A 115,343-nucleotide genomic window follows, 5' to 3' on the forward strand; every position below is an offset into this window, starting at 1 on the left:
TAAAGATAAAGACGCGGTCCCCTTTGCCGACGCCGAGCTTCCGCAGTACGTTGCCGAATTTGTTCGAATTCGCTTTCATCTGCCCGTAAGTAACCGCTTCATCGCGGGTGGCGTCACTGTAATAAAGTGCTACCTTATCCTGCAGTCCGGCTTCGACATGACGGTCGATCGCCTCGTAGGCCATATTAACTTTGCCGGTCGTATACCAGGAGAACTGTTTTTCTACGTCGGCCCAATCGAACGACACACGGGCTTCCTCGTAGTTTTTCAGGTTTCCGTCGGTCGATACTGCCTTGATGATGTCCGCTTGCTTGTCCATAAATACGTTCCTCCTGAATGGATGAATTCGATGAAACGTTTTCATTTCGTAGTGGCTTGCTTGCCCGACTGCCAAAAAACACAAAGAATATTATATCACATCATTTTCGGACTTAACATGCTCATTTTCGAAAAATAGACACAGGCGGCGGTACATTAAAATGTCCAAAAGTCAAACAAGTCTGAAATGATGTGATTGAAACGATCATAATACTGATTGAATCGATCAAAATTGTTGTTTATACTAAATATAGAACTACGGGTGTTTCGTCCGGGCCGGAGGAAGCCGATTTATTTCCATGGGGGATCTTCGTTCATTTCGCCCGGTAAGAAGGAATGGAAGGCTGACGCGAAGAAATTGAATCAGGATGAAATGATGGAACAACGGGGAACCACATTCTTACTTAAAGTGCGAGTTCAAAAAGTCGGGTTTTCGGCACCAAGAAGATGGGATGAAGCTAGGGAGTGAGGAGTGGAGCGTAGTGGGAGCTTTTGTGAGCACCGGAAGTTCCGGCTGAATTCCATATTCGATGTCGCGCAGGCTACCTGATCTGCTTCGTGATCAAAAGTGGGCTTTTTGAACAACCTCTAAAACAACCAATGGAGTGAGCGCGGTATGCAGGAACAGCTTCTAACCAAAGGCGAGCAGCGCCGTCAAGCGATTCTCGGCATGCTGAAGCAGAAGGGACGGGTGTCCGTGCAGGACATCGTCGATACGCTGCACTGCTCGGAAGCGACCGCGCGGCGGGATCTGGACGTTCTGGAGCAGACGGATTCCGTCATCCGCACGATCGGCGGCGCGATTTACGATGCGTTCCACACGTCCAAGGAAGCGTCGTTCGAGGAGAAGACGTCGCTGTCCTGGGTGGAGAAAGAACGGATCGCCGCGAAGGCGGCTTCGCTTGTCGAAGAGGGCGACATTATCGGCTTGTCCGGCGGGACGACCACTTATTTGATCGCGCGGGAGCTGAAGTCGCGCAGCGGCATCACGGTCGTGACGAACGCGCTTAATATCGCGATGGAACTGGCCGACAGCGACGGCATTCAGGTCGTAGTGGCCGGGGGGATTCTGAGGCACAAAAGCTACGAGATGTGCGGTCCGTTGACCGAGAAGGTCGTGGAAAGTCTCAACATCGGCAAAATGTTTCTCGGCATCGACGGGTTTGCGCTGGGGCAGGGCTTAACGACGCATTCGGAGTCGGAAGCGCAGATCGCCAAAATTTTGATCAAGCGGTCCGAGCGGACCTTCGTCGTCTTCGACCAGTCCAAGGTGGGCCGCGTATCGTTGTTCTCGATCGCGCCTGTGGCGGCGGTTCACGCCTGCATCACCGATGCGCCGCTGGAAGGCGCGCTGTTGGAAGAACTGCGCAAACGCAACATTCGCGTCTTCGTAGCCGGTACTGCGGCGGGAGAGTAGCAATCATTCTTAATCTTTGGAGGAGTCCATATGAGCCATTATATCGGAGTCGACATCGGCGGGACGAACATCGTATGCGGACTGCTGGACGATCAACTGAATTTGCTCCGTAAAATCAAGAAGCCTACGGGTGCGGCGAATGGAGCCGACTATGTCTTGAATCTGATCGCCTCGATGATCGACGAGCTGCTCGGCCAGGAAGGGCTAAGCCGTTCCGATCTGGGAGCGGTAGGCATGGGAAATCCTGGCTTCGTCGATCCGATCCGCGGCATCTCGCTGTCTTCGGCCAACCTGAAGTGGGAGAACGTGCCGGTCAGCGACAAGCTCGGAGCGATCCTCGGCGGCATCCCGGTATTTATCGATAACGACGTGCGGATGTATACGTACGGGGAAGCGGCCAGAGGGGCGGGCCGAGGGTTCGACCATGTGATGGGTATCACGCTCGGGACCGGAATCGCTGCAGCTATGGTGAACAAGGGCGAGCTGTATTACGGCAGCGGATTTTTGGCCGGAGAGCTCGGCCATGTGCCGTTCGAAGGCGAGAGCGCCTTGTGCGGCTGCGGCATGCGGGGCTGCCTGGAGACGATCGCATCGGCGACCGGAATCGCCCGAATCGCCAGAGAGCGGCTGGACCAAGGCGAATCGAGCCTGTTAAACGACTGGTTCCCGGGCGAACGCCGCAGCGAGATTACGGCGGCGGACATCTCGCGCGCCTACGACGAGGGCGACGCGCTCGCTCAGGATGTGCTCAGGTTCGTCGGACAAAGCTTGGCCAAAGGCCTCGCCTGGGCGATAACGCTGTGGAGTCCCGACGTGATCGTCATCGGCGGAGGCGCGGCCAATGCCGGCGAGCGACTGCTTGCCCCGATGCGGGAAGCTCTGATGCCGCTTATTCTGCCGATGTACCGGAACCGCTTCGTCATCCGTCTGGCGGAGATGAACGACGACGCAGGTGTCGTCGGCAGCGGAGCCTTCGCGAAGGCGCGCGCGAGCGCCTAACGGCAAGCGGCCGCGGTCTAGGGCCGGGAACACATCCGAAGCCGATTACGGCAGGGCCAGGCCCATCTCCGATCCGGATTTTAACGTAAAGACGCTTTCAGCTCCACTTCATTAAGTGGTGTTGGAGGCGTCTTTGCTTGTTATAAGGAGAGGGGCGTTTTTGCGCTTGGACTCGATTGAAACGGATTTCAAGAACTATTAAACCGATATACTACTACCTGCAGCGTCCGTTTCTTTGCTATACTAGTCAAAAAACTAGATAGAAAAGAACGGTGATCCGAACAATGGACATGAACACGGAACAAATACGACTTCTCCGTCCCGGCGAATTTGAAGCGGCGGCCGAGCTAGCCGATCGGGTATTCCGCGATGCCGAGCACAAATCAATGGGAGACGCGTTTCCGAATGCGTTTTCGCCCGCCTTGCAGCAATCCTACGGAGCGTTCGCAGACGGCAAGCTCGTCTCGTTCGTCGGCTTCGTGCCTTCGGTCATCCGGATCGGGGAAGCCGAGCTTAACGTCTATTCGATCGGAGCCGTATGTACCGATCCGGAATACCGCGGCAGAGGTTACGTGGGGACGATTTTGGATATGATACGGGAGCACAGCCGCCGCGCACGAGCCCCGCTCATTCTCGTATCCGGGAACCGGGGCATCTACGAGCGGTTCGGCTGCCGGAAGTTCGGGGCGCTCACTTCTTTTAACGCGGATCAGCAATCGTTGGACAAATTGTCCGCAGCAACGGACGGGGAGGAGACGTACCGCCCGTTCGATCGCGCGGACTGGTTCGCGCTCCGCAAGCTTTCCCGTTCGCGGGACGTAGGGTACGAGCAGAGCATCTGGGATTTGGCGGCGGCGATCTACGCCGAGCCGACGGCCAGCAATTCGAAGCTTAAGCATCGCGTATGGGTGGCTGAGCGGGACGGTGCGCCGGTTGCCTTCGCCGTTCTGGCCGTTGCCGGGGACATCGCTCCGCTGGGCAAGCCTCGCGTCATCGAGTGGGCCGGCGACGCCGCTGCGGCGGTGAGACTGGCCGTGTACGGCGCGCGGGCCGAGGGCGCCGAGTCGCTGCAATTCGCCGTCCCGTGGCAGGATGCCGGGATGGAGGCGGTGCTCGCCGAAGCGGGATGCCCGGCGGTACCCGGCAAATTGACGGGCACCGTTGCCATCGTCGATGCGGGAGAACTGCTTAGGCAGTTGACGCCTTATCTGAAGCGCAAGGACGAAGCGGCGCTGTCCCGGCTCCAGCTTTCTACGAACGAGGATGGCCGTCATTTTGCCGAGTGGGACGGAGTCTCCATGGAGCTGCAGCCTGAAGAGCTGATCTCGCTGCTGTTCGATCCGGTCCGGATCGAAAGCGCGGTTCACGGTCCGGCGGCGGAAGCCGCCAACCGATTGTTTCCGGTTCCGCTCCCGCTTCCCTCGGGACTGAACTTCGTCTAGCGCGATAATTTACAAACCATGTAACGTCATGTAAAATAGATCTAATGAACATGTATTGGAGCGGAACCTATTGCTGCGAAGAAGAAACCTCTTTCAAGAGCGTTACAATCATTTTTTGACCGAGTTGAAAAATGAAATATTGAGCGGCAGCCTGAAGCCGGGCGAATTTATTCTGCCCGAGAATACGCTTAGCGAGAAGTACAAGATAAGTCGGGTCTCGGTGCGCAAGGTGCTGGCTCAGCTGGTGGACGAAGGGCTGATCGAGAAAATAGCGGGTAAAGGCAACCGGGTCAAACCTCCGGTCGAGGAGATCGTCCGTCAGACGATCACGTTGACCTGGTTCTCGCAGTCGTACGAGCAGGATGTGCTGCATACGATTATCGAGCGGTACGAGAAGAGCCACCCGTACGTCAAGGTCGACCTGGTCATCCTGCCTGCCGAGGATTATCCGACCCGGCTTGCCGACCGGATCGAGAGAGGGACAGGTCCGGATCTGTTCTTTATTTCCGACCACCACTTCCGCCACTTGATGGAACAGGACAAGCTGAGCGTGATGGAGCCGTACCAGCCTCCGAAGCTGCTGCCGGACGAGGACAGTTATTCGAAGCTGTTTGAGCTGTTTACGGTCGACGATACGCTGATGGCGGTGCCGATCCATTTCTCTCCGATCGTTATTTGTTATAACAAAGACCGGTTTAAGGAATCCGGGATTACGGGAGAAGATCCGGTAAGCACCTGGGACGACCTGCTGGAGGTAGCGAAGAAATGCACCGCCGAGCCTAATGAAGACGGGATGGTCGACGAGTACGGATTCTGTTTCTCTTCGTCGATGAACCGCTGGCCTGCCTTCATTTTGCAAAACGGAGGCGCGTTCGTATCGCCGGATGGACGTTCCGCCTTTGCGACCGAAACGAATATCGAAGCGCTGCAATATTGCAACGATTTGATCTACAAGCATCAAGTGTCGCCGATCTACTCGACGTCCCGCTCCTACCTGGCCGAGCATCTGTTCAAGCGGGAGAAGTGCGCGATGATGCTGTCCACTTATTATTTCATGAACGAGTTCCGCGGGATGGATCTGAATTGGGACGTGCTGCCCGTACCGAAAAATAAAGAGAAAGCAACGCTTCTGCTCGCCGGATCGCTCGGCATTAACAAATATTCCGAGAAGGTCAAAGTGGCGCAAAGCTTTGTCGACTTTTTCGTCGGCGAAGAAGCGCAGACGCTGCTGAAGCAGACCGGCTGCACGATTCCGGTGCTCCGTTCGGTGGCGGAAGACGACACGCTGCTCGACCCGGCCATTCATCCGGAGCATTACAATGTGTTCATCGACTCGCTGAAATACAGCTATTCCCACTACGAGGTGGGGCTGTCGAACGAGTCGAACGTGATCTTCCATGAAGAGCTGCATATGTTGTGGGCGAATATGGAGACAGCGGAGAACGTAGCCCGCCGTATCGATGAACGGATCAATCATCGGATTGACGAGAAGTCCTAGATGGCGGAAGACGGCCGGCTGTATAGATATTACGAAGGGGCTTTCTCCCTAGGTCTTGAGAGACCGGGGGAGAAAGCCTCTTTTTTAACAGATCAGAGTGTATAAGTTCTACACCGTGTTAAAGCGAAGATGAATCCGGAATCTACGCTAAACCTTGCTTGATCTAACGGACATGGCGGATGTTATTTTGCTAAAAAACAGTTTTTTAAAATTGTAACGGTCACCACAGCGCTTATTTGCTTCGAACCACCTCCAAAAGTGACACTTCTCATCAAATCGTTGCATCCATGTCCGATCGAAATTCACCACAAAAACGTCCGCTGTGTTCGTTGCGCGCCTAGCCAAGCTAGGCATAGCTAGCTGATGAACCATCCGTGAGGACCGCGCGCGGTTACCGCCAAGGTGCGTTTCGAAGACAAGCTGGCCGTATATGCCGAAGCGGAGCCGTCGCTGCACCTCGACGCCGAGCCTATTGGAGTGGTGGGCAAAGCCGGTCTTTTCCCCGGGCGGCAATTTTTACCCCAATTCTGAAGCGTTTACAAACGAGGGAAACCGGAGTAAAATGTACGGAATAAGGCAAGGAGGTGGACGATGAGCTCCGCAGAAACGCTAATGGATTATTTCGTATATCAACGCTGCAATTACAGGCGCAAGCCATATTTGCACAGTCATACCGAATATGAAATTTTTTATTTTCATGGCGGGAGCTGCGAGTATTACGTCGAGGGCGAATCGATGGAACTGTCTCCGGGCGATCTGATTATCGTGAACGGGCTTAGCCGCCACGGCTCGCTGATGAAGGAGACGTGCTCGAGAACGATGGTCCGGTTCGACGGCGCGTATGTGCGCCCCCTGCTCCAGCAGGAGGATGCGATCGATTGGCTGAAGCCGTTTCGCGACTCGAATTATTGCCGCTGGAGCTTGTCCGAAAGCCAGAGAGCGGATGCGGAGGATATCCTGCTGCGCATGAGCCGGTTCCACGGAAAGCCGGGTCTTGTGCCCTTTCATCGGCTGCGGACGGCGTTTCAGGATTTGCTGCTGTTCATCTACGACTGCTGGGCGGAAGGGCCCGGAAGACTGGTGGATGCGACTGACTTGAAAGCGCAGCGGGTTCATCAGCTCATCCAGTATATCGAGACGAACTATATGAATGAGCTTACGCTTGACCGGATAGCGGATCATCTGTACATCAACAAATTTTATTTGGTCAAATTGTTTAAGGAAGCGACAGGCTTGACCATATTTGAATATGTCAATAAATGCCGGATTAATAAAGCAAAGCTGCTGTTTTTGATGGACGGAAACCGCTCCGTAACCGATGTATGCTATGAGGTCGGATTTCATCAGCCCGCGCATTTTTCCCGCAATTTCAAACAAATGGTGGGCGTCACGCCGGAGCATTTCCGCAGATTGTTTCAATGAAAGGACCCATTATCGAAAAGAACCTTCTTCTACCGCTTAGAAGCTTCAACGAAACGGCACGTCCGTTATTTCGTTGCTGTTTCTTGTTTGGTGGTTTTGAAGGTTCTTTTGTATTTGAAGTCGATTATGCACAAGAAACCAATTGCAGATAAATCGGAGCACCAGCAAACCAAGCACGCAGGGGAGGCGCTTTTCGATTCGTGATAAGTTGTTGTAGAAGGCTATTATCGACAGGAGGGGTACGCAGTGCAACGTGTGCGCGGAGAGATGAAGAAGCGTGCTTTATTGGGGGCGGCGCTGATTTTGGCGTTGACCGGGTGTGCGGGAGGCCCGGGGGGAAGGGACGCGGGCAGCGAATCCGAAGCCGGGGGCAAGCCGCAGGAGCAGGCGAAGGATCCGGTTGAGCTTTACTTTTACAACACAAGCGCAGATTGGGACAAGGACGATTATTTTATGAAGGAATACGGGCAGCACATTCAGAAGAAGTTTCCGCATGTTACGCCCGTATTTGTACCAACCTCCGCCGGATCGCTGGAGAAGCTGGCGGCGGCAAATCAAAGAATCGATGTGATTGTCAGCTCTGTCGGCCGGACATTTACGATTCTGAACAGCGCTTATCAGACGGATTTGACTCCCTTGATCGACAAAAACAAATTCGATTTGGGCCTCTTCGAGGGTTCAAGCATCGACATGATCAAGCAGATGGGCAATGGCGCCATCTACGGGCTTCCGATGTACACGCTTCCGGCCCCGCTTTATTACAACGCCGATTTGTTCGACAAGTTCGGCGTACCTTATCCGACCGACAAGATGACATGGGACGAACTATACGAGACGGCAAAAAAACTGACCCGGCGAGACGGCGACCGCCAGTATTACGGCCTGACGATGTCGCCCAACCACTACATGCTGCGCAATCAGCTGTCGCTTAATCTGGTCGATCCGTCGACGAAGAAAGCAACGATCAATACGAGCCAGGTCAAAACGATGATGGATAATATGATCCGGTTTTATCAGCTTCCCGGATACGATCTCGATACGAAGCAATTATCTGTCGGCGGGCAGCGGGATCTGTTCATCAAGGAACGGTCGGCGGCGATGTGGCTGCCGGTCAGCACGATGCACACCGAAACGGAGCTTGCAGGAATGAACTGGAACATCGCCAAATTCCCGTCGTTGTCACAGCTGCCGGGCGTAGAGCCGCAAGTGTATCCGGTCTACCTGTTTATTTCCGTCAACAGCAAGGTGAAGGATCAGGCGTTCGAGGTTCTCTCCTTCCTGTCGTCGGAACCGTTTCATATGCAGAAATCTCGAGAAGGAAGCTTCGTATCTCTCTTGCAAAGCGATGCGGTGCGCAAGGCGTTCGGGCAGGATGCACCGATGTATAAAGGGAAAAACGTCGCTGCGATGATCTCCGGCAAAACTGCGGCTCCTTCCCCGCAGAGCAAATATTACGCAGACGCCTCCTCCATCCTGAACACCGGCGTATTCGCCCAGGTGGCGATAGGCAAAAAGGATGTCAATACGGCGCTGCGGGAAGCGGAAGAAAACCTGATCAAAAAAATCGAGGCGGATGCCAAATAAAGTCCGACGAGGAGTGAAGGATGCGGATGAAAAAATGGATTGCGGCGCTGTCGCTGCCTGTGCTGTGTTTGTTCGTTTTTGCGCTCAGGTCTGAAGCGGCCATCGACTATTCCGGCATTATCGAAACGGAAGCGAGCTGGATTGCCGACCAACAGATCCAAAACGAAGGCAAACCGTCCGACGGCGCCATCGTGATGAACAAAAACCAGCTCACCACGAATCCCGATACCGGCCAAAAAGGCCATAAGATCGATCCGTATTTCTCCAATCTATCCGTGATCGGCATGCTGGAGCACCCGTCCGCGGACCATGTGGCGGCGGCGAAGAAATGGTTCGAATGGTACTTCCGCCACTTGAACCGGACGCCCGACACGCACGGCGTCACGGGCACGGTTTACGTCTATTATGTCAACAGTGCGAATCTGGATGAGCAATGGACGTTCAACGACTATTCCGCCTCGGATTCCCGCGGGTCCTCCTTCGTACTGGCGCTCAAGAAATATGTCGAGGTTAGCCAGGACACCGCCTATTTGCAGCAGCACAAGGCAGATATCGAGCTGGCTTTGGAGTCGGCGCTGTTTACGATGCAGCCGGACGGCCTGAGCTTTGCCAAAAACCAGGAAGGTCATTTTACGAAATATTTGCAGGACAACGCGCTTGTCTACCAAAGCCTGGAGACGATGGTGTGGCTGGAGGAGCAAGTGTTCCAGGACGAAGAGGCGGCAGCGCGCTACCGATATTTGATGAACTTGTCGTTCGCCGGCGTTGAGAGCATGTACAGGCAGGCCGAGAGAGAGTACTACTTTTATTTTACGCCAAACCGTATACGAGCGGCGGACTGGTCTGTCTTTTACGGCGATGCAGTGAGCGAGCTGTTCCCGACGCGTTACGGGGTCATCTCACCTCAAGCCGAGCGGTCGCGTGAGCTGTACGCGCACTTCAATGCAGCTCAGCCCGCCTGGATGTACCGGCATGAGCGGAACGAGTTTCCCTGGACGCAAGTCGCGAGCGTGGCTGCCATGATGGGGGATAAATTCAGAGTCGACGAGGCGCTGACGAACGCCCAGACCAACTATATCGACAACGGGCACCAATGGACATGGTACATCTATGAGGCGAGCAATATGGTCACCGCAGCCAAAACGATCCGGGACCAAACTAACCTGGCGTTGCGCAGACCGATCAGCGCCTCGACGGATGTTTTGCATGCAGGCCTCGCTGTCGATGGGGATATGAACGGGGGCTGGCAAGGAGCATCTTCAGCGGAGGATTGGCTGGAGATCGACCTCGGCGCGAACAAGACGTTCAATCGTCTCGTACTGAAGTGGGGCAGCGCATATGCCGCCAGCTATAAGGTTCGGATATCGGACGACGGTTCGCAGTTTGCGGATATTTACACTCAGACGGCAGGAGACGGAGGGACGGACGATATCGCGCTCAGCTCGGCTGTGACCGGCAGATATGTGCGTCTGCTGATTTACCATGATTTGCCCGAACCGACGGCGATAGTAAGGGAAATCGAGCTGTACCATGAAGCGGTGAACGCGGCTGGCGGCCAAACGGTATCGGCATCTTCGCAGGAAAGCGGCGCTTCCCTGCTGACAGACGGAAATCCTTCCACCGCCTGGACGAGCGATTCCGGAGCCGCCCACTGGCTGAAGCTTGATCTCGGCAATATCCAAGCTTTCCATAAGGTCAAGCTGGATTGGGTGTACGGCCAGGAAGCCGAGCAAGTCCGCGTGCTCGTATCGGACGACGACATCAGCTACACCGAAGCGGCGCCTTTGTACGAAGTCGAGGGCTGGACGCAGGAGTTTACGCTTGGCGCGGCTAGCGGCCGGTATGTTTTGCTAGAGCTGACGAAGTCTGCCAATCCCGGCGCCGTTGCCTTGTTTGAAATCCGCGTTCTCGACGGTGAGAATCCGGTGGAGCGCGCGCCGCAAGCCTATACGGTCTTGATCAGCGGTTCGGTGATCGACGGCGCGATCCTGAGGCCGGGAGAGGACGATTTTATCGGGAGCGCGGACCTGTACGTGCCTGTCGAGAAGGTTGCAAGGGCCACGGGGTGGACGTTTGCCCAAGATAACGGAGGACAGACGATCACACTAACCCGGGGCGACCGGACGATCGGGCTTGCTGTCGGGAGCTCAAGTCTCATTGCGGACGGGAACCCCATTGCGCTCGCAGCTCCGACCGCCGTGCGGAACGGACGCGTGGAAGTGCCGCTCCAAGGCTATGCGGCTGCTGCGCGACTGCTGGTAGAATGGAGCGACGACAGTCTGAGTGTACTTGTGAAGACGCAGCGAGACCCGTCGAAGATCAATCTGGCGCTGGGCAAGCCGGCAACGGTCAGCAATCCGCCGTCAACCAATACGGCGGTGCTTACCGACGGCGTCAAAACCGTAAGCAAAATTGCCGAAACATGGAATGTCAGAGCGGGCTATTCCCTCGTGCTCGACTTGGGCCAAGCGGTCGATTTCAATACGTTCAAGGCCTACGAGTACAGCTTCCAGAGGGCGCGCGGAGCGATCCTGGAATACTCGTTGGACGGAGCAAGCTGGGCGCTGCTGAAGAACGCTTCCGCGAGTGAACTGCTCAGTCCCGATATGGAGTCGAAAAACCATTACTCCGGCACGATCCGCTTCCAGACGGTGAATGCCCGTTACATTCGGCTGACGGTGCAAAGCATCGTAGACCCAGACCCCTCCAAGATTGTGGGTTATATCGAGGAAGTCGAGGTGTACAACCGACCGGCCGGGGACGGGGAGGACGAGTCGCATGGGAATGTGGCTTATCGCAGGCCGGCTTCCACCAGTTTTGCGTTCGCCGCTGGAGATATGGGCGTAACCAAAGTGACGGACGGCGATCTCACCACAAAGTTGGCAAATCCTAAAGCGCTGCAAGCCGTCTATGGCATGAGCCTGAACGAAACTCAATTGATGCAGGCGATTTATGGAACCGAAGCGGGCGCCCCGCAGCCCTGAACCCATCACATTTATGCGTCGGAAGGAGCTTGACCCATGAGCATCATCAAGGCAGGAATTATCGGACAAGGCCGCAGCGGCCGGAACATTCACGGAAATGCCCTAAGCAAACTGACAGATACGTATCGGATCGCCGCCGTGTGCGACGGACTGGAAGAGCGCCGCCAGCGCGCAGAGCAGGAATATGGGTGCAAGGCCTACGCGACATACCAAGAAATGACGGCAAACGAAAAGCTCGATCTGGTCGTCAACGCTTCGCCAAGCGAGCTGCACTTTCCGATTACGCTGGAGCTGCTCCGGCAGGGGATTAACGTGCTGTGCGAGAAGCCGCTGGCCAAAACGCCGGCCGAGGTCGATCAGCTGATCGCGGCCGCCAAGGAGAGCGGAGCGGTGCTTGCGGTATTCCAGCAATCCCGCTATATGCCGGCTTTTGTGAAATTGCGCGAGGTGATTGATTCCGGCGTGCTTGGCCGGGTCGTCCAGGTCGATTTTACGAGCAGCAACTTTTCCCGAAGATGGGACTGGCAGACGATCCAAGCGAATAACGGAGGCAATCTGCTGAACACCGGCCCCCATCCGGTCGACCAGGCGCTTCAACTGTATGGCGCAGACGAGATGCCGGATATTACCTGCGTTATGGATCGGGCCAATACGTTCGGAGACGCGGAGGATTATGTGAAAATTGTCATGAGGGGTCCCGGACGTCCGACGATTGATCTGGAAATCTCCTCCTGCACGGTGTATCCGCGCCCGGTCTTCACCGTCCACGCTACGAACGGCGGTCTGACAGGCGATCTGCGCAAGCTGCAATGGAAATATTTCAAGCCGGAGGAAGCGCCCCAGCAGCAACTGATCCGCACGCCGCTGATCAAGCCGAACGGAGAGCCTGCCTATTGCAGCGAAAAGCTGATCTGGCATGAGGATTCCTGGCAGTATGAGTCTGTAGAGGGCATGGCGATGACCGACCAGAATACAGCGTCGCTTTATGCGATGCTGTACGCCTCGATGACTGAGGGGACACCGCTGGCGATCACGCCGCAGCAGGTGCGGCTGCAAATGGCGGTTATGGAAGAATGCCGCCGCCAAAACCCGCACATTTATCCCAGCAATGTGTACCAACAAGCTTAAGTGTCACAGCCTGGCGTCTGTCTACCGACAGGCGTCTTTTTTTGCCCGCAAAACTTAAGGTTTCGATTTTCCGGGACATCAACTAACCCGAAGATCATAGGATGGAGGAACTACTATGCCAAGGTAGACCGTGGTGAGCGAATAGATTCCTGTCCAAGATCGATTGGTACATCCGGAAAAGACGGATGATCTTCTGCAGAAAGAAGTTTATACACTGGCGTCTCAAGCAATCTAATTTTTACGAGGTCCTAAAGAGAGCGAGACTTAGATCACCCCAATCTACAAATAAAACGCTTTTCGGTACTCTCTCGGCGTTATCCGGTTCGTCGCCTTAAACGCCTCGGTAAACCGGCTGGCGCACTTGTAACCGCACGCTTTGGCGATATCCTTGATCGCCAGCTCGTCGCGGGCGAGCATCTGCATCGCTTTTTTCATTTTCTCCGTCTGAATGTAATGGGCGACCGTCATGCCGTACAGATTCAGGAAACAGCGGCTGAACTTGCTCACGCTCATCGTCGCGGCGGCAGCCAGCTCGCTTAGGGAGGGGGCGTTTAAAATATCGTAGTCGAGCTGCTTTTTGACGTCGCGGACCAACTGCTGGTTTTCCCAGGTGACATGATACGCCCGTTTCCGGTTCACGATCCATTGATGGTTGATGTTGCGGTAGATCATCATTAGAAGCTCCCCGGCTTTGCATTCGTAATAAAACATAGGCAGCACCGCCTTGCGGACGGCCCACTTGATCTCGTCCATAACGAGCGCGAGATCCGGCGTGTTATAGTCCTGCTCCGCCCATGTAGCGACATGGCTCAACCGGAGCGACTCCCCCTCCAGCTTTCCTCCCAGCAGCTGTTGAATGTAATCCTCGAACATCCATACGCACGTGTAGCAAATCAGCTCATTGGCGGGAAACGTTACCGTCAGCGGTTTTTGCGGATTCACGACAATCTGGTTCATCGGTTTCAGCCGGGCCGCCGTCCCTTTGCGCGAAAAGACGATATCGCCGGCGCTCACATTGAACATCCACATGCAGGGCTTGTCGACCCGAAACGTATAAGTCAGCGGCCGCTTCGAGGTGAACCAGACGCTCGTGCAGGACAGTCCTCCGGCCGCCGGCATTTGGACGATCCAGCCTTCTCCCGCTTCGTCGGGGAGCCGGTACTGAAAGCCCGTTCCGTACCGCTTTTTGTGCATGCCGAAATGAAACGCCATTTCCTCGAAGCCGTGTTCGTACTCGTTTGCCGGATGGGCGGTCATGGGAATCACCTCATATTAGGTAGTGCCGTTTAGGCTTGGTTCGTTTCGTTATCGTTATCCTATATCAGAACCGCCCGGCCCACAAGTTAAAAATATGCGAAAGCGGGATAATACTATGCGAAAATTTCAAGCCGAATGATGCGGAAAATGACAGGAAAGCAGCAGTGGCCTGGGAGAACCCGTAACCGGATCAAGAAACCGGGTTCCCTGAAAGTGAAGCGGGAGCAATTGACAGTAATAATTGAGAATGATAATCTTTTTCACAAATAAAGGATGCCTCGCTAGCAAGGAAATCCATGGAACGAAATCGGGTATGGGGAGCGTCGGAGGAAGATGTATAACAAGAAGCTGTTATATCAGTTTTATTCGTATTACCGTCCCTATAAGGGGCTGTTTGTGCTCGATTTTACGTGCGCGGTGTTAGCCGCTTTGCTAGAACTGGTGTTCCCGCTGGCGCTGAATGTGGTTATCGACGACATGCTGCCGGGCGGGGACTGGATGCAGATTGTATACGGCTGTCTGATATTGCTGGGAATCTTCGTCATCAGCTCGGTCATGCACTATGTGGTCACTTATTACGGTCATAAGCTGGGCATCAACATCGAGACTGATATGCGCAAAAAACTGTTCGATCGGATTCAGCGCCTGTCGTTCCGGTTTTTCGACAATAACAAGACGGGGCATCTGGTCTCGCGCATGACGAACGACCTGATGGATATCGGGGAGATCGCGCATCATGCTCCGGAGGATCTGTTCATTGCCGTGATGACGCTGGCCGGCGCGTTCGGCATTATGGTTGCGATCAACTGGAAGCTGGCGGTGCTTACGTTCATTATCGTACCGCTGATGATTTGGGTTTCTTTGTACTTCTCGCGGAAAATGAACGCCGCCTTCAGCAAAATGTTCAGCGACGTGGCCGATTACAACGCCCGGGTTGAAAACAATGTCAGCGGAATGCGCGTCGTTCAAGCGTTTGCCAACGAGCAATTCGAAATCGAGCGTTTCGCCCGCAACAACGAGCAGTTCCGCCAGACGAAGCTGTCGACGTACCGGATCATGGCCTGGCATTCGTCCATCAGTTTTATTATGATGAAATTCGTTTCTCTGTTCGTTATCGTATGCGGCACCTGGTTTGTCATCCAGAAGCAGATGACCTTCGGGGAGTTTATCGCTTTTGTGATGCTGTCGAACGTATTCCTGGGGCCGATCCGTACGATTAACTCGATGATTGAGACCGTTCCGAAAGGACTGGCAGGGTTTCAGCGATACCTGGATCTGCTGGAAACGGAGCCGGACGTACAGGACAAAGGGAGTAAAGAAGCCAAGCTTAACGGAGATATTACGTACGTGAACGTCCGGTTCGGCTACGATTCGGACAAACGGATTTTCGACAACCTGAACCTGAGCATCCGCGCCGGGGAAACGGTCGCGCTGGTCGGTCCTTCGGGCGGAGGCAAAACGACGCTGTGCGGCTTGCTTCCGAGATTTTACGAAGCGGAGGCGGGGGAGATCCGGATTGACGGCATCGACGTCAGGGAGATGACTTTGCGCAGCTTGCGCGAGCAGATCGGCATCGTGCAGCAGGACGTCTTCTTGTTCGACGGTACGATCCGTGAAAATATCGCCTACGGCAAGCTGGATGCCGGCGAGCGGGAGATTCTGGAGGCGGCGGAACGCGCGCAATTAACCGAGCTGATCCGTTCGCTGCCCGAAGGGCTGGATACGATGATCGGGGAGCGCGGCGTGAAGCTGTCCGGCGGGCAAAAGCAGCGTCTGTCGATCGCCCGGATATTCCTGAAAAATCCGCCGATTCTGATTCTGGATGAAGCAACCTCCGCGCTGGATACCGAGACGGAAGCGGCGATTCAGCTGGCGCTGTCCGATCTGTCGCAAGGACGTACGACGCTGGTCATCGCGCATCGGCTCGGAACGATCCGGCATGCCGACCGCATCCTGGTCGTAACGAGAGACGGAATCGCCGAGGAAGGCACGCACGATGCCCTGCTTGCCAAGGGAGGCATCTACAGCAGGCTGCATCTCGGGGATGTGTCGGTGGCTCTGTAGCTTGATCGCAAAAAAAAGGAGGGCTTGCGCCCTCCGACTCCGACTCGGTGATAGATAACATCCGGCACTACCGGCCGGTGGTCATTCCCGTACGTTGCAACTTCCGCGAACGCCCGGATTCTCCGGGCGTTTTTGGTTTTCTCCCCGCCTACCTGAAATGGAGAAGGCAGCCTTGAACCGGGCGTCTGTACAGCCAACTACTTGGCCGCCTTGCGCCGGTATTCCGTATAAATAATTTCACCCGTATCGAGCTTGTTCAGCTCGTCCTGCGTCCAGCCGCTCAGCTTGTTGTTGCCTTGCACGCCGGTAACCTTGATCTTGTACTTCGATTCCAAGTATTGATGCAAAGCGGGCATATCGGCTTCCTTCAGCTCTTTGAGCTTTTTCTTGCCGTGGATTTGACCGAGAATGACCCCGATCGACTCGGCGGCAAGGCCCGTATTTGGCTGAATCCGCGCGCTGCCGAACGCGATTGCGGACGCTCCGACGTTTTTGCCGGCCATAATGACGTTGTCGTATTTCTTGAGCAAAAAGCTTCGGAGCGGCATGCCGTATTTGTCCGGACGGCCCATCTCGTTGCCCCATTTGTTGACGCTCGTTCCTTGCAGATCGAGCGGATAACCGGCGATACTGACGTTGTCCCAGAACATTTTGGCCCCGAGCATGTCCGACGGCTTCAGCACGTAATCCGTCTCGTAGTGGTTATATTCGCGTATGTACAAATAATCCGGGAATCCGTTCAGCTCCGCCTTCTCCCAACCGACGATCGATTTGCGGAAATGGTTCAGGATGAGCGGGATTTCTTTGCGGCCGAGCTCGAGTCCTTCTTCGACTGATTTCGGGTCCGACGGATCGATCGTGTAGATCAGGAACGCATTGATCAGCACTTCGCCGTCGCGCTGATTAACCGCGTTCAGCCCGCGGAGGAACACTCTGTCGTTCGTCGCCTTGTAAGCGTCCGTCATCCCTTGAAGCCCGATGGCAAAGTTCTCGTTTACATAACCGGTGCCGTATTTGCTTTTGCGTTCGGCGGCGGATAAGCCGTTAAAGTGAGTATTAAACGTTTTCCAGTCGACGTTTTTGAACTTCATCATCATGCCGGCGCTCATGTACTCGACCTTCTCGGGATGTCCGTAAAACACTTCGAGACCCGGCATCCGGGTGGCGTCGAGCTTCGAGACGAGGGCGGCGAAGTCGGTGTTCTCCACCCAATAGGCAGCCTCGATCCGTTTGATCTCGCCATCCTTCGTCTTGTAATCGACCGAGGTGACGGAGCCTTCGGCCGTGCCGACGCCCGGCGCGGATTTGACGCTGGCGATCGTAATGCCGGATTCGATCGGAAGACCTGCCATCAGTTCTTCGAAGTAACGGACGTATTCATCCTTTTTGCGTATTTTCGCGCTTTTGAAGCCGTCGAACAGCTTCTTGATTCTTCCTTGCACAAGGCTGCGCCCCTGATCGTCTTTCGTTTCGTCGAGAAACAGCATTTCCGCCTCCAGCACTTGCCCCCCGACTTTCTCCTGGGGATCGAGCACTTTGACGTTTAATCCTGCGTCCGCCGCGGCGCGGGCCAAATATAATCCTTCCAGCTCGGAACCGAATACGACGATATCGACTTTCTCGACCGAGACGACCGGTTCCGGAGGCGGAGCCGGTTTTTGTCCGGTTACCGGGGTACCTGTGTTGTTTTCGGGAGAAGTGGGCTGTTCGATCAGGGAGGTGTCGCCTCCGGCAAGATCGGTGGCGCCCTTTTTCCCGTATGCGGCCCATATAGCGACAGCCAGCACAAGCAGGATCAGAACGGATACGACTGTAATTGTGGTGCGGTTCAAACGCATGATGAACTCCTTTCTCTACTTGCGATTTCTGTTACAAGTCTATCATTTTTTAACTCACCCCCACAAACCATTTTGGACCGCCGAATGGATTTATCAGTACCGGGAACCCTTCGCGAAGGTTCGGGACTCAGGAGCAGGCTGCACCGGATAGGATGTCCTCGATGCCATCACAGGAGATCTTATTGCTGCGGTTTGCGCCTTGGGTTGCGTGACAGCAAGAAACCGCTTGACCATCTTAACGATTCTGGGGAGGAAAATAACTTATGAAGCGAGTTTTTAAAAAGGCTGTTATTACGACAATGACTTTTGCGATGGTTGTTGGAGGGGCATCTTCGGCTTTTGCGGACAAAGGAAAAGATAAAGACAGAGACGACGATCGCCGCAGCAGCTGGACCACCCCTAGTAAAGGTTGGAACGGAAACAACGGAAACGGAAACAACGGCTGGAACGATAAAAATAAAAGCAACTCCATTCATATCGGCGGCGACGTCAACATCTTCGTTAACTTTAACGATATGGAAGGCGTGGAGTGGGCGGTTCAGCATATAGCGAGCCTGGCGTCGAAGCGGGTATTCGAGGGGTATGAGGACGGAACGTTTAAACCGAACAACCACATCACCCGCATCGAAGCGATCACGGCGGCTGTCCGTCTGATGGGGCTTCGCGATCAGGCCGAATCGGCTGCCGAGAAGAGCACCAGCCTGAACTTTAAGGATGCGGATAAATTGGCGAAGCAATATCCGTGGGCGATCGGATACGTGTCGCTTGCGGTCAAGAACGACCTGTTCACCGAGCTGGAGACGTCTGTACAGCCGGAGAAAACGGCGGACCGCCTGTGGGCGACAACGCTGCTCGTCAAAGCGCTTAAGCTGGACGGGGAAGCCAAGGCCAAAATGAATACGAAGCTGACCTTCAAGGACGCTGACAAGATCCCGGCCGGTTCCGTAGGTTACGTTGCGGTTGCCGTCGAAAAAGGATTGGTCAACGGCTTCGAGAACAATACGTTCCGTCCGAACGATCCGGTAACACGCGCCCAGCTGGCCGCATTGCTTGACCGGACAGGCGAGCAGATGCCGGGACAGGAGAAGGACGTCGTGTCGGGTCAAGTAACGGCGATTAACGGCAACGTCCTGACCGTGCTGAAGGGCGGCGTTTCGACCGCTGTGGGCCTCGAACCTAACGCTTTCGTCTTCCGCGACGGCGTACGCGCTCCGATCGCTGCAATTCAAGTAGGCGATGAAGTCCGTGCGAAAGTGATCAACGGCATCGGGATTTATTTGGAAGTGACCAAATCGACGACGACGAATCCGGTTGTAGATTTCACCGTCAGCGGCCGCTTGTACTCGTTGGAATGGAACAGCGGCAAGATTAGCAGAATCGTCATAAATACGGCGGTAACCGGTTCGGATACACCGACTCTGAGCTACTACAATGTAGATCCGAACTACTCGGTGATCGGCAACGCAGCACTGCTGGCGTACGACCGCAACCTGGAGCTGAAAGGCCGCAATCAGGTCGTAACTTCGATCGAAATTAAATAATTAAGCACTTCCTCTGCTTCCCGCTTCTGAATAAATATAGCGATAAAAGGCCGTCAGCCAGGCATTTAATGTCCGGTTGGCGGCCTTTCTGCATGATCGACGGAAGGGCAGAGAAGCGTCGGAGCCCCTTCACGTTCGTTTTGTAACCGATCTTGCTCACTCCGATCTATTCCTTCAACCGAGGCAGCCTGTAAACTACGTTTGTTCCTCTCCGGTATATGGTGTCGATTGAAATCCCGTACTCGCTGCCGTAATGCAGCTGCAGCCGTTCTTGCACGTTCGCGAGCCCGAGATGGTCTGCGTAATCGATCGGCTCGCGCATCCTTCGGCGAATCCAATCCAGCTCCTCCTCTGCGATGCCTTTGCCGTTGTCAAATACTTCAATCATGACGCCATCCGCCGATTCGTAGGCCGTAATGGCGAGAATGCCTTCGTCCGGGATCATTTCGAGCCCGTGGTAGACGGCGTTTTCCACGATCGGCTGAAGCGTCAGCTTCGGAATCCGGTATTGCAGCAGCTTGTCCGGTACCGACAGCAGCAGATTGAACTTGTAGTCGTAGCGGATTTGCTGGATTTCGACATACCGCTTGACTTGCTTCAGCTCCTCGCCAAGCGGCACGACCGGATCGCCCTGGGAAATGCTGTAGCGGAACATGTCGGCGAGCATTCTCGACATCCTGCTGAGCAGCGGCACCTCCTCCAGCATGGCGATAGCGTTCATCGAGTCGAGCGTGTTGTACAGAAAATGCGGGTTAATCTGCGAATGAAGCGCCTTAAGCTGCGCTTCTTTACGGATAATTTCCGCTTTGTACACGTCGTTGACGAGCGTTTGCACCCGCTCGGTCATCTGATTGAAGCTGCGCGTAAGCTGGCCGACCTCATCCGTTCGGACGACGTCCAGCCGGATGTCGAAGCGGCCGTCTTGCACCTGCTTCATGTTGCGCTGGAGCGTGCGCAGCGGTTTCGTAATACGTCCGGCGATGAAGGTCGAGAGGGCCAGCGCGACGAGCAGCGCCACAAGCCCGACCCCGACGGTCATATTGCGGAAAGCCACGGAGTATACGGACAGCGTGCTGAGCGGGTCCAGACTGACGAAGCGCCAGCCGGTCGCCGGCAGCTCTCCCGTATTGACGAACATGCGCCCTCCGTCCGTATCGATCCAGCCCGAATCCGCTCCGCGGATGCTGGCTCCGTAGGGCCACTTTTGCCCGATCGTGTCCGACCGGTCCGCATAAACGACCGTATCGTCCGCGTTCAAGATGGTCATGTTGCGCAAGTTCAGGCTGGTTAGCAGGCGCGCGAGATCCATGACGTTAATGTCGACGACGATGCCGCCAAGGTCCGTTCCGCCGAGCGGGTTGTTGATTTTCCGGATGAGCGAAAACGTATGCGTATGGGCCGCGGTTCCCGGATTCGCGAACGGCCGGACGAACGGGCCGGCGATGACGACCTCGCCTTGCCGCGCGATTGCACGACGGTACCATTCCTGGGCGGCGAACGAGGCTTCGGGGGCATACATGTGCTCCTTGGCGATCTCCGATCCGTTCGCCCTCACGATCGTAACGTTCTGGATCGCGGCTTTAATGTTCATGTAGCCGTACCATTCCTCGAACTGCTGGAACAGCGCACTTTTCCAGCGGGTGAAGGCGATGGCGTCCGCGGGCGGCCCCGCATTCAGCAGTGCCTGCACCTCGCCGGTATAAATAACCCGGGAATACAGCTCCAGCTGATCCGTGTAGGCCTGCAGCTGCTGGGACACCAGCTTCATCTCCACGGCCCGCTTATCCAGCGTCTGCCGCTCGGTAATGGACAGCATCGTGACGAACAAAATAGTGCCGATCAGTACGAGCGGAATGAGAATGACGATAAAATAGGACAAAAACAGCTTCTTGCGAATGCTGCCGCGAATGCTGCGGATGGCTCGAACGATCACGTCTGTCACCGGGCCGCGTCCTCCTTGTAACTGGCAGGCGTAATGCCGGTATGGCGCTTGAACAGCTTGCGGAAATATTTCAGGTCCTGATAGCCGCACTGCAGCGCGACATCCCCGATTTTCCGGCCCGGATCGGACGCGAGCAGCGATTTGGCGTGCTCCATCCGCAGATGGGCCACATATTCGAGAAAGTTCCTTCCCGTCAACTGGCGAAACAGTGAGCTGAAATAACCCGGACTTAAGTAGCTGCTGTGGGCCAGTTCGGACAAGTTCATCGGTTGGCAATAATGGGCGTCGATGAAAGCTTTCGCTTTTTCTACGGCGAGGCGGGCCTCCATCGCGTATTCTCCGTCCTTCTCCTTCAAGTGGTGGAGGAAAAAGGCCGTTACGCACTGCTTCTTGTCTTCCAGAGAGACGACATGGGGGAGCGATCTTGCGATACGGCACGCTTCGCGGAAGTCGGGCTCGCGGAGGAGCCCGGTCTCGTACAGCTCGCGGGCTCCGCGCAGCAGCACGTAATGGTACGAGCCGTCCACGATGTCGGGATGGGCGGAGCGGCCGGCGTCCAGCAGCTCCCCGAGCTTCTCCAGCGCCTCGCGCCTGTTCCCTTGACGGAGGTGGAACGCCCACTCTTGCTCCCAGGCGGCGCTGAGCGGCACGAAATCGGCGGTTTTTGCTTCCATGCTCTCAAAGGTTGCCGGCTCGTCCGCCGAATCTGCGCTCCGGCTCGTCCGGATCGAATAGGCGTCGAACGCTTGGCTTACCGTCTCTTTCACGCCGCCGACGCCATCCGCCGCGCCGCCGATACTGACCCGGGCGAATGCGCTGCCGCCCCCCGCCAAACGCTTCAGCTCCGAAGCGATATCGCCTGCGGCCAGCGAGGGAGCGGACGCGATCAGCAAATAAACGCCGCGGGTGCGGTAGACGCATACAGCGATTCTCTCCGCCATCGGCCTGAGGGTCTCATATACGGCTGGTTTGTCGAGGCCGCTCTCGAACACGGCTGCAACGAACTGGTCGCCGGGAGCCGCGAACCGGATCTCGGCGAACTCCGGCAGCGATTCCGGTTCGACGACACCGTAAGCGCCTTCAAGCAAATGGCGAAAAAACTGCTCGCGTGAGGTGCGCAGTTCCGCTTCCGCCTTTTTTTGCCGCTCCTCGCCCCGTTTTACAAGCTTCGCGAGCAGTTCGTTGAGCTCCCTCGGGTCTACCGGCTTAAGCAAATAATCGGCCACGGTCAGTTGGATCGATTTGCGCACATAGGCGAAATCGTCATAGCCGCTTACAACGACATACGCGATGTCGGGATATTGCTCCTTCGCTTTTTCGATCAGCTCGAGCCCGTTCATGACCGGCATCCGCACGTCCGTTATGACGATATCGGCATCCGCGTCACCGATTCTCTCCAGGGCATCGCGACCGTTCGCGCATTCCCCCGCAGGGGTAAGGCCGAGCTTGTCCCATTCGATCATTTTGGCGAGTCCGGCGCGGGAAAGCCTTTGGTCGTCCACGATTAGCACGTTCATCATGTTCCCCGCCTTCATAGCGGCCTCGGCCGCAAATTTCCGCTCCTGGCAATCCATTGGATAAGCGCGTGCCGGATAACAACGGCAATTCCGCTCTATCTTGCCATTCAGTATAGCATATGTTTTACATCCCTAACTTACCCGCACCCGCCTCGGACGACATGCAAAAAAATGGCCCCCCTCCGAAACAAAAAATGTCACCTCGAAATGTAAAACGTTTTCACGTACAGTTTAACCATATCGAGAAAACGTTACCGTACAGGCCGCATCCGGCCGGGTTCGGCTTAACGACCGCTTACGATCGACGGGAGGTCGAAACTACCATGGCATTATCCGCATCACGATTTTTTCGCAAGCATTGGAAAGGTTACGCTTTCCTGATCCCGGTATTCGCCGTGCTTGCTACGTTCAAGTACATTCCGTTCTTCAACGCGCTGATCATGTCGTTTTACGATTGGAACGGCGCCAATGTCCGGACGTTCATCGGCTTGGACAATTTCGTCCAGCTGTTTCGCGACAAGACGTTTTACGTCTCGCTGAAAAACATGGGAATCTTCACGGCCACCGGGGTGCTCATCCAGCTAACCGTGCCTTTGCTGGCCGCGGTGCTCGTGTTTCATGTCAAGAAGATCCGGCTGCAAAATATGTTCAAGCTGTGGTTCGTCATTCCGCTTGTCATTCCGAGCATCGTCATTTACTTGACCTGGCAATGGATTTTCGCCGGAGATTACGGCGTGCTCAATGAGCTTCTGGAGCAGCTCGGACTCGAATCGTGGACGCACGCTTGGCTCGGCGAAAGCAAAACGGCGCTTACGTCCGTCATTTTCGTCAATTTTCCGTGGATCGGCGGCATCACGTTCCTGATTTACTTGGCCGGGCTTATGGCGATTTCCACCGAGCTGTTCGAAGTCGCGAAGCTGGACGGCATGAACGTCTGGCAGAGGTTCATTCATTTGGAGCTGCCGCTCGTCCGCAGCCAGCTCAAGATGGTTACGGTGCTGACGATCATCCAGCAGATTCAAAGCTTCGAGAACATTCTCGTGCTGACCAACGGCGGTCCCGGTCAATCGACGATGACCCCCGCGCTTTATTTGTACATTCAAGGCTTCTCCTACAGCAAGATGGGGTACGCCTCGGCGATCGGTCTCGTCCTGTTTCTGCTGCTGCTCATGCTCACATGGGCCAACAACAAGTTTGTCAAAAACACCGAAACTATCGACTAGAAAGGAGGGGGCTTGCCTTGCGATTCCGAATCGCGGCCGTGCCGCATTACGCGATTCTCGCTATCCTGCTCGGGCTGACGCTGTTTCCGTTTTATATGCTGATCGTCAGCTCGCTCAAACATTCGGAGCAAATGATCCTGAACTTTTGGGGTGTCGGGTTTCCGTTTCATTTCGACAATTACGCAACGGCGTTTAAGCAAATCGGGCCGTTCATCGGGAACACGGTATTGATCTCCACCTGCATCGTGGCCGGTGTTTTGATCATTTCGTCATTCGCCGGATATTCGTTTATGCGGTTTTCGTACCCCGGCAAAAACGTGCTGTTCCTGCTTATTTTGTCGCTCATGATGGTGCCGGGCTTTCTCATTCTCATCCCGCAGTTTTTGCTCGTTCAGAAGCTGGGCATGCTGAATACGTACCAAGGGCAAATTTTCCCTCCGATGGCGTTCGGCGCTTCGATGGCTACGTATCTGATGCGAACCTTTTTCGAAGGCTTGCCCAAAAGCTTGCTGGAGGCAGCCGAAACCGAAGGTGCCGGCGAGCTGCAAATTTTCGCGAAGGTCGTTATGCCACTTTCGCTGCCGGTCATTTCAACCGTATCGATCATCAACTTCCTGGCCGGCTGGAACAACTACATTTGGCCGCTCGTCTCGACAACCGGGGACAAGGTCAAACCGGTCATTCTCGCTCTGAGCACCGTAACGGGGAACATGGATCAAGGCATCAGCGTTAAGCTGGCCGGCTATATCATCTCGTCGATCCCGCTGCTCGCGCTTTTTCTGGTCGCTACCAAACCTTTTATCTCCGGCATTACGTCGGGCGCGGTGAAAGGTTAGGATAGAAGAAAGCAATCATACATCATAGGGGGTAATCCGATGTCCAATCGAACTGGAAAACGGTTCGCCAAAGGCTTGACGCTTGCCATAGCATCGTCAGTCTTCCTGGCGGCCTGCACGTCGTCCAAGCCGGATGAAAACAAAGCCGGGGAGGGCGGCGAGAAAACGATCAATCTGACGTTTGCCGTGGAAACGCCGAAGCAGGAGGAGATCAAAGCGGTATGGCAGGAAATCGTAGCCGGTTACGCGCAGAAAAAGCCGAATGTCAAAATCAAGCTCGACTATGCGCCGAACGACGGGGACGCGTTCCGCACCTGGCTGACGACCGGCCTGATCGGCGGTACGGCTCCGGAAATCGTGCCGAGCCGCTACACATGGACGCACGAAGATTTGAACAAAGATCTGGTTGTCGATCTGACTGCGGAATATGACAAGCCGAATCCGTATACGGACAACAAAGTGTGGAAGGACACGTTTACGCCGACGATATTAAACGAAATGAAAAATCCGATATCGACCAAGCTGTCCGGTGTCGCTCTGCAAACGCTGGCGATCCGCGTCTTCTATAATCAGGACTTGTTCAAGAAGCACGGGCTGCAAGTGCCGAAGACATGGACCGACTTCATCGACGTGCAGAAAAAGCTGAAAGCGGCCGGAGTTACGCCGTTCGCCTTTGCCAACTCGAAGCCGGGCGACAACCACTTGCTCTGGGTCACGAACCTGATGACGAACCAGATCGCTGCGGATAAGGTCAAGCCGTTCGACTGGAACCAAAACCGTCAGTTGGAGCTGAGCGAAATCGCGGGCGCCGTCGATCAGAACGTAATCAATCTGCAATCGCCCGACTGGTTCGGCGTTATGCCGATCATCAAAGACTGGTCGCAGTATTGGGCCAGAGGTTATAACGGCATGAACGGCGACACGGCCAAGGAAATGTTCATCCGCGGCGACGTGGCGATGGTAATGGCAGGAAACTACGAGCTGAACACGATTCAGGATTCGAAGGCGAGAAAATTCGAATTCGGCACGTTCGCGCTGCCCTACCTGACGAAAAAAGAAAACCCGAACGCGGCCGAGAAATATTATGAGCTCGGCGGATACCCGGACATGGTGTTCACGATTCCGAAAAAAGTGACGGGCGAGAAGCTGGAAGCGTCCGTCGATTTCCTGAAATATTTGTCTTCGCCGGAAGTGGCGACGGTGATGGGGAACAAAATGTATACAGCGACAACGCTAGTCGGCGTCAAGCTTCCCGATCATCTGCAAGGCTTCCAATTCGTCGGGGAGCGCATTCTGGTCAACTTCTACGCCGCCCATATCAGCAAAAAGCTGAATGAAGATTTGGTGCGGATCGGCCAGCTGTATCTGGAAGACTCGGTTACGTTCGACAAGTACGCGACCGAGATGCAGAATACGCTCAAGGCCGACATGAACGATACCATGAAAATGAATAATTGGAACAAGGACAATCAGTACGGAACTAAAAAATAAGTTTGGCCGTCTATTCCCCCGGCATCCGAACAGACCGTGAGCCGGGGGAATCGTCTGAATGCGGACGCGGGGACGGTCCCGATCGGGAGGAGAAACGGATGAACTGCATCGTTATCGTATGCGACACGCTGCGTGTCGATCATTGCGGACCTTACCATCAAGGCAGGCCGCTGAACCGGGTGATGAGCCCGGAACAGCCGGAATGGATCGTGCCGACGCCGAATATGGACCGGCTTGCCCGCAGGGGCACCGTATTCGACAACGCCTGGTGCGGATCGACGCCTTGCATGCCGGCCAGACGGGATATTTACACGGGGCGGTACGAGTTTCTGGAACGGGGCTGGGGCCCTTTGGAGGACGGCGATCTCGACTTGCCGCGGCAAGTGTCCGGTCCGCCGAACCAATCGTTATCCCGGCAGCTTGCGCAAGGATATCCGGTCAGCTACATGGTGACCGACCATTTTCATTTGTGGGAGCAGGGCGCTGGCAATTACCATATGGGGTATACCGGATTCGATTTCGTTCGCGGCCATGAGGCGGACGCCTGGAAAACCGACCCGGTCGTCTTCCCTTGTCCGGACGACGCGGACCATAAGGTGGAACGCCATCATCGCAACGTGCACTTGACCCGCAAGTCGGAGGAAGACTATTTTTGCGCCAAAGTGTTTACACAGGCGGCCGATTGGCTGGAAGCGAACCGGTCGCACGACAATTTCTATGTGCATATCGACTGCTTCGACCCGCACGAGCCGTGGGACCCGCCGGAGGAATGGCTGAAAAAGTTCGATCCGCGCGGATACGACGTGGACCGCTGGAAGTCGATGGTGCCGTACGACAAATGGGAAAATCACTATGCGCCGGAGGAGCTGCGCCATGTGCAGGCGCGGTATGCCGCGATGGTGGCGATGACCGACAAGTGGCTCGGCAAACTGCTCGATAAGCTCGACGAGCTGGATCTGTGGAACGATACGATGGTCATCTTCACCTCAGATCACGGCACCTATAACGGCGACCACGGCCGGATCGGCAAGCTGCAGACGCATCAGCACGATGCCTGCGGGCATATTCCGTTTATCGTTGCGCATCCCCGCGACGGTCACGGCGAGCGGCGCAGCCAGCTTGTCCAGCTCGTCGACATTTACCCGACGGTGCTGAGCGCGGTCGGCCGTCCTTGCCCGCCGGACCGGCACGGCATCGATTTGCTGCCCGTGCTCCGCGATGCCGGAGCAGGCACGCGCCGCTATGCGATTAGCGGTATGTTCGGACGCAGCGTGACGATCACCGACGGCGAGTGGATTTTGCACCAGTCCCCGGTGCCGGACAACAAGCCGTTGTATTGGTACGGACACAGCACGGCGAGGTTTATTCCGTACGATCTCGGGCCTTACGAGAAGGGGCGGCGTGCGGTCGACTGCCCGTCGTGGGGCACCCCGACATGGCTGAGCGACAAGACGGCCGACCCGAACGAGTATACGAATCTGGCCGATGTCCGTCCGGACAAGCTGGACGAGCTTCAGCGGGAGCTGGCGGTCAAGCTCGGGGAGCTGGGTGCGCCGGCGGAGCAGTTGGAGAGGCTTGGCTTGCATGCGCTATCGAAGTCGTAGTCTCTGAGTATATAAGTTGTAAAAAAGCTCGGCGGCGGTCGGCGCTGAGACGTTCAGCGAAACCGTCGCCGAGCGCCGGAGCAGGAGGGTTTATCTATATGAAGAAAGACAGCTGGTTTTGGGACCGTATGCGTCAGGTGCACGTCGATTTTCATATGCCGGAGTTTCCGCGCGAAGCGATTCGCAACTTTGACGCGAAATCGTTCGTGGACCGGTTCGTCCGGGCGAAGGTCAACGTCATCGGCGTTTTTACGAAATGCCATTTCGGCAACGCCTTTTACGACAATACGGTCGGGCATAAGCATAGCGGGCTGAAGGAGGACTTTTTCGGCGAGGTGCTGGCGGAAGCCCGGAAGCATGACATCAAGGTCATCGCGTATTACTCGCTCGGCACCGACGCGAGAGCTGTTCAGGACAACCCGGACTGGTACCAGGTGGACGAGCACGGGAAGGTGCGCGGCGCCGAAGGAACGGTATGGGAGCTGCCCTGTCTCAACAGCCCTTACCGAGAGGAGCTCGTCCTGCCGCAGATCAAGGAGATTACAGAGAAGTACGACATGGACGGGTATTTGCTCGATATCCCGTATTTGCATAATCATTACTGCTTCTGCCCGTATTGCAAAAAGAAATTCGCCGAGGAATATGGACGCGAGCTGAAGCCGGAGCTGCTCGTGACGGACCGCGAGCTTGTCGTCCGCTTCGGCATCGACACGGCGGCGCGCTGCATGGAGGAAATCGTCGCGACGGTCAAACGGATTCGCCCGAACGTTCTGATGAACTGCAACGGAGCATGGCGGATGGGCGAGCCGGACCGGGTTAACGCCACAAGCGATTACGGCTTATGGGAATCCCAGCCTTCGGCGACGGGCTCGTTTCATAACCATTCGATCCGCGCGCGTTATGCCCGGACGCTGGATGTTCCGGTGCAAATCATGACGGTGAGGTTTACCGAGGGCTGGGGGCTCATGTCGTGCAAAACGGCGGAACAGCTCAAGTACGAATTCGCGACGATTTTGGCTAACGGGGGCATCATCAATATCGGCGATCAGGTGCTGCCGGACGGGACGCTGCAGGACGGGGTGTACGACGTGATCGGCGAAGCGTTCGGCTTCGTAGAGGAGCGGGAGAAGTATTGCGTCCGGGCGGAGAGCGTGCGCGAGGTGGCGCTGATTGCGAACAACACGAATAACTGGTACCACGACAAAGACGACGCCGCAACGTTCGGCGCGGCCAAAATGCTGCTTGAAGGCCATCATCAGTTCGACATTTACTATAACGACCAATTCCCCGATTTGAGCGGTTACCGCGTCGTCGTGCTGCCCGAGACGGTCCGGCTGTCGGAAGCGTCCGCGGCGCGGCTCGAAGCGTTTGTCGCGGAGGGCGGACTGCTGCTTGCGGCGGGCGAAGCGACGTTTTGCCGGGAACGCCAAAACTTCCTGCTGGCGAACGTGCTGGGCATAAACTATTTGGAACGTTCCCCATACAGCTGCGGTTACTTGACCGAGCGCGAGGAGTTATGGAAAGGGATCGCCCGCATTCCGCAGCTGGTCGAAGCGCCGTTTATCAAGACGGTGCCGACGACAGCGGATATTGTCAGCTTCATCCAGTGGCCGCTTACGGTACCGGCCGTCAGCCGAGCGTTCCGCCACCCGATTCCGCCGGGAGGCCATGTTAGCGACTGTCCGGGCATCAGCGTCAACCGGTATGGCAAAGGGACGGCTTTGTACGTCGCCGCGCCGGTATTCGGCTCCTATTGGCACTCGAATCATTTCTGGGTGCGGCGCATCGTGGACAATCTGCTCCGGTGCCATTACGCGGGATATGCGGAGGTCGAGGCGCCGACGCATATCGAGACGAATTTGATGCGTAAGGACGGCAAAACGTACCTGCACGTCGTTAACTTCCAGAGCAATCATGCGGGGGAGAAAAGCACTGCATTTTACAACCCGATCGAAAACATCACCCCGGTGCACGAGATCCGGGTCGTCATCCGTGATAGCAGGCTCCGCAAAGCGGTTTTGCAGCCGGACAATTTGGACTTGCCGGTCGAACAAACCGCAGACGGAATCGCCTTTACGATTCCGCGGGTGCATATTCATGCGATAATCGAATTAAGCGAGGCCTAAAGCAAACCGGTCGGTTCGCTCCAAGCAAGCATCAAGATATTCGCCTCCGAATGGAAGAGGACGGTTCGGCAATCAACGTAAGGCGATTCAAAGGGGCTGTCCCGGAAGGGGTCGCCTGACAGGGGCGGACGTCTCCGCTTTTCAACGAAAGGACTTCAATTTCCACTGAATGTGGAGACTGAGGTCCTTTCGTTGTGGAAAACCGGTTCTAAGTGAGCCTCGGAAAATCGCAGCAAAATGACTGGTTTTAAATTGCATTCGGCAAAACGTACAGCAGTATGCGGAACCTGTTATTCCAGGTCCAGGGAATAAGGGAACAGATCATTGGAGGGCCGGTTGGCGGGGGATTATTTAAAGCATCCTGTTAGGACTTTAGGGTACATCTGCGATAAAGTATCTATATAGAGGTTGAGGCTTTGAAAGCAGGCCTGTTTAAGGAGGCGAAACATGGATTGCATTTTACCGGAAGAAGTGATGGCAAGGGTGAAGCGATGGCCCAAACATACTATTGCGGCGGGTCGGCGTCATACCGTCGGGCTTAAATCGGACGGTACGGTGACGGCTGCGGGCGATAATAAGTATGGCCAATGTGAGGTAAGCGGCTGGCGCGATATCGTGGCGGTTGCGGCTGGCAATGTTCATATGGCGACGAACACCGGTAATGCTCATACAATCGGCCTCATATCGGACGGTACGGTGGCGGCGGCGGGTTGGAATAAGTACGGCCAATGTAATGTCAGTGATTGGCGCGATATTGCAGCGGTTGCGGCGGGGTGGTGTCGTACCGTTGGGCTGACATCGGACGGCAGGGGGATAGCCGTGGGGAGGAATAAGGAAGGTGAATGCGGGGTCAGCGGTTGGCATAATATTGTGGAGGTGACGGCGGGCGACTGGCATACCGTCGGTCTCAAATCGGATGGCACGGTGACGGCTGTGGGTAATAACCGGTACCGCCAATGTAATGTAAGCGGCTGGTGCGATATAGTGAATGTCGAGGCGGGGTATCTGCATACCATCGGTCTTAAATCGAACGGTACGGTGACGGCTGTGGGCGATAATAAAAATGGCCAAAGCGAGGTAAGCGGCTGGCGCGGTATTGCTGCGATCGCGGCGGGCAGTCATCATACGATCGGTCTTAAGACAGACGGCACGGTGACGGCTGTAGGCTGGAATAAGCATGGCCAATGTAATGTCAGCGATTGGCGCGATATTGTGGCGGTTGCGGCGGGTTGTGCCCATACCGTAGGGCTTAAATCGGACGGCACGGTGGTTGCTGTGGGGGATAATGAATATGGCCAATGCGAGGTAAGCGGCTGGAGCGGCATCCAACTGCCTGGAAACCATTCCACCTGTCAAGGCACGGACTCCTCAGACGAAAGATCGCATTGAGGGAAACTGGAGAGCTGGGAGGCTGGGAAACCGGTGAACTGACTTCCCAGAATCGTTTGGTATTCCAGTGGCGCTTGCCGGGCATTATCACACTGGAAGAAGCAAACCCGGCTGAACTGACTTTTTACAGACGAGTCCCGGCCCGGATCTTCTTCGCTTAACCGGTTTGTTACCGTAGTTTCCAGGGAGAAATCCAGACGGAAAACAGACGATACACCGGATTCACAGCTTCGGTCGGGAGCGGTGGCAACGGACGCAAGGGAACCAAAGCGGCCTTGTACGGGCTTGCTTATCCACGGCTCGATAGGGTCCGCCAAACCCTGAAACATTGAACATTTCGCTGTTTCATGCTATTCTCTAACTGGTTTTCTTTTAAATCCTGTTGGATCGGGGAGAAGTGGATATGAGCGGACGGATACCGTCTCCATTTTACATTCAAAATACAAGCGATAATACGCTGCTCGGCGACATCTTGTTCCCATTCGCCTATGACGAGCTGCTCTGTCAAAAAATCGGCGAAGGCGCGCCTGCATTCGTGCACATCTGGAGGCACGAGAAGGCCGTTGTGCTGGGTTTGCGCGACCGCAGATTGCCGCATGTGGAACAAGCGATGGAATGGCTCAGGCTGCATGGCTACCAGGTAGGTGTGCGTAATTCGGGTGGAGCGGCCGTATCGCTCGATCCGGGTATCGTCAATCTGTCCATCGTCATGCCGAATCCGGGCGGCAAGCTGGAGTTCAAGGAAGACTTCGAGCTGATGTACTCGCTCATCCGCGAAAGCTTCCGCAAGCTCGGTCTGGACGCCGATAAGGGCGAAGTGCGTGGCTCCTATTGTCCGGGCGAGTACGACGTCAGCGTCAACGGACGCAAGCTGTGCGGCATCTCGCAGCGGCGCCAGACGAAGGCGTTTATCGTGAATGCGTTCGTTGCCGCCGAAGGGCATGCCGTGCGGCGCGGCGAATTGATCCGCTCCTTCTATGAGCTCGCCACCGGAGGCAACCTAGAGAAGGACGTGCCGGTCGTAGAACCGGAAACGATGGCCACCCTGGCCGAACTGGGCGGTTACGGCGTCACCGGGAAAACGTTCGTCCAAGCGCTCGTGCAGACGCTGCAGGAATGGGGCGGGACGGTCGGCCGTCATCCGGACAAGCCTTCGATGCAGGAGCTGGAACGGATGGCTGGACTGCTGCGCAGCCGTTACGACAGCCGGGAGCCTGCGGAATAAGGGACGGATGAGCCGGGTGCCAAGTGTGCTGAGTGTGCCATGTGTGCCATGTGTGCCAAATGTGCCGAGTATGCCGGGTGAGCGGCTGGATGACGGGTCGCCACCCTTATTCGCGCGATGCGATACAGTTAGAACGCCTAAGCAGCGTCGCCAGTTGGCGGAATATCGGCCGATGCGGCAGCCGGGCTGTGGGGGCTGTTGAGACCAATTAGAACGCTCCTTTCGGGTTGAAGCCGGAATGGGGCGTTTTTTTAGGCTTTTTATTAGACAGGCATGTTTATGTTCTTCACCGTGCTAAAGCGGATAAGGGAGCTCCTTAGAACGAGCATGTGCCGCAAGAAACTCTTTCGCTTTAGGCCACTAGTATGCCCCCATCGTCGTAAAGTGCATTTGCCAGGCGACGGCAGATCTCATTCTGCTGGATTACCTGCAATTCAGACAATTGATCGAGAGCGGCCGGGTATCAAGGATAGCAACTCGCTTCTCATAGGTGGCGGCGATTTAGCTTTCTGCCGTGCTTCAAGCGGGAGAGGAGCCGAATAAGAGCGGTTTGCATAGGTTTGCATTCTTTATTTTGTCCGAAAACCCGCTTGGACGGGGAATAAGAGCGGTTTGAAGCTGTTAAAATCGGCGAAGAGGACACAGACGCGACGAGTTGGCTGAAATAAGGGCCAGGTACCCATCCTTCCTCCTCTCCACACAAGGAGCATGTCAAAGAAGGACTGTCCGAAACCATGTCGCATCACATTTGGGAACGTGCAAACTCTTAAACGAAAGGACCTCAAATTCCGCTATAAAGTGGAAGCTGAGGTCCTTTTTCTCGAGAAAACCAGTCTGTCCAGGGGCTTGCAAAATCGTAAAAAACTTTGGAGACAGTCATTCGATTTGCCTATACCCAGCCAACTTACTTGGCGGCCTGCACGGCATTTGCGCTTTCCATATACTCCTCGAGGGTGATCCCTTTGTCGGTTATTTCCTTGGCGATCTTCGTGCCCACGTAACGGAGATGCCACGGCTCGTATTGATAGCCGGTGATGCTCTCCTTGCCTTTCGGATAACGGATGATAAAACCGTGTTCGGCCGCGTTTTTGGCCAGCCACTTCGCTTCCTTCGTATCGGCGAAACAGTCGGAGGCGGCGCATTTGCCGTCGCTGCCGGATATGTCCATCGCAAGACCGGTCTGGTGCTCGCTGTGTCCGGGGACGGCGCTGTATTTGCGGGCGGCTTCCTCGCCGTCCTTTTTCACGTAGTTGTCGAACAGCGTTTTCTGCGTCGCCTGCGTCCGGAAGCCGGATACGCCGGCCAGGGAGATCGAGTCCTTCTTCGCGGCGGCGACGAGCTTCTCCAGCGCTCCTGCCGCTTCCTTGCGCATCAATCGCTTGTCGCTTTTCTCCTTGAAGATAAACGGGATGTCCGGTTCGACCAGATCGGTCGGTTTGTAATTGTCTGGCAACCGGTACGTCTTGTTGACGAGCACCGCGACATCCGCCGGCTTCGCGACGACCTGAACCGCTTTCGGATCGCCGTTGCCGGCGGAGCCTTTGTCTCCTGCGGCGTTATTCCCGCCAGGTTTATCTGTACCATTACCTGTGCCCGTTCCGGTCCCGTTGCCGGTTGACGGCGCAGGGTCCGTAGTTTTGGGCGGATTCGGGGAGCCGGTTAATTCGGGCACCTTTGGACTCTGGGTCGGATTCGAGTCCGTGCCCGCGCCGCCTGGCGCCGCAACGGCAGGTTTATCCGATCCGGCGCTGCCCTCGGGAGGAGCGGCCTGTTTGTCGCCGCAAGCCGCGACAATGAATACTAGGCCGGTCAGCAGCAGAGCGGCCGTGGTTTTGGAACGTTTTCGCTTCATGATCGGTAGCTTTCCTCCAATGCGTATAATCGGTGTCGGTGTTGCACATAAAAATAGACGTTGCTGCACCGCAGGATGTTTCATTGTTGCAGCGCCGCAGGAATGACAAGTTTTGAGCAGGAAGGAAATTATCCGAAGAAACGGGTCAATGCTCCGGGCAGCTCTTTTTGCCAAAAGCCCCAAATATGCTTGCCGTCCTTCTCTTCGTAGACCAGTTTGGTCCCCTTCGCTTCCAGCATAGCCCGGGTCAGTCGGTTTTCGTTCAGGAAGTCGAACGTGCCCGAAGACGTTTCGACGGCGGTCTCCTGCAAGCCGATCAGCATGTACAGCTCCAGCCAAGACAAGTCGCTTTCGGCGGCGAGACGGCTGCGGGTGCTTTCCAGAAAAGCGCCGGACAGCGACAACACCCGGTTGAACAGCTCCGGGTACTCCAGGGCGAGATGAAGCGATACCGTGCCGCCCAGCGAATCACCTGCGATGACGCGGTCGGCCCGTTCCCGCCTTGCGGGATAGCGCTCTTCGATATAAGGGACGAGCTCCTCCGCGAAAAAGCGGCAGTACGCCTCGAACCGGGAGCCGTCCGGGGAATATTCATCGGTGCGAACCCGTTTGTCCACATCGACGCCGACGACGAGCGCGGGCTCCAGCCCTTCGTCCAGGATGAGCCGGGTGATGGTCGTCGCGGTGCGGCCGAAGTTGAAGAAGTCCTCGCCGTCCTGGCAATACAGGACCGGGTAGGACATCAGCTCATTGTAGCCCGGAGGCATGTATATTTTGACGCTTCTGGCTTCCGGCAAAAAAGCGGAGCGCACTTCTTCCTTTACGATCGTGCGTTTGGTGTAACGGTCATCGTTCATTGCGGCATGTTCCTTTCCGATTGAAAATGGTTCGTTAAGTGTAAACTAATTGGAGATGCGGCTATCTCCGAAAACGACTGGCCGCAATCCAATCATTATAACAGCGAGGGGCGGAATAGAAAAAGTTTTGATCGAATGCTATAGATTTTTGTCGAACTGTACTATATAATGGTGGTACTCTGTTACATACGAGTTTCCGCTAAAATCAAGTGGTTTCAGGCTTGAAAAGCTGACATTGTTATGAAACAGGGTGCTCAATATACTATAACAGTTTGCTGTTCTGTATAACCCAATACTTAAAACCATTTCAGAGGTGAAAGCGATGAGCAAGCCATTGTCCGAAGTTCGGATCGACGAGATCCAGCCGCTCTCGATCCTGTCTCCGAACGGCGAGATCGTGAACCCGGAAGCCGCTCCGAATTTGTCCGACGATCAATTGAAAGAACTGATGCGCCGCATGGTATTTACCCGCACGTGGGACCAGCGCGCCGTATCGCTCAGCCGTCAAGGCAGGCTCGGATTTTTCGCGCCGGTATCCGGTCAGGAAGCGTCCATGATCGGGAGTGAATTTGCGCTCGACAAAGAAGATTGGGTATGCCCGGGCTACCGTGATATGCCGCAGCTCGTCTGGCACGGTCTTCCGCTCTATCAGGCATTCCTGTATTCCCGCGGACATCAGCATGGCGGACAAATTCCGGAAGGCGTCAATGTGCTGCTCCCGCAAATCATTATAGGGGCTCAGATCGTACAAGCTCCTGGCATTGCGATGGGTCTTAAGCGCCGCGGCAAGCAGAACGTAGCGATCGCTTATACGGGCGACGGCGGCAGCTCCCAGGGCGACTTCTACGAAGGAATGAACTTCGCGGGAGCGTTTAAGCTTCCTTGCATTTTCTTCGTCCAAAACAACGGTTACGCGATCTCAACCCCGCGCGCGAAACAAACGATGGCTGCTACGATCGCCCAAAAATCGGTCGCTGCCGGGATTCGCGGCGTACAAATCGACGGTATGGACGTACTTGCCGTATACAAAGCCGTATCCGAAGCTCGCCAGCATGCGCTCGAAGGCGTACCGACTCTGATAGAAGCAATTACGTACCGGTTCGGCCCGCACTCGATGTCCGGCGACGATCCGTCCAAATATAGAACGAAAGAAGAATCCGGCGACTGGGAAACACGCGATCCGCTCGTCCGTTTCCGCACGTACTTGACAGCGAAAGGGCTGTGGAGCGAAGAGGAAGAGAACAAAGTGATCGAAGAAGCGAAGGAGCACGTCAACGCGCAAATCAAAAAGGCGGAAGAGACGGAGAAGATGACGATTCCGGGCCTGATTGATTCGATGTTCGAAACGACGCCGGCGCATCTGGAAGAGCAAAAAGCTTGGTTTGCGGGCAAGGGGGGCAAGTAAGCGATGGCACAGTTAACGATGGTTCAAGCGATTAATGAAGCGATGAAGCTGGAGCTTCAGCGTGATCCGAACGTTATGATATTCGGCGAAGACGTCGGTCATGTCGGCGGCGTGTTCCGCGCTACTGAAGGACTTCAGAAAGAATTCGGCGAAGAGCGCGTATTCGATACGCCGCTGGCCGAGTCCGGTATCGGCGGTTTGGCGGTCGGACTTTGCGTGCAAGGGTTCCGCCCGATTATGGAAGTGCAGTTTATCGGCTTCGTCTTTGAAGTGATGGACTCGATCGTAGCGCAAGCGGCTCGTCTGCGCTGGCGGTCCGGGGGGAGCTACACGGCTCCGATGGTTATCCGGACTCCGTTCGGCGGCGGTGTAAAAGCGGCTGAGCTGCACACGGACAGCCTCGAAGGCATGCTCGTGCAAACTCCGGGGATCAAGGTGGTTATCCCTTCGAACCCGTACGATGCCAAAGGACTGCTAATCTCCGCAATCCGCGACAACGACCCGGTCTTCTTCATGGAACACCTGAAGCTGTATCGTGCGTTCCGCGCGGAAGTTCCGGAAGGCGAGTACACCGTGCCGATCGGCAAAGCGAATATCGTCCGCGAAGGCAAAGACGTGACGATCCTCACTTACGGCGCGATGGTTCACACTTCGATGAAAGCTGCCGAAGAGATCGAGAAGTCGCAAGGCGTGTCCGTCGAAGTCATCGACCTGCGTACGCTTATGCCGCTTGATATCGAAACGATCGTGGAATCGGTCAAGAAGACGAACCGCGCGATCGTCGTTCAAGAAGCCCAGAAGACAGCCGGCATCGCTGCCGAAGTGATCGCTCAAGTAAACGAAAAAGCGATCCTGCATCTGGAAGCTCCGGTCCTCCGCGTAGCGGCTCCGGATACGGTATATGCGTTCGGACAAGTCGAAGACGAATGGCTGCCTACACCAGCTCGGATTATCGAAGGAATTAATCAAGTATTGAACTTCTAAATAAATGAGTTCACGGCTGTCCATCCGGCACCGGCCTTCAAGTGAAGCTGCAGGACGTTTCTTCAAGAATGGCATAGACGCAGCTTGACGGGACGGAGCGAAACGGAACCGAACCGAATGGCGGAGGCCGGTATTATGGCAGTGAAGTGATGCGGAAATAAGAGCTTGTGGAAGCTCTTATTTCTGTAAAAACAGCCGGATTGGATGAAATAAAGGCTGTTCAAGGCTCTTATTTCGCTGGAATCGTCCGCAAAGGAACGAACTTGTTGAAATAACGGCCTTAAACATCTCTTATTTTGGTGATGAAGCAGGTTTGACCGTGAATTGAAGCTGCAAAAGACCGTTATTTTCGAAGGAACCCGCCTGCTGCATGAACTAAACAACCAGGCTCAGGCGGCACTTTGGGATAAGGACGGTAACGAAATAACGGTTATGACATACCCAAGCATACCAAGCATACCAAGCATACACCTAAGCAACCCAAGCAACGCCTGCACGATATGCTCCGCTTGGTCGGACCCGGCAACTGGGAGTTGCGGGACGACGAAGCAGGTGACACGAGGTTCGACGAGTCGTAATATCCATTTTATCTTGCATAAGCAAAACGCCCAGGAGGTAATACTATGGCGATCTGGCAATTCCGGCTCCCCGAGCTCGGCGAAGGTCTTCATGAAGGCGAAATCGTCAAATGGCACGTAAAGCCAGGCGACGAGATTAAAGAAGATCAAATCATTATGGACGTTCAAAACGACAAGGCTGTCGTTGAAGTACCTTCTCCGGTTACCGGCAAAATTGTCGAGCTGAAGGTAAAAGAAGGAACGGTATCGCACGTAGGCGATCCGCTCGCCGTTATCGACGTCGTCGGCGAAATTCCGCCGGAGTCGATTCATCACGGCGGAGGCGAGGCTGCGGCATCCGAGACCGGCGGTGGCCAAGCGGCTCCTGCTGCGGCACCGGCACCGGCGGCGCAACCTGCTGCTGCCGCTCCGGCAGCAGCGCCTGCAGAGCAAGCGAAGCCGGCGGTAGCGGCTGAGCAGGCCGCAGCATCCGGCCAAGTGCTGGCAACGCCGAGCGTGCGCAAGTTTGCCCGCGAGAAAGGCGTCAACCTGGCGTCCATTAAAGGAACGGGCCGCAACGGCCAAGTGACCAAGGACGACGTGCTCGCTTTCGAAGCCGGCGGCGGCCAAGCGGCTGCAGCCCCTGCAGAAGCGGCTCAAGGCGAAGGCGCATCGGCCCCGCAAGCAGGCGGCTCCGCAGCTGTCGCACCGACAGGCGATCGCGTCGAAGAACGCGTACCGCTGAAAGGCATCCGCAAGGCGATCGCGAGTGCGATGGTCAAATCGGTATACACCGCTCCGCACGTTACGATTATGGACGAAGTGGATGTAACGGCATTGGTTGAGCTGCGTCAGAAGGCAAAACCGCTGGCCGAGAAAAAAGGCGTCAAGCTGACCTATCTGCCGTTCATCGTCAAGGCGCTCGTAGCCGCTGTGAAGCAGTATCCGGCGCTTAACGCTTCGATCGACGACGAGAAGAGCGAAATTGTCTATAAAAAGTACTACAACATCGGGATCGCTACCGATACCGACAACGGCTTGATCGTACCGGTCGTGGCAGACGCTGACCGCAAAAACGTATGGCAGGTAGCCAACGAGATTCGCGATCTCGCATCCCGCGGCCGCGAAGGCAAGCTGCAGTCGCACGAGATGAGAGGCAGCACGATCTCGATCACGAATATCGGATCGGCAGGCGGCATGTTCTTTACTCCGGTTATCAATTATCCGGAAGTGGCGATTCTCGGCACCGGCCGGATCTCCGAGAAGCCGGTCGTCCGCGACGGGCAGATCGTCATCGGCAACCTTATGGCGCTGTCCCTGAGCTTCGACCACCGTCTGATCGACGGCGCGACCGCTCAGAATGCAATGAACTACATCAAGTCCCTGCTCGAAGATCCGCAATTAATGGTTATGGAGGTGTAAGCGCATGGTAGTCGGAACGCTTACTGTAGATGTTGACGTGCTGGTTATCGGTTCCGGCCCGGGCGGTTACGTAGCAGCCATCCGAGCGGCACAATTGGGCAAATCGGTCGTATGCGTGGACAAAGCCGAAATCGGCGGCGTCTGCCTCAACCGCGGCTGTATCCCTTCGAAAGCGTTGATCTCCGCGGCTCACCGCTACGAGTCAGCGCTGCAAGGGTCCGAATACGGCATTAACGTCGGCGACGTAAAAGTCGATTGGGCGAAGGTGCAGGAATGGAAAAACGGCATCGTCAAAAAGCAAAGCGGCGGAGTCGGTTCCTTGCTGAAAGGCAACAAAGTGCAATTTGTAACCGGCGAAGCGTTTTTCGTCAGCGATTCGGTTGTCAGTGTCGCTACCGAAAGCGACTCGACGCAATATAAGTTCAACAACTGCATTATCGCGACAGGTTCCCGTCCGGTCGAGCTGAAAGCTTTCCCGTTCGGCAAACGGATTATGTCCTCGACGGAAGCTCTGAACCTCAGCGAAATTCCGAACAGCCTGATCGTTATCGGCGGCGGCTATATCGGGATCGAGCTCGGTCAGACGTTCGCCAAGCTCGGCACGAAAGTCACTGTACTGGAAGGCTCGGATACGATCCTGCCGGGCTTCGAGAAGGAGCTGTCCCGTTATGTGGGACGCAGCCTGAAGAAGTCGAACGTGGATGTCGTGAACGAGGCGCTCGCCAAAGAAGCGAAGCAGACGGACTCGGACGTAACGGTTACGTATACGGTTGGCGGAGAAGAGAAGCAGGTTACGGCAGATTACGTTCTCGTAACGGTGGGCCGAACGCCGAATACCGACGAGCTCGGCTTGCAGGCGATCGGCGTGAAGATGAGCGACCGCGGCATTATCGAGGTGGACAGCCAGGGCCGTACGAGCGTTCCTTCGATCTTCGCGATCGGCGACGTCGTGCCGGGTCCGGCGCTGGCTCATAAAGCGAGCTACGAAGCGAAAGTGGCAGCGGAAGCGATCGCCGGACAAGCGAGCGCTGTCGACTACAAAGCGATTCCTGCAGTCGTTTTCTCCGAGCCGGAGATTGCCAGCGTAGGCCTCAGCGAAACCGAAGCGAAAGAGAAAGGCGTCAACGTCTTCTCCGGACGCTTCAGCTACGGCGCGAACGGACGCGCGCAATCAATCGGCGCTAACGAAGGCTTCGTCAAGCTGGTCGGCGACAAAGATACGGGGCTCTTGATCGGCGCTCAAATCGTGGGCGCGGAAGCATCGAACCTGATTGCCGAGCTGGCGCTCGCCATCGAGATGGGCGCCACGATCGAAGACATCTCGCTGACGATCCACGCTCACCCGACGCTGGGCGAGATCGTGATGGATGCTTCGGAGGGCGCGCTTGGCCATCCGATCCATATGATCGTGAAGTAAAGCCATACAGCAGCACATGTTGCAAGGCGCTCTGTCCTTATGGGGACGGGGCGTCTTTTTGTTTTTCTCGTAAAACCCGGAAAACAAGCCTGTGCGTTGAAGGAATAAAGACATGCGTTCGCGAATGTAGTAGTCCATAAGAACTATACATAGGAGAGGGAGAACACGATGAGACTCATAACCAGGTCGGATTTTGACGGACTCGTATGCGCCATGTTGTTCCGGAAGCTCGGAATGATCGACGGGATGAAGTTTGTCCATCCGAAAGATATGCAGGACGGCTTGATCGAGGTAAACGAGAACGATATTTTGGCAAATGTGCCTTATGTGCCAGGTTGCGGGTTGTGGTTCGACCACCATTCCAGCGAGCTGAAGCGCAACGGACAGGACATCGTATATCAGGGGGAAACCCGTATCGCTCCGAGCGCGGCCCGCGTCGTTTACGATTATTACGGAGGCCGCGAGAAGTTCGGGCCGGAGCTTGACGATATTATGGAGGGCGTGGACAAGGCCGACTCCGCCCAATTCAGCAAGGACGACATCTTGAACCCGTGCGGCTGGGATCTGCTCTCCTTCCTTATGGACGCCCGTACCGGCCTCGGTCGTTACCGCGATTACCGGATCAGCAACTACCAGCTGATGGAGGATCTGGTCGAGCATTGCATGACGAAGACGGTGGACGAAGTGATGCAGCTCCCCGACGTTCAGGAGCGCGTGAAGCGGTATTTCGAGCTGGATGCCCCGTATCGGGCGATGCTCGCCGCTCATACGCGCACGGAAGGGAATGTGATCATCACCGATCTGCGCGGCGTAGAGACCATATATCCGGGCAACCGATTCATGATTTATGCGCTTTATCCGGAGCAGAACATCTCGATCTGGATCGTCGACGGCAAAAATAAGCAAAACTGCGTCTTTGCCTGCGGCCACAGCATCGTAAACCGCGGGGCGAAGACCGACGTCGGATCGCTGATGCTGACCTATGGCGGCGGAGGGCATGCGGCTGCGGGGACTTGTCAAGTCGAGTACGCTACGGCGGATGCGGTGCTCGAACAGCTCGTTGCGGCGATGAACCGGGACGGGTAGGAGCAGTAAAGAGACGGGTAGGGTAAAGGATAGAGTAGGGAGTAGGGTACAGTAGGGAGTAAGGTAAAGAGTTGGAGCTCACCAAACCACGGTTGTGGGGCGGCGGGCTCTTTTGTTTATTTGATGAGCGGCTTCCGGCAGATGAACAGGGTTGGGGAACGGACACTCGTGGAAGCTGCCGGCACGCCAAACCGTCTCTTTGGACGAGGGCTTGTAACCGGAGCCGCAACCGCACATAATGGAAGGAAACCTATTGGACCTGGATTACCCAACATCAACGAAAAGAGGCGTTTACCTGTATATGATAGAGCGGAGATCTATAACAACCGTAACGGCCGAGTCGGTTCTGCAGAGCGATGTCGAACGGCTGACCGGAATCGAGTTCGCTTGTACCTGCGGCCGGACGCACCGCGTCGAGATCGAACGGCTTATTCTCGAGCAAGGGGCGCTGCGCAAAGTCCCGGATACGATCCGTCAAATGGGGCTCGGCACGAAGGCGCTCCTGATCGCCGATCCGGCTTCCTTCGCCGCAGCGGGCGATGAGCTGGCCGGACAATTGGGCAGAAGCGGATTTGACGTTACGCTTTGCGTATTTCCGGAGGACCAGCTGTATGCCGATGAGACCGCACTGGTACGGGCGTTGATCGAGCTTGAGAAGGACACGGAATTTATGATCGCCGTCGGGTCGGGCACGATTAACGACATTGCCAGATTCGTCAGCTGCAAAGCCGGAATTCCGTATCTGGTCGTCGCCACGGCGCCTTCGATGGACGGATACGCCTCGACCGGGTCGCCGATTCTGGTGAACGGATACAAGAAAACGTATAGCTTGCAATCTCCGCTGGCGATCATCGGCGATCTGGACGTGATCCGGTGCGCGCCCCCGGCGATGATCGGGGCCGGAGTCGGGGACATGGCGGCGAAAATAACCGCTCTGTGCGACTGGCTGCTGGCCGCGGTCGTCGAGGAAGAGCATTACTGCGAAGTGACGGCGGAATTAATGACTCGCGCCTTGACAAACGTGGCGAGCGAGGTGACCGCGATTCGCACCGGCGGGGTGCCGGGGATCAAGAAACTGATGGAAGGGCTTGTCCTGTCGGGCATCGCCATGCAGATGATCGGCAATTCCCGCCCGGCCTCGGGTGCGGAGCATCATATCTCCCACTACTGGGAGATGCTTCACTTTGCCGCCGGTCACCGCCCGGAGCTGCACGGGATCAAGGTAGGCGCCGCCACGCCGCTGATCGCCCGGCTGTACGCCGAGCTTCTGGAAGCGGATATGGGCGAGTGGAACATGACTGAAAAGGACGCGGCCCAAATCGCCGAGTGGGAAACGAACCTGCGGCGCTGTTACGGTCCTCTGGCCGAGGATATGATCGCTGAGAACCGCAGCCTGCTTCTGAGCCAGCCGGAGCTGGACGTCCGCATGAACAGGCTTGTCCGGGGCTGGCCGGAACTGAAGCCGAAGCTTCGGACGCTGCTCGGACTCGTGCCCGACCTCAAAGCGCTGCTTCGCGATGCCGGCGCCCCTGCGGAGCCGCGCGAGATCGGAGTTGCCCGGCAGGAGTTGTCCGACGCGCTGCGGGTTGCCAAGGAAGTACGCAGCCGCTATACGGTGCTGCAGCTCGCGGACCAGCTGGGCTTGCTGGAACGGTTTGCGGAAGAGCGGACGCGGGAGTCGTTTGCTCCATAGATGCAGCATGAACGTATGTAGTATCGCCGCACCGCTCCCGGAATCCACAAAAAAAGCGGCTCCTTGTCAACAAGGGGACCGCTTCCTTGGACGCCAGCCGTTTCGATGGAAGGTTATCCGTTCGGGTCAGCCGGCGGATCGCACGGAATCCGGTACACTTGAATCGGATTCGGGATGTACGGGTAGCCGGGATACGGATATCCGTTGTACGGATAGGACGAATACGGGTTAGGCGGGTACGGATAAGGCTGATAAGGATACGGGTATGGAACGGGCAGGACGACCGGTGTAAAATTCCAAGGGTGGTATCCTCCGTGGTAACCGCCAGGATACCCGCCGTGGTATCCCCCGTGATATCCGCCGTGATGCCCCATACCGGGATGTCCGCCGTGAGGGTTCACGGCAGGCGGTCTGGAATCCGGCGTTCCGCTGCCGGTCCAATTAACCGCCGCATTCGTGGCTTGCTGCTCTTCCTGACTCATGCCTCTCTTCCTTTCTTACAGAGGTTGTTCAAAAAGCCCACTTTTGATCACGAAGCCGATCAGAAGCCTGCTGACATCGAATATGGAATTCAGCCGGAACTTCCGGTGCTCACAAAAGCTCCCGCTACGCTCCGCTCCTCATTGCCTGGCTTCATCCCATCTTCTCGGTGCTGAAAACCGGACTTTTTGAACTCGCACTTATAGCGATATGATCCATCATATGCAACAAGCAGGGAAGAGGGCACTCGCCCGGTCCGCTTCCGGCAGCTAGCGCCTCGGCGGCAGAGGACCCAAATATTGCAGCAGCTGACACTCGATCCTGCCGTTAAACAGCTTCCGTTTCTTATCGGAGGCTCGTCCGAAGTAATGCTCGAACTGCTTGCTCGGACTAAGGGCGAATAACGACCAGGTCGGCAGCTTTTCGAAAACGGTGCCGAGCTGACGAATCGCCTTCTCCACCTCATCGCTCGTTCCGATCCGCTCCCCATACGGCGGATTCGTAATGATACAGCCGTAGTCGCTCTGCGGCCACATCTTGGCGACCGGCTCTTCGTGGAATTTCAGCTCCCCGGACAGCCCGGCTTTTTTGGCGTTGGCTTTCGCGACCTCGATGGCGGCCGGATCGATGTCGGAGCCGATAATATCGAGCGGATCGTCGTCGCGCACCAGATCGTACGCCTCTTCACGCGCCTGTTCCCAGATCGCCGGGTCCAGCGTCGGCCACGCTTCGGCCGGGAACTCGCGCCGCAGACCCGGAGCGATATTCCAGGCGATCATAGCGGCTTCGATCGGAATCGTCCCCGAGCCGCAGAACGGATCGATCAGCGGCCGTTCCGCCCGCCAGCGGCTAAGCAGCACCATTGCAGCGGCCATCGTTTCCTTCAGAGGCGCTTCGGTGATGAGCTTGCGGTATCCCCGTTTATGCAGCCCCGGTCCGGTCGTATCGATCGTGATGGTTGCCATATCGTTAAGCAGCGCTACTTCAATCACGTAACGCGGACCTTCTTCCCGGAACCATTCGGTTGCATAGCGCTGCTTCATTTTTTCTACAACTGCTTTTTTGACGATACCTTGGCAGGCGGGAACGCTCGACAATTGCGATTTGTGGGAGCGGCCTTCGACGGGGAACTCGGCGTCCTCCGGAATCCATTCCGGCCAAGGCAGCGCTTTGACGCCCTCGAACAGCTCGTCAAACGTGGTGGCCGGGAATTCTCCCATCTTCACCAGCACCCGGTCGGCTGTGCGCAGCCACAGATTCGCTCTCGCGATCGCCGACTTGTCCGCCAGAAATAGTACTTTCCCGTTCTCCACCTTGACTTCGTTGTACCCAAGCTCCCGGACTTCGCGGGCGACGACCGCTTCCAGCCCCATCGGAGAGGTTGCAATCAGTTCAATTTTCGTATCCACTTATAGGTTCACTCCATTTTCCCTGTAGTTCCGCATTTCGATTGCAGCCATTCCCGTAAAATCTTACAATAATCATGAAACCGTAAAAAAAGAACACGGATTCAGTAAACGAGCCCGGACCATGTAACGGATTCAGAATTAAGTATAGGCGAAACGCCGGAAGTACACAAACGCGCTTTCGGGCGGGAACGGGAGGAACGGTTATGGAGGAACGATATTTTCAGACGGCGGATTTGTACGTCGAATCTTTGTATGAGAAGGATGCCGATCTCGAACGGGTGAGGCAGTCGATCGCGGATAACGGCATGCCCGAAATATCGGTTGCGCCCGGGTACGGCAGGCTGCTGACGCTGCTCGTCAGGATGACCGGTGCCAAGCGGCTGCTGGAGATCGGCGCGCTCGGGGGATACAGCGGAATTTGTCTGGCGCGCGGTCTGAACGGGGAAGGCAAGCTGGTTTCGCTCGAGCTGAAGGAGGAATTCGCGGCTGTCGCCCGGGCAAACGTAGAGGCCGCAGGTCTTGGAGCGATCGTCGAATACCGGATCGGAGAGGCGCTGCCAACTCTGGAGAAGCTCGACGAGGAGGGCGAGAAATTCGATTTCTTCTTTATCGATGCCGATAAAGGAAATTATGTCAACTACCTCGAGTGGGCGATCCGGCTGGCGAATCCCGGCGCTCTGATCGTCGGCGACAACGCCCTGCTGCACGGCAAGACGATGGACCCGGCCGCCAAAGGCAACTCGGTCCAGGTCGTGCGCGAGTTCAATAAACGGATGGCGACCGATCCGCGTCTGGAAGGGACGATTCTCCCTGCGTATGACGGGTTGTGTATAGCGAGAGTGAAGGGTTGACCTCACCCGGGGAATGCAGTAAGGTTTCGTTATATGAATTGAACCCATTTACTCCTAAGAATAAGCGAACCGAATAGAAGGTCTGTACAGAAATTCATCCGATACGGATGGATGGGCCTCCAAATCATCGTTCAATTTCATAGAGGTTAGTTAGAATTCATAGATCGTTCGCTGAATAGGAGAGAAGTGGGATGCGTATCCGGTATGACCGTTTTCCGGGCGGCAAAATCAAAGCGGTAACGTTGAGCTACGATGATGGCGTCGTCCATGACCGCCGGCTGGTAGCGAGTATGAACAAGTATGGGCTCCGCGGCACGTTTCATATCAATTCCGGATTTCTGGACAACAAGGGCAAGCTGGACAGCGCGGAGATTGCGTCCTTGTATGCGGGGCATGAAATATCCGTTCATACGGTGAGCCATCCGTTCCTGGAGCAGGCGCCGCCCGAGCAGATCGTCCGCGAAATTACGAACGACCGCGCGGCTCTGGAAGCTCTTGCGGGTTATCCCGTCAGAGGAATGAGCTACCCGTTCGGCACATGGAACGAGAAGGTCACGGCGATGCTGCCGTCGCTCGGGATCGAATATGCGCGCACGACCCGCAGCCACGGCACCTATGAGATGCCGGCCAATTTCCTGGAGTGGCACCCGACCTGCCACCATAAGCAGATGGTGGAGCATGCCGAGAAGTTCGTCGCTTTGGAGCCGAGACATTCGAAAATGCTGCTGCTGTATGTATGGGGCCACAGCTACGAATTCGATAACGACAACAACTGGGAGCTGGTGGACCGGTTTGGCGAAATCGTCGGCGGACGGGAGGACATCTGGTATGCGACGAACGCGGAGATCGTCGAATATATGACGGCTCTCGGCCGGCTGCGCTGGTCCGCTTCCTGCGAGTGGGTTCACAATCCGTCGGCGATTTCGGTATGGGTCAGCGCAGAGAATCATGCAGTAGAAATTCCCGGCGGTCAAACGGTTCGGCTGTCCGCCCGTTAGTCGCCGTATTCTCAGTATCCGCCAGCCTAAGGAAAGACGCCTCCACCCTCTTGGAAGAGAGATAGAGGCGTCTTTTTAGTCGGACCGGGGAGCAGGAGCCTGTTCATGATTGCACCTCCCGGTTTTTCCGGGAGATCAGCGTACGGTTGACCCAGAACGCGTTGGTGAACAGCAATACCGTGGCGATCAGGAAAATGCCGCGAATCGTAATGAAGCCGGACAAGGCGCCGCCTACCGTCGGGCCGACCATATTGCCCAAGGACAGGAAGCTGCTGTTGAAGCTGTAAGAGCGGCTCTCCATCCCGTCCGGCGTATATTTGCGGATCAAGGCGTTGACGGACGGGAGCAAGCCGCCCATAAACATGCCGAGCATAAACCGGGCCGCGAACAGCTGCCAGACGTTCTGGACGAGCGCCTGCGGGATAAACATAATCGCCGATCCGATCAAGGATACGGCAAGCACCCTCTCCTGCCCGATCTTGTCTCCGAGCTTGCCGAGCAGCGGCGAGGCGATCATATTCGAGAAGCCGGTAATCGAGCCGACCAGGCCGGAGAAAAAGGCGAGGTTTTCTCCGCTTGGATGAAGATGCTGCACGAATAGCGGAATCAGCGGCATCGAGCTGAGCATGGCGAACTGAATCAGAAACGTAACGGTAAACAGCGACGACAGCTGAGGAATTTTGCCCAGTTCCTTCAGTCCGGCGACGACCGATACGTTGGGCTGGACCGCCGCTTTGCCGGCGTCGAACTTTTCCTTAACGACGAACATGGCGAGCATCGAGGCGGCGAACAGCAAACCGCCGGTTATGTAGAAGATCGGCCGGAAGCCGATCCAATCGGCGAGCAAACCTCCGATGAAAGGGCCGAGTATGCTGCCGGCCGTTCCTCCCGATTGGAGCGTCCCCATGGAGAAGCCCATCTTCTCGCGGGGCGTGCTGGCGGACATCAGAGCGACCGCCGCCGGGACGAACCCGGAGATTGTTCCGTTTAATACGCGCAGCAGAAGCAGATGCCACACGTCTCCGGCAAATCCCATCAGGATCATCACGGCAGCCATGCCGAACCCTGACCGCAGCAGCATCATTTTCCGCCCGTACCGGTCCGCAAGCTTGCCCCACAGCGGCTGAAACAGAAAGGCGGTGACGAAGTTGCCTGCAAAGATGATGCCGGACCAAAAGGCGACCCGGTTCGGGTCGGTAATGCCGAGCTCTTGGATGTACAACGGCAAAAACGGAATGATCATCGTCATTCCGGCCATCACCAGGAAGTTACCGAACCAGAGCACACCCAGGTTAAGCTTCCAGTTGCTCACAATCGTTTCACTCCTCTGTCTTCCCCCGAATGCAAAAACGTACCATTCACATAACCTTCATTATAGCATGTCTCCGGAAGGGGACAACCATAGCGGTGCCCGATAAAATTTTAAACGGCTTGACGCAGCGGCCGGCCGGGCGGTTTGCAGAAAACGAAAGAACCCCGGGCAAAAGCCTCAGCAGACTTTTTCCCGGGGATTTATCGATTTATTTCCGAACGTGGCTGCCCGGTTTATTTCGTCTTGATCTGGACGGTCCGGAAATCGCCTTCCCAGGTTACGGTGCCTCCGAACGTCTCGCCGACGAAGCGGGCGGGAGCCATCGTATACCCGTTCACCAGTTGGGCGGCCACTTCCAGCTTGACGGCTTTGCCGTTCACATAGGCGGTATCGTCGCCGATCTTCAGCGAGACGGTTGTCCCGTTCCTGCTGCCGGTAGCGACGCTCGTGGCGGCGTCCCACTTTACTTCCGCGCCGAGCCGCTCGAAGATGGCGCGAAGCGGAGCAAGCGTGGAGCCGTCCTGAATAACCGGCGGCTGTTCGAACTGCTGCTGCTCGCCGTCGATCCGGACCGCAACCTGCGACGACACGGGAATTGATTTGGAGGCGACCTTGTCGCCCGCGCGGTTGAATACTTGCAGCTCCAGCACCGAGCCCTCCGGAACTTCGCCGGCGTTCAGCCGGATGCCGTAGGGCGGCTTCGTCTGCTTCGCGATCGTCCGTCCGTTCAGCACATAATCGAGCCTGCCGATCCAGATGTCCGGGATGCGGACGAACGGCACGATTTCCGTTTCCCGCACGAACGGAGTCGAGGCGTCCACATACCCGATCGAGTCCGCAGGCTTGGCGCCCGTCTCCACCTTCGACAGCATATACGGATCGGCGATCACCGTCTTGTACAGTTCCAGCATATCCGGATTGTCGCGCAGCAGGTAGTCGTTGCGGGATTCTTTATGCAACAAGTCCACGTTGAAATAAGTAATGGCTTTCAGACGCGGATATTTTTTGGGCATCACGCGGTACAGCCGGTCCAGGTTCATGAGAGCGAATTCCGTATGCGATTTGCCGTCGCTGTTCGTGTAGTGGGCGACCGCCGATTCGCTTAGCATGACCGGCTTGCGGTCGGCGTACAGCCTGTACAGCTCGTCGAGCCGTTCGATCGGCGTAGTCGCTTCCATGCTGACTTCCGGATTTCCGTGCGAATACGGCTCGGTATACAAGCTGACGCCGACCCAATCGACATATTCGTCGCCGGGATAATAACGGTCCATGTTATATCTCGGCACATCTCCCGGACTCCATACCATCGCCACGTTGGGCGCTTCGCTGTGCATCACGCTAGCTACGGTGCGGAATTTCTCGATATAGGTTGCCGGATCGTCCGTCCACGGGGTCCAGTCGCCGTTCATCTCGCCAGCGAAGCGCAGGAAGATCGGAATGCCGGCCGCTTTGGCGTCCTGCGCCCATTTGCGCAAATAGCTGTCATCCTGCACAGAGTCGAGTCCGTTCAGCGGCTGCCAGGCGATCTGCAGGGCGCCGTCCGCTTCCTTTGCATTGGAGACATACCGCGACGGAAATGATTCTCCATAGGTAGCATAAGCGAGGTACATCGCGTGATTTTTGCCATAGATCGAAGCGGATCGGTCGAAATGGTTGCCCATCTGCTCATCCTGCTCCGAGTAAATGCCCACGTACATGCCGTATTCCGGCTCGAACTTGGCGAGCTTCCCGGACTTCGGCTTGTACGACTCCAGCTGTGCGGAATCCGGACGTGCGGAGGCGTACAGTTCGATCGTGGTGCGAAGCTGATAAGCGCGCTCCCAGTCGTTCGAGCCCCAGTCCTTGCCGTCGTTCAGCCAGAACTGGTTCTCCAGTTCGTAATATTCGATCGCCTTGTCGTAATCACGCACCGAATCGTAATACTCGTTGAGGCTCCCGGCGTATAACGCTGCGGTGTTCCAGTCGGCTTCCGCTTCGGCTCTGCGCATTAGCGAATCCCAGATCGGCACGGCCAGCTTGGACTGTCCGGCGTCCCGGTAAGCTTCGGCTTTCAGATGCAAATTCCAGGGGTGTTCCTCCGCAGCGTGCAACGGAGACCCTGAGCCGGCCAGAAGGCCGAAAGCGAGAAGGGCGGCAAGCGCTGTTTTACGCGTGATCGGATATTGGGCCAAGATCATGATGACACATCCTTAAGCCTTGCGGCAGTGTTGCTTCTATCGTACCAAGGAAAAGCCCGGCTTGTCATTAGCGGAGAAATGAAAATCAAGAGGAGCGCACTATAGGAAACGCGGGGCAAACCATTTCTTAATCGTAACTATTACCATAAACGGAGGCGAAAAAAGCTTCCAGGCCGCTAAAAAGCGGGGCAGGAAGCTCCCGTGTATCCATGTATGAAATGGCGTCTTGCAGAGATGGATAGGATCAATGATGAGATGAAAATGACTTCCTGTTCGGCGGCAGCCTCGCGGACGTATCCCGACCGGGCTTGCCCGTACCCTATAGGTTTTTACTTTTTGGCGGCGCCGGCCTCGGCGATTTTGGCGTTAATTTGTTCGTCCGTATTGCGCAGCATCGTGTTCAGGTCGATATCGCCAATGATATACTTTCTGAGCTCGGTGAGAAACAGGGAGTTGGCGGTCGCGTTGAATTCGGTCAGCTTGCTCGGCTTGGCGGGTTTGGCCGGCGTAAACGCTTTGGCATTTTTCCCCTGCAGGTAGGGGATATCCTGACCGACGGCGTTGCGTACGGCCTGGCTTTTGACAATCGGCGTGAATCCTTGCTTCGCCCGCTCCAGCTGCCATTCCTCGCTCGTGAGATAAGCCAGCACCTGAAACGCCGCTTCTTTCTTTTTGCTCGTATTGATAATGCTGAAGTAGGTCGGGTACAGCTGGGAGCCAATCCCGGGGAGCTCCTTGTATTCGGGCATCGAGACGGCGTCCATGTTGATCCCGTACGTCTGCGGATTCAGAAAAGTCGCGTCGAGCGAATTGACATACATCGCGGCCGTTTTCTCGACCGTAAACTGGGCGTGAGCTAAACCGACCGTAGAGGCGTTGACCTCGTTGCCGGGAATTTGATGGAACCGCTTCAGATTTTGCGAATGTTTGGCCCAGTTCGGGTCGGCATTCATCAGCGCTTTTTTCGTGACGGGGTCTACGTAACTGGCGGAGAACTGGTTTACGAGCGCAACATGGGAATGGGAGGCGACGAATCCCCGGTATTGGATCTCGCCGTCTTTGCGGGTCAGCTTGACGGCAAGATCGTACACTTCGTCCCAGGTCATGCCGTCCTTCGGGTAACTGACGCCGAATTTATCGAACAGATCCTTGTTATAGACGAGAGCGTTGGCCGTCGCACCGACAGGCAACCCGAGCAGACCGCCGCCGGATAGCTCCTGCAGCAGCTGGATGGGCGTTGGATCAAGCAGCGACAGATCGTATTTGTTCGTTTTGATCAGCTCGCTGTGATCGAAGGTGAGGCCGTTATCGATAATCGCGGGAATAAACGACCCTACGGACGTTACGATGACGTCGATGTCGTTGGAGCCGCTTGCGATCATTTCCTGCAGGCCCACATTTTTGTCGTTGATCTTTTGCGTATATTTGAATTCGACTTTGACGTGCGGAAATTTTTTCTGGATCGCATTCCCGTACAGATCCATGAACCATTCCACGGAGCGGCCGCTCGACGGCTCGAAAAACGTAAGCGTCACCGGCTCGGGCTGCTTGGGAGCCGCTCCCGGGAGCGGCGAAGCCGCGCTCTGGCTCGTGTCCGCGTCCTTGCCGCTCGGCCCGCTGCCGCAGGCTGTTAAAGATACGGCCAGCAAGGGGAGCCAGATCAAGTTCCATGCATTTTTGGTTTTCATAGGGATAATGACCTCCTCAAGGAATATATGCCGAGAGCGAATCTTTCTGTATCCGCTTACAACGGTGCGGGAGAACAATCTCCTTAGGCACTTGCTGGAGCGGCGGCGTCTCGAATATGATTATAATCATACAGAACCAGGCGAAAACGTTAGGACGGATCGTATCCAAAACAAGTTATTTTTTAACATGCGGGGAGGACTTTCGGTGAGTAAAATCGTATATCCGGAGTATCAGCTGCACATCGGAGGACTTGGGGAAACTACGGGCAAGCACCGGTTCTTCATGGCCGGGACGGTCGTCAAGGATGTCCGGCTCCATCATCACGACTACGTGGAGCTCAACTATGTGCTGGAGGGAAGCGGGATTCAGATGATTAACGGAATCGCCGGACAGCTTAGGCCCGGCACTTTATCGTTCGTGCTGCCCCATCATATGCATGAGATGCGCCGCGTATCGGATGAGCCCAGCGCCCGGATCTGCTGTATGTTCGATCTGCAGCTCCTTCTGGGCGGCCGTGACGATTCGGAGCTGTCGAGGCTTTTGTACGGAGTAGGTACGAATACCCCCTCTTTCGTTCAAGTGGGGGGAGAGCGCAACGAGCGGATCAGGCGGCTGTTCCAGGAGCTTCAAGCCGAGTACAACTTTCCCGGTCAAGCGGGTTACCGGGATATGATCCGGTCGATTCTGACCGAAATTTTGCTGCTGTTCGTCCGCTCCGGCAACGGTTCCGCTACATCGGGGCCCGTCTATGAACAGAAGGACAACTGGTTTTGGCAAGTTTTAATTTACATCCATGTTCATTATGCCGAATGTGTCACGCTCGAATCGATTTCCCGGCAATTTAATATCAGCGTCACTCACATTAGCCGAACGTTCAAAAAACAGACGGGTCTCAGTTTTCTGGAATATTTGCAGAAAATCCGAATTGACAGCGCTTGCAGTCTGCTTGCCCATACGAATATGCCGATTACCGACATTACGTTCGAAACCGGCTTCGAATCGTTCCGCAGCTTCAGCCGGGTGTTCCGGGATACGAAGGGTCTGACCGCGAGCGAATACCGCAAGCAGGCGGCGGAACGGGTGAACCAGGCCAAGTATGGAATCCCTTGAAATTGCAAAATGTAGTTCTAGAGAAGCCTCCAGATAAAGGGGGCGGGCGAAAGGATGGAACTGCGGATGAACGAGCGGCAATTGGACGGTTACCTGTACGCGCTTGACCTGTGCGCGAGCCGGGTCGCGCCGGAGTCGGAGCCGGAGCTGGGCGACAGGATCGAAGAGGTCAAGTGGATTTTGCAGCGCATCTACAAACAGCCGGCTCCGAGGAAGAGGCCGGGATTTAGGCAACCGGATGCGGAAAGACGGGCGATATAGCTGTTTTTTCCCTTGTCGGAGCGGTCCGGAACCTTTATAATGGGCACGATATCCGACCGATAGGAGAACTAGAGAGAGATGAACGTATACAAACGTTTTTTTTCGTACTACAAGCCTCATAAGCGGCTGTTTATGCTCGATTTCGGCAGCGCGTGCGTCGTTGCCGTCCTGGAGCTCGGCTTTCCGCTTGCCGTGCAATGGTTCGTCGACTCGCTGCTGCCGCAGGGCGAATGGAGAACGATCGTGCTGGCGGGAACCGGGCTTTTTGCGCTGTATGTCGTCAGTACCGGACTGCAATTTATCGTCAACTATTGGGGACATAAGCTCGGGATCAATATCGAAACCGATATGAGGCAGCAGCTGTTCCAGCATGTGCAGAAGCTTTCGTTTCGTTTTTTCGATAATACGAAAACCGGCTATCTGATGTCGAGGATGACCAACGATCTGTTCGATATCGGGGAGATGGCGCATCACGGGCCGGAGGATCTGTTTATCGCCTGCATGACCTTCGTCGCCGCCTTCGTTATTATGCTGTCGATTAATCCGGAGCTGGCGCTTATTACGTTCGTCGCGGTACCGCTGCTCGTCTGGCTGATCGGCGTCTGCAACAAAAAGCTGCACACGGCGGCGGGCCGGATGTATGCAGAGATCGCGGAAGTGAATGCCCGGGTCGAGGACAGCATGTCCGGCATCCGTGTCGTCAAATCGTTTACGAACGAAGCGTTCGAGACGGCGAAGTTCAAGCGCGACAACGCGAATTTTCGCAAGGCGAAGCTGCGGTCGTATTGGATCATTTCGTTCAGCTCGTCCGGCATTTATTTTATGACGCGACTTTTCTCGCTTCTCGTGCTTATGTTCGGTGCATGGTTCAGCTTCCAGGGTGAGCTGACTTATGGGGAGCTGATCGGTTTTCTGCTGTATGTCAATCTGTTTTTCAAGCCGATCGAGAAAATCAACGCCCTGCTGGAGATGTATCCGAAAGGAATGGCCGGCTTCAAAAGGCTGACCGAGCTGCTCGATACGGCTCCCGACGTGGCCGATTCGCCGAATGCGGTCGACGCCGGCAAGCTGCGCGGGAATATCGAGTTCTGCGACGTGACGTTCGGCTACGAGGGACACGCCAAGGTGCTGCAGCATATCGATTTGCGGATTCGCGCCGGAGAAACGGTCGCCTTCGTCGGGCCGTCCGGGGCAGGCAAAACGACGCTGTGCAGCCTGATCCCGCGGTTTTATGAGGTGGACGGGGGAGCGATCGAGATCGACGGAACCGATATCCGCTCGATGACGCAGCGCTCGCTCCGCCAAAATATCGGCATCGTGCAGCAGGACGTCTTTCTGTTCACCGGCACGATCCGCGAGAATATCGCTTACGGCAAGCTCGATGCGACGGAGGCGGAGATCCGGGACGCCGCGAGACGGGCGCATCTGGAGTCGTTCATCGGCGCGCTGCCGGCCGGCTTCGACACCCAAATCGGGGAGCGCGGCATTAAGCTGTCGGGCGGGCAAAAGCAGCGTCTGGCGATCGCCCGGATGTTCCTGAAAAATCCGCCGATTTTAATTTTGGATGAGGCGACCTCGGCTCTGGATACGGAGACGGAAGCCGTCATCCAGCAGGCGCTTGAGGAGCTGGCGGTCAACCGGACGACGCTCGTCATCGCTCACCGTCTGGCGACGATCCGTCATGCCGACCGCATCGTGGTCGTCACCGAAGACGGGATCGCCGAGCAGGGACGATACGAGGAGCTGGTTCAAGGCGGCGGCGTCTTCGCGGGGCTGCACCGGGCCCAGTTTCAGCCGGTGACATGACGGCTTGTAGATCCGCGCAGGCGGGAAGCGGAACCGGGAGCGGACCATGAGCGGACCATGAGCGGGAGAGGGATCGGATAAGCAGTCTGAAGAAGCCGCGTGCATGCAAGCCATGCTGCTTCACATAATTTCCTTGGAAGCGGGAACAGTAACGGAGGTAGAAGCTGCTGCTCTACTGGCTTACCACACCGAATTCTAAGGAGATGAACGAACCGATGCCATTCGGCGCGCACGAAACGATGGAAGTCCATGAGATCCTTGACGGAACGATGAACATGATCAATCATTTTTCGTATTACGCCATGCAAGTCCAGAACCCGGAGCTGCGTACGATGCTGGAGCGGCATCTGCAGTCGGCTGCGCAAGCTTACGACCAGCTGGTTGCGTATACGCATGATTACAGCACTGCCTCCGGCCGGATGCAACCGTACGGAATGCCGCAGGTTCAACCACAGCAAGTGATGTACGGGCTTCGTCAACCGGCCCCTCACACGCCGATGCAAGGACAGTTCGATGACCGCCAGATCGCTGCGGCGATGCTGAGCTGTCACAAAAACTCAGCCAAAAACCATATGGCCGGCTCGCTCGAATGCGCCGACCCGAACGTTAGGCAAATGCTCGTGAACGGTGCGGTCGCCTGCGCGAACCAAGCGTATGAAGTGTTCCTCTTCATGAACCGGCAAGGCGAATATCAAGTGCCGACGATGCAGGACCACACGGCCAAAACGTTTCTGCACACGTACCAGCCGATGCAAGGCGGTTATATGCCGAACGGGAACTAGAAGTTTTTTACAGGGTGCCGGTTAAGAAGCCGGCGCCTTTTTTCTATGTGGAGCAAGCGCAGGCTGGGGAGGGCGAGGCAGCTTACGGCGGGGGGGCAGGAGGCAAATGATGTGGAGGAGGGAGGATGGAGGAGAGAAATTGTAGGTTACTGGGGACTTGAAATGCGGCAGGAGGAACTAGGGCGGGCGAGCATTGCACCCGGCGGAGCGCAGGGAGCGGCTGAAGGCAGTTGCAGCCGTGGAGAGTTTGGTGAGTCATATGGGAAGCGGATTATGTTTTAGCCGGGAAAGAAGAGGTAGGGGGAGATAACGAGTGAAGGGGCAATAAGGAGCAAGAAGGAATGAGGGAGTAAGGAAGGAGTAGTGAAGGAGTAGTGAAGGAGGAATGAAGGAAGAATGAAGGAGTAAGGAAATAATGTTCATAGATAAGGTGTAAAAGTAAAATTAAGTTAAAAATGGATGATTTATAGTTTACTGGATAACAGAGAGAGGGAAGTATGAGGGGAATCGTCAATAAGTTTGTGTAGTGCGGTAGGGTTAACTATTGGGACGGTGGATAGTCAATCAGTATGAGGGAGCATAAGAGTGGTTTGCACCTCTTATTTTTTGAGTAAATTGGATTGTTTGGAAGAATAAGAGATGATAGAAACTCTTATTTGAGGGGGAAGGGCGAAAATCGGGTAGTAGAGTCGAAAATAAGAGCTACAAAAAGCTTCTATTTCTAAAAAAGTGCGGCTAATTGGAAAATAAGGGGTGCAAAAGGCTGCTATTTCATTCATTCGCCTCTTGTGCCCCCTTAGAATAGCTGGGGAAGTCCAGAAATCCCGGCACCCCAGATACCCCGGAAAGTTTGGAAAGCCAGCACCTTCACTGACGTAGGTTACCTTGCTCGCACCTGCATCCTGCTAGGCCCTGTGCCGAACCCGTCCGCGGCTCCTGGCCCAGCATGGCGAAGCCGCAGTAAGCAAAGCCCGAGTCGAACCCCAGCCCTAGTCTCTGCCCCCAGCTAATCGCTTCCGCCGCAAACTTAGCCTCAAGGTAAACTCCTCCCGGTCTAACCTCCAGAAGTTAGACGATCCGGCCTCCAGCTTGGCCTCACGGCGAGTCCCGCCCCGGCCCTTGGCCCAGGTTTGGGGGCGGGGCCGCGGCCTGATTCGAAGTTGATCTATTGATAGGCCATCGAAGGCGTTACCTGCATCATTTTCCGGTATTGGTCGGGCGTCATCCCGACCTGTTTTTTGAAGACGCGGCTAAAGTGGGAAAGGTGTTTGAAGCCGACTTTGTAGCACACGTCGGTGACGGTATTGCCGTCGCTGTGGAAAAATAAAATTTTAGCCTGATTGACCCGGCGCGTGTAAATATAATCGAACACCGTCATGCCCGTCACCTCGCGGAACAGCTTCATCAAATGAAAGCGGTTTAGGTGGAGATCGGCGGCCATCTTGTCGAGCTCGATATCTTCCGCATAACCTTCCTCGATATAAGCGATCATCCGCTGCACATGCCGCTCCCGGTCCGTGACGTTGGCGCGGGCAAATTCCATATCGACCTGACATTTCTCATAAATCAACATCAGCAGATCGAAAAAAGCGCTGAGCAGTCTGTTCCGGTTGATGACGTCGTTTTTGTAATACACGTTGTTGATACGCTCCAAAATGCTTTCGAATTCCGCTTTGGATTCCGCATCGAGGCGGATATGATGGTTGCCGAGCAGCTCGAACGGCCGGAGCGGTCCGCAAGCAAGCAGGCTGGGGCCGAACAGTTGAACCAGATGCGGATTAAACGAAAACATCGTGCGCACATATTCCGCAGAAGGATGTACTTTCGGACAATGGCGGGTCATACCGTTCATAATAATCAGATCGCCGGATTCCAAAGGAATAATCCGGTCGCCGATCATATAATCGCACCGACCGCTATGGAAATAGTAGATCTCGTATTGGGAATGAGAGTGAAAAGAAGTAGTGACGGGGAAATAACTCCATTTATAATAATATTCGGTGAACATCCGGATAGGATTAGACTTTGGTTTCATTCCGATGACATCCTCCTTTATCCCGTGCACAGTTATCATGTATCTGTATTATACCACAGCCGTCTTAGGCGAAAAGCGGGAGGATTAAGCCCGGAACCCCCCGTCCGCTTCTTGCTTGATTACCGCCTGCCGCCCACCGTCCGCCGTAGGCCCATTGCTTGATCAGAGTCTGTCCACCAGTCGCCCCCGGCGTATTGCCTGACCATCGTATGCCACCAGCCACCGTCCGCCCGCCTGCCATTGCCTTCCCCCGCCTGCCGCCCAGCCGCTTATCGCCCCATCGCCCGATATCGCCCCGCCCCCGTCTAAGCGCACTGACCGACTACCAGTCCATATCAAGCCGATGACGGGGTTTCCCCAAAAAACCACTGACAGTTAAATGAACCGCCAGCCTTCCCATTCGTGTCTAAAGCCATTAGCCGGAGTGCTGTGCTATATTTCTAATATGAAATCGCTTGCAGATCAAATTTCAAACAGATAACGATAAGGGGTGTCCATCATGAGTAAAAAAATGGTAAACGGTGTAATCGCAGCAGCGCTTGTATCCACAATGCTGGCCGCATGCGGAGGGAAAGGCCAAGCCGGTGTGCAGGGCGAAGACGTCCAGCAGCCGCCGAAGAAGGAAGAACCGATCGAGCTTGTCTTTTATGACGGCGGCGGCGACTGGCCGGCGGAAAGGTTCGAGAGAGAAATCGCGGGTCCGGTCAAACAAAAGTTCCCGCATATTACGCCGAAATTCGTACCGATGACGAACGGGAAAAAAGTGCAGGAGATGATTACGGCCGGCGAGCAGTTGGACCTCATTTTTTCGTCGACGGGACTCGTATACAACAATTTGCTCCAGCATGAGCTTCAAACCGATATTACGCCGCTCATCGAGAAATACAAGTTCGACTTGAATAAGCTCGAACCGGCGGTCGTCGACCAGATGAAACTGCTGGGCGGTGGAGGCATGTACGGGCTGCCTGTATTTATGTCGCCTGCTACCGTATATTACAATAAGGACATTTTCGACAAATTCGGTGTTCCGTATCCGAAGGACGGGAATACGTGGGACGATCTGTACGATCTGGCGAAACGGCTGACGCGGGAAGACGGAGGCGTCACGTATCGCGGGCTGTTCGTATCCGCCCAGCATTTCATGAGGCTGAATCCGTATTCGCTCAAAACGTTCGACCCGGCCACTCAGAAGGCGTCCTATTCCGAAGAAAAGTGGAAAAAGCTGTTCGACAATTTGACCCGTTTCTATACGCTTCCGGGTTATAACATGAACGGCAACCTGACGTATGTAACCAATCAGCGCAATACGTTCGTCAAAGACCGGACGGTCGCGATGTGGATTCCGGTCAGCACGCTGCACACGGCCCAAGAGCTGGAAGGCATGAATTGGGATCTGGCGACGTTCCCGGCGATGGCCGATCAGCCCGGCGTAGGGCCGCAGCCGTACCCGAACGCGTTCTGGCTGACGAATACGAGCAAGCATAAGGATCAGGCGTTCCAGGTGATGGCTTATCTGGCTTCGGAAGAGTTTCAATTGCCCGGCGTGAAGCGGGGAGAGTTCATATCCGCGCTGAAGAGCGAGGAGCTGAGAAAAGCGTTCGGTCAAGACGCGTCGATGTATAAAGGGAAAAACAGCAAAGCGATCGTACCGGCCAAGTTCGCTCCGGCGGCGCCGATCGGGAAATTCAACAGCGTCGCGGAAGGCAACCTGCTTACAGGCTTCAACAACGTAATCCTCGGCAAAAAGGACGTCAATACCGCGCTGCGGGAAGCGGAGGAAGCGACAAACAAAAAGATTCAGGAAGAGCTGAAAAAATAGAGCTGGCCTGCATTGCCAGCACGGACGAACTTTGATATGATGAGGGCAACTGAACAGTCCGCACGCGACTGGCGAATCAAGTGGGGCACCACTGGGGAGCGTGCGGAAGGGACAACTGCCGCTCGCCTGGGTAAAGTGTCCGGAGTACCGCATATAGCGGCTGCTTCGGATGCTTTTTTTGTTGTACGCCATTGCAGATATTGGGGATTCGTTAAAGGTTCCGCGATAACCGGGAGGGATACGTATGGGAGTATGGTTAAAGGCGAAGGAAACAGCCGAGCAAGTCCGTGCGGAAGTAGCGGCAGAAGCGGCGCGGCAGCGTGCAAACGGAACGATACCGAAGATAGCGGCGCTTGTAGTTGGCAGCGATCCGGCGTCCGTTTATTATGCGGAGACGAAACGTAAAGTCGCAGCGAAGCTCGGAATCGAGTTCGAGCTGATGAAACAGCCGGGAGATGTTACGCAAGATCAGCTGATCCGAATCGTATCGGAATGGAGCAGGGATGCAGCCGTACACGGAATTATGCTGGAGCTGCCGCTGCCCGCTCACATCTCGACTTCTGCGGTAGCGGAGGCGATCGATCCGCTCAAAGACGTCGACGGGGTCACACCGGCCAACCGGCTTGCCGTCATGACCGGCGAGCCCGGATTAGTTCCAGCTACTCCGCAGTCGTGCATCCGGCTGCTGAAGTCATACGGCTATACGCTGGAAGGAAAAAATGTAACGCTGGTCGGACGCGGTCAAACGGTCGGTTTGCCGCTGTTCCATATGCTGCAGCGGGAGCAGGCGACCGTCACCGTATGTCATTCGCGAACTCCCGATTTGACGTTTCATCTGAAACATGCGGATATTGTCGTAGCCGCTGTCGGGAAACCGGGAGTTATTACCTGGGAAATGATCCGACCCGGGACGATCGTCATAGATGCGGGCATCCATGAGCTGCCGGATGGAAGGATCACCGGCGATGTCGATCCGCGTGCGATCGAGGTTGCAGAAGCGATGTCTCCGGTCCCCGGGGGCGTAGGCACTTTAACGACGGCGCTGCTGTTCGAAAATGCGATGCGGGCGATTCGGCTGCAGCAGCAGGCTGGAAGGGAGGCCGCACGATGATGGAGCAGCAAAATGCGATGTTCGACCGGACGATTCGGTCGTTTGTTCAAGAAGCGGGAGCAGCCGTTCCGACGCCGGGCGGAGGCAGCATCTCGGCGCTCGTCGGAGCGCTCGGGGCCGCGATGGTGTCGATGGCGGCCAATTTTACACAAGGCGCGAAATTCGCCGGAGCGGAAGCGGCGATGAAAGAGGCGGTCGGCCGGTTGCAGGACTGGACCCGGGATTGCGAAGACTTGCTGGAGGCGGACGTCGCTTCTTTTGAACGATACATGTCGGCTCTGAAGCTGCCGAAATCGACGGACGAGGAGAAGCGGATGCGTGCGCAAGCGATCCAGGATGCGGCCGCGCAGGCGATCGAAGTGCCGCTCGCGCTTATGCGCGTATGCCGGGACGCCCTTGAGCAAACGGTGCGTATCGCGGAGTCCGCCAATCCGAACGTCATCTCCGATCTCGGGATCGGCGCGATTTTGTTCGAGTCGGCGGCTCAGTCCGCCTATTTGACCGTAGAAATCAATCTGGCCTCGCTGAAGGACGAGGAAGCGAAGCAGCGGTACGACGAACGGGCGGCTGAGCTGCTCGGGGACACGGCGAGGCTGAAGGAACAAGCCGTAACCGCCGTACGCGGGATCATCTGGAGAGGAAGCAGGTAGGATGCCGAAACTGAACATAGCTATATTCGCTTCGCATGGAGGCTCGAACGCCCAAGCGATCATCGATGCCGCTGCAGCGGGGAACATGAATGCAGCTGTAAAAGCGGTGATCAGCAACAATTCGCAGTCGGGGGCGATGGAGAGAGCGAAGCAGGCGGGAATCCCCGGCTTCCATCTCAGCTCGAAAGCTTATCCGGAGCCGAAAGCGCTGGACCGGGCGATTCTGGATACGTTGATCGCGCAGGACGTAAATCTGATCGCTCTGGCCGGGTATATGAAAAAGCTCGGTCCGCAAACGCTGGCCGCCTACGCCGGACGTATCGTGAACATTCACCCGTCGCTTCTGCCGAAGTTCGGCGGACACGGGATGTACGGCCATCGCGTGCACGAGGCGGTGCTCGCTGCAGGCGAGACCGAGACGGGGGTAACGATGCATCTGGTCGACGGCGAGTACGACGAGGGACCGGTACTTGCGCAAAGCGTCGTACCCGTCGAGCCGGGCGATTCGGTCGAGACGCTGGCCGCGCGCGTGCTGCGCAGGGAGCATTCGTTTTACGTCGAGACGCTCGGACGGATTGCGGCCGGTGAGATCGTGCTGCCACCGCTGAACGGTTGAGGCTGTGGAGGAGGAGTATAGACGCGGCTCGATCCGGTAAGAAGCGTTTACACTCGATACCGTGCGAATGAAGAAAAATACTACCATTTAATACCAAATTGATTATACAAAGCCCGGGCATGTCAGGTCATGCTGCCGCCCTGGCTCTACGCGCCGGCCCAATAGAGATGCTCCAGCGTAACGAGCCGGGTTAATCCTAGTGACTCGGCCAGGAGGATCGATGGCCGGTTACGGTCTTCGACCTGATAACGCGGGATGAGGTTTCGGCTCAGCAGTCCGTTGACGGCGGCTTTTACGACTTTTTTGGCGTAACCGTTACCCCGATATTCCTCTGCGGTATGGACGGCGCCGACTTCCCAGACTCTGCCGTAATTGCGAAAGACGATGCAGGTGCTGGCAGGTTTTCCGTCAGCATAGAAACTGTAAGATCTCGCCCCGTTAGCGAACAACTGCTCGATTTCTCCAAGCTCGTATCCGTTGGAGAGCCACATCGGCAGCAGTTCCTCTTGCAGGGTGTCCCGCATGGTTACCTCATCCGGGCTTTGACCGGGAAACGCCTCCAGACAGGAGTAGGAATAAAAGGAACGAATCCCGGCAAGCTTGAACTTCCGCTCGAGAAGCTGCTTGTAGTCGCTTCTCTGCACTTTGAATACGGCGGGCTGATTCGGAATCGGGGCATCGTCAAGCAATCGCTCCAGCAGACGGCTGTCCGTACCAGCCAGCATATATACCGACTCTGCCTGCGGATACGTCTTCCGATCGTAGGAAGACAGCTCCACCGGCAGCAACAACAGCAGCCCCCAGTCGGAGTCCCGTTCCAATACCGTGCAGCCGAGTTTACTACCATACGTATCGATCATTTTCAGCAGGGTAATATTCTCCAGCACATTGCAGCTTAACCGTTCTTTGACCTTGCTCCACATGGACGTTTCCCCTCCGTATACACCGCGCTCGTATCTCTACTATTTTCCAATTGATAGTCAGCTGCCGTCAATAGGGGAGTTTCGCCTACCTATAAGAAGGATCTGTGTTAGAATCATCATGGAAGTCCGAGAGTATTTGCTAATGGGAGGGGAATGGATGATTCACATTGGCGTAGACATAGACGGCGTACTTGCCGTTCACGGGGGAGACGAGACGTTCTTCGATATCAAAATCGCTCCTGGGGCCGTAGAAGTGATCCAGAAGTTATCCAAATCAGGCGTAAGGTTCAGCATTATCAGCTCCAGAATAAATTGTAAACCGGAAACTCACGAGTGGCTGAAACGGAATCAGGCTTTTGATCTGTTTGAATCTATCTTGCTGGCAGAAGACCATAACGATAGCAAACGGAAGGCGGCCCAGCTGTTACAAATTCAGGTCATGATCGAAGATACTCCTTACGAAATTGAGAAATTAATCGCTGGGGAATGGGAAATATGGATGCCGGAGCTCCCTATCAACCGCTCCTATACACCTGTGTCCCGGCAAGTGGTGAACATCAAAGGAAGAAGCATATCTCCGAAAGGCTGGGCAGCCGATTGGGAAGATATCGAAATCCGGCTTATTCAAAAATTGAATGAACGGACCGGGTAATTTGCAAAGGGCTCTGGTATGGAGCAGGCGCGTACCCGATCTCCGCTTGCACGATTGCCAGGGAAACGGCTGCGACGGTATGCTGCACCGATATCGACGAGGAAGCGGTCCGTCATGGAAGCCGCCTCATCCAGTTTCTTGGGTTACATAAAAACGTGTTGTACTCGGACCGTTCGATGGGGGACGAGGAGTACGTGGAGACGGCGACCCATATTTTCATGGCCTCGCTTGTTCCGGAAAAGCTGGATATTCTGGATACGCTCAAATGTGCGGCGCAGCCCGATTGCAAGCTGATTTTACGATACGGGAACGGACTGAAGTCTCTGTTCAATTATCCGCTCCATGCCGATTTGTCGGGTGAGTGGCACGTCGAGCCGATTACCGGAAACAGTCATATTTACGATACGTTGCTCCTGCAGGCTACCCAACCGGCTGCCGTCTCTCCGATCTCCTGAATGGACAAGAAGAAACGTTGTGCCGTGCCCGACCGTAACGTGAATATTCCCTCTTCACCGCGCATAGGAGCTATGCGTGGTTTTCGTTTTATGCAGTTGATTATAGCCAAATGCTACCGCTTGCTTGCCGGAAATTCATGATAGTATGAGAGAATGGGGGCGGCTCGCCGCCAAAAGCGGACAAGACCCGGCGCTGGGCTGAGGCTTGTGGAGGGAGTCGCCGGCTTACCGAGGCGCTGCCGCACGGCGAAGCGGAGACGGACACCGTCTTTCCGGACACGTCGCTGGATGCGGACTTTATAAAAGGAGGAAATTCGACGATGTACCGTTACGCCCGCATGACCGAAGAGGCTGCCCGAATCGTAAACGCCTGGACGTACCCGCAGCCGTACGATTTTTACAACATGGGGGGAGAGGACGAAGGGATCGCGGAGCTGTTGAACGGCGAATATTACAGCGTTCGCGGGGAGAACGATCAGATCGCAGGTTTTATATGCAGCGGGCATTCTGCACGAATCCCAGGAGCCTACGAAGCCGGAATCTATAACGACCCAGGCTATCTCGACGTTGGGCTCGGGCTGCGCCCGGATCTGACCGGCAAAGGGCTGGGGAGCGATTATGTCAAGCAGGCGATAGAGTTTCTGGGCAAGGAACTGGGGAAGTCCAAGTTCCGTCTGGCCGTTGCCGCCTTTAACGAAAGAGCGATCCGAACGTACGAGAAAGTCGGGTTCCGCCGGGGAGAGCAGGTCCAGAGCCCCGTCTCGGGCGTACAGGTTCCGTTTGTAGTAATGCGTTTAACCGAATCGGGTTGAAGACGGTGCATATCCAGTACAGAGGAGGAAGCGACGTGAATTATGATTTAATCCGGGAATGGTTAAGCAGCAAGTTCGAGGAAATCCGTACAAGGACGCTTCAAGCGGTCGAACAGCTGGATGACGATCAGCTCAACTGGAGACCTGACGAGACGAGCCATAGTATCTCCACGCTTATCAGACATATCGAGGGAAATATAAAAGAAAGAATCGTCAAAGGCATTTTGCTGGAAGAAGTGTATCGAAACCGCGAGGAAGAACTGACACAAAGCGATAGGCCGAAGGCGGAGCTGGTCACTATCGTTCAGGACAATCTGCAGCTCGTCATCGATACGATTCGCGCTATGCCGGATGAAGCGTTCAGTCAAACCCAGACGGTAAGAAACCGGGAACGAACTCATCTGGACATCCTGCTTCAATGTACGGCTCATTATTCCGAGCATATGGGGCAAATTTTCTATATCGCCAAACAAATGTTGAAGGAGAATTACAAATCAACCTCCGTGTAGAGCGAACGGTATGACGAGTATATCCAGCAGAGGTGAACGGAATGGATCTGAAAGCAAATGAACAAGAAGTAGCGAAATGGGCCGCCCGCCATGCACAAACGCTCGGATTCAACGGCTCCTTGATCGAGGCGGCTTATATATGGAATCCCGGAGGATTCGTGAACCAGTCCTACCGGCTGACCGATGGCGAAACGGTGCGGCATCTCAAGCTCGCCAAGGAAGATAAAGCCCCGGAACTCCGGCAATGGGCCAGGATCAGCGGCTGTCTGACGGACCGCTACCGGGCTCCGCGGCTAGTTCAAGAAGTGACGCAAGAGATCGTCCCCGGTTATACGTGCGGCCTCGTGTTCGAGTACCTGAAGGGCGAACCGCTAAGCTCCGCACCCGATCCGCTGCCTGTTATCGAAAAGGTGCTGCCACTGTTGAAGCAGCTGCATACGGACAAGCAGATCCGCCAAGCCATTGCCGGTACGCCGGAGAGGCAAGCTCTCACTTATTCCGATGCCTTTACCCAGGAGTACATCGGACGGTTCGAGGAAGATCTGGAAGGGATCAAGGCCGGGAGACAGCTGCTAAGCTTCGTGTCGGACGCAACGATGGCATGGTTCGATTCTGAAGTAGCCCGGTTGAAAAGGCTTGTGGAGGAGCATCCGTCTTTCCGGAAACAAGCGGCCGATCTCGTCCATAACGACTTGAACTGGCAAAATATTTTAGTAGGCGGGCACGGAGAATACTGGATAATCGATTGGGACGATCTGTCGGCGGCCGGGGATGCGGCGATGGATTATTCCGTCTTGCTGTGGCCGCTGTACCGGACGCCGGACTGGCCGGTATGGCAGGAGCGGGTGAGCCGTCTGACAGGTGAAGATGCGGCGCAGCGAATGGAGATTTACTTCCGGGCGAAGCTGCTCGACGATGTGATCGATGTGCTTGCGGATTATGTGGAAGCGGAGCATATACCGGATGTCAAAGAGGTAACGCAGGAAAGGGCGAGAGGTATTCATCTTCGCGCTTATCCGGAATATTTGAAGCTGTACGGGACATAAATCCGCGTGTTCCTCCGCAGACGGCCGACCCGATGCAAAAATGACCTCGCCGAGTCAACCGATGACCGGTCCCTTCCTTCGATCCGATTTATACTATAGCAAACGTTCCATTCACAGATCAGGGGGGAAGCCGGAGTGAGCACGATTCGTGTTGCTGTTGTCGGATTCGGTACAATGGGCAGGCTGTATGCGGACATCTTGTCGGAGATGAAGGGCGTTTCGTTAACCGCCATATGCAGTTCGTCGGCGGAATCGAGGCTGGAAGCGGCACGGCTGGGAGCATTGCGGTTCGACAGTCTGGACGAGCTGATTCAGGAGAAGATTCCGCTGGATGCGGTCGTCCTGGCGCTGCCGACATATTTGCATAAGGCGTATGCGGTGGCTGCGGCGGACGAGGGGCTCCATATCATTTGCGAGAAACCGGTCGCCCTGACTTCGGAGGATACGGAAGAGATGATCGAAGCGTGCAGGCGAAACGGCGTTTGCTTGTTCGTCGGTCATGTGCTGCGTTTTTTTCCCGATTACGCTAGGATGACCGAGCGGGTGTCCGATGGAGAGATCGGACCGGTTATTACCGCTCACGCGAAACGGTTCAGTCTGCATCCGCCGTCGAACAGCTGGTTCGAGGACGATACGAAAAGCGGAGGCGTCTTGTTCGACTTAATGATTCACGATATCGACTATCTGCATTCGCTGATGGGCGAAGCGGAATCGGTCTATGCGGTGATCCGGAAATCGCCGGGGGTCCAGTACGCGGCGGCCGTGTTATGCTTCGAAAACGGAACGGTAGCGAATCTGGAAGCGATGTGGGGATATGCCGGACCGTTTACGTCCTCGCTGGAAGTGACAGGGAAGGACGGGATGCTGCGCGCCGACAACGAAGCTTACAAGCTGGCAGTAAGCCGGGGAGCCGTTGCCGCGCATTCGCAGCGGAATGAAGGGGTAGCGATCCCGCAAGGCGAGCCTGCTGACGATCCATATCGGCTGGAACTGGAACATTTTATCGGGTGTATCCGGACGGGAGCCGAACCGATCGTCACTGCCCGCGACGCCGGGAGGGCGGTAGCAACCGCTTGCGCCGCGCTCGAGTCGGCATGGATCGGACGTCCGATTAAGCCGCAGCGGTTGCGCCAGAGCACGAGCGCTTTGCACGTTAAAGATTAGGCGCTCCATCCAATTGCAATCCAATCGGAATAAACAAACAGAACGCCTCGCGGGGCGTTCTACGTCGTTTTGGTCAGCTCGATCACCCGCCCGCCCCGTTTTTTAATATTTTCATCGTGCGTGACGAGGATGACCGTTTTGCCGGCTTCATTAAACTCTTTTACGATACCCAGCACCGTCTCTGCATTATGCTGGTCCAGCGAATCGGTCGGCTCATCGGCCAATATAAGCTGGCAACGCTTAAGCATCAGACGGGCCAGTGCGATTCGCTGCTGCTCTCCGCCCGACAACGTGTACACTTTTTTGTTCAGCTTGTCCTCCAGTCCGACCCGGCGCAGCGCCTCCTCGATCGTTAGACCCGTCCGGCAATCTTTGCGGATCAGCTTCAAGTTTTCCTTCAACGTTTTGTTGTCGACCAAGGGGAAGTTTTGAAACAAAAAGCCGACCTTCGTTCTAAAATAGGACAAATGATGCTTCTTCACCCGCAAATCCACCCCGTCCACCAGGATGGAGCCTAGCTCCGTCGTTTCCAGAGCGCCGATCATATTCAGCAGCGTCGTTTTCCCGCACCCGCTCGGGCCGGAGAAGATAACGAATTCTCCATGCTCGATCGTTAAGTTCAAATTTTGAAATACGACTTTATCCTGGCCGCATTTACGATGAGGTTCTCGAAAACTTGAAATATCATCTCCGGATCGAGACGCACGGTGTCCGCCGTAGCGTTCACCTCAAACGACAGCTGCTTGCCGTCGCATAAGATAACGGCCGTCTCTCGCAGGCCGGAGAGCAATTCCCGGGCGGAGACTTCAGCAGGTGAGGGGCGGACTTCCTCCAGTTTCTGGATCGAGTTCATGCTGGCCACATAACGCTCCAGTCTCTCGATATGGCCCTTCATCGTATTGATTGTGGAAACCACGTCTTCCTTGGACATTTGTTCATCCGGCGAGACGGTTTCGATCGGAGAGAGCGCTCCGGCCGCGGTCAGCTTGGCCCGCAGCTTGCGGATATGCTCGACGACGACCGAATCGTTGCCATCCCCGTCCCCCCCCATAACCGTTCATAGATCCGTTCCTTTTCAAAGGTTTGTCCGCATCTTCCACCTTGGCCGTCAGGAACAGGATCGGGCAAGCCACATGCGACCGAATCCGCTCGCACACTTGAAGCCCGTCCGGCTCCGGCATATGAATGTCGAGCAGGATCAGGTCCGGCTGCTTCTCCGCCTGCCGGATCGCTTCGGCTCCGTTAGCGGCGGTTAGCGGGTTGTACCCGTTCTTTTTAAAAAAGTTGTACAGCAGCTTCACAATATCGGGTTCGTCATCGACGATTAGAATCGTATACGGCATTGTTTCCTCCTCATGGCCGGTCGGGTCGTACAATCCGGCGCGTTCGTTGGTTCCGATCTTATCATAACTGATCCGTCGGGAAACCTTAAATGGGAGAGGGAAATATTTACGTGGGGACGTATGTTTAGTAACGTTTGACTTTGCCTGCGATCCAGCCCAGAAGAGTCGCGATGTATCCGACTGCTGCACATACCAGCACCAGATCCAGATCGGACGGTATTCCGATGAAGGATCTTACTCCGTATACAGGGCCTGCATAAAGAAAAACCGTAAGAATATAGACGAGATCTATAGTCCAGGAATAGGCGATTACTGCTAACAGGGCGCCTGTCCCCCAATAGCAGGAGAACGCTATAAGGACGCCTCTATTTTTCCTGCTCAAGTAGTATGCGCTAATAAACCAAAGAAGGAGGAACGCGATCGACGCGATCGTTTGATAGGTGCTGGGCATGCCTCCTTTAAGGTAGGCGTTGAAATTCAGCAGAGAGAAGGGGATCGATAATGGGATCAGTACGAGGAGGACATGACTGCTTCGAAGAACAAAGTGTTCTGGATGGCTCATGGTACCCCTCCTTGATTTTATACTGGTATAAGCTTGAAGCAGAGTTTCACTTTCATAGTAAGCGGGGTCACCCTTTCTTTTGCGAAAACTAAGTTTAATGGAATAGCCGGATATGCTTGAGCTGGGTCCAGATTCGGTCCGCCTTTCTCCGAAGAGTACCGCGGCGGTCGGGCTGCAAGCGGATGTCCGAAGTCGCCGCAATCGCCTCCGCAGCCTCTTCCACGGTCAGCCGCTCCGTGTCCAGATGATGCCGAAACACGTCGCTCGCGAGCCCGTCGATGCACCGGTCGATTTGCCGGGCCGCCCACGAACCGCTTCCGTCGCCTCTGCTGCGAAGCCTTTTTAGCAGGCTCTCCTTGGACGCAATTAACGTATAATGGTGGACGGTCACGCCATCCGCCCGCAATCGGCCTACCATCTCCTGAAAATAGTCAGGGTCGGTTACCGTCATCGGCACGATTACCGTCCCGTCATAGCGCTGGTTGATGTAAGACAGCATCGAATAATTCAGCTCGCGCCACATCGGATAGTGCTGGAAGTCTTCTTCGGCGGTTTGCTTCGGTATGTTTTTGCGGATGTAAAATCCGGCCTGCTCCGGGTCATATACGTAGGCATGCGGCATTCTCCGGCATAACTCATAGGACGTTTGCGTCTTTCCCGAGCCAAACGCCCCGTTGATCCACAGGATCATGGTTTTTCCCTCCGATTGAAAAATAGCAGTTCCGCTTGTTACAGGGCGGGAGCTGACCAGACAAGCTTTTTTATTCGCATCCCCCTCATCAGAAATAGACACCCAAAGAGCCGGTAAGGTTCAAGATTATTTCGTACATCTTTGGAACAGGTCAAAGGGAAATTTCGCCGGGACTCGGGAGTTCCACCACTCTCGCGGTCGATGTTAGATGCAGGTTGCCATTGACCGATGGCGGAATTGACCATCCTGATGACGGAATGAGCAATGAAGCCGGTCAATCCGGCCATGTATAATAAAGCTAGGAATGGAGCATATCCGATATTTTGGGGGTGAGCACGAACAGGAAATGGAGAAACATTTGAGAAGCAGCAAATTCATGGGCCAAGAGTTTCCGTTCTGGATGAAACGGTTCGCGCAAAATCGAAACGCAACTCCGATCGAGCACAGCCACGAGTTTGTAGAGCTCGTGTACGTTGTGAGGGGAGAAGCACAGCATTGCTTTGAAGGCGAGCGATATGTCATTCGCGCCGGCGATGTGTTCATCATTAATCCCGGAGAGGTACATGCGTACGACTACGAGGACGAGCAGCAGATCGAAATTATTAACTGTCTGTTTATGCCTTCGCTCATCCAGGAGGGACTGCTGCGTGAACTTGGCATATCGAGGTCCATGGACTTTTTCTACGTGCAGCCTTTTCTGAATAAAGAAGAGCGCTTCCACCATCGGCTTAATCTGAGCGGCCCGCACGCGGCGACGATGCTGGTCATTATGGAAAGCATGATGGCCGAATTCGAGCATCGGAATCCGGGTTTCGATGCGATCATTCGATTAAAGATGATCGAGCTGCAAATTCTTTTATCGCGTATATACAATCTGCACCAAACGAAAAGACATAACGTTAATTACGGCGAGCGAGAAGTGATGGCGAGGCGGATACGTGGGTTTCTGGAAAGAAATTACGGGGACAAAATAACGTTGACGTCTTTGGTAAACGTGTTCAACATCAGTGAACGAAAGCTGAACAGGCTCATGAAGGAGCAAATGGGCATGAGTGTGATCGAGCTGCTCCATCAGATTCGGATCGAGAAGGCGAAGTATCTGCTTGAGGATCAGGCAGAAAAGGTGATTAATGTAGCATCCATGGTTGGCTACGAGGACCCGGCCTTTTTTAGCCGCTTATTCCATCGCATTGTCGGATGCCCGCCAGGAGCGTACAGAAAAACGATTTATAAATAATGAAGGGGGCGCTTGCTGGAAATGAAACTGTTACTCCGTAAAACAATCGTTATGCTGGTAGTGGTCGGGAGTGTGACCGCTTGCAGTCAAGCTGGAACGCAGAGTGGAGAGGGGCAACAGGACGAAAATCGATCCAATGCTCCGAAAGAACCGGTCGAAATTGTCTTTTATTCGACTAACAATGATTCCGTAGAAGGCTTTGACCAAAGACTGGGCACTTCTTTGCGTAAAAAGTTTCCGGACTATACGATCAAGTACATTCAATCGACGAAGGGCAACTCGATGGAGGAGCTGCTGGCGTCGGGAACGCGATTCGATATTTTCTACCAGACGATCGGCAATTATGAGGGGCAGGTGTTCCCGAATCGAATTGAATATGACATGTCCGAGTTGATCGCGAAGCACAAGGTGGATCTGAATCGATTTGAGCCGACTGTGATGGATGCTCTTAAGCAAACGTCTAACGGTAAAATGTATGCGCTTCCGGTTATTACAAATAACTTGCTTTTATATTACAACAAGGACTTGTTCGATAAGTTCGGCGTTCCGTATCCGAAGGACGGGATGACTTGGGAGCAAATAAGCGAGCTGTCCAAGAAACTATCCCGCACCGACGAGGGGACGCAATATTTCGGATTTACGCATTCGCCGCTTCATACGATCCGCATGAATCAGCTCTCCATTCCGAATGCCGACCTGAAGACCAACACGCCAACTATTAATCAGGACAGCCGCTGGAGCCGATTTTTCCAAACGTTATTCCTTGATCCGGTTCAGGAGCCCGGTTACGCGCAGTATTTGCAGTCGACCGGCAAAATTCCGGGCAGCAACGAATTTATCAAATCGAAAAATGTCGCGATGTACGTGTATATCCAAGGTTTAATGGGGGCATGGGGAGATCAGGTGAACTATGATGTCGTGTCGCTCCCGGTGTTCAGCGACCGTCCGGGAATCGGATCGCAATCCTACCCGAGCTATTATGGCATCACGAATATGGCCAAAGATAAAGATGCGGCCATGGAAGTTTTGAAATATATCGTTTCCGACGAATATCAGACCGAATTGGCGCTGAGAGGCGACATGACCGTTCTGACCGACGAGCGCGTGCGGAAGCAGTTGGGGCAAGGAACGCCATACAAGGACAAGAACTGGCAGGCAGCGTATTACAACAAGTTTGCGCCTTTCCTTCCGAAAGGGACTTATGATGCCGAACTGGTTACCATTTACGGGTCGATGGGCATTCAACTGCAAACGGGCAAAATCGACATGAATACAGGCTTGAGACAAGCGGGCGAGCAGGCACAGAAGAAGATCGCAGAGATAACCCAGATGAATAAATAGGGGAAGAAATCGGCTGTAATCGGTTCAAGAAGGACCTTCTAGACTCTAGACAGACTATTAGAGGAGACAGGGAGTGGAGTAGTTGTTGCAAGTAATCGATCTTCGTGTAAATGACGCTGTTGAGCCGATGTCTGCAAATCCGGGCGACGTGGTGTTCAGCTGGCGATTAACGGGGGACGGGAGTGCGGGTGAATGGACAGCTTACCAGATTCAGTTGTTCGATAAAGAATCATCTGTGCGTGAAGGAGTTAGGGCAGTTTGGGATAGCGGCAAGCTCGAACTTCAAGAGACGAATGCAACCTATTCGGGGCCGGCCTTGGAAAGTGCGTCTCTGTACTGGTGGCGTGTAAGGGCGTGGGACAGGGAGCAGATGTCGGAAAGTGTTCCGGCCCGATTCGGCACCGGATTGCTTACGCACGAGTGGCGGGCTGAATGGATTTGGAGCCATACGGAGGTCAGGTGCAATGACTACGCCTACCTCCGCAAAGAACTCGACATCCGTGGGGCGATTGGCACGGCTAGACTATTTGTTTCCGCTCACAATGTTGCCAATCTTTATCTGAACGGGATAAAAGTCGGCGGGTACGCCACCCCCGCTCCGACGAATCCGTGGAGACGCAAATATTACACCGCCTACGATGTGACTCCATTATTGGCGGCAGGCCCGAACTGTATCGCCGCTGTGGCGCACTATTTAGGCGGTGACGGGCAAAATTACGTGAATGGGGTGCCGGGATTCCGGCTGCAGTTGCATGTCGTCTACACGAATGGAACGACGGAATGCTTCAAAACCGATACGACCTGGGAAACGATTCGCGATGTCCCGCATCGGATTGGTACGGCCTACCAGCAAAACAGGCGAATATCCGCGATCGAAGATGTCGATGCCGGGAAGCTGGATCAAGGCTGGAAACGTGTCGGCTTCGCGTCAAGCCCATGCGACAAGGCGGTGTTAGCGGATTCTAGAATCAGAAGCTGGATGATGGTGGGTCAAGAGATACCGGAAGGGGAAATCGAGGAACTGATCGTACCCTCCGAACTGTACTGTGAAACGGTGTCCAGTGAAGTGCAGAAACCGGACTCGGAGAACCGAACGGTTCGCCAAGTGTTCGATGCCGGCAAAATCGTTTCCGGTTGGCCGCGATTACGTCTTGCAGGAACAGCCGGTGCGACCGTGCAGCTTCGGTACGCCGAACAGTTGGACGAGCAAGGCTTTGTTAAGCATAACGTTTGCAACGAGAAGTCCGACTACTATTACGACCGCTACACCGTTGGAGGAGAAGGGGCTCAAGTATGGCAGCCGGATTTATCTTACAAAGCATTTCGTTATGTGGAGGTGACGCATCATACGGACCGCCTTGTTCCAGGCAAGGATCTGTGGATCGCATCTGCGCATACGGCGATGGCCGGGCGTGGATCGTTCCGCTGCTCTAACGAGCTGCTGAACGGGATGGCAGAGGCGTGTACCCAAACGCTAAAGAACAATACGCTAGGTCAGGCGACCGATTGCCCCCATCGGGAGCAGGCACAGTATTTAGCGGACGTCGACCTGCAGGCGGAGACGCTTTTGTACAACTTTGATGCACGGCCTATTTTGACCAAGACGCTTATTGATTTTGCGGACGGCCAATTAGAGGATGGGTCGTTTCCGTACGTGTATCCGACCAACTTTGACAACCCTGCCTTCCACAAGCAAATTCCAGAATGGGATTTGCACTATTGTACGCTATTGTGGAAAACATACTATACCTATGGGGATAAGCGAATTATTACCGCTTGTTTTGAGACCGCCAAACGGATGGTCCATCATTATTGGGCTCGATTGGATGAGAAAACGGGACTTGTTCCCGCCGATCGCCCGTGGCATATCAGCGACTGGCCGTATTCAACCGTCCAGCAGAAATCGCCGTTTCTAACCGTTCAGAATATCAAACTCGTTCAAGCGATAGAGGCAATGGCGGACATGGCCGCTGTGCTGGATAAGCCGACAGAAGCGCAGTCCTTCGAGCGGATGGCCGGAAAGCTGCGCGGTTCCATAGTGGATGCTTTATTCGACCGGGAGATCGGTTTGTTCCGCGACGGATTCCAATCTCCGAACTATCATCAAGGGGTAAACGGTTTAGCCGTATATGCAGGGCTCGTTCCGGAGGAGGCGGTGAGCAAGGCGCTGGAGACGATCGCCAAGATGAAATGGGAGAGCCGGACCGTTTTGTCACTGCCGCTTCTACGAGCATTGTTCGAAGGAGGGAAACAGGAGAAGGCTTACCGTATGATCGCCAGTCCGGACTATCCCGGCTGGGGATATATGATCCGCAGCGGCGCAAAAACGATGTGGGAAGGCTGGGACGACATCAACTCCCATTGTCATGCCTGGAACAGCTATCCGCTGCGGCTGCTGCAGGAATATGTGGCCGGAATCCGGCAGCGTTCGCCAGGTTTTCGCGACGTGGAACTGCGGCCTTACATGCCGGATGATCTCACCTTCGCGGAGGCAACCGTCACAACCGTATACGGGGAGCTGTTTCTTCGCTGGGAGCGCCAGTGCGAGGATAAGGTGCAGTTGCGTGTCCATGTTTCGATTCCGATTGGCATGGCCGGCAGGCTTACCATCGAACCGGGCTTCGGTGCCCTGGCTTCGCGAATTGAAGAATCGGGCGAAGCGATCTGGATGGGGGGAAAGCTATATGGTGAAATTGACGGAGTAACGGCCTGCGAATGGAATGGCAACAAGGTGGAGATCGGTTTGAAATCGGGACGATACGACTTTGCATTTATACCTGAATCATACAAATGACAGGGAGTTGAAGGTTGTGGAGAAAGAGCCGCTTGACACGATTCGGGATGAACAGATTCGTGTAACCAGAGATAGCTCGTTGACCAGAAGGAAACTGCTGTCTTACTTGGCTGCCGGGGGAGTCGCGACCATTGCGGGAACAACTTTGCTGAATCACAGTGTGGGATCGGCTGAATGGAGGGGGACGGTCACCGATAGCGTGTATGGACCCCTAGCGTGCACCGGCAGCTTCATTGTCGATGTGACAGCCGCTCCTTACCATGCTAGCGGCGATGGCGCTACTGACGACACCTCGGCGATTCAAGCCGCCGCCGTTGCCGCTGAGAACGGGATACTTATCCTACCAAAACCGGCAGCGAGCTACTTGATTTCAAGTACGATCGAACTGCCATCCAATATTACGGTGATCGGGATCGGCTATGCGACCATCAGCTTGAAAGCGAACTCGAATTGCACGATGATTCAACTCGACGGCAAGCAAAATGTGACCCTTACAGGTTTGACTTTTGACGGGAATCGGGCCAATCAATCGAGCGACAACAGCAATCCTTTCGATATGGCGGAAAGCCATCATGCCCTTAAATTAATCAACTCCCGAAACGTGATGATTCGAGGGTGCAAGCTAACAAACGCAAGCGGGGATGGAGCTGCGGTAGCCGGGCAGTTTTTCGTGGTGGGAGAGGGAAATGTAAACCGGCACATTACGATTATCGACAATGAAATTCAAAATAACGGACGTAACGGGGTTTCGATTATTCATGCCGACGGCGTGTGGATCAAAAATAATGAAATTCACGGCCATCATGCCTGGGTTTCGACATTAGGGGCCGGGATCGATATTGAGCCGAATCGCGGCATCAATCCGGGCGAGCAATGGATCGTGAGAAACGTTACAGTGGAAAATAACATTCTTCGTGATAACAATGTAGGAGGACAGATCATCGGTTGGGCCAATTCCGCCACTACGATCGTGGAGCACATAACGTTCCGGAGCAACAGCATTTACCGGAATAATCACCGGACGGCACCGGCCTCTTCCAAAGGACTGCTGGTCAAGGAGATGAATAATTCCGCTGGCGGCAAGTACTCCGATATTGTAATTGCGGATAATGACGTATACGAGAACGGGTTTGTCGAGGGCATTCCCGTATCCAATACGATCGGCATTCATCTCGATAAATGCAATGTGCCCCTTTTTGTCCGGGAAAATCGAATTAGCGGATCGGGGATGGGAATCCAGCTCCACACCGCCTCTTATGCAACTGTCCAAAACAACCATATTTACCGGTTTGGAAACGCTCAAGGCGGAAGCGGTATTACGATGTACGCAAGCCAGTGGTGTTATCTTCTGGACAATCGAATCCATTCTCCTACGGCACTAAGTAATTTTTCAAGAGGGATTTCGATCACTGCGTTAACTTTACAACAAGTGTCCCGCAACCTGATCGTGACAGGCAATATCATTGGCGATTCGACTAACAATATGAACGCGGCGATCGGGATGACCAGCAATAACATAGGGTGGTCCGTTTTCTCCGGCATCGTGCTTGATCGCAATGTCCTGTCGGGTTACGTACATCTTCCTGTCAAATGCACGAATTGTTCGCTCCCGGCCATATCGAGTGTTATCGGAAAACAGGTGCTGAACGGAATTCAGTCCCACTACAGTGCGGCGGAGGGCGAGTTTATTCCCTATTATTCTGAGGCATCCCTGTATGGTCCTTCGTCGGAAAGACCCGTAACAGGCAGGTACATTCATATGTCGTGGTTTGACAGTACGCTCGGCAAACCGATCTGGTGGAACGGCACCGCTTGGGTCGATGCCGCGGGCACGGTATCCTAGTATAACCCGTACTAAGGGGGAGGGAGGCACCCGCGTATAGGTTGCACGGAAATGGACCGTCCCGCCTCTGGCCGCGACCCTGGAGGAACATTGCAGGCATTCGAAAGCCGCCGGTTGCCCGGCGGCTTTTGTGGCATCCCGATCCCGATATGGCTATTTCCGCGCTTTACATCACCAGCAAGAAAAACAGCGCCGCAATCACGAAACGATACAAGGCAAACCATTCCAGCTTCAGCCGCTTGATCAGGTTCAAGAACGTCACGACCGCAAGCATCGCAACGACGAAGGCGGAGATGAACCCGATCAGGAACAGCACCAGATCGTCCGAAGTCAGAAATTCGCGGCTGTCGTACATATCCAGCACCGTGGCGCCGAGCATGACGGGGACGGAGATCATAAACGTAAAGTCCGCAGCCGCCTTCTGGCTCGTACCGAGCAGCAGCCCTCCGGAAATCGTCGAGCCCGATCGCGAAAATCCGGGCCACAAGGCGAGGCATTGGAACAATCCGATGCCGAACGCCTGCTTGTACGAGATATTGTCGGTATTCTCGGCGGTTACCCGCCGTTTGACTCTTGCGGCTACGATCATCAGCACGCCGCCGATGATTAACCCGATCAGAACCGGAGCGGGGCCGAACAAGTACATCTTTATAAAGTCTTTGAACAGCAGATACACGATCAGCGCCGGAATCATCGCGACGATCATATGGATCGCGTTTAATTTGTTTTTGGCCGAGAAGTTAAAGGCCAGCAAATCTTTCAACATGCTCATATACCGTTTCCAGTACAGGATAAGCACGGCCATGACGGCTCCGAGCTGAATGACGATTTTGAACGTAGTCGCCGCGTCCCCTTCGAATCCGAGCAGATCGCCGACCAAGATCAGATGGCCGGTGGACGAGACCGGGAGAAACTCCGTTAAACCTTCGACGATCCCCAGGATGATGGCGCAAAAAATATCGTACATTATTGGATGTCCGCCCTTCTGAAATAAACTAAAGCGGCAATGAAGCCGATCAGCGAGGTAGCCGCAATTATCGTATAAGAATAATACGCCGGGTATTCCGGCAGCAGCGTGCCGTTCGCGATATCAAAGGCGGCCGTCCAAGGAATGAGTCCTTTGTACTCGGAAGTGGAGCCCATCACGTTGATCAGAGTGATCAGGATCGTTAACACGATCGTAGGCACGTAATTTTTCAGCACGATGGCGGTAAGCACGACGGGGGTCGACAGCACGATCAGAAAGGCGCCGCAGACCAGAAACTCGCGAAAAGATGCTGCGATTAACCCGGCCGACAAGCCGTCGAATCCGCAAAGGACGCCGAGCAGCAGCGTCAGCCCCCATGCTTGCAAGGTGAGCAGCATAATCCAGATCGACAGGAGCAGCATTTTGCTCAGGATGATCGCAGACCGGGACACCGGAATTGTAAGCAGATTTTTGAGCGTGTCCTCCGCGTATTCGCGGTTGAACAAGTACGCCGTCACTACGCCGTAGAGCGGCACCCCGATTAAAAGCGTCGTATACAGGTTCGCATCGTAAAAAAGCTCCTCAAACAACACGACCTGCGTCGGGTCTTTCGTCTTGATATGGACGAACGTGGCGATCACGACCATAAATGGCGCTATGGCAGCCCCAATAAAGCTTAGCAGAAACATTTTGGAGCGCTTCAGCTTCAGCAGCTCGGTATACAACAAATCAGCCAATGGAGCCGCCTCCCACCAATTTCGTAAAATAATCTTCCAGCTTGTCCTCGTTCATCCCGATTTTCGTGACTTCAATGTCGTGCTGCACGAACGCTTTGTTAATAGCTCCTTGCCGGTCGAGGTGGGAGTAGATGCGGATATGGCCGCCGTCGTGTACCTCGTAATCGCGGATGTGCATATGATTCTCCAGCACCATCGCCGCTTTGTTGTCGTCGGATACTTGAAACTCCAAATAGTGGCGGTTTCGTTTCCGGAGCTGGTGGATCGTTAGCTCCTCCAGAAGCCTGCCTTCGTGAATAATGCCCATCCGGTCGGCAATCTGCTCGATCTCCGATAAAATATGGCTGGAGATCAAAATCGTAATGTTGCGCTCCACAGCCAGCGACTGAATGAGCTTGCGCATTTCCTTAATGCCGATCGGATCGAGACCGTTCGTGGGTTCGTCGAGAATGAGCAGTTCGGGATAATGGAGCAGCGCTCTGGCGATGCCGAGCCGCTGTTTCATGCCGAGCGAATACGTGCCGATAAGCTTTTTCGTTTCCCCCGCCAGGCCTACGATTTCCAGCGACTCTTCAATCGCCTGTCTTTTATGGATTCCCATAATTCGCGCATTGATCTGCAGATTTTCTCTGGCCGTCAAGTTTTCGTAGAAACCGGGTGTCTCGACGATCGCTCCGATCCGGCGCAGCAAGCTTTTCGGGTTGGCGTGCAGGCTCTCCCCGAACAACTCGATTCTCCCGCCGGTCGGCTGGATCAGTCCGACCAGCATCCGGATCGTAGTTGTTTTGCCCGCACCGTTGCGGCCGAGAAAACCGTATATTTCACCTTGTCTCACCGTCATCGTTAAGCGGTCGACGGACGTCTGGCTGCCGTACCGCTTCGTCAGATCGGTCGTTTGAATGACCGCGCTCATGCCGGCGCACCTCCTTATCGAAACGAATGATCTCATTGTAAGAAGGCGATTTTAAATACGGCTTATCTGTTTCTTAACTGTTTCTTAAGTCTAACGTTTTTTCTTGTAACTCCATGTCATACATGGGAATCGTCAAGCTAAACGTCGTTTTGACCCACGGCTCGCTTTCCGCCTGCAGTTGTCCGCCGTTTTTGACGGCCAAAGCCAGTGCGATCGCGAGCCCGAGCCCGCTGCCGCCGCTGCCCGGATTTCTCGACGGATCGCCCCGGTACGTCCGCTCGAATATATACGCCAGTTCCTCCTTCGGAATACCCGGCCCGCGGTCCCATATGAGCAGCTTGTACGTCCGGGCGGCTTCGTCCTGCTCCAGCCCGATCCCGAGCATTTTGCCGGCATGACCGTAGGTGCAGGCGTTTTTCAAAATGTTGCCGATAATTCGCGATAAGCTCAGACGGTCTGCGACGACGGGAAGCCGTTCGTCCGGTATGCGGATTTCAAGCTCCATCCCGGCGCCGTTCAGCTCGGGCAGGAAGGCGATCAGCGACTCTCTCGCCAGTTCGGCCATATCCAATATTTCCGGCTTATGGGGCAGCTCGTCCGCATCCAGCTTCGCCATCGTAAAGATTTCATCGATCAGCGCTTTCAGGTCGTTCGACTTTCGGGATACGATGGCGAGGCAATCCCGCTTCTCCTGCTCGGATGGGAAGGCGCCGTCCATCAAGGCGTCGACATAACCGATGATCGAGGTGAGCGGGGTCCGGATATCGTGCGAGATGCCAGACAGCAGCCGTTTCCGCGCCGTTTGCGACCGTACCGCATCGATCTGTATGCGCTCCAGCTCCTCCAGCAGCTCATTGATTGCGAAAATCGCCTCGCTCCAGTCACGGTCGCGCTTGGCAAGCAGGCGTGTCTTCCGGTTTCCGTCCAGGGCGCGTCTTAATTCCCCGGTCAACTGCCTCAGCGACGTACGGGTCCTCAGACCGTAGCTGATCAGAAGTCCCGTCGTCAGCGCCAGAAGGGCCAACAAGCCCAATCTCAGCGTCCCGGAGGGCTCGCTGAATGATTCCGCGGCTGCAAACGCGGCGAGGATGGCCGCCTGAGCGAGCAGAACGGCGATTTGCCGGTTCGGATTCATTCCCGCTCCCCCGCGAATTTGTAGCCGATGCCCCAGACCGTCTGAATATATTGCGGATTGGAAGGGTCCGGCTCGATTTTGAGACGCAGCTTGCGGATATGCACCATCACCGTATTGTCGTCCTCCAAGTACTGGCTGTCCCACACATTGCGAAAAAGCTGGGTTTTCGTAAACACTTGGCCCGGGCGGGAAGCGAGAAATTTCAGCAGCTCGAATTCTTTCGCGGTCAGTTGAACCGGTTCGCCGGCGACTTGAACGGTGTAGGTTTTCAGCTCCATCGTGAGGCCTTTAAACTTCATGGTCTCCTGCTCCGGCGGCGACAGCTCGCTTCCCAGGATGAGATACCGCCTCATGAGCGCTTTGACCCGCGCGATAACTTCGGCGATGCTGAACGGTTTGGTAATATAGTCGTCCGCGCCTATGCCGAGACCTACAATTTTATCGGTCTCCAAATCTTTGGCCGTCAGCATCACGATCGGTACGTTCGATTTGCTGCGGATTTGCCGGCATACCTCGATCCCGTCCACCTTCGGCATCATCAGATCGAGCATAACGAGCGAATGCCGGTCCGGGTCGAACAGCCGGATCGCTTCCTCGCCGTCTGCCGCGGTATCGGTCTCGTACAGCTCGCGCTCCATATAGGTTTTGATTAACTCGCGAATTTCCCGGTCATCGTCAGCGATGAGCACCCGAATTTGTTTCATATTGGCACCTGCTTTTGTAGAAAAATCGATTTGACCGTTTGGGCCCTTCTCATCATATCACACGGCCGGAAGCGGCGAGAACGGACTTGGGGCTAGCTTGACAGAATCAAGGGAACCGGCAATCGATACCGAGTTGTTTCGGAGAGCGCGGCGGCGGACCGGGTTGTTCACACAGGAAGCTGAAAGACGCCTTCGAAACCACGGGGAACGTGGTACCGAAAGCGTCTGCGGGCATGAGTTACTTTTGTCAGAGCGGGTGTTCAGGCATGAGTTTTGCTTCTAAAACAGCCCCTGCGGAGCGACGGTTCAATCGCGAAGCGTCAGCCAGCTGGAAAATTCGTGCACGGCATAACCCGCGAACGAAGCTTTGCCTGCGGAGGCTGCTACGACGGTGCTCAGCGCTGCGTTTAACTCTGCTCTTCCTTTGTCGTAGAAGCTCGTATCCGGCTCATAGTTGTTCAGCGTTTCCACGCCGACGATGACCGGCTTGCCGGCTTTCTCGGCTTCGTCCAGCTCTTTGCTGACCGAGGTCAGGATGTTCTCGGTGCTGTTGCGGTACGCCATCAGCGTCGTCTGATCGAGCTGGCGGATGAGCCGGTCCGAGAGTGTCGTCCTCCCTCCGTACCCGTCGCGGACGTTGAAGGCGTCGAGCCAGACGGGCAGGCTGGCGCCCGTAATTAAGGCGCTGTCCGACTTCACTTCCTCGACGAAGCCGCTGATCGTATCCATAAGCAGCCCGATTACGGCATCCTGGTCGGCATACCATTCCGGCAGGACGTGGGGCTCGACATCGAGGTGGATACCGCGAAACTGTTCAGCCGGCAGGGCGCGGGCGTTGAACGTTTTTACCCAATCGATAAACTGGTACAGCTTCGCCGAGCTTCGCGGCAGCACCCAATCCGGAGCGCCGTCCAGGGCGTGGACTTCGATGCCCCGCTGCGAGGCTTCGGCCAGAAAGCTCCGGTAAATGTCCGCCGGGATGTCCGTGTCGATCTGCAAAAACAAAAGAGTGATGCCATTGCGCTGCAGAGCGTCCAGCGTATTCGCCCTGTCGGTCCAGATGGAGAACGTATTCCACATCCACGTGGCGACGACGGGCTGCTGCTGCGCATGCACCGGCACCGGTTGGGAAGGAGCGATCGCGAGCATCAGGACGATCCCCAGCAGAGCCGCTTTCATCCCGAGCGGCAGCTTCGATAACTTGCTTGCCATCATTGGTTTCACCGATTCTCTCCTCGTATGTGTATTAGGCCCGTTAGTTCAAGCCCATCATAGAGTTCGTTATAACGAACGATAAATAAGGGGAGGGAGTCGGGGAATGGTTTGTAAAAATGCTGTTGCGCGTTTTTCAAATTCCGAATACACTTGGATTAAGTGGATTGTGTTACCGATAACTCTTTTCTTGCCGATATCGCTTTACAGGTAAGGAAAATGGATCAGACGGATTGGAGTTATCGATAACTCCACAAAAAGGAGGAATCTACCTATGAACGGACAACCGATTAACCGCTACAAAGGAAGCTTGCCGAAAATCGGCATACGCCCGGTCGTTGACGGCCGGCTGGGAGGAATCCGCGAATCGCTGGAGAATGTAACGATGGATATGGCGCGTTCGGTCGCCAAGCTGCTGACGGACAACCTGACGTATACGAACGGACAGCCGGTGGAATGCGTGATCGCCGATACGACGATCGGAGGCGTGGCCGAAGCGGCGCAGGCGGCGGAAAAGTTCGCCCGCGAAGGTGTAGGCGTGTCCATATCCGTTACCCCGTCCTGGTGTTACCCGACGGAGACGATCGATACCGATCCTTCCGTGCCGAAGGCCATCTGGGGCTTCAACGGAACGGAGCGTCCGGGTGCCGTTTATTTGGCGGCTGCGATGTCGGCCCATAACCAGAAAGGGCTGCCGGCCTTCGCCATCTATGGCAAGGACGTGCAGGATATGGGGGATGCTGCGATTCCGGAGGACGTCCAGAGCAAGCTGCTCCAGTTCGCTAAGTCGGCGCTTGCGGTAGCGGTGATGCGCGGGAAATCGTATTTGTCGATGGGCAACGTGTCGATGGGGATCGCCAGTTGTATCGCGGACGAGTCGTTTTTCGGAAAGTATCTCGGCATGCGCAACGAATACGTCGATATGACGGAATTTGTGCGCCGCATCGAGCGCGGCATTTACGATCATGATGAGTTCGAGAAAGCGCTTGCCTGGGTGAAAGAGAATTGCAAAGAAGGCGAGGACGTTAATCCTTCGCACTTGAAACGGACCCGGGAGCAGAAAGACGGCGATTGGGAGACGATTGTCAAAATGGCGCTGATCGGACGCGACCTGATGATCGGCAACCCGAAGCTGAAGGAGATGGGATACGGCGAAGAGGCGCACGGCCGGAACGCGATCGCGGCGGGCTTCCAGGGTCAGCGGGCGTGGACGGATCATTTCCCGACCGGCGACTTTATGGAGGCGATGCTGACGACGTCGTTCGACTGGAACGGCATCCGCGAGCCGTATATCGTCTCGACCGAGAACGATACGCTGAACGCGGTGACGATGCTGTTCGGACATCTGCTGACGAATGCCGCTCAGCTGTTTGCGGACGTTCGCACGTATTGGAGTCCGGAGGCGGTGGAGCGCGTTACCGGCAAAAAGCTGGAGGGACGCGCGGAGAACGGCGTCATCCACTTGATCAACTCGGGACCGGCGGCACTCGACTGGACCGGCGCGCAGACCGGCAGCTACGGCAAGCCGGCGGTGAAGCCGTTCTGGGAAATTTCGGAGGAAGAGGCGAATGCGTGTCTGGATGCGACTCAGTGGCGTCCGGCGATCGACTTTTTCCGCGGAGGTGGGTTCTCGACCGACTTTACGACCCGCGGAGGAATGCCGGTGACGATGGCTCGCGTCAATCTGGTTGCGGGCGTCGGTCCGGTGCTGCAGATCGCGGAAGGGTACACGGTCGAGCTGCCTGACGACGTGCACGACATTTTGGACCGCCGGACGGATCAGACTTGGCCGACTACATGGTTTGTGCCGAATCTGACCGGCAGCGGCGCGTTCCGCGACGTGTATTCGGTTATGAACAACTGGGGATCGAATCATTGCGCGGTCAGCTTCGGGCATGTGGGCGGCGATCTGATTACGCTCGCATCCATGCTGCGGATTCCGGTAAGCATGCATAACGTACCGGCAGACCGCGTATTCCGTCCGTCCGCCTGGAATGCGTTCGGAACCGCCGATCCGGAGAGCGCCGATTACCGCGCCTGCGCCGCCTTCGGGCCGCTGTATAAATGACCGGAAAGGATAGATGGGGAACATGAGAGGAAATTTAGCGATCGGGATCGACTACGGGACGGAATCCGGCCGGGTATTGATCGTCGATGTGCGGGACGGCCGTGTGCTGGGCTCGCACGTTACGGCTTATCCGCACGGGGTGATGGACGACACGCTTCCGGGCGGCGGGACGAAGCTGGGAACGAACTGGGCGCTTCAGCACCCGGACGACTACATCGAAGTGCTGCGCCGGTCCGTTCCGGAGGCGCTGAGGATGTCCGGGGCGTCTGCGGAGGACGTGATCGGCATCGGCATCGATTTTACCGCGTGTACGATGCTGCCGGTCGACGCATTTGATGTTCCTTTGTGCTTCAAGGACGAATGGAGAGACCGTCCGAACGCATGGGTGAAATTGTGGAAGCATCATGCCGCCCAGGAGGACGCCGACCGGCTGAACGAGATCGCGGTCAGCCGCGGCGAATCGTTTCTGAGCCGGTACGGCGGCAGCCTGTCCTCGGAGTGGATGCTGCCGAAGATTAGCCAGACGCTGCGTGAAGACCCGGACGTCTACGAGGCGGCCGACCGGTTCGTCGAGGCGGCCGACTGGGTCGTCGCGCAGATGACGGGGACGCTGAGACGCAGCAGCTGCGCTGCGGGCTACAAAGGCAATTGGCATAAGGCGGAAGGATATCCGAGCCGCGATTTCCTGAAGGCGGCCGATCCGCGGCTGGAGACGCTTGCGGAGACGAAGCTGCGGGGAGAGGTCGTCGCTTCCGGCACGAAGTCGGGCGAGCTGACCGGAGAGATGGCCCGTCTGATTGGCCTGAAGCCCGGCATTCCGGTAGCGGCTGCGATCATCGATGCTCATGCTGCCGTTCCGGGGGCGGGTATCGTCGCTCCGGGCACGATGGTGCTGGCGATGGGCACGTCGCTGTGCCATATGATTATTGCCGATACGGAACAGCCGGTCGAAGGAATACGCGGCATCGTCGAGGACGGGATTATCCCCGGCTATTACGGGTACGAAGCGGGCCAGCCGGCGGTAGGCGATCTGTTCGCCTGGTTCGTCGAACATGCGGTGCCCGCTTACGTCCGGGATGAAGCGGATCAGGAGGGCATATCCGTATTCGAATGGCTGGGACGCGGAGCAGCCCGGCTCGCTCCAGGAGAAAGCGGCTTGCTGGCTTTGGACTGGTGGAACGGCAACCGTTCCGTCCTCGCGAGCGAGAGCTTGAGCGGCCTGATCGTTGGTTATACGCTGCATACGAAGCCGGAAGAGGTGTACCGCGCTTTGCTCGAAGCGGCCGCCTTCGGGACGAGACGGATCGTTGATGCCTTCGAAGAGAGCGGCATCCGGGTCGACGCGATCGCGGCGAACGGCGGGATTCCGCAGCGCAATCCGCTGCTGATGCAGATTTACGCCGACGTTACCGGCAAGAAGGTCCATATTCCGGCGGCCGAGCAGGCGACCGCGCTCGGCTCGGCGATGATGGGCGCAGTAGCCGCCACGGCGGCGGGCGGCGGATACGATTCGATCGCCGAAGCGGCGGCCGTTATGGCCCCGCCGGTGAAAAAGACGTACGAGCCGATCGAGCGGAACGTTCGGCTCTATGAAGAGCTGTACCGCGAGTATGTCGCGCTGCACGATTACTTCGGCCGCGGGGCGAGCGGCGTTATGCGCAGCTTGCGCAAGCTGAAGGAGCGAGCGGCGGGCGGCGCTGCGGACGCTTAGCGGCGAGCGCGGCGCGGCGCTGCGGTTGCGAGCGTGTTTGCGATGGGCCGCCGTCAGGCGGCAGCGCGGTGCGTGCGTCGCATTGCGTACATTGCACGGCGACCCTCGTGCTGCGTGCAATGCACCGCGCACCGCGTCTGCGGATGGGACCCCGGCCGGAGTCGGGGTGCCGTTCGCGGCGGAGAAGGATCATCTAGCTCAATAGCAGCTTCTTGCACCTCTTATTTGGGACATTTCTCGGATGGACCTCACACGTTTCTCCCGGCGATTATAAGAGCTTATTTCGAGGCTGTCGATTCATTGTGGACAACCAAGTGGAAAGGGAAAAGATTACCTTCTGGCGAGTTTTGTCTGGAATGCCCTACCTTACAATCCTTATTCAATCAAGGGATTCCGGACAACCTGTCTGAGCAGAAGAAGGTAACTTTTCACTTGGAACGGCCTGCTAACACTTCTACACAATGAATCGACAGTCTCTGCTTTCATCCGCTATTTTGGACAAAAGTGGATTTTCGGCGAGTTTAAGGGGTACTAAAGACTCTTAACGATCAGTTTGAGCTGTTGATCGAGGAAGCAGCCGGGGAAGAGGCGGTTGGAAGCGTCGGCATTCAACTAACTCACTGTGGTTCATTGAGCTTACGAGTAACTGTGAATCGGGAAAGTGGCAGGAGAAGGCGGCTGGTAGCAGCATTCGGCTCACCATAGCTAACTGGGCTGTACGGATTAATTCGGAAGTGGGGACACAGCGGGGGGACGGGCGTTAGTTAGTTTCACTTTACAGAGGTGTACCGTGTGCTCCAGCTTGCTGCATCTGCATCCGAGGCTGCAAACGGCGGACGCGAAGCTCGTTTCGTTTCCGTCATATCGCTTTATTAGGCACTATCACGGTCTGGAATGGAAGTTTAGATTCGGCCGGTTCACCGATTTCGGGGAACGGCCGCTTCAACTTTAACAAACTCAACCCGAATCGGGAAGGGGGAGAGCAGATGCAGCCTGTACATCGTATCCAAGAACTGGCGCCTGAATATTCGATCGTCTATGAATCTCCGGATCCCGGCAGCGTTTATGCGTACAGCCCGGGGATCGCGGTACTGCCGGGCGGCCGTTTGCTGGCGACGCTCGACTTGAGCGGTCCGGGAATCGGAGCGGTTCCGGGACCGAAGCGGACGATCGAATGGGGCAAGCTTTGGTTCGGGCAAGTATACACGTCGGATGACGACGGCCGGACATGGGACCATCGCGCGGATTTCCCGTTTATGCACGCAAGGCCTTTTGTAGCCGGAGATACTGTCTACGTGATCGGGCACTGCAACGATCTGGTTATTATGCGTTCCGGCGACGGGGGCGAGACGTGGGGGGAGCCGTGCTTTTTGACCGAAGGTCAAGTATGGCATCAGTCGGCCTGCAACGTTATTGATGCAAAAGGAAACGTTTACCTCGTTATGGAGCGCATTACGCTGCCCGGGGTTAAAGAGCTTCGCACTCATTTGATGGCGCCTGTTCTGATGCGGGGGGATGTCCGTTCCGATCTGACGAAGCGGGATGCTTGGACGTTCGCCTCCGAGCTGACAATGTCCGAAGCATTGGCCGGTAAGGAAAACGACTTGTTCGGCGTTCCTTTTTTCCACGAGAAGAACCCACGGGGCGCTGCGGACGTTCCGCCCGGACAGAAGGGGATGTATCCGCGGGGCTGGCTGGAGACGAACGTGGTGCAGTTTACGGACGATCGCCACTTTTTCTATGATCCGTCGGGCCGGACGTTCCATTTGTGGATGAGGGCGAATACGGGCGGCACGGGGTATGCGGCCATCGCCAAAGCGGTGGAGCAAGAGGACGGAACGATCCGCACGATGCTGGAAACGGTGCCTTCGGGGAAAACGATGCTCTTCGTTCCTTGTCCCGGCGGACAGATGAAATTTTACATCCTGCACGATGCCGTTACCGGGCTGTACTGGCTGCTGAGCTCGCAGGCGACGGACAGCATGACGCATCCGGACAGACTTCCGCCCGATCGCGGAAGCAATCCGAATAACGAGCGGCATCGGCTCCAGCTTCATTTCTCGCGCAACTGCGTGGATTGGTGCTTTGCCGGGCTGGTCGCCAAAACCGACTCTGGCAAACAGGCGCGCCACTATGCCAGCATGGCGATATCCGGCGACGATCTGGTCATCTTGAGCCGATCCGGGGACGAACGAGCGGCCAGCTCGCATGACGGCAATCTGATCACGTTTCACCGGATTCGAAATTTTCGGGAGCTTGTGTACTGAATGTAACGATTGTGCTGCTAAGTCTGCTTGTACGGAGACACGTTCACCCCGTTGCAAAATCCGTTCCGGAAGACAATACGTATGATGCAACCGCCTTTGAATCCCTGTTGGGGATCAGGCGGTTTTTTTGTCAGCCGAGAACCTAACCGTCGCCCACGCCAAAGCGCTGGTTTCACAAAATGCTCCTAAGTTGCGCCAGGCCATCCTTCAAAAAATAACTAAAAAATGCTGCCTTGATCGAGCAGGAAAAAGTCGAATTGTGTCGAAACTGTACAAGGAAAATGCTGTAAGGAAAGGTGAGTCTATGAAGCGAAGACAAGGATTGCGACTGCGTCTTCTGGTCGTCGCTTTGGTCGTCTTCTCGATCTGGGCGACACTCGGTGCCAGCACGTATATCGCCTATCGGACCGAGAAGGAAGCGCTCACCCGCTTGACGCTGGAGATGAATCAGATCAATTCCGATAAAATCGCCGAGTCGGTGGACGGCTTGTTCGCCAGCATGAAAAAAAGTTTGGCCGCCACCGGCGATTATTTCGTTCGCAATCGCAATCAAATCCCGTTAGCCGAACAGCTGGAGCTGTTCCGGCTGAATCATCCCGAGTTCAATTCCGTCGTTCTGGTCGACGAGAAGGGGAGATTGCTGGAGTCTTCGCCGGCAAACGCGACTTTGAAGGGGCAAGTCATCACGAGCGAAGGCACGGTCCAGGCCCTCCGGGAGAAAAGGCCCTTTATATCCGAGCCGTACGTCAGCACGCTAAACCGGCTGGTTGTCGTGGTCAGCCATCCGCTCGTCGATGAGAAGGGCGTGTACCGCGGGTTTATCGGCGGCTCGATCTGGCTGCAGGAGGAAAACTTGCTGAGCAAGTTGCTGTCGACGTCGCCGAACGATGAAAACGGTTCCTATATGTACGTCGTCAGCTCATCCGGCAATTTGCTGTACCATCCGGATTCTTCGCGCAATGGGGAAAACGTCAAGGAGAATCCGGCCGTGAGCGAACTGTTGAGCGGACATTCCGGGAAGATGCGGCTTACCAATTCGTGGGGAATCGAAATGCTGGCCAGCTATACGGCGCTCAAGGAAACCGGCTGGGGCGTCGTGGCGCAAACGCCGGCGGAGAGCGTGAACCGGGACACGAAAAAACTGGTTCTGCTTATTCCGCTTTATACGCTTCCGATTATGGCCGTGTTTATTTTCGCGATTAGTCTTATCATCGGCAAAGTGGCGGACCCGCTAGTCAAGCTGGCCCGTTATGCGGCGAGACTGTCTTATCAGGCGGGAGCGATCGAGCCGGTTCCGCGGATTCATGACTGGAACTTCGAGGCGAATCAGTTGCACAGGGCGCTGACGATAGCGGTACGGCAGTTCGGGAGCGAATTCGACAGCTTGTCCCACGAAGCGAATACGGACCCGTTGACCGGCTTGTACAACCGTCGGGTACTCGAGCTTTATACGCGAACCTGGATCGGCGGCCGTGTGCCGTTTAGCCTGCTGCTGATCGATTTGGATCATTTCAAGCGGATCAACGATACGTTCGGCCACGATACCGGGGACGAAGTGCTGAAGTTTCTGGCGCGGGCCGTCCGGTCACTGACCGAAGAACGGCATATGTGCTGCCGGTTCGGAGGCGAGGAATTCGTCGTGCTGATGCCGGATACGGCTCCCGAGCAGGCGCTCGTCTACGCCGAGACGATCCGCGCCTACATGGAAGCTACGGACAGCCCGGCAGGGCGGCCGGTAACGCTATCCATCGGGATAGCCGCTTACCCGGAAGATGCGGACGATGCCGAGCAACTGTTCCGGCTGGCCGACGAAGCGCTTTACCGGGCCAAGGGTGCGGGCCGCAACCGGATTGAATATTACCCGACCAGGCCTGGCGAGCGCCCGAAGCGGGCTAAGTAGACTGCACGCACCGTTTTAAATGGCGATATCAAGCGGAATGGTCGGATGGTACTTGTAACCGATCAGCTTGAAGTCGTCGATCGTAAAATCGTCGAACCGGCGTACGTCCGGGTTGATCCACAGCTCGGGGGCCGGGAACGGCTCGCGGCTGATCTGCTCCCGGAGCGGCTGGGCGTGACGCTCGTAGATATGGGCGTCGTTCAGGTTAAACGTAAGCGTGCCTAGCTGATAACCGGTCACCTGGGCGATCATCCGCTGCAGCACGTAATATTGAAACACATTCAGCGGATGCCCCAGGCCGATGTCGTTCGAGCGGGCGTTCACGACGAGGTGGAGCTGATCTTGCTTGACGAGCCATTGGTTATTCCAAACGCACGGATACAGCTCCATCTGGTCCAAATCGTCGATATTCCATAGCGAAATGACGTGCCTTCTCGAAGCCGGGTTCGTTTTCAGCTCCGAAAGCAGCCGCTCGACCTGGTTTGTAATTTTCCCTTGTATATAAATCGGCTTGCCCAGCTGGTAGCCGTACGCTTTGCCGATATTGTTGTTTTCGTTCGTCCATTCCTTCCACAGCTTAACGCCATGCTCGTCCAAATAAGCGCAGTCGCTAGTCCGCTTGACGTAAAACCACAGCAATTCGTGAATCGCCGATTTCCAGGCAACCCGCTTGGTCGTCAAGATCGGGACCTCGGAGTTGTCGAACCGCAGCTGCCGGCAAATCGTGCTGATCGTATGAGCGGGAGTTCCGTCGGCCCACACCGTTCTCACTTGGTGATCCGTATCCCATACCCCGTTATCCAAAACGTCGGTAACCAGTTCTTTGTATACTGCATCGGCCTTTCCCATCCTTATTCCCCTTTCGCCGATTCCGGCTTTAATCGCGGGCCGCTTTTGTGGAGGCAACCCTGCGTTCCATCATTTTATCATAATCGAGCGGAGAGGGCGGTAGCCATTTCGAGAATAAACCGCCGTGGCAGTTTAGGATGGATGCCGTTAACAAAAATGGATTAAGCCTTGCTTAGCTGCGGGAGTATGGTATGATCGATATAATATATACAGGTAATATACAACAAATATCTTATACCGACAGGAGATGAGACGATGGATGCGCTGACGCCAAATCCGGCGCTGTACAACGTTCCGTTTCGCACGGACAACTTTCAGGGAATGCCTTACCGCAGACTCGGCTCTACCGGGCTGAAGGTCTCGAACATCGGGCTAGGCACTTGGAAAGTCGGGCTTCCGAAAACCGGGGACGGCTCGCGGGTAGGGGAGTCTGAGGCGTTTGCGATTTTCGACCGCGCTTTGGAGCTCGGGGTAACGTTTTGGGATACGGCCAACCGGTACAATCTCGGCTCGGGCAACTCCGAGCGGGTAATCGGCAGGTGGCTGCGGGCCAACTCGGCCCACCGGCGCGATATCGTGCTGGCGACGAAGATGTTTGGAGGTATGGACGGCACCACCCCGAACCATAGCGGGCTGTCCAGATCCAATATCATCGACTCGGTAGAAGCGAGTCTGGAACGGCTGCAGACCGATTGGATCGACGTGTTGTATTTTCACGGCTACGATCCCGATACGCCCCCGGAAGAGAGCTTGGCAGCCGTTGAAGATTTGGTGCGAAGCGGGAAAGTGCGGTATTTCGGAGTGTCGAACTTTACGGCGGAACAGTTGGAGCAGTACGCGCAGGCCAACGAATCGTTCTCTGTCCGCACCAAGGTGGCGGCAGTGCAAAACCAGTTTGACTTGTTGTACGGGGAAGCTCCCGAACGTCCGGGGGTACTGGAGTATTGTGCGTCCCATGCCGTTTCTTACGTACCGTGGAGCCCGCTGGCCCGCGGACTGCTGACAGGCCGGTACGCCGATCCGGCGAAGGTAGGCCCGGGCGACCGCAGGTATGACGAAGGCGACTGGCAGATCGACGCTCGCACGGCGGAGAAGCTCGGCAAACTGACCGCGCTTGCCCGTGAGCTGGAGATGGGACTCGCCCAGCTCGTCATGGCCTATATGCTCACCCTCCCGGGGATGGGACCGATCATCCCGTCGTCGACAACCGTCTCGCAGCTCGAAGCGAACGCCGCGGCGGGCAAGCTCGCGCTGGACGCGTCCGTGTTGGAGCGGGTGCGCGCGATCACGGGTGTATGGGCTTGATCCGGCGGGCGTTTACGCAGATTTTCCCGGAGGTTGGCGAGCAAGCAAGAGCAAGCAAGACTCCTTAACGGAAGCCTCCTCATCCCGACGCAGATCGGGGTGAAGGAGGCTTCCGTTTGCTCGTGAGCCGCCGACCGAGCCGCCGACCGAGCCGCCGACCGAGCCGCCGACCGAGCCGCCGACCGAGCCGCCGACCGAGCCGCCGACCGAGCCGTCGACCGAGCCGCCGTCTTCCGGCGCGGCACCGAGCCGGGCACTTCACGCTCCCGCCCCTACACCCGATGCGTTTTTCTGAACTCGGAAGGATTCATGTTCGTATGCTGGGTAAACACCTTGCACATATAAAAGCCGTTCTGAAAACCGTTCAGCTGGGCGATCGTATCGATCGTATAATCGGTGTGGATGAGCATCTCCTTGATATTGTGAATCCGCACGGAGGTCAAATATTGCAGAGGGCCTTTCTGGTACGCGGACTGAAATCTCCGCGTCAACTGCGAGGCGCTTAGCCCGTACCGGGCCGCGATCGTTTCCATCTTCAGCGGCTCTGCCGCATTTTCCTCGATGAACGCCGCTACCTTCCGGATCACCTCGTCGATCGGCTTCAGTTCCTCTTCCCCGGCTCTCATCGAGGTTAAGCAAAGCAGCAGCAGATCAAACACATAATGCGCCGACAAGTCCTTATCCGCGGAAGCTTGCTTCAAGTAATCGTAGGTGGAAAGCAGCCGCTGTTTATCGACGATCGAGACGGCCCCGTAGGGCATCGTTTTCGTTTTGGCGGTTTTGGGAACTTCCTGCTCGCTCCATTTGTATTCAATAAAATGAAACGATAACGCCGGGGAGCTCACTTCGCGCCAAAGCGGAAGTCCGGGCGGAACGATCACAACCTGACCGAAGCTCGCTTCTCCTTCCTCCTGACCGATCGCGTAACGAAAGGCTCCATCCTCCGGAGCCAGCATGACCCAATGCGCGTACGAATCCGACTCCCGGACGAACTGCGTCTTGGACTCCCCCCAATAGTAATGCACGATTTGATGCGACTCGTTTTTTTTCCACATGATAACACCCCCTGCGCAAAAATGTATATAAAATAGTTTAATATCTTCCATTCGTTCTTGTATAGTCTTCTCTTACAATGAAGAGGAAGAGAGGGGAGAACCATGGATTTACGCGGAAAGGTCGCGGTTGTTACCGGCGGGCAGCGGGGGATCGGGAAAGCGATTACCGCCGCGTACCTGGCAGCCGGGGCGAAAGTGGCCGTCATTCATAACGACGAACAGCAGCACCACCCATCTTCACAGCTTGGGCCGATCGGACCGGAAGAGCGGTTTTGCGAGCTGCATGGAGACGTATCGCAGTCCGGCCGGATGAACGTCATCTTCGGACAAATCGGGGACCGCTGGGGGCGGATCGATATTCTCGTCAATTGTGCGGGAATAACCGAACGGCTGCCTCTGACGGCTCTAAACGAATCGTCCTGGGAGCGCATGATGGCCGTTAATCTGAAAGGCCAATATTTGTGCGTGAAGGAAACGGTGCCCCTTATGTTAAAAGCCGGCGGCGGCAGCATCATTAATATATCGTCGATCCGCGCCCGGCTCGGATTCGCCTCGGACAGCTGCTACATCGCCGCCAAGGGCGGAATCGAATCGTTTACCCGGGCGCTTGCGGTAGAGCTGGCCGGGGACCGGATCCGGGTCAACTGCATTGCGCCGGGCGCGATCGAGACCGATTTTAACCGGGAGCGGCTTCAGGAGCCGGCGATCCGCGAAAGCACGCTCCAATCGATCCCGCTCGGCCGGATCGGGGGGCCGGACGATGTGGCGGGTGCGGCGTTGTTTCTCGCGTCCGATCTATCCGCCTTTATTACGGGGGTTACGATTCCCGTCGACGGCGGCCAGCTTATTAAAGGATGACAGGCGGAAGACCAAATCAAGGGGGAGAACAAGATGGATTGGAAACAAAACTACGAATACGGCATACCGGTGCCGGAGCTGATTAAACGGTACAAAGAATTATATACGGGAGCCGTATACGATGTTTTGGACCATATGGGCTATCCGAATCAGGCGCTTGCGAACGGCTTGAAACCGGTTCGTCAGGACATGACGCTGGCCGGTCCGGCTTTTACGATTAAAGGCATTCCCGACATTAAGGGCGACGAAGATTTGCGCACGCGGCGCATTCATCTGTTCAACGATATGAGATCGATCGGCTGCCCGCTCATCGATACGCGGGACTGCAGCATGGACACACAGGCGGCCCATTACGGCGAAATGAACGCGGTGCTCGGCAAGGCGTCGGGCGTCGTTGGCGCCGTCGTTGACGGAGGCTGCAGAGATACGGGCTTCCTGGTGCGGGATAACTTCCCGGTATTTTGCCAGTACCAGACTCCGGTGGAAGCGTACATGCGGTGGAGCTATTATGACTGGCAGATGCCGATCGCTCTGAGAGGCGCGTTAACGTCCGTCGTGCCTGTCCATCCCGGCGATTTCCTGTTCGGCGACCTCGACGGCGTAGTCGTCATACCGCGCAAGCTCGTCGTCGAAGTGCTGGAGAAGACGGAAGCGCTCGTGCAGGTGGAGAATCAGGCTCGCGCCGAGTTCGCCTCCGGAGCCGACCCGGTTGAAATCTACAAAAAATACGGGAAGCTGTAAGCTTGCCCGGCAGTCGAGGAGGCGGAACCTTTTGAAAATCGTGGATATGCGAACCCGCTGCGTAGCGATACCGACGACTGCGCAGCTGCGGCACAGCACGGGGGTTCACCCCGGATATTTCATACGCACGGTGCTGGAGCTGATTACCGACGAGGGGATCGTGGGCCTGGGCGAAGTAGGCGGGGGCGATGCGCGCGGAGCGTTGCAGAAGCTGAAGCCGAGAATAACCGGCGAGGACCCGTTTAACTTGGAGCGGATCAAGCTGAAGGTGCTGCGCAGCGTTTATTACATGTCGAACGCAAGGCTGTACGCGGCGATTGAGATGGCCTGCCTCGATATTCAGGGCAAAGTGCTCGGCCGGCCGCTGAACGTCCTGCTCGGCGGTAAAGTCCGGGACGAAGTGCCGATGATCGGTTACTTGTTCTGGCGGTACGACCGTCCGGGAGGCGGCGACGACCGAACGGCGGAAGAGATGGCGGATCATTGCGAGCAGCTGCACCAGGAGCTCGGCATCACGTCGATGAAGCTGAAGGCGGGCGTGATGGCGCCGGAAGAAGAAGTGCGTACGCTCGAGCTCTGCCGCAAGCGGCTCGGTGACTCGTTCGGCCTGAGAATCGACCCGAACGGAGCCTGGTCGGTCCCGACGGCGATCCGGATGGGCCAGCGGCTCGAGGCGCTCGGCCTGGAATATTACGAAGATCCCTCCTGGGGGCTGGAAGGCAACGCCGCGGTCCGCAGCAAAGTAAGAATTCCGATCGCAACGAACATGTTCCCGAATAAATTCGACGATCTCGGTCCGGCGATCCGGATGGGGGCGGTCGATATTATTTTGACCGATATCCATTACTGGGAAGGACCGCGCGGGGTGAAGGATCTCGTCGCCGTCTGCAATACGTTCAACCTCGGCGTAGCGATGCACAGCGGAGTTGAATTCGGCATCGAGCTGGCCGCCATGCTGCATACGGCCTCGACGATTCCGGTCATGACCTTCGCAGGGGACGCCCACTATCATCATTTGACGGATGATATAATAATTGGCGGATTGATGCCGTACGAGCGCGGATGTATACGCGTGCCGGAAGGTCCGGGCCTCGGCGTGGAGCTGGACGAGGAAAAGATGGAGAAGTACGAGCGGTATTACGAACAAAAGGGAGATTATTACGCCCGGTTCCATCAAGATGCGCGGAGGCCGGATTGGTATCCGATCACCGGAGGTTTTTAGAGGTTACTAGAAGGAGGTTACCGAATGACCGACCGACAGCCTTGCAATCCGTCGGCCTCCGGTTCCGCCGGAGAGCTGCTCCGCTTGTTGTCCGGCTTGCCGGAAAAGAAAGACAGGCGGGTCGTAGTAGGCCAGTATATCACCCGGAACAGCCATAATTCGAATCCTTACGACCCGGCCCAGGCATGGGAGCGCTATTACCAGGACGTATACCGCCAGTCGGGCGAATACCCGGGCTTGGCCGGCTTCGACTTCAGCGGCCGCAGCGTGGACGGCGCCGGAGCGGACAGCGGTCCCTCCGATTCGAATTGGCGCGAATATGCCGAATACCACCATGAGCAGGGCGGTTTGCTCAGATTTATGTGGCATGCGAGCAATCCTTGGACACTGGAGACGTCATGGTCGCAAATCCCGCAGGGGGGCGGGCTGGAACAGCTGATTACCCCGGGAAACGAGGCTTATGACAGGTGGAACGGCTGGCTGGGCCGGCTTGCGGATCAACTCGAGACTTACACGAAAAAAGACATTCCTATCATCTGGGGGCCTCTGCATGAAATGAACGGCAGATGGTTCTGGTGGGGGACCGGCGCGACCGACCAGTTCCGGGAAGTATGGCGGCACATGTACCGCTATTTTACGGAGACGAGGGGTCTGCACAATTTGCTTTGGATGTTTTGCCCGGATGCGAAGGCTTCGTGCGAGCGGGCGGTCGAGCAATATCCCGGGGGGAGCTGCGTCGATATCATTGCGCCTGATCTATATTACGTATCCGCCGATAGCGGGGCGAGCCCGGCGTTGTACGACGAGTTTTCCGATCCGAAATACGGCAAAATTCTGGGGTGGGGGGAAATCGGCGTCAATACGGAAGAGCGGATCGATAACCGGAAATTTATCGAGGAGATCCGCAGCAGATTCCCGCTCGTGACGACGTATATGCAGTGGGGGGACGTATTTTCGGCGGGTACGATCAAAACGTTCGCGCTGCCCTCCAACGATTATATGACGGAGCTGATGCGGGACGATTGGATACTTCCAAGAGGCGAGCTGGCGAAGCTGAAGAACAAATGAGCAAATGAATTCAGCTGTATAGCTTAACGAACCATATCGAATAATCGGGGGGATGTAAGAAATGTTCCACAATTCGAACAGAAACAAAGTGATCGCCGGAATCGGAGCGCTCGCGCTGCTCGGTACAGCTTGCGGAGGCGGGCAGCCGAAGGAGCCGGCCGCTGCTTCGGAAAAGCCGGTCACACCGGTCGAGCTCGTCATTTATTCGGAGAGCGGCTGGTCGCAGGAGGAGTTCAATGACCGGTTCGGCGATTCGATCCGCAAGAAGTTTCCGCAGCATACGTTCAAATATATTCAGAAGACGGGTACGGGCACGCTGCTCGCCGATCTCGTAGCATCGGGACAGAAGATCGATATATACTGGGATTCGGTATCCAAAATCGTATCCAACCTCAAAGATATGCGGCTGGAATATGACATGACCGAGCTGATCAAAAAACGGCAAATCAATCTGAATCAGCTCGAGCCGTCCGTTGTTAACTTCGGCAGGGAGATGTCCGACGGGAAAATGTATGCGCTTCCGGTCGTCATCAACACCCAGGCATTGTATTACAACAAAGATATTTTCGACAAGTTCGGGGTTCCTTATCTGAAGGACGGCATGACGTGGGATGAGGTGCTGGACGTTGCCAAGAAGCTGACCCGGAAAGACGAAGCGAACGAATATTGGGGTGTCGGCTTGTACATCGACCAATATTTGCCGCTGAATCCGTTCTCCTTGCCGTATGTCGATCCGAAGACGGAGAAAGCGACGATCCAGAACGAAAACTGGAGGCCTGTGTACGACGTCCTGACGAAGATTTACCAGACTACGTCCAATAAAATGATGTCGCCGAACGTTTTCGCGACCAAAAAGAACGTAGCGATTACCGTCGCGCTGGGCAATTTCTTCCTGTCCCAGCCGATGGCCGACGTCAACTGGGATATCGTCTCGTTTCCGAAATACAAGGAAGCGCCGCAGCTCGGGCCGCAAACGCTGCCGACTTATTTCGGCATTACTTCCACAAGCGAGCACAAGGAGCTGGCGATGGACGTCATCCAGCATCTGATCAGCGCGGAGAAGCAGACCGAGCTGTCCCGCAAAGGAATCATCCCGGTGCTGACCGACGAAAACGTCAAGAAGCAATTCGGCCAGGATAGTCCGCACAAAAATAAAAACTTGCAGACGATCGTGAACCAGAAGTATTCGCCGATCGCACCGAAAACCAAATACGACGCCAATGCGATGAAAATTTATATCAAATACGACGTCGATCTGGCGACAGGAAAAGTGGATCTGAATACGGCGTTCCGTCAAATCGAAGAAGAAACGAACAGTATGATCGCTCAGGTCAAGTCGAAATAAGCGGGCGTTAGGACGACCTTTTTGAACTGCCATGCAACACCGCAGCGTGCGCCGAGATGGCGCGCGTTGCAACCATTTCCGTTATAAGGCAGGACATTTGATGATCCATCGTCCGCATACGCGGGTCACGGGATAGGATCGATCATGCCGTTACGGATCATGAAAAGCTCCATCGCCTCGTTCAGCCAGTCCTCCTCTTCCTTCGAGAACGGGGAGACGACCATGTTCTCCAAGTCCTCCAACTGCACGGACTCGAGGCTGCCGAACCCGTTCATCGCTTCTTCTCCGACGAACTCCAAACTCGCCTTCATATACCGCTCCACCAGCCCCTGCACCTCCGGAACGCCCGCCGGTCTGCCGAACAGCCTTTTCACTTCGCCGGACAGCTCCAAATACTCCTTGTCCAGCTCCAGTTTGCGATCGTCAGGCTGATCGAACAGCCGGTTTGCGATCTCTTTCGATGTGTGGCCTTCCAGCCATTCCCGCTGCTCGTTCTCCGTCTGGATGCTGTGAATAAGCGTCATCATAATGCTGCTGTCGATGTCGCCCTTTTCCTCAAGCAGCGCAATAAGCGTCCGGACAGAGGTGCCAGTTTTTTCCGCGAATTCTCCTATCGAGTAATGCCGGGCTTTGTTATCGTTCATTCCGTGCTCCTCCTTGTAGCGACTATATAACGATCATAAGGCATAACGTTACCGGAGGTGCAAGCGTTCCTTAACAAAAAAGAAAAGCAGCCGCGTATAATCAATGGAAGACCGCCGCCGGTGCCGTGTAAAAGTTGGGATATTTAGCTTAAGAAATGCAACGCATTTTCCGGCGGTACGGGTTATACTTGTCGCAAAGCCCTGCGAGGGTTGTCAGGCCGCGGCCGGCATAAACGATGATGCCGTGCACGCAGAAGAGAGGGGAACGAAGAGGATGAGTCGAACTATAAAGCTGGGCATTATCGGTGCAGGAAATATTGGGGCGGTACATGCGACGGAGTTCAGCAAGCTGAAGGAGCGCTGCGAGATCGTGGCGATCTCCGACGTGTCCCGGCCGCTCGCCGAATCGAGAGCGGAGCAGTTCGGCATTCCTTCCGTGGAAGAGAGCGCGGAGAAGCTGATCGCCCGCAGCGATATTGACGCCGTCGTCATCGGCGTGCCGAACCGCTTTCATGCGGATTTTGCGGTAAGCGCGCTCGAAGCGGGCAAGCACGTGCTGTTGGAGAAACCGATGGGGCTGAACGCCGAGCATGCCAAGCGGATCGTCCGGGCGCAGAACAGCACCGGCAACGTGCTCATGGTATCGCACCAGATGCGCTGGGACTCGCTGCCGATGCAGGTGAAGTCGCAGATGGAGCAGGGCGCGCTCGGCGACATTTATTCCGCCAAGACCGGCTGGTACCGCCGCAAGGGGATTCCCGGCTGGGGCACTTGGTTTACGCGTAAGGAGATGTCCGGCGGCGGACCGCTTATCGATATCGGGGTTCATATGCTCGATCTGGCGTTTCATCTGATGGGCGATCCGAAGCCGGTCGCGGTATCCGGAGCCGCCTACGCCGAGTTCGGGCCGAAGCGCAAAGGCATCGGCTCGTGGGGAACGCCGGACTGGAACGGCGTATGGGACGTGGAAGATTTCAGCACGGCGCTCATCCGGATGGAGAACGGCAGCACGCTGACGCTGGAAGTAAGCTGGGCGGTTCATATGGATACGGACAGCCAGCCGTTCGTCCATCTGTTCGGCTCCGAGGGCGGAGCTTCGATCCGGGGAGCGCAGGGCAAGTTTTTGACCGAATCGTTTGACCGCGCCATCGAAGTCGAGCTAAAGACACAGGACAAGGATGAAGGACCTCGGGTTCGGATGAGCCGTCACTTCCTCGATTGCGTGGAAAGCGGCAAGCAGCCGATTTCGTCGGCGATCACCGGACTGACGAACAATCTGATTATCGATGCGATTTACGAGTCGTCCCGGACGGGCAGCGAAGTAAGGCTGGATTGGGACGGTCTGCGCTGAGGCGATGTATGGACGCCGGACTGAACAATTGGAAGGAGCAAGCGATATGATTCGTGGATTAACAAGAGCGGGGCTCGGCCAGGTTGGCAGCGACGAGGCGTTTATTGCATTGGCGGCCCGGTACGGCTTCCAGGCCGTTGATATCGATGGGGGCAAGCTGATTGCGGAGAAAGGGGCGGAAGGCGCGGCGTCGCTGCTGAGCGCGAACGGGATGCGGATCGGCTCGATCGGTCTGCCCGTGCAATGGCGGACGACCGACGACGAGTTCCGCAAAGGATTGCCAGCGCTTCTGGCCGCGGCGGAGGGAGCCCGGCAGCTCGGCTGTACGGCGTGCTGCACGTACATCCTGCCTTCGACCGACGAACCGGCGGCGCCGTTTATGGCGGCGGCCATCCGCCGTCTCCGCTTGTGCGCCCAAATTCTCGGAGCGTACGGCATCCGGCTCGGCCTGGAATTCGTCGGCCCGCACCATCTGCGGACGCGCTGGAAGCATCCGTATATTTGGACGATGTCCGATACGCTGGATCTCGCAGCGGCGATCGGGGAGCCGAATGTAGGTCTGCTGCTGGATTCGTACCACTGGTACACGACGGAGCTCGGCGTGGAGGATCTCCACGCACTGCGCGTGGATCAGATCGTACACGTGCATCTGAACGACGCGCCGGACGTTCCGGTCTCGGAGGCGCTTGACAATGACCGCCGGATAACCGGCGAAGGCGTTATCGACCTGGCCGGGTTCTTGAAGGCGCTCCGGCATATCGGGTACACCGGCGTCGTCTCGCAGGAGGTCCTGACCCAGCAGCCTCCGCAAGAGCCTGCGGAACAGCTCGTACAGCGGACCGCGGCGGGGTACGACCGGTTGTTTGCGGAAGCTGGCATCGAAGGCTGACGGCTTCGGAGGACGACGAGGAAGGAACCGCAGTATTGACATAAATGCGGGACAAAAAGAGCAAAAGACGCTTCCAGCACCGGGTATCGCTACCGTGGTCTGGAAGCGTCTTTTTGTATCCTTCAGGTTTAACCGTCTCAATTCGCCTTTTTTGATGGAACTGCCTGGATCTGGCGCAAGCCGGAGGGACGATTACAGCTCGAGCCGGAGGAACAAACTCTGCACCGACTCCGTATTGCCGGCCGCGTCTGACGAGCGATAGCGCAGCTCGTAAGAGCCACTTTCTTCAAGGACGATCGGATTCGTATAAACCGCCCAGGTCGCCCCATAATCCAAACTGTACATCGTCTCGATCGGGCCGGGCTTGTCGTCGCTTGCGAGCAGCGCAACGGCAACCGGCTGCGCGTACGTTCCATCCTCGCCGTCCGGCTCACCGGGTGATACTATCGCAGTCGTTACCGGCGGCGTCACATCGAGAAACCGGCCGTATACGCCGAAGCCCCTGATCGCAAAAGGCGGAACGTCGCCAAGCGCCGTGTTGATTCCAAGCTGAACGCTGACGATTTCATGAGTATCGAGCTTGCCGTTCGCATCGGCGCCGTCGAAACGGGAGAACAGCTCGAACGGCGCCCTGATCCGATTCCACCCTTGCTTGATGGTGAAACCGGAAGACGTAATATAACGTGCGCCGGACTTTTCCTTTACGAACAATCGGAGCCTTGTGTCGCTGATGTCCTGATCGGCGTAAATCTCGAAGGCGAACCCGGGAAACTCGGAATAATCCATTTCCTCCGGCATCAATAGGAACGGATACGCCCATTTATCGCCTTCGCCGAATTGGTATTTGAATTGTACCGATCCCTCCTCCGGCTTCGCGCTAATTGTGCCGGTACCGATCGCGGCGATCGAATTCGGCAAATCAAGACGCCAGGCCGCCGGAGTACCGGAGTCCGGCAATAGTTCTGCCGTCGGAGAGTCGGTCACGGTTCGTACGTATGCGACCGTCTTGGACGTCCTAGTGCCGCCGACCTCCATATGGAAGGAAACCGGAGACGCCGCATGCGGGATGACGGCAGAGCCGGCCCGAATATCGAACTCCACCGTAGTCCTCGAATAAGCGTCGACTGTAACCGTGCGCACCGGCTCGCTGACGATCCATCCTCCTTCGGCGGAGCCGACGATTGTGCCCTGGATCGGCACCGGATTCAGGTTGTTGATTTCCACTTGAACTTGGTTGGGTCCTTCGTGCGCCAGGCTGTATCCGTTCTCTTTGCTGTTCGGTTTCGCCTCAGACGGATAATGCTGAGCAAGTACGACGCGTTCCTCCGGTGTCAAGGACTGCCGGGGCGCCGGCTGAAGAATCATTCGATCGCCTGCCTGCACGAGCGAGGGCGGAAGCTCGCCCGGAAACCGGACGTACACCGGATCGAGGGTTGTCGGGATCGAGTACGTTCCCTCTGCGTCGGCCTGGATCTTCAGGCTTTTGCCCATAATGTCCGTATGCGTAACCTGCGGAGTACCGAGCGGCAGCGTGACCTGGTCTGGCAAGGACGACCACAGCACGAGCACGATGTCCGCTCCGTCGCGGAAAGCGTGGCCCGTTACATGTGATGGCAGTCCGTTTAGGGTCCCGACATAGTCGCCTCGGCCCAACGCCTCCGTCATGGCCGCTTCAGCCGCATAGGCCGCATAAGGGGTGTACGTCCGGCTGAGCATGCCCCAATAATAGGATCCTTCCTGCAAGGGAAGCGCCAGAAAGGCAAAATGATTATCCGTCCCTTGCGCAATCGAGGTTACAGCGGAAGTTACCATGTACCGGGCCTGAACCGTCTGCTGGAAGTGCGTCAGCTCGGTCGGAGCCGTAACGGCATAAGATAGACCCGCCTCGGTGACCCACATCGGCTTGGATCCGCCGCCGTACGAATCGATAAATTGCTTGTGCGCCTTCACACCGTCGGGATAAGGCATTGACGCTTCCCCCGGCTTATGGCGCTGGTGCCGATGGAAATTGTAAATATCGAAGTAAGGCAGCAGCTCGTTGTCCATCATTACCTGCTCGAAAAATCCGGGCAGCAGTGCAAAGCCGCTTACAGCGACGTTGGGGCTGGCGGCGGAATCCCGGTATCCGATGGCGGCAGCCTTCAAAAACGCGGCGTATTTATCCGCCGTTTCGTCCGGATTGGCAAAATAAGTGATGTCCGGCTCATTCCAGACTTCCCAAGTCTTGACCTGGTCACCGTAGTAATCCGCCGACTGCTTGGCCCAGTTATAGACGGCAAGCAATCGGTCCGGCAATTTGTCTTGGGTGCTGCTCTTGGTCCATGATGGCGCACTATGAAAAACGTTGGATATATGGAATCCGCTTCCATAAAGTGCTGCGATAGACGCTTCGGCGGCATCGGATTCAAACTGGTACACGCCTTGCGCCGGGTTTACGGCATCGTTCCAGCGGAACCGGTCCCGAATCCAGGTGGCGCCGGTCAGCCTGAGCACCGCTGCGGCTTCCTCCAGCTTGTTCTTTGGCACGATCCAGGCCAGCGCCGCATCGATCCCGAACGGAGACTCTTCGATCTTCGGCCTGTCGTCCAGCGCCGTGACGATAGCAAACAGTTCCGTCAAGCTCTCTTCGGCACCCGCGATTTGTGCGGTAATCCGGTAATGTCCTTTCGGCAAGCCGGATAACGGAATATCGTACGAATCCTGCCCCGGGAGCAGCGTTATGGTCTGCGTTACAACTTCCGCGTCCCAATAATCCCTTATGCTGTAGGCAAGTTTGGTCGGCAAGCCGGTCAGGTTGCTCAGCCGGGCCTGAAAGCTTGCAGGTAAACCGTACTGGAATACGTTCATCGGCGCGCTAGAGGTCAGCGAGCGAACCGACATCTCGCTCGGGACGACGCGAAGCCAGTCGAGCGAGAACGAGTAGCGCGTGTCCGGCTGCTTGCGGCGCTCTGTGACGCGAAATACGATTGTATTCGTCCCGGCCTGAAGCGAAACAGGCTCCAGATGATAACGGTAAACCGTGCTGCTGACCGTGCCGTAAGAAGCCGCCTCCACGATCCTTTTAAAGTTTGTGCCATTGACGGAAATTTCGTAGGGAGACGAAACATCCGCATCATGCGGCGTAGCGGCGACATCCAGCCGATACATTCCCTGGTACGGAACCTCTATTGCATATTGCGCGGTATATCCGCCTTCCGGGGCCGCCGTATCCGTCAGCAGGGCGAGCTGCCTGCCGCCGCTATATTCGCTCCCCGTCTGCACTCCCGGGTCAAAATTGGTCAAAACCGCCGCCTCTCCTTCGTAATCGGTAGGATAAGCATACGTCAGCCGGAACGCATCGAGGAAAAAGGTGTACCTGGAATCGGGTTGAGTCCGGCGCTCTGTCACGCGAAACCACAGCGTGTTCGCGCCGGCATCCAGAACGATGGGCTGAAGACGGTACTGCTTGACCGTATCGGTTATTTTGCCGGTTTCAACTGCATTTGCAACCCGCACATAAGGTCCGTTATTGACCTTGATGTCATAAGGTGACGCCCATGCGGCATTCGGCGGCGAGGAGGCGACATCGAGATCGTAAGCCCCCGCGGCGGGAGCATGAACGATATAACGGACCCAATATCCACCGTCAGGAGCCTGCGCGTCGGAGAACAGAGACAGAAACTTGCCGCCGCTATAGGCCGCTCCTGATGGAATGGAGGGAGCAAAGCTTGCGGCCGTATAGGTCTCCGCTTCTGCCTCCAGACCCTGCCCATTCGCCTCGTAGGTTACATACGGGCCGTCCCCGCTCCGGAAGCCTGCGGCATTCTCGCTCTCCACCTTGAACGTATGGCGCGAGCCCGGTATCAAGCCGTCTACGGTGTAGGTTTGAAGATGGCCGTATACGGAGCCGATGGCCGTGCCGTTCCGGTAAATATGGTAAGCGGCTATGCCCGATGGATCGGTTGCGGCGCTCCAGTTGAGCTCCACGCTGGTTGGACCGGCCCATAAAGCCTGAACGCTGCCGCCCGGCGGCCACTCCGGCGCCGCTTCCTGCAGTCGTGCGGCGGACAGCTCCAGATAAGGTGCATGTGACGTGTTTTCCTTGCTGTTCAGCAGTACGAGCAGCCCGGGGTCCGTTTCCTCCAGAAACAGGAAGCTTGCCGTACGGTCCAGCTCGCTTTGACTCTTCACGAATGAAGTCACATCGTATTCATGCCACTGCATCGTCTTGTTTACACGGGCGGATGCCAAATAATGCTCCGGCTTGGGCCGCGTGTTCCAGGTAATCGTCCCTTCGTTCCAGTCGTCGCCGTCGAGCCCGTATACCTGAACATCGGTCTCCGAGCCTCCGGCGTCCGAAACTCCGCCAAACACCATCAGCTTGGCGGAGCCGATCGGGCCGGCCCACGAGCCGAGATCGAACTTCATCAGCGTTTGCCGGGTAAGTCCGGCGCTGCCGGTTTTGATAGCAAGGGTCGGGCTTGCGCCGGAATGGTTTGCCGCCTGAGCCCCGCCCTGTACATACGTATCGTCCGTGGGGCTCAAGCGGATCGGCGCATCGTAGACGGCATCTGTCACGGTAGCCCCCGCAGCATGAGCCGTTAGGCCGGGCTTCGCACCAAGCGGAGGAAGCGTAAGCGCGACAATCAGGATGAAGACGAGAACGCGGCTCAACTTCTGAATCGTCAGACTACGGAACAATTCGATCACTCCCGAGCATCTATTTGTTCAGATCCGTTTCAATGATTTTGTTCGATTCGTCTTGGGCATGGCGAAGTGCGGTGTTGATGTCCTTCTCGCCGAGAATGATGCTGAACAGCGCTTTCTCCAGCTCGTTGCGGACGGAACTGTCATATTTCGTAATATTGGCCGGGGTAGCGTATTTTTGCGGTAGCAGCGCTTTCACATTTTTACCCTTGTACAAGGAGCCTTCTTGTCCGAGCGACTCACGTACCTCCTGGTCCTTCAGCACGGTCAACAGCTGGCCTTCCTTCGATTTTTGCAACTGATATTCTTTGGAGGTCAAATAGACGATCGCGTCCAGCGCATCTTCCTTATGTTTGCTGGTGGAAGTAATGTTGAAATAAGTCGGATACGGCTGAGGGCCGACATTGCCCGTTTCGGAAAAAGAAGGGAAAGTGGCGATGTCCCAGTTGAACTGGCTGCCGAGCTCGGGGCTTGTATGTAGATTGGTCAAGGCGAGCCACATGCCCACATTTTGAGTTTTAAAGAAGGCTTCCCGCTGCTTGGGCAGCGTGATATCGTTTTTGTCGTTGGGCGCATCCGCAAATTTGTAAAAACGTTGTATGGTATCCATAAAGCTCTTCCACTTGTCGCTGCCGAAGTCGGACCGGTTCGTGGCCGGATCGACCATCGGCATGGACCACTGGTTCAGATGAGCGAGATGACCGAACGAGGCGCGCATTCCCCAATATTTGATCCCGCCGTCCTTGCGGCTGATTTTGGCGGCTAGCTGATACGCGTCGTCCCAGGTAAGCCCGTCTTTCGGGTAAGAGACACCGAATTTGTCGAAGATGTCTTTGTTGTAATACATCGTGGCCGGAACCGTATATACCGGCAGCCCGTACAAGCCGCCCTTGGCAATCAGACGTCCAGCGGCCAGCGTCTGGGGCTCGATGGCGCTTTCGTCGAACTGGCTCTTTTTCAGCAGAGGCGTGATGTCATACTGCAATTCGACTTCCTGCATCCGGGACATCAGACCGGTGGAAACGAAGACGACATCGATTTGCTGCCCCGCCGCGACAAGCTCGGGAAGCGATGTTCCCTTGCCGTTTTGCAAAAACTTCGGGGTAATGTGCGGAAATTTCTGCTTGATCGGCTCGCCGAACGTGCGCATAAACGATTCTTCGTTCCAATCCGCTGTCGAGGTATAGTAGAAAACAAGATCGACTGGCTTTTTGGGCGCGTTCAAAGACTTGCCGGATTCGCCTGCTTCCGCTCCGCTGCTGCCGTTGGAGCAAGCGGCGGCCAGCAAAGCAAGAGCCGGCAGGATAATAAAGGAAAGCGTTTTTCCTTTCATAATTAGGACCTCCGGATTTATGTTGGTTTCGGTATGCGTATAGGTGTCTAGCGGCGTACCTCCATGGTTTGTAAGCGCTGTCGACAAGCGGCTAAAACAAACTTAACATGCGGCGGGAAGCAACAAAATATCGGCAATGGTCAAAAATTTGTAGTGAAAGACCAAAAAAATGAATTGTGCTAAAATGGAGGAAAAAGGTGGGGGTATTGGCAAATGAAAGAGTGGCACGATCTCCGTTTCGTGAGCAGCCGCGATTTCGGCAAAACCCAGTGCGGAGATTCCTGGAGCTGGTCACGGTCATCGTTTGATGATTACGACATTTGGTACGTGCTTGGCGGAGAGGGAGAAATCCGGATCAATGGCGAGCGGTTCGGCGTGCGGCAAGGTGCCTGTTGTTTACTTCGTCCGGGGGACAGCGTCGAAGCGGTTCAAAATCCGGAAAAACGGATGTCGCTCATTTACTTTCATTTTTGGCTGAGCGACGGTCGTACAGGGGCTCCTGCCACTGACGATTCGTCCTTGCCTCCCAGATTCAACATGGTGCAGGATTTCTGGCTGGAGCAGCATCTGCATGCCCTGCTGGAATTCGCCGGCAGGGAAGGAATGCACAGCGAGGAGCTGGTACATGCTTCACTGAAGCTTATTCTCACCCAATTGTTGTATTGGCGGGACGAGGCGGAGCATCGGACCCGCTTTCGCCACCGCCACCTGATGCAAAAAATCGTCGATCATATCCGCTGGAATATTCACCGGCCGATCCGTCATGAGGAACTTGCATGCCTCGTGTCCTTGTCTCCGAGATACGTGAGCAGGCTGTTCAAGGAATTTGCCGGGCTTTCACTGAAGGAATATTTGAAGCGGGCGCGGCTGGAAAAAGCCCGGACGCTGCTTATGATTACCGACAAAACGGTGACACGGGTCGCGGAGGAGCTCGGCTACAGCGATATTTACTTGTTCAGCAACCAGTTCAAGCAGCATTACGGCATGTCGCCTTCGACCTATCAACGAAACCTGCGTAAGGCGCGGCTGGTGGCGTTGCCGGTTCGAAGATAGTCCGGAAGGACGATCCTCCATCCGTTCATGCGCTTGCGGGAACGGGCCTAATGGAAAGCGGCGCGGAGGTTCGCGGAACGCTGCTGGAGAGGAGCCGGATACGCGCCAAAAGCCCCGATCTCATTCGTGAGACCAGGGCTTTCCGTTTCCCCGCTAAGAGGGCAGGTGTGGAAGGACTGCGGTTTACGGCCGCCTCGGTTCCTCCGACAGTCTGCGGTAATCGTTCGGAGTGGTGCCTTTTTGCTCGCGGAACAGCCGGGAGAACGTGTTGTACGAGCCGTAGCCGGCCTCCATGGCGATATCGGCGATCTTCATGCCGGTCGAGCGGAGCAGCCCGCAGGCGTGTCCGAGTCTCACGTCGTGCACGTGCTGAAGAAACGTCCGCCCGGCTTTTTTCTTGAACAGAGCGCTCAAATAAGCCGGACTGATGCCGAAATGCCCCGCCACCGAGTTCAAGGTCAGCTCCTCCTTGAAATGATGCTGGATATACCGGATGATGTCCAAATACAGGCGGCTCCCCGTCGTCGCTGCCGCCGCCGCACGGTCGCTGGCGGCCTGCTTCCGGCTCCGGTCGAATTCGATCAGAATGTCGAGCAGCGTCACTTTCATTTTCAACAGTCTCCAGCTGTCGGCTCTCCCGTACTCTTCATAAAACCGGTCGAACGACCGCTTCATGGCCGCTGCCGCCACTTCCTCGAACTGATGGTAAGCAGGCAGCGACGGATCGGAGCCGGCCAGCATCCGCTGGAGCACGGCTTCCGTTTCCAGCTCCGCAAACAGACCTGCGGAGAACCGGACGTTATACAGGACGAGCGGTTCGCCGGGCTTCGTGTGCAGTTCGTGGATCTGGTACGGCAGTATAAAGGTGAACGTCCCCGGCTTCATCGGATGGACCGTTCCGTTGATCGTCTCTGTTCCTTCACCGCTGATCACATACGACAGCTCCAAATAGTCGTGCCGATGTGCCGGATAACCGCTTTCCAGCCGGTTGATCGTATAGTCCAAAGGGAAGGCCGAGTCCATGTTTCGGTATTTATCGATATAAAGCGGAAGATAAGTCATCGGATAGTCCTCTCTTCATGCGGATGCTGCTAGATGTTTACTTCTGCTTCGCGCCGCTTTTTCCTGGTTCCGCGCAGTTCCCGTTTTTGCCCCGGCTTCGCTTCGGCTTAGTCCGGAAACCCCGTTATTCCCTCTTGCAGCGCCGGTTTTTTCACGTCACTTTCATAACCTTCATATATTATAAAATGAATCGTCGTGCATGAGCGAAAATTCTGAAAAAAAAGATTGCTGACGGCGGAATTGCTGATAAAATGAGGGAGAGACATAGTGCAACCAACATAAGTCGCAGCATCCGAACTCGAAAGGAGAAACGCGATGGTACTCTTACCGAAAGTGAACGAGCTCGGTTTTTTTGAAATCCGCCTTGAATCGATCGGCGGACTCGGCGCGAATTTGGCAGGCAAGATGCTTGCCGAAGCGGGCGTTATGGGAGTCGGCTTGAACGGAGTGAGCTTCTCGTCGTACGGCTCTGAGAAAAAAGGGTCCCCGGTCAAGGCGCATATCCGTTTTTGCGATATGGATACGTTCATCCGTGATACTTCTCCCGTGGAACGGCCACATGTAGTCGGTATTTTTCACGAATCTTTATCGAAAACGGTCAATGTAATCAGCGGCATCTATGAAGACAGTATTGTGCTAGTAAACTCGACGCGGACGCCAGACGAATTGAAGGACAAGATGAAGCTGAAGGGCGGAACGATTGCCGTCGTAGATGCGATCGGCATCTCGCTCGAAGAGAACAACCGGGTCAATATGGCGATGCTGGGGGCCTTGTTCCGGTTGTGCGACTTTTTGGATGCGGAAGTCATGAAGGGTGTCATTCGCAAATCGCTCGAAAAGAAATACCCCCAAGCGGTCGGGCCTGCGCTGCGGACGTTTGAGAGGGGTTATAATGAAGTTCGCTTCCAGACGTACGCGCTGCCCGAGGGCGATGTGATGCCGGCTTTTGTCCGTCAGGACACTCCGGTTCTCGGCTACGAGACTCAGCCTATGGGCGGTGTCATTACGAATCCGGGCAACAGTATTCTGAAAGATTTGAGCATTTCCCGGGCCGGGATGATGCCGCACTTCGACGACGAGAAATGTATCCATTGCGCGGCTTGCGACAACGTATGCCCGGATTTTTGCTTTGTGTGGGACGAACAGGCGGACAAGAAGGGACGGCCGCAAATGTTCCTGCAAGGCATCGACTACCAATATTGCAAAGGCTGCCTCAAGTGCGTAGTTGCTTGTCCGACCGAAGCGCTGTCCAAGTCGCGCGAGGAAGACGGCTACGCCGAGCAGCATCGGGTGCCGCACCGGTTCGACCGGGCGATCGTGTAGCTTCCCCATTTCCAGCCGAAAGGGTGACAAGGGCACATGGCAATTGACATGAAGCGCGAAGAGCAACGCACGGGTACAGTCGAGCAGCGCGTCGTATACGAATCCGGCAATGAAATGGCTGCTTACGCAGCTCATCAGATCAACTATCATATTATGGGATATTTCCCGATCTCTCCTTCGACGGAGGTCGCCCAATTTCTCGATTTAATGAAAGCGAACGGACAGCACGACGTCGTGCTGATTCCCGCGGATGGCGAGCACGGCTCGGCCGGTGTCTGTTACGGCGCTTCCGCGGCGGGCGGCCGCGTATTTAACGCGACAAGCGCGAACGGTTATTTGTATATGATCGAGCAGATGCCGGTTCAGTCCGGCACCCGTTTTCCGATGGTGATGAATCTGGTCTGCCGTTCGGTATCCGGTCCGCTGGACATTCACGGCGATCACTCGGATCTGTATTTTGCGCTGAACACCGGCTGGCCGATCGTGATGTGCCGCGATCCACAGGCGGTCTACGATATGAACATCATCGCGCTGAAACTGGCGGAAGACCCCGAGGTTCGCTTGCCCGTACTGGTTGCGTCCGACGGTTATTTCACATCCCACCAGAAACGCCGGGTCATGACGTTCGCACACCGCGACGATTTGCACAAATTTATCGGGGCGCAGCCCGCGCGCGGTTATCCGGATGTGCTGGATCGCAACAATCCGATCACTGTAGGTCCGTACATGAACGAGCCGGACTACATCAACAACTGTTACCAGCAGTCGATGGCGATGTACAATGCGGAGCACGTCTATGACCGGATTCGCCAGGAATACGCCGAGCTGACCGGCCGTGATTACCCGATCCTCGACCTGTACCGGATGGAAGACGCCGAGGTGGCCGTGTTCCTGATGAACTCGGCATCGGAGATTATCAAGGATGTCGTCGACCAGCTCCGCGCCAAAGGGATTAAGGCCGGTTCGATCGCGCCGAACATGATCCGACCGTTCCCTCAGAAGCAGATTGCGGAAGCGCTCAAGGGCGTCAAGGCGATTACGGTCGGAGACCGGGCTGATTCGTACGGCGGACACGGCGGCAATATGGTCAACGAGATCAAGGCTGCGCTGTTCACGCACGGCAACCGGGATACGCTTGTGATCAGCCGGGTGTACGGGCTGGGCGGCAAAGACTTCTACGCCGAGGACGGCCACAACTTGTTCCAGTTCGCCATCGAGGCGGCGGAGAAAGGGTATGTGGCGAAGCCGTTCGACTACTATGGCCATACGCCGGGCGATCCTGCGAAGGCGCCGAAGCGCGTGTTGAATCCGATGAAATACGAGGATTTGAAAACAGGCCTGATCACCGTCACGCCGGATGCGGCGTCCGGCAAGCTGAACGTGCGCATTCCGCCGCTGCGGTCGCTCACGAAGAAGCCGAAGCGGATCGCGCCGGGTCACGGGGCGTGTCCGGGCTGCGGGATTTTCTCCGGGCTGGAGCTGTTCTTCAAGGGCATCGAGGGCGATATCGTCGCCTTGTTCCATACCGGCTGCGCGATGGTCGTGACGACCGGTTATCCGTACTCGGCTCACAAAGCCACGTACATTCATAACTTGTTCCAGAACGGGGCGGCTACCTTGTCGGGCGTCGTCGAGATGTTCTGGGAGCGCAAGCGCAGAGGCGAGCTCGATTATCTCAACCTGCCGGACGACTTCACGTTCGTCATGATTACAGGCGACGGGGGAATGGACATCGGGATGGGACCGGCGATCGGCGCCGCGCTTCGCAATCACAAGATGATCATCCTCGAGTACGACAACGAAGGGTACATGAATACAGGCGCGCAGCTGTCGTATTCGACGCCGATGGGGCACCGGACCTCGACGTCCAACGTCGGCAAGAAGCAAGCCGGCAAGCTGTTCCATCACAAGGATACGGCGCAAATTATGGCCGCGACGAACATTCCGTACGTGTTCACCGGATCGGAATCGTACCCGCAGGATCTGGTCAAAAAAGCGGCCAAAGCGCAATGGTACGCGCAGAACGAAGGGCTCGTCTACGGCAAAATCCTGATCACCTGCCCCCTCAACTGGCTGTCCGACGATCAGGAAGGCACGAACATTATCGATGCCGCCGTGTGCTCGAACTTCTTCCCGCTGTACGAGATCGAGCGCGGGATTACGAATATTACGTACAATCCGGAAGAGAAAAACAAAAAAGTAACCGTCGCCGAATGGCTCGGCTCGATGGGCAAAACGAAGCATATGACGAAGCCGGAAAACGCGGAGGCGCTCCAATCGTTCGAGCAAGAGGTGGAACGCCGCTGGAACCGGCTGAAAGCGAAGCACGAGAACCCTTATTTGTAAGCT

Annotated in this window: 89 protein-coding genes and 1 riboswitch; of the genes, 58 read left to right on the forward strand and 31 right to left on the reverse strand. The window is 55.9% G+C overall.

Features of this window, described 5'->3' with window-relative positions:
* Positions 1-319 (reverse strand): AMP-binding protein (locus AC3Y2E_RS00005; RefSeq protein WP_379205838.1); only part of this gene is annotated, 319 nt, incomplete at its 3' end.
* 615 nt (positions 320-934) lie between these two features.
* On the opposite strand from AC3Y2E_RS00005, the gene AC3Y2E_RS00010 reads away from it, so the two are divergent.
* The 8 genes from AC3Y2E_RS00010 to AC3Y2E_RS00045 all read left to right on the forward strand — a co-directional run bounded on the left by AC3Y2E_RS00010 (position 935) and on the right by AC3Y2E_RS00045 (position 12,792).
* A complete protein-coding gene (locus AC3Y2E_RS00010; protein WP_332072638.1) occupies positions 935-1,735 on the forward strand; it encodes a DeoR/GlpR family DNA-binding transcription regulator in 801 nt (266 codons plus the stop codon).
* Positions 1,736-1,765: 30 nt separating this feature from the next.
* Entirely contained in the window at positions 1,766-2,734 is a 969-nt protein-coding gene (locus tag AC3Y2E_RS00015; protein WP_379205841.1) for an ROK family protein, read from the forward strand.
* 284 nt (positions 2,735-3,018) lie between these two features.
* Positions 3,019-4,176 (forward strand): GNAT family N-acetyltransferase, encoded by a 1,158-nt coding sequence (locus AC3Y2E_RS00020; RefSeq protein ID WP_379205843.1) that lies wholly within the window; start codon positions 3,019-3,021, stop codon positions 4,174-4,176.
* A gap of 70 nt (positions 4,177-4,246) precedes the next feature.
* Complete coding sequence (locus AC3Y2E_RS00025; protein ID WP_379205845.1) at positions 4,247-5,674, forward strand: extracellular solute-binding protein; 1,428 nt, start codon at positions 4,247-4,249, stop codon at positions 5,672-5,674.
* Positions 5,675-6,265: 591 nt separating this feature from the next.
* Entirely contained in the window at positions 6,266-7,096 is an 831-nt protein-coding gene (locus AC3Y2E_RS00030; protein WP_379205847.1) for an AraC family transcriptional regulator, read from the forward strand.
* Positions 7,097-7,342: 246 nt separating this feature from the next.
* Positions 7,343-8,680: an extracellular solute-binding protein gene (locus tag AC3Y2E_RS00035; protein ID WP_379205850.1), complete on the forward strand. Its 1,338-nt coding sequence runs from the start codon at positions 7,343-7,345 to the stop codon at positions 8,678-8,680.
* A 26-nt stretch (positions 8,681-8,706) separates the two neighbouring features.
* On the forward strand, positions 8,707-11,664 hold the full coding sequence (locus AC3Y2E_RS00040; protein ID WP_379205852.1) for a discoidin domain-containing protein: 2,958 nt from the start codon (positions 8,707-8,709) through the stop codon (positions 11,662-11,664).
* 36 nt (positions 11,665-11,700) lie between these two features.
* On the forward strand, positions 11,701-12,792 hold the full coding sequence (locus AC3Y2E_RS00045; protein ID WP_379205854.1) for a Gfo/Idh/MocA family protein: 1,092 nt from the start codon (positions 11,701-11,703) through the stop codon (positions 12,790-12,792).
* Positions 12,793-13,071: 279 nt separating this feature from the next.
* Here the strand turns inward: AC3Y2E_RS00045 and AC3Y2E_RS00050 are convergent, their stop codons facing one another.
* A complete protein-coding gene (locus AC3Y2E_RS00050; protein WP_379205856.1) occupies positions 13,072-14,049 on the reverse strand; it encodes a helix-turn-helix transcriptional regulator in 978 nt (325 codons plus the stop codon).
* Positions 14,050-14,397: 348 nt separating this feature from the next.
* Here AC3Y2E_RS00050 and AC3Y2E_RS00055 point away from each other — a divergent pair, with 348 nt between their 5' ends.
* Positions 14,398-16,113: an ABC transporter ATP-binding protein gene (locus AC3Y2E_RS00055; protein WP_379206523.1), complete on the forward strand. Its 1,716-nt coding sequence runs from the start codon at positions 14,398-14,400 to the stop codon at positions 16,111-16,113.
* 197 nt (positions 16,114-16,310) lie between these two features.
* Here AC3Y2E_RS00055 and AC3Y2E_RS00060 read toward each other — a convergent pair whose 3' ends face one another.
* On the reverse strand, positions 16,311-17,951 hold the full coding sequence (locus AC3Y2E_RS00060) for an FAD-dependent oxidoreductase (RefSeq protein ID WP_379205858.1): 1,641 nt from the start codon (positions 17,949-17,951) through the stop codon (positions 16,311-16,313).
* Positions 17,952-18,214: 263 nt separating this feature from the next.
* Between AC3Y2E_RS00060 and AC3Y2E_RS00065 the strand changes: the two genes are divergently transcribed.
* Complete coding sequence (locus tag AC3Y2E_RS00065) at positions 18,215-19,492, forward strand: S-layer homology domain-containing protein (protein ID WP_379205860.1); 1,278 nt, start codon at positions 18,215-18,217, stop codon at positions 19,490-19,492.
* Between the two features lie 166 nt (positions 19,493-19,658).
* Here the strand turns inward: AC3Y2E_RS00065 and AC3Y2E_RS00070 are convergent, their stop codons facing one another.
* Positions 19,659-21,434 carry a cache domain-containing sensor histidine kinase gene (locus AC3Y2E_RS00070; RefSeq protein ID WP_379205863.1) on the reverse strand — a complete coding sequence of 592 codons (1,776 nt, stop codon included), beginning with the start codon at positions 21,432-21,434 and terminating at the stop codon, positions 19,659-19,661.
* Positions 21,431-22,954: a response regulator gene (locus AC3Y2E_RS00075; RefSeq protein ID WP_379205865.1), complete on the reverse strand. Its 1,524-nt coding sequence runs from the start codon at positions 22,952-22,954 to the stop codon at positions 21,431-21,433. The genes AC3Y2E_RS00070 and AC3Y2E_RS00075 overlap by 4 nt, the downstream gene beginning before the upstream one ends.
* A 320-nt stretch (positions 22,955-23,274) precedes the next feature.
* Between AC3Y2E_RS00075 and AC3Y2E_RS00080 the strand changes: the two genes are divergently transcribed.
* From AC3Y2E_RS00080 to AC3Y2E_RS00110, 7 genes are all read left to right on the forward strand, one after another.
* On the forward strand, positions 23,275-24,174 hold the full coding sequence (locus AC3Y2E_RS00080) for a carbohydrate ABC transporter permease (RefSeq protein ID WP_379205867.1): 900 nt from the start codon (positions 23,275-23,277) through the stop codon (positions 24,172-24,174).
* A 17-nt stretch (positions 24,175-24,191) separates the two neighbouring features.
* Positions 24,192-25,010, forward strand: coding sequence for a carbohydrate ABC transporter permease (locus AC3Y2E_RS00085; protein WP_379205869.1), 819 nt, complete (start codon positions 24,192-24,194; stop codon positions 25,008-25,010).
* 39 nt (positions 25,011-25,049) lie between these two features.
* Positions 25,050-26,501 carry an ABC transporter substrate-binding protein gene (locus AC3Y2E_RS00090; protein ID WP_379205871.1) on the forward strand — a complete coding sequence of 484 codons (1,452 nt, stop codon included), beginning with the start codon at positions 25,050-25,052 and terminating at the stop codon, positions 26,499-26,501.
* A gap of 98 nt (positions 26,502-26,599) precedes the next feature.
* The gene (locus tag AC3Y2E_RS00095) at positions 26,600-28,105 is read left to right on the forward strand and encodes a sulfatase (protein WP_379205873.1); all 1,506 of its coding nucleotides are present in this window, start codon (positions 26,600-26,602) and stop codon (positions 28,103-28,105) included.
* A gap of 98 nt (positions 28,106-28,203) precedes the next feature.
* Entirely contained in the window at positions 28,204-30,231 is a 2,028-nt protein-coding gene (locus AC3Y2E_RS00100) for a family 10 glycosylhydrolase (RefSeq protein ID WP_379205875.1), read from the forward strand.
* 447 nt (positions 30,232-30,678) lie between these two features.
* Positions 30,679-31,620, forward strand: a complete 942-nt coding sequence (locus AC3Y2E_RS00105; RefSeq protein WP_379205878.1) for an RCC1 domain-containing protein — start codon at positions 30,679-30,681, stop codon at positions 31,618-31,620.
* Positions 31,621-32,023: 403 nt separating this feature from the next.
* Positions 32,024-32,845, forward strand: coding sequence for a lipoate--protein ligase family protein (locus AC3Y2E_RS00110; RefSeq protein WP_379205880.1), 822 nt, complete (start codon positions 32,024-32,026; stop codon positions 32,843-32,845).
* 904 nt (positions 32,846-33,749) lie between these two features.
* Here AC3Y2E_RS00110 and AC3Y2E_RS00115 read toward each other — a convergent pair.
* Positions 33,750-34,697: a M15 family metallopeptidase gene (locus tag AC3Y2E_RS00115; RefSeq protein ID WP_379205882.1), complete on the reverse strand. Its 948-nt coding sequence runs from the start codon at positions 34,695-34,697 to the stop codon at positions 33,750-33,752.
* A gap of 128 nt (positions 34,698-34,825) precedes the next feature.
* The gene (locus AC3Y2E_RS00120; RefSeq protein WP_379205884.1) at positions 34,826-35,554 is read right to left on the reverse strand and encodes an alpha/beta hydrolase; all 729 of its coding nucleotides are present in this window, start codon (positions 35,552-35,554) and stop codon (positions 34,826-34,828) included.
* A gap of 322 nt (positions 35,555-35,876) precedes the next feature.
* Between AC3Y2E_RS00120 and pdhA the strand changes: the two genes are divergently transcribed.
* From pdhA to AC3Y2E_RS00150, 6 genes are all read left to right on the forward strand, one after another.
* Positions 35,877-36,959, forward strand: coding sequence for a pyruvate dehydrogenase (acetyl-transferring) E1 component subunit alpha (pdhA, locus tag AC3Y2E_RS00125; RefSeq protein WP_190931991.1), 1,083 nt, complete (start codon positions 35,877-35,879; stop codon positions 36,957-36,959).
* 3 nt (positions 36,960-36,962) lie between these two features.
* The gene (locus AC3Y2E_RS00130) at positions 36,963-37,943 is read left to right on the forward strand and encodes an alpha-ketoacid dehydrogenase subunit beta (RefSeq protein ID WP_190931990.1); all 981 of its coding nucleotides are present in this window, start codon (positions 36,963-36,965) and stop codon (positions 37,941-37,943) included.
* Between the two features lie 623 nt (positions 37,944-38,566).
* Positions 38,567-39,922 (forward strand): dihydrolipoamide acetyltransferase family protein, encoded by a 1,356-nt coding sequence (locus tag AC3Y2E_RS00135; protein ID WP_379205888.1) that lies wholly within the window; start codon positions 38,567-38,569, stop codon positions 39,920-39,922.
* A gap of 4 nt (positions 39,923-39,926) precedes the next feature.
* Positions 39,927-41,339 carry a dihydrolipoyl dehydrogenase gene (lpdA, locus tag AC3Y2E_RS00140; protein ID WP_379205890.1) on the forward strand — a complete coding sequence of 471 codons (1,413 nt, stop codon included), beginning with the start codon at positions 39,927-39,929 and terminating at the stop codon, positions 41,337-41,339.
* Between the two features lie 168 nt (positions 41,340-41,507).
* On the forward strand, positions 41,508-42,425 hold the full coding sequence (locus tag AC3Y2E_RS00145; RefSeq protein ID WP_379205892.1) for an exopolyphosphatase: 918 nt from the start codon (positions 41,508-41,510) through the stop codon (positions 42,423-42,425).
* 301 nt (positions 42,426-42,726) lie between these two features.
* Complete coding sequence (locus tag AC3Y2E_RS00150; protein WP_379205894.1) at positions 42,727-44,118, forward strand: sn-glycerol-1-phosphate dehydrogenase; 1,392 nt, start codon at positions 42,727-42,729, stop codon at positions 44,116-44,118.
* 113 nt (positions 44,119-44,231) lie between these two features.
* On the opposite strand, the gene AC3Y2E_RS00155 is transcribed toward AC3Y2E_RS00150, so the two are convergent.
* Positions 44,232-44,600 (reverse strand): hypothetical protein, encoded by a 369-nt coding sequence (locus AC3Y2E_RS00155; RefSeq protein WP_379205896.1) that lies wholly within the window; start codon positions 44,598-44,600, stop codon positions 44,232-44,234.
* A gap of 267 nt (positions 44,601-44,867) precedes the next feature.
* The gene (locus AC3Y2E_RS00160; protein WP_379205898.1) at positions 44,868-46,007 is read right to left on the reverse strand and encodes a THUMP domain-containing class I SAM-dependent RNA methyltransferase; all 1,140 of its coding nucleotides are present in this window, start codon (positions 46,005-46,007) and stop codon (positions 44,868-44,870) included.
* A 203-nt stretch (positions 46,008-46,210) separates the two neighbouring features.
* On the opposite strand from AC3Y2E_RS00160, the gene AC3Y2E_RS00165 reads away from it, so the two are divergent.
* Positions 46,211-46,858, forward strand: coding sequence for an O-methyltransferase (locus tag AC3Y2E_RS00165; RefSeq protein WP_379205900.1), 648 nt, complete (start codon positions 46,211-46,213; stop codon positions 46,856-46,858).
* Between the two features lie 191 nt (positions 46,859-47,049).
* Positions 47,050-47,856 carry a polysaccharide deacetylase family protein gene (locus AC3Y2E_RS00170; RefSeq protein ID WP_379205902.1) on the forward strand — a complete coding sequence of 269 codons (807 nt, stop codon included), beginning with the start codon at positions 47,050-47,052 and terminating at the stop codon, positions 47,854-47,856.
* Positions 47,857-47,959: 103 nt separating this feature from the next.
* Here AC3Y2E_RS00170 and AC3Y2E_RS00175 read toward each other — a convergent pair whose 3' ends face one another.
* The 3 genes from AC3Y2E_RS00175 to AC3Y2E_RS00185 all read right to left on the reverse strand — a co-directional run bounded on the left by AC3Y2E_RS00175 (position 47,960) and on the right by AC3Y2E_RS00185 (position 53,033).
* A complete protein-coding gene (locus AC3Y2E_RS00175; protein ID WP_379205904.1) occupies positions 47,960-49,168 on the reverse strand; it encodes an MFS transporter in 1,209 nt (402 codons plus the stop codon).
* Positions 49,169-49,401: 233 nt separating this feature from the next.
* Positions 49,402-51,345: a stalk domain-containing protein gene (locus AC3Y2E_RS00180; protein WP_379205906.1), complete on the reverse strand. Its 1,944-nt coding sequence runs from the start codon at positions 51,343-51,345 to the stop codon at positions 49,402-49,404.
* A gap of 329 nt (positions 51,346-51,674) precedes the next feature.
* The gene (locus AC3Y2E_RS00185) at positions 51,675-53,033 is read right to left on the reverse strand and encodes an ABC transporter substrate-binding protein (protein WP_379205908.1); all 1,359 of its coding nucleotides are present in this window, start codon (positions 53,031-53,033) and stop codon (positions 51,675-51,677) included.
* A 205-nt stretch (positions 53,034-53,238) separates the two neighbouring features.
* Here AC3Y2E_RS00185 and AC3Y2E_RS00190 point away from each other — a divergent pair, with 205 nt between their 5' ends.
* The 4 genes from AC3Y2E_RS00190 (at position 53,239) to AC3Y2E_RS00205 (ending at position 56,993) form a co-directional block, all read left to right on the forward strand.
* Complete coding sequence (locus AC3Y2E_RS00190; RefSeq protein ID WP_379205910.1) at positions 53,239-54,144, forward strand: helix-turn-helix domain-containing protein; 906 nt, start codon at positions 53,239-53,241, stop codon at positions 54,142-54,144.
* A 54-nt stretch (positions 54,145-54,198) separates the two neighbouring features.
* Positions 54,199-54,405, forward strand: a complete 207-nt coding sequence (locus AC3Y2E_RS00195; RefSeq protein WP_379205912.1) for a hypothetical protein — start codon at positions 54,199-54,201, stop codon at positions 54,403-54,405.
* A gap of 78 nt (positions 54,406-54,483) precedes the next feature.
* Positions 54,484-56,211, forward strand: coding sequence for an ABC transporter ATP-binding protein (locus AC3Y2E_RS00200; RefSeq protein WP_379205914.1), 1,728 nt, complete (start codon positions 54,484-54,486; stop codon positions 56,209-56,211).
* Between the two features lie 215 nt (positions 56,212-56,426).
* Complete coding sequence (locus AC3Y2E_RS00205) at positions 56,427-56,993, forward strand: spore coat protein (protein ID WP_379205916.1); 567 nt, start codon at positions 56,427-56,429, stop codon at positions 56,991-56,993.
* 1,165 nt (positions 56,994-58,158) lie between these two features.
* Here the strand turns inward: AC3Y2E_RS00205 and AC3Y2E_RS00210 are convergent.
* Positions 58,159-59,028, reverse strand: coding sequence for a helix-turn-helix transcriptional regulator (locus tag AC3Y2E_RS00210; protein ID WP_379205918.1), 870 nt, complete (start codon positions 59,026-59,028; stop codon positions 58,159-58,161).
* A gap of 499 nt (positions 59,029-59,527) precedes the next feature.
* On the opposite strand from AC3Y2E_RS00210, the gene AC3Y2E_RS00215 reads away from it, so the two are divergent.
* The 4 genes from AC3Y2E_RS00215 to purN all read left to right on the forward strand — a co-directional run bounded on the left by AC3Y2E_RS00215 (position 59,528) and on the right by purN (position 63,224).
* Complete coding sequence (locus tag AC3Y2E_RS00215) at positions 59,528-60,847, forward strand: ABC transporter substrate-binding protein (RefSeq protein ID WP_379205921.1); 1,320 nt, start codon at positions 59,528-59,530, stop codon at positions 60,845-60,847.
* A 54-nt stretch (positions 60,848-60,901) separates the two neighbouring features.
* A riboswitch (ZMP/ZTP riboswitch) is annotated at positions 60,902-60,986 on the forward strand.
* A gap of 105 nt (positions 60,987-61,091) precedes the next feature.
* Positions 61,092-61,958, forward strand: a complete 867-nt coding sequence (locus AC3Y2E_RS00220; protein ID WP_379205923.1) for a bifunctional 5,10-methylenetetrahydrofolate dehydrogenase/5,10-methenyltetrahydrofolate cyclohydrolase — start codon at positions 61,092-61,094, stop codon at positions 61,956-61,958.
* Positions 61,955-62,608, forward strand: coding sequence for a cyclodeaminase/cyclohydrolase family protein (locus AC3Y2E_RS00225; protein ID WP_379205925.1), 654 nt, complete (start codon positions 61,955-61,957; stop codon positions 62,606-62,608). Before AC3Y2E_RS00220 ends, AC3Y2E_RS00225 begins: the two co-directional genes overlap by 4 nt.
* Position 62,609: 1 nt before the next feature.
* On the forward strand, positions 62,610-63,224 hold the full coding sequence (purN, locus tag AC3Y2E_RS00230; RefSeq protein ID WP_379205927.1) for a phosphoribosylglycinamide formyltransferase: 615 nt from the start codon (positions 62,610-62,612) through the stop codon (positions 63,222-63,224).
* Between the two features lie 146 nt (positions 63,225-63,370).
* Here purN and AC3Y2E_RS00235 read toward each other — a convergent pair whose 3' ends face one another.
* On the reverse strand, positions 63,371-64,147 hold the full coding sequence (locus AC3Y2E_RS00235) for a GNAT family N-acetyltransferase (RefSeq protein ID WP_379205929.1): 777 nt from the start codon (positions 64,145-64,147) through the stop codon (positions 63,371-63,373).
* 157 nt (positions 64,148-64,304) lie between these two features.
* Here AC3Y2E_RS00235 and AC3Y2E_RS00240 point away from each other — a divergent pair, with 157 nt between their 5' ends.
* The 6 genes from AC3Y2E_RS00240 (at position 64,305) to AC3Y2E_RS00265 (ending at position 68,785) form a co-directional block, all read left to right on the forward strand.
* Positions 64,305-64,799 carry an HAD family hydrolase gene (locus AC3Y2E_RS00240; protein WP_379205931.1) on the forward strand — a complete coding sequence of 165 codons (495 nt, stop codon included), beginning with the start codon at positions 64,305-64,307 and terminating at the stop codon, positions 64,797-64,799.
* 155 nt (positions 64,800-64,954) lie between these two features.
* On the forward strand, positions 64,955-65,254 hold the full coding sequence (locus tag AC3Y2E_RS00245; protein ID WP_379205933.1) for a hypothetical protein: 300 nt from the start codon (positions 64,955-64,957) through the stop codon (positions 65,252-65,254).
* A 320-nt stretch (positions 65,255-65,574) separates the two neighbouring features.
* Positions 65,575-66,066, forward strand: a complete 492-nt coding sequence (locus AC3Y2E_RS00250; protein WP_379205935.1) for a GNAT family N-acetyltransferase — start codon at positions 65,575-65,577, stop codon at positions 66,064-66,066.
* A gap of 35 nt (positions 66,067-66,101) precedes the next feature.
* Positions 66,102-66,575 carry a DinB family protein gene (locus tag AC3Y2E_RS00255; protein WP_379205937.1) on the forward strand — a complete coding sequence of 158 codons (474 nt, stop codon included), beginning with the start codon at positions 66,102-66,104 and terminating at the stop codon, positions 66,573-66,575.
* Between the two features lie 41 nt (positions 66,576-66,616).
* The gene (locus AC3Y2E_RS00260; RefSeq protein ID WP_379205939.1) at positions 66,617-67,621 is read left to right on the forward strand and encodes a phosphotransferase; all 1,005 of its coding nucleotides are present in this window, start codon (positions 66,617-66,619) and stop codon (positions 67,619-67,621) included.
* A 135-nt stretch (positions 67,622-67,756) separates the two neighbouring features.
* Positions 67,757-68,785: a Gfo/Idh/MocA family protein gene (locus AC3Y2E_RS00265; protein ID WP_379205941.1), complete on the forward strand. Its 1,029-nt coding sequence runs from the start codon at positions 67,757-67,759 to the stop codon at positions 68,783-68,785.
* A 59-nt stretch (positions 68,786-68,844) separates the two neighbouring features.
* On the opposite strand, the gene AC3Y2E_RS00270 is transcribed toward AC3Y2E_RS00265, so the two are convergent.
* From AC3Y2E_RS00270 to AC3Y2E_RS00290, 5 genes are all read right to left on the reverse strand, one after another.
* Positions 68,845-69,408: an ATP-binding cassette domain-containing protein gene (locus tag AC3Y2E_RS00270; RefSeq protein WP_379205943.1), complete on the reverse strand. Its 564-nt coding sequence runs from the start codon at positions 69,406-69,408 to the stop codon at positions 68,845-68,847.
* The gene (locus AC3Y2E_RS00275) at positions 69,405-69,836 is read right to left on the reverse strand and encodes a histidine kinase (RefSeq protein WP_379205945.1); all 432 of its coding nucleotides are present in this window, start codon (positions 69,834-69,836) and stop codon (positions 69,405-69,407) included. The genes AC3Y2E_RS00270 and AC3Y2E_RS00275 overlap by 4 nt, the downstream gene beginning before the upstream one ends.
* Positions 69,721-70,128 carry a response regulator gene (locus tag AC3Y2E_RS00280; RefSeq protein WP_379205947.1) on the reverse strand — a complete coding sequence of 136 codons (408 nt, stop codon included), beginning with the start codon at positions 70,126-70,128 and terminating at the stop codon, positions 69,721-69,723. Before AC3Y2E_RS00280 ends, AC3Y2E_RS00275 begins: the two co-directional genes overlap by 116 nt.
* 124 nt (positions 70,129-70,252) lie before the next feature.
* Positions 70,253-70,690, reverse strand: coding sequence for a hypothetical protein (locus AC3Y2E_RS00285; protein ID WP_379205949.1), 438 nt, complete (start codon positions 70,688-70,690; stop codon positions 70,253-70,255).
* A 94-nt stretch (positions 70,691-70,784) separates the two neighbouring features.
* The gene (locus tag AC3Y2E_RS00290; protein ID WP_379205951.1) at positions 70,785-71,381 is read right to left on the reverse strand and encodes an AAA family ATPase; all 597 of its coding nucleotides are present in this window, start codon (positions 71,379-71,381) and stop codon (positions 70,785-70,787) included.
* A gap of 358 nt (positions 71,382-71,739) precedes the next feature.
* On the opposite strand from AC3Y2E_RS00290, the gene AC3Y2E_RS00295 reads away from it, so the two are divergent.
* The 4 genes from AC3Y2E_RS00295 to AC3Y2E_RS00310 all read left to right on the forward strand — a co-directional run bounded on the left by AC3Y2E_RS00295 (position 71,740) and on the right by AC3Y2E_RS00310 (position 78,596).
* Complete coding sequence (locus tag AC3Y2E_RS00295) at positions 71,740-72,618, forward strand: helix-turn-helix domain-containing protein (RefSeq protein ID WP_379205953.1); 879 nt, start codon at positions 71,740-71,742, stop codon at positions 72,616-72,618.
* Between the two features lie 21 nt (positions 72,619-72,639).
* Entirely contained in the window at positions 72,640-73,959 is a 1,320-nt protein-coding gene (locus tag AC3Y2E_RS00300) for an ABC transporter substrate-binding protein (RefSeq protein WP_379205955.1), read from the forward strand.
* Between the two features lie 82 nt (positions 73,960-74,041).
* Positions 74,042-76,753, forward strand: a complete 2,712-nt coding sequence (locus AC3Y2E_RS00305) for a family 78 glycoside hydrolase catalytic domain (RefSeq protein WP_379205956.1) — start codon at positions 74,042-74,044, stop codon at positions 76,751-76,753.
* A gap of 79 nt (positions 76,754-76,832) precedes the next feature.
* Entirely contained in the window at positions 76,833-78,596 is a 1,764-nt protein-coding gene (locus AC3Y2E_RS00310; RefSeq protein ID WP_379205957.1) for a right-handed parallel beta-helix repeat-containing protein, read from the forward strand.
* A 166-nt stretch (positions 78,597-78,762) separates the two neighbouring features.
* Here the strand turns inward: AC3Y2E_RS00310 and AC3Y2E_RS00315 are convergent, their stop codons facing one another.
* From AC3Y2E_RS00315 to AC3Y2E_RS00340, 6 genes are all read right to left on the reverse strand, one after another.
* A complete protein-coding gene (locus AC3Y2E_RS00315; RefSeq protein ID WP_379205958.1) occupies positions 78,763-79,563 on the reverse strand; it encodes an undecaprenyl-diphosphate phosphatase in 801 nt (266 codons plus the stop codon).
* A complete protein-coding gene (locus AC3Y2E_RS00320; protein ID WP_379205960.1) occupies positions 79,563-80,300 on the reverse strand; it encodes an ABC transporter permease in 738 nt (245 codons plus the stop codon). Before AC3Y2E_RS00320 ends, AC3Y2E_RS00315 begins: the two co-directional genes overlap by 1 nt.
* Positions 80,293-81,213 carry an ABC transporter ATP-binding protein gene (locus AC3Y2E_RS00325; RefSeq protein ID WP_379205962.1) on the reverse strand — a complete coding sequence of 307 codons (921 nt, stop codon included), beginning with the start codon at positions 81,211-81,213 and terminating at the stop codon, positions 80,293-80,295. The genes AC3Y2E_RS00320 and AC3Y2E_RS00325 overlap by 8 nt, the downstream gene beginning before the upstream one ends.
* Positions 81,214-81,286: 73 nt before the next feature.
* A complete protein-coding gene (locus tag AC3Y2E_RS00330; protein WP_379205964.1) occupies positions 81,287-82,348 on the reverse strand; it encodes a sensor histidine kinase in 1,062 nt (353 codons plus the stop codon).
* Positions 82,345-83,052, reverse strand: coding sequence for a winged helix-turn-helix domain-containing protein (locus AC3Y2E_RS00335; RefSeq protein ID WP_379205966.1), 708 nt, complete (start codon positions 83,050-83,052; stop codon positions 82,345-82,347). The genes AC3Y2E_RS00330 and AC3Y2E_RS00335 overlap by 4 nt, the downstream gene beginning before the upstream one ends.
* Positions 83,053-83,358: 306 nt before the next feature.
* Positions 83,359-84,276 carry a hypothetical protein gene (locus tag AC3Y2E_RS00340; protein ID WP_379205968.1) on the reverse strand — a complete coding sequence of 306 codons (918 nt, stop codon included), beginning with the start codon at positions 84,274-84,276 and terminating at the stop codon, positions 83,359-83,361.
* A 262-nt stretch (positions 84,277-84,538) separates the two neighbouring features.
* On the opposite strand from AC3Y2E_RS00340, the gene AC3Y2E_RS00345 reads away from it, so the two are divergent.
* The 4 genes from AC3Y2E_RS00345 (at position 84,539) to AC3Y2E_RS00360 (ending at position 92,210) form a co-directional block, all read left to right on the forward strand.
* The gene (locus AC3Y2E_RS00345) at positions 84,539-86,332 is read left to right on the forward strand and encodes an L-fucose isomerase (protein ID WP_379205970.1); all 1,794 of its coding nucleotides are present in this window, start codon (positions 84,539-84,541) and stop codon (positions 86,330-86,332) included.
* A 22-nt stretch (positions 86,333-86,354) separates the two neighbouring features.
* On the forward strand, positions 86,355-88,043 hold the full coding sequence (locus AC3Y2E_RS00350; protein ID WP_379205973.1) for a ribulokinase: 1,689 nt from the start codon (positions 86,355-86,357) through the stop codon (positions 88,041-88,043).
* A 986-nt stretch (positions 88,044-89,029) separates the two neighbouring features.
* On the forward strand, positions 89,030-90,310 hold the full coding sequence (locus AC3Y2E_RS00355) for a sialidase family protein (RefSeq protein WP_379205975.1): 1,281 nt from the start codon (positions 89,030-89,032) through the stop codon (positions 90,308-90,310).
* A 304-nt stretch (positions 90,311-90,614) separates the two neighbouring features.
* The gene (locus AC3Y2E_RS00360; protein WP_379205977.1) at positions 90,615-92,210 is read left to right on the forward strand and encodes a sensor domain-containing diguanylate cyclase; all 1,596 of its coding nucleotides are present in this window, start codon (positions 90,615-90,617) and stop codon (positions 92,208-92,210) included.
* 15 nt (positions 92,211-92,225) lie between these two features.
* Here AC3Y2E_RS00360 and thyA read toward each other — a convergent pair whose 3' ends face one another.
* Entirely contained in the window at positions 92,226-93,059 is an 834-nt protein-coding gene (thyA, locus tag AC3Y2E_RS00365) for a thymidylate synthase (protein WP_379205979.1), read from the reverse strand.
* A gap of 255 nt (positions 93,060-93,314) precedes the next feature.
* Between thyA and AC3Y2E_RS00370 the strand changes: the two genes are divergently transcribed.
* Complete coding sequence (locus AC3Y2E_RS00370) at positions 93,315-94,364, forward strand: aldo/keto reductase (RefSeq protein ID WP_379205981.1); 1,050 nt, start codon at positions 93,315-93,317, stop codon at positions 94,362-94,364.
* Positions 94,365-94,636: 272 nt separating this feature from the next.
* On the opposite strand, the gene AC3Y2E_RS00375 is transcribed toward AC3Y2E_RS00370, so the two are convergent.
* A complete protein-coding gene (locus AC3Y2E_RS00375; protein ID WP_379205983.1) occupies positions 94,637-95,419 on the reverse strand; it encodes a helix-turn-helix domain-containing protein in 783 nt (260 codons plus the stop codon).
* 102 nt (positions 95,420-95,521) lie between these two features.
* Here AC3Y2E_RS00375 and AC3Y2E_RS00380 point away from each other — a divergent pair, with 102 nt between their 5' ends.
* The 5 genes from AC3Y2E_RS00380 to AC3Y2E_RS00400 all read left to right on the forward strand — a co-directional run bounded on the left by AC3Y2E_RS00380 (position 95,522) and on the right by AC3Y2E_RS00400 (position 100,653).
* Positions 95,522-96,277: an SDR family NAD(P)-dependent oxidoreductase gene (locus tag AC3Y2E_RS00380; protein ID WP_379205985.1), complete on the forward strand. Its 756-nt coding sequence runs from the start codon at positions 95,522-95,524 to the stop codon at positions 96,275-96,277.
* Between the two features lie 33 nt (positions 96,278-96,310).
* Entirely contained in the window at positions 96,311-97,018 is a 708-nt protein-coding gene (locus tag AC3Y2E_RS00385) for an RraA family protein (RefSeq protein WP_190924219.1), read from the forward strand.
* Between the two features lie 40 nt (positions 97,019-97,058).
* Entirely contained in the window at positions 97,059-98,240 is a 1,182-nt protein-coding gene (locus AC3Y2E_RS00390; protein WP_379206526.1) for an enolase C-terminal domain-like protein, read from the forward strand.
* A 24-nt stretch (positions 98,241-98,264) separates the two neighbouring features.
* Positions 98,265-99,308: a glycoside hydrolase family 26 protein gene (locus tag AC3Y2E_RS00395; RefSeq protein WP_379205988.1), complete on the forward strand. Its 1,044-nt coding sequence runs from the start codon at positions 98,265-98,267 to the stop codon at positions 99,306-99,308.
* Between the two features lie 61 nt (positions 99,309-99,369).
* The gene (locus AC3Y2E_RS00400) at positions 99,370-100,653 is read left to right on the forward strand and encodes an ABC transporter substrate-binding protein (RefSeq protein WP_379205990.1); all 1,284 of its coding nucleotides are present in this window, start codon (positions 99,370-99,372) and stop codon (positions 100,651-100,653) included.
* A 125-nt stretch (positions 100,654-100,778) separates the two neighbouring features.
* On the opposite strand, the gene AC3Y2E_RS00405 is transcribed toward AC3Y2E_RS00400, so the two are convergent.
* A complete protein-coding gene (locus AC3Y2E_RS00405; protein ID WP_379205992.1) occupies positions 100,779-101,297 on the reverse strand; it encodes a MerR family transcriptional regulator in 519 nt (172 codons plus the stop codon).
* Positions 101,298-101,571: 274 nt separating this feature from the next.
* Here AC3Y2E_RS00405 and AC3Y2E_RS00410 point away from each other — a divergent pair, with 274 nt between their 5' ends.
* Both AC3Y2E_RS00410 and AC3Y2E_RS00415 read left to right on the forward strand, forming a co-directional pair.
* Positions 101,572-102,648 carry a Gfo/Idh/MocA family protein gene (locus tag AC3Y2E_RS00410; RefSeq protein WP_379205994.1) on the forward strand — a complete coding sequence of 359 codons (1,077 nt, stop codon included), beginning with the start codon at positions 101,572-101,574 and terminating at the stop codon, positions 102,646-102,648.
* A 46-nt stretch (positions 102,649-102,694) separates the two neighbouring features.
* The gene (locus AC3Y2E_RS00415; protein WP_379205996.1) at positions 102,695-103,537 is read left to right on the forward strand and encodes a sugar phosphate isomerase/epimerase family protein; all 843 of its coding nucleotides are present in this window, start codon (positions 102,695-102,697) and stop codon (positions 103,535-103,537) included.
* Positions 103,538-103,729: 192 nt separating this feature from the next.
* Here AC3Y2E_RS00415 and AC3Y2E_RS00420 read toward each other — a convergent pair whose 3' ends face one another.
* Together AC3Y2E_RS00420 and AC3Y2E_RS00425 are read right to left on the reverse strand one after the other, a co-directional pair.
* Positions 103,730-108,217, reverse strand: a complete 4,488-nt coding sequence (locus tag AC3Y2E_RS00420; RefSeq protein ID WP_379205998.1) for a CBM96 family carbohydrate-binding protein — start codon at positions 108,215-108,217, stop codon at positions 103,730-103,732.
* 19 nt (positions 108,218-108,236) lie between these two features.
* Positions 108,237-109,556: an ABC transporter substrate-binding protein gene (locus AC3Y2E_RS00425; protein ID WP_379206000.1), complete on the reverse strand. Its 1,320-nt coding sequence runs from the start codon at positions 109,554-109,556 to the stop codon at positions 108,237-108,239.
* Positions 109,557-109,769: 213 nt separating this feature from the next.
* Here AC3Y2E_RS00425 and AC3Y2E_RS00430 point away from each other — a divergent pair, with 213 nt between their 5' ends.
* Positions 109,770-110,609 (forward strand): helix-turn-helix domain-containing protein, encoded by an 840-nt coding sequence (locus AC3Y2E_RS00430; RefSeq protein ID WP_379206002.1) that lies wholly within the window; start codon positions 109,770-109,772, stop codon positions 110,607-110,609.
* 183 nt (positions 110,610-110,792) lie between these two features.
* Here the strand turns inward: AC3Y2E_RS00430 and AC3Y2E_RS00435 are convergent, their stop codons facing one another.
* The gene (locus AC3Y2E_RS00435) at positions 110,793-111,671 is read right to left on the reverse strand and encodes an AraC family transcriptional regulator (RefSeq protein WP_379206004.1); all 879 of its coding nucleotides are present in this window, start codon (positions 111,669-111,671) and stop codon (positions 110,793-110,795) included.
* A 315-nt stretch (positions 111,672-111,986) separates the two neighbouring features.
* On the opposite strand from AC3Y2E_RS00435, the gene AC3Y2E_RS00440 reads away from it, so the two are divergent.
* Together AC3Y2E_RS00440 and AC3Y2E_RS00445 are read left to right on the forward strand one after the other, a co-directional pair.
* Complete coding sequence (locus tag AC3Y2E_RS00440) at positions 111,987-112,994, forward strand: 2-oxoacid:acceptor oxidoreductase family protein (protein WP_190924239.1); 1,008 nt, start codon at positions 111,987-111,989, stop codon at positions 112,992-112,994.
* A gap of 36 nt (positions 112,995-113,030) precedes the next feature.
* Positions 113,031-115,340, forward strand: a complete 2,310-nt coding sequence (locus tag AC3Y2E_RS00445; protein WP_379206007.1) for a thiamine pyrophosphate-dependent enzyme — start codon at positions 113,031-113,033, stop codon at positions 115,338-115,340.
* Positions 115,341-115,343 lie beyond the last annotated feature (3 nt).

The organism is Paenibacillus sp. MAH-35 (assembly GCF_058135425.1).

Excerpts from the sequence above, each read along its gene's own strand:
- AC3Y2E_RS00350 (WP_379205973.1), top strand. The coding sequence starts at position 86,355 with ATGAGAGGAAATTTAGCGATCGGGATCGACTACGGGACGGAATCCGGC.
- AC3Y2E_RS00200 (WP_379205914.1), top strand. The coding sequence starts at position 54,484 with ATGAACGTATACAAACGTTTTTTTTCGTACTACAAGCCTCATAAGCGG.
- AC3Y2E_RS00155 (WP_379205896.1), bottom strand. The coding sequence starts at position 44,600 with ATGAGTCAGGAAGAGCAGCAAGCCACGAATGCGGCGGTTAATTGGACC.
- AC3Y2E_RS00260 (WP_379205939.1), top strand. The coding sequence starts at position 66,617 with ATGGATCTGAAAGCAAATGAACAAGAAGTAGCGAAATGGGCCGCCCGC.
- AC3Y2E_RS00050 (WP_379205856.1), bottom strand. The coding sequence starts at position 14,049 with ATGACCGCCCATCCGGCAAACGAGTACGAACACGGCTTCGAGGAAATG.
- AC3Y2E_RS00330 (WP_379205964.1), bottom strand. The coding sequence starts at position 82,348 with ATGAATCCGAACCGGCAAATCGCCGTTCTGCTCGCTCAGGCGGCCATC.
- AC3Y2E_RS00385 (WP_190924219.1), top strand. The coding sequence starts at position 96,311 with ATGGATTGGAAACAAAACTACGAATACGGCATACCGGTGCCGGAGCTG.
- AC3Y2E_RS00075 (WP_379205865.1), bottom strand. The coding sequence starts at position 22,954 with ATGATGAACGTGCTAATCGTGGACGACCAAAGGCTTTCCCGCGCCGGA.
- AC3Y2E_RS00110 (WP_379205880.1), top strand. The coding sequence starts at position 32,024 with ATGAGCGGACGGATACCGTCTCCATTTTACATTCAAAATACAAGCGAT.
- AC3Y2E_RS00290 (WP_379205951.1), bottom strand. The coding sequence starts at position 71,381 with ATGATCCTGTGGATCAACGGGGCGTTTGGCTCGGGAAAGACGCAAACG.
- AC3Y2E_RS00400 (WP_379205990.1), top strand. The coding sequence starts at position 99,370 with ATGTTCCACAATTCGAACAGAAACAAAGTGATCGCCGGAATCGGAGCG.
- AC3Y2E_RS00100 (WP_379205875.1), top strand. The coding sequence starts at position 28,204 with ATGAAGAAAGACAGCTGGTTTTGGGACCGTATGCGTCAGGTGCACGTC.
- thyA (WP_379205979.1), bottom strand. The coding sequence starts at position 93,059 with ATGGGAAAGGCCGATGCAGTATACAAAGAACTGGTTACCGACGTTTTG.
- AC3Y2E_RS00280 (WP_379205947.1), bottom strand. The coding sequence starts at position 70,128 with ATGCCGTATACGATTCTAATCGTCGATGACGAACCCGATATTGTGAAG.
- lpdA (WP_379205890.1), top strand. The coding sequence starts at position 39,927 with ATGGTAGTCGGAACGCTTACTGTAGATGTTGACGTGCTGGTTATCGGT.
- AC3Y2E_RS00435 (WP_379206004.1), bottom strand. The coding sequence starts at position 111,671 with ATGACTTATCTTCCGCTTTATATCGATAAATACCGAAACATGGACTCG.
- AC3Y2E_RS00220 (WP_379205923.1), top strand. The coding sequence starts at position 61,092 with ATGGGAGTATGGTTAAAGGCGAAGGAAACAGCCGAGCAAGTCCGTGCG.
- AC3Y2E_RS00410 (WP_379205994.1), top strand. The coding sequence starts at position 101,572 with ATGAGTCGAACTATAAAGCTGGGCATTATCGGTGCAGGAAATATTGGG.
- AC3Y2E_RS00405 (WP_379205992.1), bottom strand. The coding sequence starts at position 101,297 with ATGAACGATAACAAAGCCCGGCATTACTCGATAGGAGAATTCGCGGAA.
- AC3Y2E_RS00130 (WP_190931990.1), top strand. The coding sequence starts at position 36,963 with ATGGCACAGTTAACGATGGTTCAAGCGATTAATGAAGCGATGAAGCTG.
- pdhA (WP_190931991.1), top strand. The coding sequence starts at position 35,877 with ATGAGCAAGCCATTGTCCGAAGTTCGGATCGACGAGATCCAGCCGCTC.
- AC3Y2E_RS00380 (WP_379205985.1), top strand. The coding sequence starts at position 95,522 with ATGGATTTACGCGGAAAGGTCGCGGTTGTTACCGGCGGGCAGCGGGGG.
- AC3Y2E_RS00215 (WP_379205921.1), top strand. The coding sequence starts at position 59,528 with ATGAGTAAAAAAATGGTAAACGGTGTAATCGCAGCAGCGCTTGTATCC.
- AC3Y2E_RS00020 (WP_379205843.1), top strand. The coding sequence starts at position 3,019 with ATGGACATGAACACGGAACAAATACGACTTCTCCGTCCCGGCGAATTT.
- AC3Y2E_RS00430 (WP_379206002.1), top strand. The coding sequence starts at position 109,770 with ATGAAAGAGTGGCACGATCTCCGTTTCGTGAGCAGCCGCGATTTCGGC.
- AC3Y2E_RS00095 (WP_379205873.1), top strand. The coding sequence starts at position 26,600 with ATGAACTGCATCGTTATCGTATGCGACACGCTGCGTGTCGATCATTGC.
- AC3Y2E_RS00370 (WP_379205981.1), top strand. The coding sequence starts at position 93,315 with ATGGATGCGCTGACGCCAAATCCGGCGCTGTACAACGTTCCGTTTCGC.
- AC3Y2E_RS00300 (WP_379205955.1), top strand. The coding sequence starts at position 72,640 with ATGAAACTGTTACTCCGTAAAACAATCGTTATGCTGGTAGTGGTCGGG.
- AC3Y2E_RS00080 (WP_379205867.1), top strand. The coding sequence starts at position 23,275 with ATGGCATTATCCGCATCACGATTTTTTCGCAAGCATTGGAAAGGTTAC.
- AC3Y2E_RS00335 (WP_379205966.1), bottom strand. The coding sequence starts at position 83,052 with ATGAAACAAATTCGGGTGCTCATCGCTGACGATGACCGGGAAATTCGC.
- AC3Y2E_RS00180 (WP_379205906.1), bottom strand. The coding sequence starts at position 51,345 with ATGATCTTGGCCCAATATCCGATCACGCGTAAAACAGCGCTTGCCGCC.
- AC3Y2E_RS00115 (WP_379205882.1), bottom strand. The coding sequence starts at position 34,697 with ATGAAGCGAAAACGTTCCAAAACCACGGCCGCTCTGCTGCTGACCGGC.
- AC3Y2E_RS00360 (WP_379205977.1), top strand. The coding sequence starts at position 90,615 with ATGAAGCGAAGACAAGGATTGCGACTGCGTCTTCTGGTCGTCGCTTTG.
- AC3Y2E_RS00120 (WP_379205884.1), bottom strand. The coding sequence starts at position 35,554 with ATGAACGATGACCGTTACACCAAACGCACGATCGTAAAGGAAGAAGTG.
- AC3Y2E_RS00105 (WP_379205878.1), top strand. The coding sequence starts at position 30,679 with ATGGATTGCATTTTACCGGAAGAAGTGATGGCAAGGGTGAAGCGATGG.
- AC3Y2E_RS00210 (WP_379205918.1), bottom strand. The coding sequence starts at position 59,028 with ATGAAACCAAAGTCTAATCCTATCCGGATGTTCACCGAATATTATTAT.
- AC3Y2E_RS00090 (WP_379205871.1), top strand. The coding sequence starts at position 25,050 with ATGTCCAATCGAACTGGAAAACGGTTCGCCAAAGGCTTGACGCTTGCC.
- AC3Y2E_RS00440 (WP_190924239.1), top strand. The coding sequence starts at position 111,987 with ATGGTACTCTTACCGAAAGTGAACGAGCTCGGTTTTTTTGAAATCCGC.
- AC3Y2E_RS00170 (WP_379205902.1), top strand. The coding sequence starts at position 47,050 with ATGCGTATCCGGTATGACCGTTTTCCGGGCGGCAAAATCAAAGCGGTA.
- AC3Y2E_RS00415 (WP_379205996.1), top strand. The coding sequence starts at position 102,695 with ATGATTCGTGGATTAACAAGAGCGGGGCTCGGCCAGGTTGGCAGCGAC.
- AC3Y2E_RS00240 (WP_379205931.1), top strand. The coding sequence starts at position 64,305 with ATGATTCACATTGGCGTAGACATAGACGGCGTACTTGCCGTTCACGGG.
- AC3Y2E_RS00375 (WP_379205983.1), bottom strand. The coding sequence starts at position 95,419 with ATGTGGAAAAAAAACGAGTCGCATCAAATCGTGCATTACTATTGGGGG.
- AC3Y2E_RS00145 (WP_379205892.1), top strand. The coding sequence starts at position 41,508 with ATGAGACTCATAACCAGGTCGGATTTTGACGGACTCGTATGCGCCATG.
- AC3Y2E_RS00040 (WP_379205852.1), top strand. The coding sequence starts at position 8,707 with ATGAAAAAATGGATTGCGGCGCTGTCGCTGCCTGTGCTGTGTTTGTTC.
- AC3Y2E_RS00325 (WP_379205962.1), bottom strand. The coding sequence starts at position 81,213 with ATGAGCGCGGTCATTCAAACGACCGATCTGACGAAGCGGTACGGCAGC.
- AC3Y2E_RS00030 (WP_379205847.1), top strand. The coding sequence starts at position 6,266 with ATGAGCTCCGCAGAAACGCTAATGGATTATTTCGTATATCAACGCTGC.
- AC3Y2E_RS00195 (WP_379205912.1), top strand. The coding sequence starts at position 54,199 with ATGGAACTGCGGATGAACGAGCGGCAATTGGACGGTTACCTGTACGCG.
- AC3Y2E_RS00285 (WP_379205949.1), bottom strand. The coding sequence starts at position 70,690 with ATGAGCCATCCAGAACACTTTGTTCTTCGAAGCAGTCATGTCCTCCTC.
- AC3Y2E_RS00015 (WP_379205841.1), top strand. The coding sequence starts at position 1,766 with ATGAGCCATTATATCGGAGTCGACATCGGCGGGACGAACATCGTATGC.
- AC3Y2E_RS00045 (WP_379205854.1), top strand. The coding sequence starts at position 11,701 with ATGAGCATCATCAAGGCAGGAATTATCGGACAAGGCCGCAGCGGCCGG.
- purN (WP_379205927.1), top strand. The coding sequence starts at position 62,610 with ATGCCGAAACTGAACATAGCTATATTCGCTTCGCATGGAGGCTCGAAC.
- AC3Y2E_RS00165 (WP_379205900.1), top strand. The coding sequence starts at position 46,211 with ATGGAGGAACGATATTTTCAGACGGCGGATTTGTACGTCGAATCTTTG.
- AC3Y2E_RS00425 (WP_379206000.1), bottom strand. The coding sequence starts at position 109,556 with ATGAAAGGAAAAACGCTTTCCTTTATTATCCTGCCGGCTCTTGCTTTG.
- AC3Y2E_RS00315 (WP_379205958.1), bottom strand. The coding sequence starts at position 79,563 with ATGTACGATATTTTTTGCGCCATCATCCTGGGGATCGTCGAAGGTTTA.
- AC3Y2E_RS00135 (WP_379205888.1), top strand. The coding sequence starts at position 38,567 with ATGGCGATCTGGCAATTCCGGCTCCCCGAGCTCGGCGAAGGTCTTCAT.
- AC3Y2E_RS00250 (WP_379205935.1), top strand. The coding sequence starts at position 65,575 with ATGTACCGTTACGCCCGCATGACCGAAGAGGCTGCCCGAATCGTAAAC.
- AC3Y2E_RS00185 (WP_379205908.1), bottom strand. The coding sequence starts at position 53,033 with ATGAAAACCAAAAATGCATGGAACTTGATCTGGCTCCCCTTGCTGGCC.
- AC3Y2E_RS00060 (WP_379205858.1), bottom strand. The coding sequence starts at position 17,951 with ATGCGTTTGAACCGCACCACAATTACAGTCGTATCCGTTCTGATCCTG.
- AC3Y2E_RS00355 (WP_379205975.1), top strand. The coding sequence starts at position 89,030 with ATGCAGCCTGTACATCGTATCCAAGAACTGGCGCCTGAATATTCGATC.
- AC3Y2E_RS00010 (WP_332072638.1), top strand. The coding sequence starts at position 935 with ATGCAGGAACAGCTTCTAACCAAAGGCGAGCAGCGCCGTCAAGCGATT.
- AC3Y2E_RS00445 (WP_379206007.1), top strand. The coding sequence starts at position 113,031 with ATGGCAATTGACATGAAGCGCGAAGAGCAACGCACGGGTACAGTCGAG.
- AC3Y2E_RS00275 (WP_379205945.1), bottom strand. The coding sequence starts at position 69,836 with ATGGGGGGGGACGGGGATGGCAACGATTCGGTCGTCGTCGAGCATATC.
- AC3Y2E_RS00065 (WP_379205860.1), top strand. The coding sequence starts at position 18,215 with ATGAAGCGAGTTTTTAAAAAGGCTGTTATTACGACAATGACTTTTGCG.
- AC3Y2E_RS00395 (WP_379205988.1), top strand. The coding sequence starts at position 98,265 with ATGACCGACCGACAGCCTTGCAATCCGTCGGCCTCCGGTTCCGCCGGA.
- AC3Y2E_RS00205 (WP_379205916.1), top strand. The coding sequence starts at position 56,427 with ATGCCATTCGGCGCGCACGAAACGATGGAAGTCCATGAGATCCTTGAC.
- AC3Y2E_RS00150 (WP_379205894.1), top strand. The coding sequence starts at position 42,727 with ATGATAGAGCGGAGATCTATAACAACCGTAACGGCCGAGTCGGTTCTG.
- AC3Y2E_RS00225 (WP_379205925.1), top strand. The coding sequence starts at position 61,955 with ATGATGGAGCAGCAAAATGCGATGTTCGACCGGACGATTCGGTCGTTT.
- AC3Y2E_RS00345 (WP_379205970.1), top strand. The coding sequence starts at position 84,539 with ATGAACGGACAACCGATTAACCGCTACAAAGGAAGCTTGCCGAAAATC.
- AC3Y2E_RS00235 (WP_379205929.1), bottom strand. The coding sequence starts at position 64,147 with ATGTGGAGCAAGGTCAAAGAACGGTTAAGCTGCAATGTGCTGGAGAAT.